This is a genomic window from Paracoccus sp. NFXS7, from assembly GCF_040148865.1.
Classification (GTDB): domain Bacteria; phylum Pseudomonadota; class Alphaproteobacteria; order Rhodobacterales; family Rhodobacteraceae; genus Paracoccus; species Paracoccus marcusii.
Map to the genome: position 1 here is coordinate 167242 of NZ_JAKEKV010000001.1, position 110973 is coordinate 278214.

At 67.3% G+C, this 110973-nt stretch carries 110 protein-coding genes and 1 tRNA gene (2 of these 111 cut by a window edge); 55 read left to right on the forward strand and 56 right to left on the reverse strand.

Translation table 11 applies throughout. The features are described from left to right. Both glnA and LZ686_RS00880 read right to left on the reverse strand, forming a co-directional pair. Nucleotides 1–869, reverse strand: the 5' portion of a protein-coding gene (glnA, locus tag LZ686_RS00875; protein ID WP_045983010.1) for a type I glutamate--ammonia ligase. 538 nt of this gene lie to the left of the window's left edge; the window shows 869 of its 1407 coding nt (coding positions 1–869); its start codon is at nucleotides 867–869; its stop codon lies beyond the left edge, outside the window. Nucleotides 870–944: 75 nt separating this feature from the next. After that, nucleotides 945–1283 carry a P-II family nitrogen regulator gene (locus LZ686_RS00880; RefSeq protein WP_042248864.1) on the reverse strand — a complete coding sequence of 113 codons (339 nt, stop codon included), beginning with the start codon at nucleotides 1281–1283 and terminating at the stop codon, nucleotides 945–947. 155 nt (nucleotides 1284–1438) lie between these two features. Between LZ686_RS00880 and LZ686_RS00885 the strand changes: the two genes are divergently transcribed. Both LZ686_RS00885 and LZ686_RS00890 read left to right on the forward strand, forming a co-directional pair. Next, nucleotides 1439–2977 carry an NAD(P)H-hydrate dehydratase gene (locus tag LZ686_RS00885; protein ID WP_349546716.1) on the forward strand — a complete coding sequence of 513 codons (1539 nt, stop codon included), beginning with the start codon at nucleotides 1439–1441 and terminating at the stop codon, nucleotides 2975–2977. A 47-nt stretch (nucleotides 2978–3024) separates the two neighbouring features. Then, nucleotides 3025–3109, forward strand: a tRNA-Leu gene (locus LZ686_RS00890). Nucleotides 3110–3124: 15 nt separating this feature from the next. On the opposite strand, the gene LZ686_RS00895 is transcribed toward LZ686_RS00890, so the two are convergent. The 6 genes from LZ686_RS00895 to LZ686_RS00920 all read right to left on the reverse strand — a co-directional run bounded on the left by LZ686_RS00895 (nucleotide 3125) and on the right by LZ686_RS00920 (nucleotide 8214). Next, nucleotides 3125–3859 (reverse strand): COG3904 family protein, encoded by a 735-nt coding sequence (locus tag LZ686_RS00895; RefSeq protein ID WP_349546717.1) that lies wholly within the window; start codon nucleotides 3857–3859, stop codon nucleotides 3125–3127. 3 nt (nucleotides 3860–3862) lie between these two features. Next, nucleotides 3863–5143, reverse strand: coding sequence for a hypothetical protein (locus tag LZ686_RS00900; RefSeq protein ID WP_349546718.1), 1281 nt, complete (start codon nucleotides 5141–5143; stop codon nucleotides 3863–3865). Between the two features lie 83 nt (nucleotides 5144–5226). Then, nucleotides 5227–6024 carry a Crp/Fnr family transcriptional regulator gene (locus tag LZ686_RS00905; RefSeq protein WP_349546719.1) on the reverse strand — a complete coding sequence of 266 codons (798 nt, stop codon included), beginning with the start codon at nucleotides 6022–6024 and terminating at the stop codon, nucleotides 5227–5229. Between the two features lie 276 nt (nucleotides 6025–6300). Continuing rightward, the gene (locus LZ686_RS00910; RefSeq protein ID WP_045999621.1) at nucleotides 6301–7272 is read right to left on the reverse strand and encodes a GGDEF domain-containing protein; all 972 of its coding nucleotides are present in this window, start codon (nucleotides 7270–7272) and stop codon (nucleotides 6301–6303) included. 11 nt (nucleotides 7273–7283) lie between these two features. After that, nucleotides 7284–7853 carry a heme NO-binding protein gene (locus LZ686_RS00915; RefSeq protein WP_148912240.1) on the reverse strand — a complete coding sequence of 190 codons (570 nt, stop codon included), beginning with the start codon at nucleotides 7851–7853 and terminating at the stop codon, nucleotides 7284–7286. 70 nt (nucleotides 7854–7923) lie between these two features. Continuing rightward, nucleotides 7924–8214: a DUF3572 family protein gene (locus LZ686_RS00920; RefSeq protein ID WP_349546720.1), complete on the reverse strand. Its 291-nt coding sequence runs from the start codon at nucleotides 8212–8214 to the stop codon at nucleotides 7924–7926. Between the two features lie 105 nt (nucleotides 8215–8319). Between LZ686_RS00920 and LZ686_RS00925 the strand changes: the two genes are divergently transcribed. The 3 genes from LZ686_RS00925 (at nucleotide 8320) to LZ686_RS00935 (ending at nucleotide 10835) form a co-directional block, all read left to right on the forward strand. Beyond that, nucleotides 8320–9705, forward strand: coding sequence for a diguanylate cyclase (locus LZ686_RS00925; protein WP_349546721.1), 1386 nt, complete (start codon nucleotides 8320–8322; stop codon nucleotides 9703–9705). A gap of 63 nt (nucleotides 9706–9768) precedes the next feature. After that, nucleotides 9769–10167 (forward strand): DUF983 domain-containing protein, encoded by a 399-nt coding sequence (locus LZ686_RS00930; RefSeq protein WP_045984140.1) that lies wholly within the window; start codon nucleotides 9769–9771, stop codon nucleotides 10165–10167. Further along, the gene (locus LZ686_RS00935; RefSeq protein WP_349546722.1) at nucleotides 10164–10835 is read left to right on the forward strand and encodes an NUDIX hydrolase; all 672 of its coding nucleotides are present in this window, start codon (nucleotides 10164–10166) and stop codon (nucleotides 10833–10835) included. Before LZ686_RS00930 ends, LZ686_RS00935 begins: the two co-directional genes overlap by 4 nt. Here the strand turns inward: LZ686_RS00935 and LZ686_RS00940 are convergent. The 8 genes from LZ686_RS00940 to LZ686_RS00975 all read right to left on the reverse strand — a co-directional run bounded on the left by LZ686_RS00940 (nucleotide 10832) and on the right by LZ686_RS00975 (nucleotide 20150). After that, nucleotides 10832–11602 carry an enoyl-CoA hydratase-related protein gene (locus LZ686_RS00940; RefSeq protein WP_349546723.1) on the reverse strand — a complete coding sequence of 257 codons (771 nt, stop codon included), beginning with the start codon at nucleotides 11600–11602 and terminating at the stop codon, nucleotides 10832–10834. The two genes, LZ686_RS00935 and LZ686_RS00940, sit on opposite strands and share 4 nt — an antisense overlap. Nucleotides 11603–11664: 62 nt before the next feature. Beyond that, complete coding sequence (locus tag LZ686_RS00945; protein WP_349546724.1) at nucleotides 11665–12123, reverse strand: cytochrome c-type biogenesis protein; 459 nt, start codon at nucleotides 12121–12123, stop codon at nucleotides 11665–11667. Next, nucleotides 12120–14084 (reverse strand): heme lyase CcmF/NrfE family subunit, encoded by a 1965-nt coding sequence (locus LZ686_RS00950; RefSeq protein WP_349546725.1) that lies wholly within the window; start codon nucleotides 14082–14084, stop codon nucleotides 12120–12122. Before LZ686_RS00950 ends, LZ686_RS00945 begins: the two co-directional genes overlap by 4 nt. A 102-nt stretch (nucleotides 14085–14186) precedes the next feature. Beyond that, nucleotides 14187–14714: a holin family protein gene (locus tag LZ686_RS00955; protein WP_295169353.1), complete on the reverse strand. Its 528-nt coding sequence runs from the start codon at nucleotides 14712–14714 to the stop codon at nucleotides 14187–14189. Beyond that, the gene (locus LZ686_RS00960) at nucleotides 14705–15316 is read right to left on the reverse strand and encodes a holin-associated N-acetylmuramidase (protein ID WP_127898579.1); all 612 of its coding nucleotides are present in this window, start codon (nucleotides 15314–15316) and stop codon (nucleotides 14705–14707) included. Before LZ686_RS00960 ends, LZ686_RS00955 begins: the two co-directional genes overlap by 10 nt. Before the next feature lie 96 nt (nucleotides 15317–15412). Then, nucleotides 15413–15862: a cytochrome c maturation protein CcmE gene (ccmE, locus tag LZ686_RS00965; RefSeq protein ID WP_045999619.1), complete on the reverse strand. Its 450-nt coding sequence runs from the start codon at nucleotides 15860–15862 to the stop codon at nucleotides 15413–15415. Nucleotides 15863–15880: 18 nt separating this feature from the next. Then, nucleotides 15881–16693: a glutamate racemase gene (locus tag LZ686_RS00970; protein WP_282028084.1), complete on the reverse strand. Its 813-nt coding sequence runs from the start codon at nucleotides 16691–16693 to the stop codon at nucleotides 15881–15883. A 67-nt stretch (nucleotides 16694–16760) separates the two neighbouring features. Continuing rightward, on the reverse strand, nucleotides 16761–20150 hold the full coding sequence (locus tag LZ686_RS00975) for an indolepyruvate ferredoxin oxidoreductase family protein (protein ID WP_349546726.1): 3390 nt from the start codon (nucleotides 20148–20150) through the stop codon (nucleotides 16761–16763). A 161-nt stretch (nucleotides 20151–20311) separates the two neighbouring features. Here LZ686_RS00975 and LZ686_RS00980 point away from each other — a divergent pair, with 161 nt between their 5' ends. The 5 genes from LZ686_RS00980 (at nucleotide 20312) to LZ686_RS01000 (ending at nucleotide 25801) form a co-directional block, all read left to right on the forward strand. After that, nucleotides 20312–21217 (forward strand): LysR family transcriptional regulator, encoded by a 906-nt coding sequence (locus LZ686_RS00980; protein WP_045999125.1) that lies wholly within the window; start codon nucleotides 20312–20314, stop codon nucleotides 21215–21217. A gap of 303 nt (nucleotides 21218–21520) precedes the next feature. Continuing rightward, a complete protein-coding gene (purL, locus tag LZ686_RS00985) occupies nucleotides 21521–23701 on the forward strand; it encodes a phosphoribosylformylglycinamidine synthase subunit PurL (protein ID WP_349546727.1) in 2181 nt (726 codons plus the stop codon). Then, the gene (locus LZ686_RS00990) at nucleotides 23698–24840 is read left to right on the forward strand and encodes a bifunctional 2-C-methyl-D-erythritol 4-phosphate cytidylyltransferase/2-C-methyl-D-erythritol 2,4-cyclodiphosphate synthase (protein WP_349546728.1); all 1143 of its coding nucleotides are present in this window, start codon (nucleotides 23698–23700) and stop codon (nucleotides 24838–24840) included. Before purL ends, LZ686_RS00990 begins: the two co-directional genes overlap by 4 nt. Next, on the forward strand, nucleotides 24837–25334 hold the full coding sequence (locus LZ686_RS00995) for a phosphatidylglycerophosphatase A family protein (RefSeq protein ID WP_349546729.1): 498 nt from the start codon (nucleotides 24837–24839) through the stop codon (nucleotides 25332–25334). The genes LZ686_RS00990 and LZ686_RS00995 overlap by 4 nt, the downstream gene beginning before the upstream one ends. Beyond that, a complete protein-coding gene (locus tag LZ686_RS01000) occupies nucleotides 25331–25801 on the forward strand; it encodes a CinA family protein (protein WP_139599035.1) in 471 nt (156 codons plus the stop codon). Before LZ686_RS00995 ends, LZ686_RS01000 begins: the two co-directional genes overlap by 4 nt. Here LZ686_RS01000 and LZ686_RS01005 read toward each other — a convergent pair. From LZ686_RS01005 to LZ686_RS01055, 11 genes are all read right to left on the reverse strand, one after another. Beyond that, a complete protein-coding gene (locus LZ686_RS01005; RefSeq protein WP_349546730.1) occupies nucleotides 25798–26838 on the reverse strand; it encodes a threonine aldolase family protein in 1041 nt (346 codons plus the stop codon). The genes LZ686_RS01000 and LZ686_RS01005 overlap by 4 nt on opposite strands. Beyond that, a complete protein-coding gene (locus LZ686_RS01010) occupies nucleotides 26835–27275 on the reverse strand; it encodes a YcgN family cysteine cluster protein (RefSeq protein WP_045984124.1) in 441 nt (146 codons plus the stop codon). The genes LZ686_RS01005 and LZ686_RS01010 overlap by 4 nt, the downstream gene beginning before the upstream one ends. After that, nucleotides 27275–28204, reverse strand: coding sequence for a bifunctional riboflavin kinase/FAD synthetase (locus LZ686_RS01015; RefSeq protein WP_349546731.1), 930 nt, complete (start codon nucleotides 28202–28204; stop codon nucleotides 27275–27277). The genes LZ686_RS01010 and LZ686_RS01015 overlap by 1 nt, the downstream gene beginning before the upstream one ends. 29 nt (nucleotides 28205–28233) lie before the next feature. Beyond that, nucleotides 28234–28677 carry a MaoC family dehydratase gene (locus LZ686_RS01020; protein ID WP_127898588.1) on the reverse strand — a complete coding sequence of 148 codons (444 nt, stop codon included), beginning with the start codon at nucleotides 28675–28677 and terminating at the stop codon, nucleotides 28234–28236. A gap of 141 nt (nucleotides 28678–28818) precedes the next feature. Continuing rightward, complete coding sequence (locus LZ686_RS01025) at nucleotides 28819–29688, reverse strand: TIGR01459 family HAD-type hydrolase (RefSeq protein WP_349546732.1); 870 nt, start codon at nucleotides 29686–29688, stop codon at nucleotides 28819–28821. Further along, the gene (locus LZ686_RS01030; protein WP_148912254.1) at nucleotides 29688–30605 is read right to left on the reverse strand and encodes a manganese-dependent inorganic pyrophosphatase; all 918 of its coding nucleotides are present in this window, start codon (nucleotides 30603–30605) and stop codon (nucleotides 29688–29690) included. The genes LZ686_RS01025 and LZ686_RS01030 overlap by 1 nt, the downstream gene beginning before the upstream one ends. A 138-nt stretch (nucleotides 30606–30743) precedes the next feature. Next, complete coding sequence (locus LZ686_RS01035; protein ID WP_042246772.1) at nucleotides 30744–31253, reverse strand: CarD family transcriptional regulator; 510 nt, start codon at nucleotides 31251–31253, stop codon at nucleotides 30744–30746. 291 nt (nucleotides 31254–31544) lie between these two features. After that, the gene (gene fdxA, locus LZ686_RS01040) at nucleotides 31545–31883 is read right to left on the reverse strand and encodes a ferredoxin FdxA (protein ID WP_045999118.1); all 339 of its coding nucleotides are present in this window, start codon (nucleotides 31881–31883) and stop codon (nucleotides 31545–31547) included. 31 nt (nucleotides 31884–31914) lie between these two features. Continuing rightward, nucleotides 31915–32208: an RNA-binding S4 domain-containing protein gene (locus tag LZ686_RS01045; RefSeq protein WP_045999117.1), complete on the reverse strand. Its 294-nt coding sequence runs from the start codon at nucleotides 32206–32208 to the stop codon at nucleotides 31915–31917. Between the two features lies 1 nt (nucleotide 32209). Beyond that, nucleotides 32210–35140, reverse strand: a complete 2931-nt coding sequence (locus tag LZ686_RS01050) for a helicase-related protein (RefSeq protein ID WP_349546733.1) — start codon at nucleotides 35138–35140, stop codon at nucleotides 32210–32212. Nucleotides 35141–35149: 9 nt separating this feature from the next. After that, nucleotides 35150–35662, reverse strand: a complete 513-nt coding sequence (locus tag LZ686_RS01055; protein WP_232303246.1) for a tetratricopeptide repeat protein — start codon at nucleotides 35660–35662, stop codon at nucleotides 35150–35152. Between the two features lie 130 nt (nucleotides 35663–35792). On the opposite strand from LZ686_RS01055, the gene LZ686_RS01060 reads away from it, so the two are divergent. Together LZ686_RS01060 and LZ686_RS01065 are read left to right on the forward strand one after the other, a co-directional pair. Continuing rightward, on the forward strand, nucleotides 35793–36077 hold the full coding sequence (locus LZ686_RS01060; RefSeq protein WP_042246766.1) for an SCP2 sterol-binding domain-containing protein: 285 nt from the start codon (nucleotides 35793–35795) through the stop codon (nucleotides 36075–36077). A gap of 8 nt (nucleotides 36078–36085) precedes the next feature. Then, nucleotides 36086–37024 carry an alpha/beta fold hydrolase gene (locus tag LZ686_RS01065; protein WP_295168470.1) on the forward strand — a complete coding sequence of 313 codons (939 nt, stop codon included), beginning with the start codon at nucleotides 36086–36088 and terminating at the stop codon, nucleotides 37022–37024. A gap of 37 nt (nucleotides 37025–37061) precedes the next feature. Here LZ686_RS01065 and LZ686_RS01070 read toward each other — a convergent pair whose 3' ends face one another. The 6 genes from LZ686_RS01070 to alr form a co-directional block, all read right to left on the reverse strand. Beyond that, nucleotides 37062–37991, reverse strand: coding sequence for a hemolysin family protein (locus LZ686_RS01070; RefSeq protein WP_084693645.1), 930 nt, complete (start codon nucleotides 37989–37991; stop codon nucleotides 37062–37064). Next, nucleotides 37988–38485: an rRNA maturation RNase YbeY gene (gene ybeY / locus LZ686_RS01075; protein WP_349546734.1), complete on the reverse strand. Its 498-nt coding sequence runs from the start codon at nucleotides 38483–38485 to the stop codon at nucleotides 37988–37990. Before ybeY ends, LZ686_RS01070 begins: the two co-directional genes overlap by 4 nt. Continuing rightward, a complete protein-coding gene (locus LZ686_RS01080; protein ID WP_349546735.1) occupies nucleotides 38478–39554 on the reverse strand; it encodes a PhoH family protein in 1077 nt (358 codons plus the stop codon). The genes ybeY and LZ686_RS01080 overlap by 8 nt, the downstream gene beginning before the upstream one ends. Nucleotides 39555–39689: 135 nt before the next feature. Beyond that, complete coding sequence (locus tag LZ686_RS01085) at nucleotides 39690–40412, reverse strand: ABC transporter ATP-binding protein (RefSeq protein WP_349546736.1); 723 nt, start codon at nucleotides 40410–40412, stop codon at nucleotides 39690–39692. Beyond that, a complete protein-coding gene (locus LZ686_RS01090) occupies nucleotides 40409–41167 on the reverse strand; it encodes an MlaE family ABC transporter permease (protein WP_349546737.1) in 759 nt (252 codons plus the stop codon). The genes LZ686_RS01085 and LZ686_RS01090 overlap by 4 nt, the downstream gene beginning before the upstream one ends. Further along, nucleotides 41164–42180, reverse strand: coding sequence for an alanine racemase (alr, locus tag LZ686_RS01095; protein ID WP_349546738.1), 1017 nt, complete (start codon nucleotides 42178–42180; stop codon nucleotides 41164–41166). Before alr ends, LZ686_RS01090 begins: the two co-directional genes overlap by 4 nt. Before the next feature lie 170 nt (nucleotides 42181–42350). Between alr and LZ686_RS01100 the strand changes: the two genes are divergently transcribed. The 7 genes from LZ686_RS01100 (at nucleotide 42351) to LZ686_RS01130 (ending at nucleotide 47913) form a co-directional block, all read left to right on the forward strand. Further along, entirely contained in the window at nucleotides 42351–43883 is a 1533-nt protein-coding gene (locus LZ686_RS01100; RefSeq protein WP_349546739.1) for an acyl-CoA carboxylase subunit beta, read from the forward strand. 205 nt (nucleotides 43884–44088) lie between these two features. Next, on the forward strand, nucleotides 44089–44244 hold the full coding sequence (locus LZ686_RS01105) for a hypothetical protein (protein WP_157001723.1): 156 nt from the start codon (nucleotides 44089–44091) through the stop codon (nucleotides 44242–44244). A gap of 87 nt (nucleotides 44245–44331) precedes the next feature. Then, a complete protein-coding gene (locus LZ686_RS01110; RefSeq protein WP_349546740.1) occupies nucleotides 44332–44745 on the forward strand; it encodes a hypothetical protein in 414 nt (137 codons plus the stop codon). 127 nt (nucleotides 44746–44872) lie between these two features. Then, nucleotides 44873–45115 carry a hypothetical protein gene (locus LZ686_RS01115; protein ID WP_349546741.1) on the forward strand — a complete coding sequence of 81 codons (243 nt, stop codon included), beginning with the start codon at nucleotides 44873–44875 and terminating at the stop codon, nucleotides 45113–45115. 75 nt (nucleotides 45116–45190) lie between these two features. Next, a complete protein-coding gene (locus tag LZ686_RS01120; RefSeq protein WP_042246739.1) occupies nucleotides 45191–45403 on the forward strand; it encodes a YMGG-like glycine zipper-containing protein in 213 nt (70 codons plus the stop codon). Between the two features lie 99 nt (nucleotides 45404–45502). Then, nucleotides 45503–47548 carry an acetyl-CoA carboxylase biotin carboxylase subunit gene (locus LZ686_RS01125; RefSeq protein WP_349546742.1) on the forward strand — a complete coding sequence of 682 codons (2046 nt, stop codon included), beginning with the start codon at nucleotides 45503–45505 and terminating at the stop codon, nucleotides 47546–47548. Continuing rightward, a complete protein-coding gene (locus LZ686_RS01130) occupies nucleotides 47545–47913 on the forward strand; it encodes a hypothetical protein (protein WP_349546743.1) in 369 nt (122 codons plus the stop codon). The genes LZ686_RS01125 and LZ686_RS01130 overlap by 4 nt, the downstream gene beginning before the upstream one ends. A gap of 10 nt (nucleotides 47914–47923) precedes the next feature. On the opposite strand, the gene LZ686_RS01135 is transcribed toward LZ686_RS01130, so the two are convergent. After that, entirely contained in the window at nucleotides 47924–48310 is a 387-nt protein-coding gene (locus LZ686_RS01135) for a DUF4174 domain-containing protein (protein WP_349546744.1), read from the reverse strand. A gap of 47 nt (nucleotides 48311–48357) precedes the next feature. On the opposite strand from LZ686_RS01135, the gene LZ686_RS01140 reads away from it, so the two are divergent. Next, complete coding sequence (locus tag LZ686_RS01140; RefSeq protein ID WP_148912261.1) at nucleotides 48358–49035, forward strand: hypothetical protein; 678 nt, start codon at nucleotides 48358–48360, stop codon at nucleotides 49033–49035. On the opposite strand, the gene LZ686_RS01145 is transcribed toward LZ686_RS01140, so the two are convergent. Together LZ686_RS01145 and LZ686_RS01150 are read right to left on the reverse strand one after the other, a co-directional pair. After that, nucleotides 49001–49192: a hypothetical protein gene (locus tag LZ686_RS01145; protein ID WP_045984253.1), complete on the reverse strand. Its 192-nt coding sequence runs from the start codon at nucleotides 49190–49192 to the stop codon at nucleotides 49001–49003. The two genes, LZ686_RS01140 and LZ686_RS01145, sit on opposite strands and share 35 nt — an antisense overlap. A gap of 93 nt (nucleotides 49193–49285) precedes the next feature. Then, nucleotides 49286–49873: a DUF4174 domain-containing protein gene (locus tag LZ686_RS01150; protein WP_349546745.1), complete on the reverse strand. Its 588-nt coding sequence runs from the start codon at nucleotides 49871–49873 to the stop codon at nucleotides 49286–49288. Nucleotides 49874–49930: 57 nt separating this feature from the next. Here LZ686_RS01150 and scpA point away from each other — a divergent pair, with 57 nt between their 5' ends. The 4 genes from scpA to LZ686_RS01170 all read left to right on the forward strand — a co-directional run bounded on the left by scpA (nucleotide 49931) and on the right by LZ686_RS01170 (nucleotide 54926). Beyond that, nucleotides 49931–52063, forward strand: coding sequence for a methylmalonyl-CoA mutase (scpA, locus tag LZ686_RS01155; RefSeq protein ID WP_349546746.1), 2133 nt, complete (start codon nucleotides 49931–49933; stop codon nucleotides 52061–52063). Between the two features lie 126 nt (nucleotides 52064–52189). Continuing rightward, nucleotides 52190–53014, forward strand: a complete 825-nt coding sequence (locus LZ686_RS01160; RefSeq protein ID WP_349546747.1) for a glycosyl transferase — start codon at nucleotides 52190–52192, stop codon at nucleotides 53012–53014. Beyond that, a complete protein-coding gene (locus LZ686_RS01165) occupies nucleotides 53011–53529 on the forward strand; it encodes a hypothetical protein (protein ID WP_349546748.1) in 519 nt (172 codons plus the stop codon). Before LZ686_RS01160 ends, LZ686_RS01165 begins: the two co-directional genes overlap by 4 nt. Before the next feature lie 107 nt (nucleotides 53530–53636). Then, on the forward strand, nucleotides 53637–54926 hold the full coding sequence (locus LZ686_RS01170; protein WP_349546749.1) for a homoserine dehydrogenase: 1290 nt from the start codon (nucleotides 53637–53639) through the stop codon (nucleotides 54924–54926). A gap of 82 nt (nucleotides 54927–55008) precedes the next feature. On the opposite strand, the gene LZ686_RS01175 is transcribed toward LZ686_RS01170, so the two are convergent. After that, entirely contained in the window at nucleotides 55009–55941 is a 933-nt protein-coding gene (locus LZ686_RS01175) for a class I fructose-bisphosphate aldolase (RefSeq protein ID WP_139085662.1), read from the reverse strand. A gap of 204 nt (nucleotides 55942–56145) precedes the next feature. Here LZ686_RS01175 and LZ686_RS01180 point away from each other — a divergent pair, with 204 nt between their 5' ends. Beyond that, a complete protein-coding gene (locus tag LZ686_RS01180; protein WP_127898607.1) occupies nucleotides 56146–56406 on the forward strand; it encodes a hypothetical protein in 261 nt (86 codons plus the stop codon). 28 nt (nucleotides 56407–56434) lie between these two features. On the opposite strand, the gene LZ686_RS01185 is transcribed toward LZ686_RS01180, so the two are convergent. Beyond that, nucleotides 56435–57637 carry a phosphoglycerate kinase gene (locus tag LZ686_RS01185; RefSeq protein ID WP_273743274.1) on the reverse strand — a complete coding sequence of 401 codons (1203 nt, stop codon included), beginning with the start codon at nucleotides 57635–57637 and terminating at the stop codon, nucleotides 56435–56437. Between the two features lie 176 nt (nucleotides 57638–57813). Here LZ686_RS01185 and LZ686_RS01190 point away from each other — a divergent pair, with 176 nt between their 5' ends. The 7 genes from LZ686_RS01190 to glmM all read left to right on the forward strand — a co-directional run bounded on the left by LZ686_RS01190 (nucleotide 57814) and on the right by glmM (nucleotide 65807). Then, on the forward strand, nucleotides 57814–58320 hold the full coding sequence (locus LZ686_RS01190; RefSeq protein WP_042251774.1) for a peptidylprolyl isomerase: 507 nt from the start codon (nucleotides 57814–57816) through the stop codon (nucleotides 58318–58320). After that, a complete protein-coding gene (locus LZ686_RS01195; RefSeq protein WP_045984131.1) occupies nucleotides 58313–58990 on the forward strand; it encodes a peptidylprolyl isomerase in 678 nt (225 codons plus the stop codon). Before LZ686_RS01190 ends, LZ686_RS01195 begins: the two co-directional genes overlap by 8 nt. Before the next feature lie 174 nt (nucleotides 58991–59164). Continuing rightward, entirely contained in the window at nucleotides 59165–61708 is a 2544-nt protein-coding gene (locus tag LZ686_RS01200) for a putative PEP-binding protein (protein WP_349546750.1), read from the forward strand. 324 nt (nucleotides 61709–62032) lie between these two features. Continuing rightward, nucleotides 62033–62629: a cell wall hydrolase gene (locus LZ686_RS01205; RefSeq protein ID WP_052714635.1), complete on the forward strand. Its 597-nt coding sequence runs from the start codon at nucleotides 62033–62035 to the stop codon at nucleotides 62627–62629. Between the two features lie 41 nt (nucleotides 62630–62670). Next, nucleotides 62671–63468: a dihydroneopterin aldolase gene (locus LZ686_RS01210; protein WP_349546751.1), complete on the forward strand. Its 798-nt coding sequence runs from the start codon at nucleotides 62671–62673 to the stop codon at nucleotides 63466–63468. A 6-nt stretch (nucleotides 63469–63474) separates the two neighbouring features. Next, nucleotides 63475–64467, forward strand: a complete 993-nt coding sequence (gene folP, locus LZ686_RS01215; RefSeq protein ID WP_502921978.1) for a dihydropteroate synthase — start codon at nucleotides 63475–63477, stop codon at nucleotides 64465–64467. Then, the gene (gene glmM / locus LZ686_RS01220) at nucleotides 64464–65807 is read left to right on the forward strand and encodes a phosphoglucosamine mutase (RefSeq protein ID WP_349546752.1); all 1344 of its coding nucleotides are present in this window, start codon (nucleotides 64464–64466) and stop codon (nucleotides 65805–65807) included. Before folP ends, glmM begins: the two co-directional genes overlap by 4 nt. A 72-nt stretch (nucleotides 65808–65879) precedes the next feature. Here glmM and LZ686_RS01225 read toward each other — a convergent pair whose 3' ends face one another. Together LZ686_RS01225 and dksA are read right to left on the reverse strand one after the other, a co-directional pair. Then, complete coding sequence (locus LZ686_RS01225) at nucleotides 65880–66998, reverse strand: FAD-dependent oxidoreductase (RefSeq protein ID WP_349546753.1); 1119 nt, start codon at nucleotides 66996–66998, stop codon at nucleotides 65880–65882. A gap of 67 nt (nucleotides 66999–67065) precedes the next feature. Beyond that, nucleotides 67066–67488: an RNA polymerase-binding protein DksA gene (dksA, locus tag LZ686_RS01230; RefSeq protein WP_045984066.1), complete on the reverse strand. Its 423-nt coding sequence runs from the start codon at nucleotides 67486–67488 to the stop codon at nucleotides 67066–67068. Nucleotides 67489–67662: 174 nt separating this feature from the next. On the opposite strand from dksA, the gene LZ686_RS01235 reads away from it, so the two are divergent. Together LZ686_RS01235 and LZ686_RS01240 are read left to right on the forward strand one after the other, a co-directional pair. Beyond that, nucleotides 67663–68505: an AAA family ATPase gene (locus tag LZ686_RS01235; protein ID WP_349546754.1), complete on the forward strand. Its 843-nt coding sequence runs from the start codon at nucleotides 67663–67665 to the stop codon at nucleotides 68503–68505. A gap of 105 nt (nucleotides 68506–68610) precedes the next feature. Continuing rightward, nucleotides 68611–69897: an O-acetylhomoserine aminocarboxypropyltransferase/cysteine synthase family protein gene (locus tag LZ686_RS01240; RefSeq protein WP_349546755.1), complete on the forward strand. Its 1287-nt coding sequence runs from the start codon at nucleotides 68611–68613 to the stop codon at nucleotides 69895–69897. Between the two features lie 50 nt (nucleotides 69898–69947). On the opposite strand, the gene LZ686_RS01245 is transcribed toward LZ686_RS01240, so the two are convergent. Continuing rightward, on the reverse strand, nucleotides 69948–70943 hold the full coding sequence (locus LZ686_RS01245) for an SIMPL domain-containing protein (protein WP_349546756.1): 996 nt from the start codon (nucleotides 70941–70943) through the stop codon (nucleotides 69948–69950). A 201-nt stretch (nucleotides 70944–71144) separates the two neighbouring features. Between LZ686_RS01245 and LZ686_RS01250 the strand changes: the two genes are divergently transcribed. Further along, entirely contained in the window at nucleotides 71145–74084 is a 2940-nt protein-coding gene (locus tag LZ686_RS01250) for a hypothetical protein (RefSeq protein ID WP_349546757.1), read from the forward strand. Between the two features lie 6 nt (nucleotides 74085–74090). Here LZ686_RS01250 and LZ686_RS01255 read toward each other — a convergent pair whose 3' ends face one another. Further along, nucleotides 74091–75098, reverse strand: a complete 1008-nt coding sequence (locus tag LZ686_RS01255) for a TraB/GumN family protein (protein WP_349546758.1) — start codon at nucleotides 75096–75098, stop codon at nucleotides 74091–74093. A gap of 184 nt (nucleotides 75099–75282) precedes the next feature. Between LZ686_RS01255 and LZ686_RS01260 the strand changes: the two genes are divergently transcribed. After that, a complete protein-coding gene (locus LZ686_RS01260; protein ID WP_045981205.1) occupies nucleotides 75283–75570 on the forward strand; it encodes a co-chaperone GroES in 288 nt (95 codons plus the stop codon). Between the two features lie 45 nt (nucleotides 75571–75615). Beyond that, nucleotides 75616–77262 (forward strand): chaperonin GroEL, encoded by a 1647-nt coding sequence (gene groL / locus LZ686_RS01265; protein ID WP_304614491.1) that lies wholly within the window; start codon nucleotides 75616–75618, stop codon nucleotides 77260–77262. 81 nt (nucleotides 77263–77343) lie between these two features. Here groL and LZ686_RS01270 read toward each other — a convergent pair whose 3' ends face one another. Genes LZ686_RS01270 through LZ686_RS01285 form a run of 4 tightly spaced genes read right to left on the reverse strand, consistent with a single transcriptional unit; the run spans nucleotide 77344 to nucleotide 83036 of the window. Beyond that, nucleotides 77344–78867, reverse strand: coding sequence for a Ppx/GppA family phosphatase (locus tag LZ686_RS01270; protein WP_127898616.1), 1524 nt, complete (start codon nucleotides 78865–78867; stop codon nucleotides 77344–77346). A 54-nt stretch (nucleotides 78868–78921) separates the two neighbouring features. Then, nucleotides 78922–81087: an RNA degradosome polyphosphate kinase gene (locus tag LZ686_RS01275; protein ID WP_349546759.1), complete on the reverse strand. Its 2166-nt coding sequence runs from the start codon at nucleotides 81085–81087 to the stop codon at nucleotides 78922–78924. A gap of 28 nt (nucleotides 81088–81115) precedes the next feature. Next, nucleotides 81116–81820: a P-loop NTPase family protein gene (locus LZ686_RS01280; protein ID WP_331497796.1), complete on the reverse strand. Its 705-nt coding sequence runs from the start codon at nucleotides 81818–81820 to the stop codon at nucleotides 81116–81118. Between the two features lie 4 nt (nucleotides 81821–81824). Next, entirely contained in the window at nucleotides 81825–83036 is a 1212-nt protein-coding gene (locus LZ686_RS01285; protein ID WP_064503533.1) for an AI-2E family transporter, read from the reverse strand. A 129-nt stretch (nucleotides 83037–83165) separates the two neighbouring features. Between LZ686_RS01285 and proS the strand changes: the two genes are divergently transcribed. From proS to LZ686_RS01315, 6 genes are all read left to right on the forward strand, one after another. Then, nucleotides 83166–84527 carry a proline--tRNA ligase gene (gene proS, locus LZ686_RS01290; RefSeq protein WP_045999088.1) on the forward strand — a complete coding sequence of 454 codons (1362 nt, stop codon included), beginning with the start codon at nucleotides 83166–83168 and terminating at the stop codon, nucleotides 84525–84527. Nucleotides 84528–84971: 444 nt separating this feature from the next. Beyond that, a complete protein-coding gene (locus LZ686_RS01295; RefSeq protein WP_273743286.1) occupies nucleotides 84972–86156 on the forward strand; it encodes an ABC transporter substrate-binding protein in 1185 nt (394 codons plus the stop codon). Between the two features lie 114 nt (nucleotides 86157–86270). Beyond that, nucleotides 86271–87053 (forward strand): ABC transporter ATP-binding protein, encoded by a 783-nt coding sequence (locus tag LZ686_RS01300; protein ID WP_045981209.1) that lies wholly within the window; start codon nucleotides 86271–86273, stop codon nucleotides 87051–87053. Beyond that, nucleotides 87050–87877, forward strand: a complete 828-nt coding sequence (locus LZ686_RS01305) for an ABC transporter ATP-binding protein (RefSeq protein ID WP_349546760.1) — start codon at nucleotides 87050–87052, stop codon at nucleotides 87875–87877. Before LZ686_RS01300 ends, LZ686_RS01305 begins: the two co-directional genes overlap by 4 nt. 3 nt (nucleotides 87878–87880) lie before the next feature. Next, nucleotides 87881–88888, forward strand: a complete 1008-nt coding sequence (locus LZ686_RS01310; protein WP_045981210.1) for a branched-chain amino acid ABC transporter permease — start codon at nucleotides 87881–87883, stop codon at nucleotides 88886–88888. Between the two features lie 12 nt (nucleotides 88889–88900). Next, nucleotides 88901–90235, forward strand: coding sequence for a branched-chain amino acid ABC transporter permease (locus LZ686_RS01315; protein ID WP_252926391.1), 1335 nt, complete (start codon nucleotides 88901–88903; stop codon nucleotides 90233–90235). A 46-nt stretch (nucleotides 90236–90281) separates the two neighbouring features. Here the strand turns inward: LZ686_RS01315 and LZ686_RS01320 are convergent, their stop codons facing one another. Then, entirely contained in the window at nucleotides 90282–90794 is a 513-nt protein-coding gene (locus tag LZ686_RS01320) for a CAP domain-containing protein (RefSeq protein WP_052714591.1), read from the reverse strand. A 123-nt stretch (nucleotides 90795–90917) separates the two neighbouring features. Here LZ686_RS01320 and guaA point away from each other — a divergent pair, with 123 nt between their 5' ends. The 8 genes from guaA (at nucleotide 90918) to LZ686_RS01360 (ending at nucleotide 99192) form a co-directional block, all read left to right on the forward strand. Then, the gene (gene guaA, locus LZ686_RS01325) at nucleotides 90918–92477 is read left to right on the forward strand and encodes a glutamine-hydrolyzing GMP synthase (protein WP_349546761.1); all 1560 of its coding nucleotides are present in this window, start codon (nucleotides 90918–90920) and stop codon (nucleotides 92475–92477) included. A gap of 75 nt (nucleotides 92478–92552) precedes the next feature. Continuing rightward, nucleotides 92553–94073 (forward strand): cryptochrome/photolyase family protein, encoded by a 1521-nt coding sequence (locus LZ686_RS01330; protein WP_349546762.1) that lies wholly within the window; start codon nucleotides 92553–92555, stop codon nucleotides 94071–94073. Between the two features lie 62 nt (nucleotides 94074–94135). Beyond that, entirely contained in the window at nucleotides 94136–94933 is a 798-nt protein-coding gene (locus tag LZ686_RS01335) for a GNAT family N-acetyltransferase (protein ID WP_349546763.1), read from the forward strand. A 70-nt stretch (nucleotides 94934–95003) separates the two neighbouring features. Beyond that, complete coding sequence (locus LZ686_RS01340) at nucleotides 95004–96824, forward strand: M3 family oligoendopeptidase (RefSeq protein ID WP_349546764.1); 1821 nt, start codon at nucleotides 95004–95006, stop codon at nucleotides 96822–96824. A gap of 58 nt (nucleotides 96825–96882) precedes the next feature. Further along, nucleotides 96883–98064: a dipeptidase gene (locus LZ686_RS01345; protein WP_349546765.1), complete on the forward strand. Its 1182-nt coding sequence runs from the start codon at nucleotides 96883–96885 to the stop codon at nucleotides 98062–98064. 9 nt (nucleotides 98065–98073) lie between these two features. Then, nucleotides 98074–98457 (forward strand): D-ribose pyranase, encoded by a 384-nt coding sequence (gene rbsD, locus LZ686_RS01350; protein ID WP_349546766.1) that lies wholly within the window; start codon nucleotides 98074–98076, stop codon nucleotides 98455–98457. A gap of 63 nt (nucleotides 98458–98520) precedes the next feature. Beyond that, nucleotides 98521–98667: an entericidin A/B family lipoprotein gene (locus LZ686_RS01355; protein WP_064503532.1), complete on the forward strand. Its 147-nt coding sequence runs from the start codon at nucleotides 98521–98523 to the stop codon at nucleotides 98665–98667. 141 nt (nucleotides 98668–98808) lie between these two features. Continuing rightward, nucleotides 98809–99192: a hypothetical protein gene (locus LZ686_RS01360; RefSeq protein ID WP_052715080.1), complete on the forward strand. Its 384-nt coding sequence runs from the start codon at nucleotides 98809–98811 to the stop codon at nucleotides 99190–99192. Between the two features lie 3 nt (nucleotides 99193–99195). Here LZ686_RS01360 and lepA read toward each other — a convergent pair whose 3' ends face one another. From lepA to LZ686_RS01380, 4 genes are all read right to left on the reverse strand, one after another. Then, nucleotides 99196–100995 (reverse strand): translation elongation factor 4, encoded by a 1800-nt coding sequence (gene lepA, locus LZ686_RS01365; RefSeq protein ID WP_127898630.1) that lies wholly within the window; start codon nucleotides 100993–100995, stop codon nucleotides 99196–99198. A 65-nt stretch (nucleotides 100996–101060) separates the two neighbouring features. Further along, nucleotides 101061–101756 carry a type 1 glutamine amidotransferase domain-containing protein gene (locus LZ686_RS01370; RefSeq protein ID WP_349546767.1) on the reverse strand — a complete coding sequence of 232 codons (696 nt, stop codon included), beginning with the start codon at nucleotides 101754–101756 and terminating at the stop codon, nucleotides 101061–101063. A 201-nt stretch (nucleotides 101757–101957) separates the two neighbouring features. Continuing rightward, entirely contained in the window at nucleotides 101958–102863 is a 906-nt protein-coding gene (locus LZ686_RS01375; protein ID WP_349546768.1) for a DMT family transporter, read from the reverse strand. After that, on the reverse strand, nucleotides 102860–103561 hold the full coding sequence (locus LZ686_RS01380) for an HAD family hydrolase (protein ID WP_045981219.1): 702 nt from the start codon (nucleotides 103559–103561) through the stop codon (nucleotides 102860–102862). Before LZ686_RS01380 ends, LZ686_RS01375 begins: the two co-directional genes overlap by 4 nt. A 64-nt stretch (nucleotides 103562–103625) precedes the next feature. Here LZ686_RS01380 and LZ686_RS01385 point away from each other — a divergent pair, with 64 nt between their 5' ends. Continuing rightward, entirely contained in the window at nucleotides 103626–103820 is a 195-nt protein-coding gene (locus tag LZ686_RS01385) for a cation transporter (RefSeq protein ID WP_045999077.1), read from the forward strand. Between the two features lie 130 nt (nucleotides 103821–103950). After that, nucleotides 103951–104253 (forward strand): hypothetical protein, encoded by a 303-nt coding sequence (locus tag LZ686_RS01390; RefSeq protein WP_052714596.1) that lies wholly within the window; start codon nucleotides 103951–103953, stop codon nucleotides 104251–104253. A gap of 28 nt (nucleotides 104254–104281) precedes the next feature. On the opposite strand, the gene parA is transcribed toward LZ686_RS01390, so the two are convergent. Both parA and LZ686_RS01400 read right to left on the reverse strand, forming a co-directional pair. Continuing rightward, entirely contained in the window at nucleotides 104282–104914 is a 633-nt protein-coding gene (gene parA, locus LZ686_RS01395) for a ParA family partition ATPase (RefSeq protein WP_349546769.1), read from the reverse strand. Between the two features lie 75 nt (nucleotides 104915–104989). Continuing rightward, nucleotides 104990–105310 (reverse strand): antibiotic biosynthesis monooxygenase family protein, encoded by a 321-nt coding sequence (locus tag LZ686_RS01400; RefSeq protein ID WP_045981336.1) that lies wholly within the window; start codon nucleotides 105308–105310, stop codon nucleotides 104990–104992. Nucleotides 105311–105432: 122 nt separating this feature from the next. Between LZ686_RS01400 and LZ686_RS01405 the strand changes: the two genes are divergently transcribed. Next, nucleotides 105433–106479, forward strand: coding sequence for a dipeptidase (locus LZ686_RS01405; RefSeq protein ID WP_349546771.1), 1047 nt, complete (start codon nucleotides 105433–105435; stop codon nucleotides 106477–106479). 28 nt (nucleotides 106480–106507) lie between these two features. On the opposite strand, the gene LZ686_RS01410 is transcribed toward LZ686_RS01405, so the two are convergent. Both LZ686_RS01410 and hemA read right to left on the reverse strand, forming a co-directional pair. After that, nucleotides 106508–107725, reverse strand: coding sequence for a helix-turn-helix domain-containing protein (locus tag LZ686_RS01410; RefSeq protein ID WP_502921986.1), 1218 nt, complete (start codon nucleotides 107723–107725; stop codon nucleotides 106508–106510). A gap of 205 nt (nucleotides 107726–107930) precedes the next feature. After that, complete coding sequence (gene hemA / locus LZ686_RS01415) at nucleotides 107931–109160, reverse strand: 5-aminolevulinate synthase (protein WP_045999074.1); 1230 nt, start codon at nucleotides 109158–109160, stop codon at nucleotides 107931–107933. 163 nt (nucleotides 109161–109323) lie between these two features. Here hemA and LZ686_RS01420 point away from each other — a divergent pair, with 163 nt between their 5' ends. Then, on the forward strand, nucleotides 109324–110709 hold the full coding sequence (locus tag LZ686_RS01420; RefSeq protein WP_349546773.1) for a M20/M25/M40 family metallo-hydrolase: 1386 nt from the start codon (nucleotides 109324–109326) through the stop codon (nucleotides 110707–110709). Between the two features lie 50 nt (nucleotides 110710–110759). Here LZ686_RS01420 and LZ686_RS01425 read toward each other — a convergent pair whose 3' ends face one another. Further along, nucleotides 110760–110973, reverse strand: the final stretch of a protein-coding gene (locus LZ686_RS01425) for a transglycosylase SLT domain-containing protein (RefSeq protein ID WP_045981225.1). The gene runs 398 nt beyond the window's last position; 214 of the gene's 612 nt are visible here — the last part of the coding sequence; its start codon lies off the right edge, out of view; its stop codon occupies nucleotides 110760–110762.

The window sequence follows — 110973 nt, forward strand, 5'->3', positions numbered from 1 at the left end:
AGGTCCGCATATTTGTCACCCGAGAACAGCGGCTTGCCGTCCTTCCAGATCGACATGTTGACGTGCATCCCCGACCCGTTGTCGCCCTTCATGGGCTTGGGCATGAAGGTGACCGACTTGCCATAGGCATGGGCCACGTTGTGGATGACATACTTGTATTTCTGGATGTTGTCGGCCTGCTCGACCAGACCACCGAAGATCAGACCCAGCTCGTGCTGGCAGGTCGCGACCTCGTGGTGATGCTTGTCGACGCGCATGCCCATGCGCTTCATGGTGGACAGCATCTCGCCGCGGATATCCTGGGCGGTGTCGACAGGGTTGACCGGGAAATAGCCGCCTTTGTGGGCCGCGCGGTGACCGGTATTGCCCATCTCGTATTCGGTGTCGGTATTCCAGGCGGCGTCGGCCGCGTCGATCTGGAACGACACCTTCTGCGGCGTCACCGAATAGCGCACGTCATCGAAGATGAAGAATTCGGCCTCGGGGCCGAAATAAGCCGCGTCACCGATGCCCGACGCCTTCAGATAGGCCTCGGCCTTTGCGGCGGTGCCGCGCGGGTCGCGCGAATAGGGCTCGTTCGTGTCGGGCTCGACCACGTTGCAATGCACGCACAGCGTCTTTTCGGCATAGAACGGATCGATATAGACCGAGGCGGGGTCCAGGATCAGCTTCATGTCCGACTGGTCGATCGACTTCCAGCCCGCGATCGAGCTGCCGTCGAACATGAAGCCTTCCTCGAAGAAGTCCTCGTCGACCAGGTCGCGGTCCAGCGTCACGTGCTGCAGCTTGCCCTTGGGGTCGGTGAAGCGAACGTCGACATAGGCGACATCCTCGTCCTCGATCAGCTTCAAGACATCCTTGATTTGCATCTCTTCCCTTTCTTCGTAGATGCGGCCCGGCGGCCTGGGCCTGCCGGGCTCGAAGGCCTGTGTAACTTCGGTCGATCAGACGGCGTCGTCGCCCGTCTCTCCGGTCCGGATGCGGATCGCCTGTTCGACGGGCAAGACGAAGATCTTGCCGTCGCCGATCTTCTCGGTGCGCGCGGCGGCGACGATCGCCTCGATGGCGGCATCGACCTGATCGTCGGGCAGCACCATCTCGATCTTCACCTTGGGCAGGAAGTCGACGACATATTCAGCGCCGCGATACAGTTCGGTATGGCCCTTCTGACGACCGAAACCCTTGACCTCGGTCACGGAAAGACCCTGCACGCCGACTTCCTGCAGCGCCTCTTTGACATCGTCCAGCTTGAACGGCTTGATGATCGCCTCGATCTTCTTCATCGCAATAGACCCTTCCTCGCGGCTTGCCTGAAGACTGATTGGCGCGTTTGATGAACCGCGTAAATGCAGCAGCATGATCTTGGAAGCCCCCAAGCCGTTTGTCCGGCTCGTATGCCTAATATTTCACCATTCAGCCCAAGGATTAATCATCGACCATGATGGAAGGCAGTGAAATCGTCACCGTCGCTCAAATGCGCGCCATCGAATCCGCGGCGATAGGCAGCGGCGTGACGTCCGGGCTGAACCTGATGACCCGCGCGGGACGCGCCGTCGCGGGCCAGATCCGCCTGCGCTGGCCCAAGCCCGGACGCGCCACGGTCCTGTGCGGACCCGGCGCGAACGGCGGCGACGGCTATGTCGTGGCACAGGCGCTGTCACAGGCAGGCTGGTCGGTGCGCGTCTTGGGCATGCCCCTGCGTGTGGGCAGCGACGCGGCCGCGGCGCGGGCCCGCTGGCCGGGGCCCGTCCTTCCGCTGGAGGCGGCGCAGCTGGATCGGCCCGACCTTTATGTCGACGCGATGCTGGGCACCGGCCTGACGCGCCCGCCGGACGGGCAGATCGCGGCGATCCTGCGCAGGCTTGCAGATGCGGGCCGCCCCATCGTCGCCGTCGATGCGCCAAGCGGGCTGTGCCTGGACAGCGGCGTCATGCTGGGCATGGGCCGGGGTGCCCTGCCCGCAGCGGCACCCCGGACCACATTGACCGTGGCGTTTGACAGCCCCAAGCCGGGCCATCTGCTGGAACATGGATCCACGGTTTGCGGCACGTTGGTCATCGCCGATATCGGGCTGGACGCGTTTCGTGCGGGCGGCTTGGCACGGTTGACCGCAGTGTGGCCGCGGTTCGATATTGCGGACCCCCGGCGCAGGGCCGACGATGGGCGGGGCGCATGGCTGCGCAAGCAGGGGTCGGGTGGCCACAAATACGACCACGGCGCTGCACTGGTGGTGGCCGGCGGTCCCGGCGCGGGCGGCGCGGCCCGTCTGGCGGCGCGGGCGGCGCTGCGCGTCGGCGCAGGCTTGGTGACCCTGGCGCCCCCTGCAGCGGCGATGGCGGAACACGCCCTTCCCCCCGACGCGCTGATGCGACGCGCGGTCGACGATGCGGATGCCCTGGCAAAGCTGGCGTCCGACCGCCGCGGGATGGCGCTGTGCATCGGGCCGGGCTGCGGCGTCACGCGGGCAGCGGCGCTGCTGGACGCCGTGCGGGCTGCGGCGCGGCCGACGGTCCTGGACGCCGATGCGCTGACCGCGTTGGCCAAGGCACCCGGCGCCTTGCCACCGGATTGCGTGCTGACCCCGCATGGCGGCGAATTCGCCCGGCTGTTCCCCGATCTTGCCGACCAGCTGTCCACCGACACACCCTCCCGCCCCAAACCCGCGATCCTGCGCGAAGCGGCACGGCGCATTGGCGCGGTGATCGTGCTGAAGGGGCCAGACACGGTCATCGCCAACCCGCAAGGACGGGTGGCGATCCATTCGGACCCGCATATTCCCTGGCTTGCCACCGCCGGATCGGGGGATGTTCTGGCGGGGATCATCACCGGCCTGTTGGCGCGCGGCCTGCCGGCATTCGATGCGGCCTGCCTTGGGGTACGCCTGCACGGGGCGGTCGCGCGCCGGCATGGGCCGGGGCTGATCGCGGACGATCTGATCGACGGGCTGGCCCCCGTCATCGCCGAATGGGACGGGTGATTTTTCCCCTCGCACTGCCCGCAGCCATTTGCTAGATCGCGGACAGCGCGGGTATGGCGAAATTGGCAGACGCACCAGATTTAGGTTCTGGCGCCGCAAGGCGTGGGGGTTCAAGTCCCTCTACCCGCACCACCACCGATCGATCGTTCACCCTTCGGCCGGCGTGGTCAGGCCCAGTTCCGCCATCAGCTCCGGTTCCAGCACGTTGATCTCGGCCGGCGGGGTGCGCAGGGCATAGGTCATCAGCCGCAGATCGACCCCCATCTGCACCAGGTAATCCATCACCCCCGCCTGCGCGCGCTGCAGGTCGCTGACCGCCATGAAGGCGGGCAGGATCGTGTTCTGGCCGAAATAATGCTGGTGGACCCCCACCACGCCGCCTGCTGCCACCTGCCGCGTGGCGCCGCCCGCCAGGATATAGGGGCAGGCCGACAGGCAGACCGCCCCGTCGCCCACGCGGGTCGCATAGCCCGCCGCGCGGATCGTGCGCCCGATGGCCACCGCGTCGGACACCGATCCGCCCGAACTGTCCAGCGTCACCTGTGTCGCCGTCGGGCGTGTCCGGTCCAGCCAGGCGGCAAAGCGGTCCGCATCGCCCGGCGCGATCTGGCCCGCGATGGTGATCGCGTCATCGGCCTGATCGAATTCCAGCGCCTCTGGCATGGCGCGCATGGCGGGACCGCCCGGCTGCGACGGATCCGACGGCCGCAGGTCGGGGCGATAGGGGCGCACGCTTGGCCCCTGTGCGGGCGGGGCGTACAACCCCGGCGCGGCCGATCCCGGTGCGCGCATCAGGTCCAGGCCGACGATGGCACCCGCCAGCAGCACCTGCGACACCAATACGGCCCGCACCACCTTGTGCGGGGAGGAGAACAGCCCCATCGGCTAGCCCTCGCGCCGCGAGGTGTCGGCGGCGGGCGGCGGTGCGGCATCGATCTGACGCAGCAGGTCAGATGCCGCAAGCGCCGCACGCAGCTCTCCGACCGTCATGCGTTCGTCGCTGTGCCCCTCTCCGCGGCCGGATCGGATCGCGGCCTGCACGACCATGATGATGAAGACCAGCACCGCGGGCAGCAGGTCGATGGCGATGGCGCCTGCCCATGCGGGAACGAAGTTGCCGGCATAGGCGATGACCGCATCCGCGGCCGACATGGGCGTATAGAGGGCCTCGTCCACCTGCGGCAGGGACATCACCTCGGTCGCGGCCTGCGCCAGGGTGGTGGCGCGCTGTTCGACCAGCGACAGGACAGAGGTGATGGTGCTGGACTGGCCCGCGCGCGTGGCCTCGGTGCTGCCATCCAGTTCGGGCAGAACGACCGCATCGGCCAGGTCCTGCGCGGCGCGTCCGACCAGCGGCGCCGGGTTCAGCTGGCGCAGCTGCGTGATCAGACCAGCCAGCTGGACGGCGTCTTCGGAAAAGCGGACCGTGCGATCCTCCAGCGGTCCCGGCTCGACCGAGGTGCCGCGCATCCGGGAAAGAATGGTGTTCCCCTGCGCGAAGGTCTCCTCGATGGGGGCTTCGGCGGCCAGCAGCTGGTCCTCCAGCGCCTGCAGTTCGGCGCCCTTCTGGGTCAGTACCCGAAAGACCGCGCCGCGACCGGAAAAGCCGGACAGGGTGCCGCCCGCCTCCTGCTCGGACAGGTCCGCAAAGCTTTGCCGCACCCGGGCCACGTCGCGCGACAGCGCCTGCCCCGCCACCGCGTTTGCATGCGCGCGTTCCAGCGAGGTCTGATAGGTCTGCACGGTGGCCGCCATGTGCGTCTCGACCGCGGCCGTCCCTGCCAGTGCGGCGGCGTTCAGCCAGGACGACATCGCGACGATCGCCACCGATCCAAGCGCCATCGTCAGCAGCAAGCCGACCCGCGATGCGGCCGAGCGGACCGCCGGCAACAGCCGCAGCATGTAGGACCAGAAGACGAAGATGCCCACCGACACCGCGATGGAATAGGCCAGCGCCGCAAAGGTCGTCCACAGGCCCGGATCGTCCAGCAGCGTCCGCACCCCAAGATAGGTATAGATGCCCGATGCAGCCGACAGCACCCCAAGCGCGGTCGAGGTGAAACTGTCCAGCCAGTCCAGATGCCGCTCCAACTCTCGGGCATAGCGGTCGCCGACGCGGTCATGGCTGCGGTCTGGGGCGGGGGCGGCGTTGGGGTCGTGGGCCATGCGGTCTCCGGGTGGCGCTGAGGGACTGGCCCCAGATAACCGCAGATAGCCCGCATTCTCAGCCCCTTGCGGCCGATTGCCGGTCACGCTTTCGGCATGACCACGACGGGCATGGCGGCATCGGGGATGCGGGCGAACCCCTCGTCGGGCAGGACCTGGTCGCAGCCGGGGCGTGCGGACTTCAGCCGGGCGCGGTCCAGGACCCGGATCTCTCCGCGCCCCATCTCGACGATGCCTTCGGCGCGCAGTTGCGACAGCGTCTTGTTGACCGTCTGGCGCGAGCATCCGGCGATCGCCGCCAGATCGGTCTGGCTCAGCTGGATCTGCGGAGATTCGGCGCTGGTCATGGTCAACAGGTTGATCCGGATGCGATCTTCGGCGGCATAGAACATCGCGACCGAGTGCTGGCGGTTGTCCCGCGTCAGGCGGTCGTGAAAGATCTTGGCAAAGTTGCGCATCAGCAGGTCGGCCGGAACGTGCCGCAGGATCATCGCCGCATCTAGCAGCATCACCGTCGTGTCCGGCAGCGTGGTGCAGCTTGCCGCGCAGGTCCGGCCGGAAAACTGCTCGACCTCTCCCAGCACCTCGCCGGGAACGGCAAGATGAGCCATCACACGATTTCCGTTGATGTCCAGATAGTTGACCTCGATCCGGCCCTTGATGATCAGATAGATCCAGTCGGCAGGCTCGCCTTGGCGCAGAATGTCCCTGGGGCGACGGATATGAACGAGGGCAGCCTCCGCCACCAAGGCCGCCAGTTGCGGCTTGTCCAGATCGGCGATCAGCGCAGGCTTCAGGCGCGTCAGGATCGACAGCAGGTCGGGGATCTGGACAGGTGCCCTGCCCTTCGCCGAGGTCGTCCGTGGGGTAACTGCCTGCATGTCCCCTGCCCGATTATCGATGCAGGACCAAGTATATCGACATGACCGCGCAGGAACAGAGGTTTTCGTCAGGTCAACCAAGGTCCCCGCACGCCGCGGTGGCGGATCAAGTGTGCCATCACTGGTTACAGTCCACGAGGTACCACACTCTCGACCCGCATCACCGGTCTATTGGACAGTTCATTCCGGAACTGTCGGCAGGGCGACACAAGTCATGTTAGCGCACGAAAAATTTCGGGAATGCACAGGAAACAGGCGACGGGATGCCGGTTGATCCTAGATGATCGTCGCCCGCCCGCGCCCCGCCCCCTTGGACAGATAGAGGGCCTTGTCCGCCATCGCCAGGACCTGCTCCGGCTGGTCCGGACCGCCGGGATGCCAGACCAGGATGCCCAGGCTGGCCGAAACCTGCAGATCGGTCAGTTCCGGCGGCGACAGCGCCCGGATCGCCACGATGATCCGGTCGGCAAGCTGCTGCAGGGCGGCCCGCGATGTCATGCCCCGCAGGATCAGCACGAATTCGTCACCCCCGATCCGCGCCGCCGTGTCGGCCTTGCGGATATGGCTGCGCAGGACCGCACCGACCGCCCGCAGCAGGTCGTCACCCGCCTGGTGCCCTAGCTGGTCGTTGACCTGCTTGAAATGGTCCAGATCCAGATGCGCGATGGCAAAGGGATGCGCGACCTCGTCCGCGAAGTCGGCCGTGCGCAGCGACAGGGACAGCGCGATCTCCAGCCCGCGGCGATTCTGCAGGCCGGTCAGCGGATCGGTCTGCGCCTGCAGCAGGGCCAGTTCGCGCGATTGCGCCAACTGGGTATTAAAGCGCGACAGTTCGGTCAGGACGCCGCGGTTGGCCTCGTGCAGGAACAGCAGTTCCATTGCCAGTTCTGAGGGCGCAAAGTCGTCATCCGTCAGCCCCGCGGCACGAATCGCACGATGAAGGCCGATCCCAAAACCCAGATTGACAAGCAGCGTCCCATCATCGACCTGCACGCCATGGCCGCGCAGGACCAGGTCGCGCGACTGAACCACGCGCAGGAACAGGCGGCGGCGGTGCTCGACTGCGGTGCGGATCGCCTGCAGCGGACAGGGCCCCTGCCCCGCGCGCCCGCTGACCAACCGATCCGCCAGCCCGTCTGCCAGGTCCGGGATCAGCTTGGACAGCGTCGGCCCGACGGACAGGACCTTGCCGCAGGCCGACAGCCACAGGTGCATGGGCAGCAGCTGCCCAAGCGCCTGGGCGGACATGGTCGGGCCCGTCACGACGACACCGCGCCGCTCAGCTGCGCCCCCTGCAGGCTGAAGATGCGGCCCTCGAAGAACTGTTCGTCCCAGATGTCGATGCGGATGGACAGCCCCTCGACTGAAATGAGGCACAGCGCTCCGTAATCGTCAGCCATGCCGCGGATCAGCCCGACCAGAAGATGCTGCCACACCGGGTCGGGTTCCAGCATGACCAGCCAGACGGACTGATCCTCCGCTTCGACCTGCAGGCGCGGGACATCCAGGTCGGGCAGGACCAGATGCGCGCGACCGGGCAGCTCCTCAAGACGCAGCAGGAAATCCTTGAAGTCGCGGCCCGAAAACCGCAGCAGGCGCCGCACAGGCTCGATGCGCGTCATCCATCCGCCCAGATCCTCGAACATCTCGGGCAGCGGTTTCGACAGGCGGAACGCGGCGCGTTCCAGCGCACCGGTCCCGAACCCGGCGCCAAGCGGCGCCAGTCGACCCACGGCCACGGCCTCCTCGTCGGCGACGGACTGGACCAGGTCTTCACCATACGTGGCGCGGAGGAATTCTTCAATCGCGCGATTGATCAGACTTTTCATGCCCACCTCGATTCGAACCGAAACTAGCGGCAGGGCGTAAACAAATCGGAAAGCGCCGATGGAAAAAGGTCTAGTCGGCCTCCCAGCCATAGCTGCCCGGTCCCGACAGGGCCGTGCGAGCCGTCATGATGTCGCCCGGACGCACGCCAAGGCTGTCGGCAAAGCTGCACAGGCGGTCATCGTCCTCGACCAGAAAATCAAGCAGGAACAGGGCGATGTCAGGACGGCGGGCGAAATTGCGGATATCGGCAGGCTGCAGGCCGGCAGCCTCCATGAACTGCGCCAGATCCTGTGGCCGATCGGCCAACAGGATCAGCGTCTGCGTCGCCAGATCGGCGGCCTGCTGGGCCGAATACGCCATTTTTCCATCCGTATCGCAATTTCGTGAGCTGGCCTGCACCAGAAACTCTTTGTTAAGCATTTTAGGTGAAATTGAAATGAAGATGTCGGATTTCTGGATAGATCGATGACGGCACGTATCATGGTTGCAGATGGCATAGCGACGGCGCGGATCACGTTGAAGGTCCGGCTGTCCGCCGTGCGCTATGACGTTGCCGCGGTCGCGTCGGCTGCGCAGCTGATGCAGGAACTGGACGCGGCCTTGCCCGACCTGATCATCCTGGGAAATTTCCCCGACGGATCGGCCATCGACATCTGCGGGCGGCTGTCGCGCGATCCGCGGCTGGCGGATATCCCGGTGCTGATGCTGGTCCGGCCCGAACAGCGGCTGGCCGCGCTGCAGGCGGGGGCAACCGCGACGCTTGAACCTAACGTCGACGACCAGATGCTGATGGCGCGGATCCGCAACATTCTGCGCCAGTCGGATGCCCCGCAGGCCAGCCGGATGGGCATGGCCGAGGCACCGGCCGGTTTCGTCCATGCCGATCGTCCGTTGATCGTACTGATCGCGGACAGCCAGACTCGCGCGCGGCGCTGGCGGCAGATGCTGTCCGAACGTATGCCTTGCAGGTTCGAGATCCGCGATCCTGACGAGGCGCTGGGCGCCGCATCCGCGGGGCGGACGGCGGACCTGTACCTGATCTCGGCGGATATCCGCGAGCGTGGCGACGGGCTGCGCCTGCTGTCCGAACTGCGATCGCGCCAAGGGTCGCGGGATGCGGGCTTCGTCATTGCCATCGGGCCTGATCGGGCCGAGCTGTCGGCCATCGCCCTGGATCTCGGGGCGGGTGACGTGATGCCGGACGCGCTGTGCACCGCTGCGACAGCCGAGGCCGCGGCGGTGTCGCTGCAGATGCTGCTGTCGCGCAAATCCAAAAGCGACCAGCGTCGGGCCGAGGTTCAGCGCCATATGCTGTGGGCGATGACCGACCCGCTGACCGGGCTGTACAACCGCCGCTATGCCCTGCCCAAGCTGGCCGATATCGCGCGCGACGCGATGCTGGCGCATCAGGGCTTCGCGGTCTTTGCGATCGACCTGGACCATTTCAAGGCGGTGAATGACTGCCATGGTCACACCGCCGGCGATGCTGTCCTGGCCGAGGTCGCGCAGCGTCTGCGCGATACCATTGGCGTGGACGGCATGACGGCCCGCATGGGCGGAGAGGAGTTCCTGGCTGTGCAGGGCAACTGTCCCCCGGTGCGCGCGGCCCGCATCGCCGAGGCGCTGCGGCTGGCCGTGCAGGCGCGGCCCGTACGCCTGCCGGGCCTGTCCGGCGGCGGCGCGATCCGGGTGACGGCGTCGGTCGGGGTCGCCATGGTCGCGCCCGCGGACGACATCTGGCCGGATCAGCTGGCGCGCGTGGCGCTTGAGCGTGCGGACCGGGCGCTGCTGGCCGCCAAGGCTGCGGGGCGCAACCAGGTCGTCTGTTCACGCGCGGAACGTGCGGCATAGGAGGGACTTTCAATGTGCCGCCCCGCCGCCTAGATTTGGTCCAAGCCCGCAGAGGACCCCGTCATGACAGATGCTGCCAAGATCACCCCATCGCTGACCCCCGAACGCCCGACGGGCCAGGCCATGCTGCGCGGCGCACGGGGCCGCTGCCCCGCCTGCGGAGAGGGGCGGATGTTCTCCAGCTACCTCAAGGTGGCGGATGCCTGTCCCCATTGCCACGAGGATCTGCACCACCAGCGGGCCGACGACGGCCCGGCCTACCTGACCATCCTGATTGTCTCGCATCTGGGTGCGCCATTGTTGCTGGCTTCCTTCATCGCGTGGCGCCCCAGTGCCATGACGATGATCCTGTCCTTTGGCCTTGGGGCGATCGTGCTGTCTTTGGCGATGCTGCCGGTGATCAAGGGCGCCATGGTCGGGTTGCAGTGGGCACGGCGCATGCACGGGTTCGGCCGGGCATGAGCGTCGCCATCCGCGATGCCGCAACCGTCCTGGTCGTGCGCCGCGACGTGGGCGGTGCGTCGGTCCTGATGGGCATGCGCGGTGCCGGCGCGGCCTTCATGCCGTCGAAATTCGTCTTTCCCGGCGGGGCCGTCGACCCCGAGGACGCGCAGGTTGCCTTGGCCCGTCCCCTTGGCCCGACCTGCCGCGCGCGCCTGCTGCAGGAGGATGGCCTGTCCCCCGACGCCATCGCTGCCGCGGCGCTGCGCGAACTGGCCGAAGAAACCGGCCTGCTGATCGGCCGTCCGGGGGGCGCACCCTGCGGCTGGCCCGGCCATGTCAAGGCAGGTCTGACTCCTGATGCGAGCCCGCTGATCTATCTGTTCCGGGCGATCACGCCACCGGGACGACCCCGCCGGTTCGATGCGCATTTCTTCGTCGCGGATGCGGCCGGCATCGCCGGCGACCCCGATGACTTCGGCGCCGCCTGCGACGAGCTGTCCCATCTGCACTGGGTGCCGCTGGATCAGGCAGGCGCGCTGGACCTGCCCTTCATCACCGAGGTCGTGCTGGCCGAACTGACGGCGCTGATCCGCGACCTGCCGCATGACCAGCCGCTGGCCGCGCCGGACACGGTGCCCTTCTTCGACAATCGCGGGCCCGCGCCGGTCTTTCGCCAGATCGCCTAGCGGCCGGTAAAGACCGCCGGCCGCTTTTCCAGGAAAGCCGTCACCCCTTCGGCGAAATCGGCACTGCGCCCGGCCTGCCCCTGCAGACGTGCCTCCAGCGCCAGTTGCGCCTGCATGTCGTTCCCGAACGAGGCCGTCAGCGCCTGCCTGACGGCCAGAAACGCACCGGTCGGCCCCTTGGCCAGCGCCTGCGCCCGGGCCGCGACCCCTGCGGCGAAATCGGCGTCGGGCAGCGCCTGCCAGATCATCCCCCAGTCCGCCGCCTGGCGCGCGGACACGGGTTCGGCGAACAGCATCATTCCCATCGCGCGCGCCATGCCGACCGCCCGCGGGATGATCCAGGTCCCGCCCGCATCCGGGATCAGCCCGATCCGGGTGAAGGCCTGGATGAAGCTGGCGCTTTCCGCGGCGATCACCACGTCGGCGGCCAGCGCCAAGTTCGCCCCGGCCCCGGCCGCCACCCCGTTCACCGCGGCGATGACCGGCACGGGACAGGTAGTCACCGCGGCCAGCATCGGTTCGTACTCCTCGCGCAGGGTGCGCTCCAGATCGGCGGCGGCACCCGCATCGGTCAGGTCCTGCCCGGAACAGAACCCCCGGCCTGCCCCGGTCATCACCACGGCACGCACATCGGGCGCCAACGTCGTCAGCACCTGCGTGATCTCAGCCCGCATGCTGGTGTTCAGCGCATTCATCACCGCGGGGCGGTTCAGCGTCAGCGTGGCGACGCCGTCCGCTGCCGCGAACTGAATGGTCTCGAAGCTCATGTCATCCTCCCGTTTCCGGGGATCATGCCGAAATTCGCGGGCGGTTAAAGCGCGACCCGGCGTCAGGGATCGCGCATGATCTCGGCCAGGCGCCGACGTTCGTCGGGGTCCAGGGCCTCGACCTCGGGCGCCGGGCGGTTGCGGGCGCGCAGGAAACCGGCCGCGGTCAGCAATGCGACCAGCGCCATCAGGGGCGCGGCCAGCCACAGGATCATGTTCGCCCCATCGGGCCGAGGATTGAACAGCACGAATTCGCCAAAGCGGTCGGCGACCGCGTCGATCACCTGGTCGTTGCTGTCGCCCTCCAGCAAACGCTCGCGCACGTAAAGCCGCAGGTCGCGGCTGATCGGCGCGTTGGATTCGTCGATGTTCTCTCCCTGGCAGACGGGGCAACGCAGCTGCTGCGAAATCTCGCGGGCGCGTGACTCCATCGCGGCGTCGGGCAGGACCTCGTCGGGCTGGACGGCCAGGACCGGACAGGCGGTCAGGATCATCGCCAGCGCGGCGGCCCGGACCCTCATTCCGCGGGGACCGCGCCGGGGCGCGCCTGCCGGGCCGCACCCGCCGCCACGCGATAGCGCCGGTCGGTCAGGCTGATCAGCCCGCCGATGGCCATCATCAGACAGCCCGCCCAGATCCAGTTGGCAAAGGGCTTGATATAGGTCCGCACCGCCCATCCGCCGCCGGGCTGTTCATCGCCCAGAACAACGTACAGATCGCGCCAGAAGCCGTAATCGATCGCGGCCTCGGTCGTGGGCATCCCCTGGACGGGATAGACACGCTTTTCCGGAGAGAGGGTCGCAACCGGACTGCCGTCGCGGCTGGCCTCGATCACGGCCTTCTGGGCCAGATAGTTGGGTCCGTCCGCCCGGCGCACGTCGCGCAGGACCAGGTCGTAGCTGGCGACAGCAAAGGGCTGGTCGATCTGGGCCACGCGCACATCCTCGACCTGCCAGGCCTGGATCAGGGACACGGCCACGAAGGTGACGCCCAGCCCGGAATGCGCGACCGCCTTGCCCCAATCGGCACGCGGCAGGCGCAACAGGCGCGACGCGCCGGAACTGCCGGTCCGCAGCCACAGATCGGCCAGCGCGCCGAAGATCAGCCAGGATCCCAGCCCCGCCCCGATCACGGCCAGCGCCGAATGGCCGGTCGACACCGCAAAGACCAGCATCATGATCGCCGCCGACAGGATCAGCGGACCGCGCAGCGGGCGCAGGCTGCGGGCCAGCGTAGCGCGTTTCCACGGCATCAGCGACCCGATAGGCAGGGCGATCGCCAGCACGATCATGAACGGGGTAAAGGCCTGGTTGAAGAAGGGCGGGCCCACGGAAAGCACCCGCCCCCAGACCATCTCGGCCACCAGCGGCCAGATCGTGCCGATGAACACGACAAAGGCCGACACGGCCAACAGCACGTTGTTCAGCACCAGCGCGCCCTCGCGCGACAGGGGGGCGAAGACGCCCTTGGCGGTCATCTCGGACGCGCGGGCCGCGAACAGCGTCAGGGCACCGCCGATGAACACCGCAAGGATCGCCAGGATGAACACCCCCCGTTCCGGGTCGTTTGCGAAGCTGTGGACAGAGGTGATGACACCCGATCGGACGATGAACGTGCCGATCAGCGAGAACCCGAACGCCATGATCGCCAAAAGGATCGTCCAGCTTTTCAACGCCTCTCGCTTTTCGACGACGATGGCGGAATGCAGCAGGGCGGCGGCCAGCAGCCAGGGCATGAAGCTGGCGTTCTCGACCGGATCCCAGAACCAGAAGCCGCCCCAGCCCAGCTCGTAATAGGCCCACCAGGAGCCAAGCGCGATGCCAATGGTCAGAAACACCCAGGCAGCCAGGGTCCAGGGACGGACCCAACGCGCCCAGGCCGCATCCACGCGACCCTCTATCAGGGCGGCGACGGCAAAGCTGAAGGCCATCGAAAGGCCGACATAACCCAGATACAGGAACGGCGGGTGGAAAGCCAAACCTGGGTCCTGCAGCAGCGGGTTCAGGTCGCGCCCGTCGAAAGGCGGATTGCCCATGCGCCAGAACGGGTTCGACGTAAAGATGATGAATGCATAAAACGCCACGCTGACCGATGCCTGAACCCCCAGCACCCGTGCCCGCAGGCTGGGCGGCAGGTTGCCCCCGAACAGCGCCGCCGCCGCGCCGAACAGCGCCAGGATCAGCACCCACAGCAGCATCGAGCCTTCGTGGTTGCCCCAGACACCGCTGATCTTGTAGAGCATCGGCTTGAGCGTGTGCGAGTTCTCGTAGACCAGCAGGACCGAGAAGTCGGACGTGACGAAGGCGATCGTCAGTGCGCCGAAGCTGATGACCATCAGCAGCAACTGGGCCATGGCCGCCGGGCGGGCACTGTCCATCCAGCCGTGCCATCCCTTTGCGGCGCCGATCATCGGCACGGTCATCTGATAGATCGCGACCATGAAGGCCAGGATCAGGGCGAAATGGCCAAGTTCAGCGATCATCTGCGGGCATCCTTTGTTGTCCGACAGCATAGGGATGCGGCCAAGGGGGGAAAAGCCCCCCCTTGGTCCCGGTCGCTCAGTTTTGCGTGCGGGCCTTGCGGCCTATTCGCGCAGGGTCGCCAGCCAGTCGCGCAGGGCCGCGTTGTCGGCGAAATCGTCCGCGGGGATGGCGACTGGCGTTGTGACGGTGCCGGGGACGATGGTCGTCTCCTCGGTCACGGGGGCGGGCCAGACACGGTGGCGGAAATGATGCGCCTCCCGCGCGCCGAAATAGAACCCCACAATGGCGCCCAGCAGCCACCACAGGGGTTCGGGAACGCGCTGCAGCCCCTCCATGCGGATGCCGAATCCGATCGGCTCGACCATCGCATAGATGAACAGCGCCATCGTCCCCAAGGCCAGCAGCGGGCGCGGCAGGCGGTTCAGGCCGTTGACGAACCCGTCGAACCAGCCCTGCCGCGGCACAGCGAATTCCTGGCCGTGCTGGGCGATGGCGCGGGCATAGGCCTCCTCGTCCAGTTCCATCCGGCGGGTGGCGTTCTGGGTAAAGACCTCGGCCATGCCGGTCGCGGCGCTGCCCAGGGCGGTGACGGTCGGGGCGATCCCGATGAAGCGGTCGATCAGGCCCATGCGGATGTCCTCTGGCGGTGCTCAGCCTCGCTGAGGCGATAGCGGGGGGCCATGAACTCCTCGGCGCGGGTGATCCAGCCGCCCTTGCCGCCCGCCTTGCTTCGCGCGTACTTGCGGCTGGCCGGGCGCTGATCGGCCAGCGCATAGTAATAGTTGCGCCGCGCAATCCCATAGGCGTCGACCAGATGATCCGGCGCGGCCTCGGCCGCGTCTGCCACGGCCGCGATGGTCATCGGTCCGACGACCCCGTCATCGGCGGTGCGAAAGCCCATCCGGCTGACCAGGCGCTGCAGGATCTTTACCGCATTACCGCCTGCGTTGACATACATGTCAAAGACGCTGGCCTGCAGCGGTTCGGGCAGTTCGGCAAGGCGTGGCTTGCGAAAATAATGCTCGACGAAGATCTGTTCGGCCTGCGCCCGCGTCAGGGCGCGCACATCGGCGGCGTCGATGCGGCCATCGCGGTTCAGGTCCATCCCCAGGGACTGCATCGTGCCGATGGTGACGCCAAAATTGGTGGCCCCGCCCGGATCGTCGGGGTCGTTCACGTACCCGCCTTCGCGGGCCACGATCTGACGGGCAATCTGTTCGACGCTTGGCATGACACCCCCATGTCTGACGCGCGCCCCGGATCGGGGCCGCATCGGGGGATGCTGGGGCGATGCGGTTAACCTGTCGTTAACCCTGCGCGCGTTGCCTCAGGTGCCGGGTTCCTGATAGACGCCGGTCGCCTTCAGCGTATCCACCACCTCGCGGGGCATATAGGTCTCGTCATGCTTGGCCAGCAGGTCGCGCGCCTCGAACCGGCCGTCGCGGTAGTGACCCTTGGCGATGGTGCCCTGCCCTTCGCTGAACAGGTCCGGGCGGGGGTCGTTGCCGACATAGGTCACCGGGATCTCGACCGCGCCGTCGGTGATCACGAAATCGAACGCCATGCCGGTGCCATTGACGATGGATCCGTCCTTGACCAGCCCGCCCAGCTGAAAGAACTCGTCGGGCTCGGGCGCCGTCTCGGCCACCTGGCTGGGAGAGCGATAGAGGTTGATGCCGTCGCTGAAGCCGTATCCGATCAGCCCCACCGCCACGACCAGGGCCAGGCTTGCCGCCGCCAGAACCTGGACGCGGCGCTGCTTCTTCAGGGATTTCATGCCGGCCATGGGTCCTCCTCAGGCGGGATCAAAGCTGATGGCGCGGCGCAGGAACTGCGTGGCCTTGCCGCCCACCCGCACCGGATCGCCGGTCGTCAGATACATCGACGTCGTGCCCGGCCCGACGAATTCGGGCCTGCGCGTCAGATAGTCGGCCAGGCTTTCGGCGACCAGCCCCGCCTGGCTGAAGACCTTGACCTGCGGCCCCAGGGCGCGCTGGAACGCGTCCTGCATCAGCGGGTAATGGGTGCAGCCCAGCACCGCGGCCTCAGGGTACGGCATGCGGCGCTTCAGCGCCTCGACATGGCTGGTGACCAGGGCCTCCGCCAGCTGCTCGTCGCCCATCTCGATCGCGTCGACCACGCCGGCGCAGGGCTGGGCCTCGACATCGACGCCCACCGCGCGGAACGCCAGTTCGCGCTGGAACGCGCGGCTGGCGACGGTCGCGGGTGTGGCAAACAGCGCGACGTTGTTGACCGCCACCCGGCGCGGCGGCGAATTATCGCCCCAGGCCCGTTCGGTCAGCGCCTCGATCATGGGAACGAACACGCCCAAGACGCGCTTGTCCGCCGGCAGCCAGGTTTCCTGCATCCGCTTCAGCGCCGCGGCACTGGCGGTGTTGCAGGCCAGGATCACCAGATCGCAGCCCTCGTCCCACAGGCGCTCGACGCCCTTGCAGGTCAGATCGAAAATGTCGTCGGCGGTGCGCACCCCATAGGGCGCATGAGCGTTGTCGCCCAGATAGACCAGCGGCAGGTCAGGCAGGCGCGCGGCAATGGCCTGATGGACCGTCAGCCCGCCCAGACCCGAATCGAACACCCCAATCGCCATCCCAGAACCTCCCGCGTCGCGTGCCGCCCTTCATAGGGCGACGCGCCGCTTTTGGAAATGACCTGGATCATTCCGCCGCTTCACGGATGGGTGGGTGCCCGGCCTGCAGCTGCGCCAGCAGCTCGGCCCGCCGGGTCGCGGCAAGATCCGCGGCCTTGTCCTTAACGGGTCCAAAGCCGCGCACGCCCAGGGGCAGTTCCGCCAGTTCGATCGCCACCGGCATCATCGCATCCGTGACCGAGGCGAAGACGCGGGTCATGTCGGCCTCGTATTCGCGGATCATCGCCCGTTCGCGCCGGCGTTCGGCGCTGTAGCCGAAGGGGTCCAGCGGCGTCCCCCGCAGCCCCTTCATCCTTGCCAGAACCCGGAACGCGCGCAGCATCCACGGACCGAACTCCCGCTTCTTGGGGCGGCCGTTCGCGTCCTTGCCGGTCAGCATCGGCGGCGCCAGATGAAGGGACAGGGTCACGTCCCCCTCCCACCGCGCCGCAACCTGTTCGGCGGTGGTCAGATGCAACCGTGCAACCTCGTATTCATCCTTGTACGCCAACAACTTGTAATAGCTTCTTGCGACGCTGTCGCGAAGTGGTGCGGGCGCGGCATCGACCAGCTTGCGGTACCGGGCGGCAAGCTGCTTGTTCTGATAGCCGACCAACCGTTCCGCGCGATAGGTCACGGGATCGACCGGCAACTGCGTGACCTCGGCGGGCTTGCGCGTCTGTTCGGGATAGACCACCGCCCAACGGCCGATCTGGAATGCCCGCTGGTTGGCGTCGACCTGCGCGCCGTTCAGGCGGATCGCCTCCATGATCGCCTCCAGCGACAACGGGATCAGTCCACGCTGCCAGCACGCACCCAGCACCAGCATGTTCGAATAGATCGAATCCCCCAGCAGCCGCAGCGCCAGATCGTTCGCATCGAAGAACGCCACCCGGTCGCCCAAACGGGCCTGCAGCGACAGGCGCAGCCGGTCCGACGGTACTTGGAAATCGCGGAACCGGGTAAAGTCGCCGGTGATGATCTCGTGGTCGTTCACGACTGCGCCGGTGCGGCCCTGGGTCATCAGGCCCACGGTCTTGGCCCCCGCCGTCACCACCAGATCGCCGCCGATGACACAGTCCGCCTCGCCCACGGCAACGCGGATCGCGCTGATGTCGGCGGGGCGTTCAGCCAGGCGCAGATGGATATGCACCGCGCCGCCCTTCTGCGCCAGGCCCGCCATCTCCATCATGCCGGCGCCTTTGCCGTCCATGTGGGCGGCCTGCGCCAGCACGGCGCCGATTGTCACGACACCGGTGCCGCCGACGCCCGTGATGACGACGTTATGCGTTCCGTTGATCGTAGGCAGCGTGGGCTGTGGCAGATCGGGCAGGTCGAACGCCTCGGCCTTGGGCTTGCGCAGCTTGCCGCCCTTGACCGACACGAAGCTGGGGCAGAACCCGTTGACACAGCTGTAATCCTTGTTGCAGCTCGACTGGTCGATCTGCCGCTTGCGGCCCAGTTCCATGTCCAACGGCACGATCGAGACGCAGTTCGACTGGACGGAACAATCCCCGCAGCCCTCGCAGACGTCGGGATTGATGAAGATCCGGCGGTCCGGGTCGGGGAACTGTCCCTTCTTGCGCCGCCTGCGCTTCTCGGCCGCGCAGGTCTGGACGTACAGGATGGCACTGACGCCCGCGACCTTTTCCAGATCGCGCTGGACGGCCATCATCTGCGCACGTTCCTCGAACCGCAGGCCCTTGGGGAACTGCGCCTGATCGACGTCCTCCTTTTCGTCGTGAACCACGACGACCGTGCCGACGCCCATCGCCACCAGCTCGCGGGCGATCTGCGGGGCGGTCAGGCCGCCCTCGTTCGGCTGCCCGCCGGTCATGGCGACGGCATCGTTGTACAGGATCTTGTAGGTGATGTTCGTACCAGCCGCCAGGGCCGCACGGATCGCCAAAGACCCGGAATGATTATAGGTTCCGTCGCCAAGGTTCTGAAAGACATGGCCTCTGTTACTGAATGGTGCCTCTCCGATCCAGTTCGCACCCTCGCCGCCCATATGGGTGAAACCCTCGGTCTCACGGCCCATCCACTGCACCATGTAATGGCAACCGATTCCGGCATAGGCGCGGCTTCCCTCGGGCAGCCTGGTCGAGCTGTTATGCGGACAACCCGAACAGAACCAAGGGGTTCTGGTCGCAATCTCGGGGGCGTTGTCGTTGCGGCGCACCTCGTTCAGCCGCTCCAGCCCGGCGCGCAGACGCTCGGTGCCGCGACCCTCCTCGATCAGGATGCCGCCGATCTTCTGGGCGATCATTACCGGGTCCAGCGCATAGCGGGTCGGGAACAGCTCCTCTCCGGTGCGGTCATGCTTCCAGCCATGGACGCGACGCCCATGGCGGTTGTCAAAGATCGCCTCCTTCAGCTGCACCTCGATCAGCTTGCGCTTCTCCTCGACGCAGATGATCAGTTCCAGGTTCTCGGACCATTCCTGGATCGACTTCATGTCCATGGGCCATGTCTGCCCGACCTTGTAGGTGGTCAGGCCCAACCGCTCGGCCTCGGCCTCGTCGATGCCCAGCAGGGACAGGGCGTGGACCAGATCCAGCCAGTTCTTGCCCGCGGCGACAAAGCCGATCCGCGCGCCGGACTTGCCCCAGACCTTGCGGTCGATGCGGTTTGCACGGCTGAACGCCTCGGCCGCCCACCGCTTGTGGTCGATCATCCGGGCCTCCTGCGCGACGGGCGTGTCGCCAAGGCGAATGTTCAGCCCCCCCTCGGGCAGCACGCGATCCGGAAGGGTGAAGACCATCCGATGCGGATCGCCGTCAACGACCGATGTCGCCTCGACCGTGTCCTTCATCGTCTTCAGACCCGTCCAGACCCCTGCATAGCGCGACAGCGCGAACCCATACAGGCCGTAATCCAGGATCTCCTGCACCCCGGCAGGCGACAGCACGGGGATATAGGCGTCGATCATCGCCCAATCAGACTGATGCAGCACGGTCGAGCTTTCGCCCGTGTGATCGTCGCCCATCGCCATCACGACGCCGCCATGGCGCGACGATCCGGCCATGTTGCCGTGGCGCATGACGTCGCCCGACCGGTCCACCCCCGGACCCTTGCCGTACCACAGCGCAAAGACGCCGTCGTGACGCCCCTCGCCACGCAGTTCGGCCTGCTGGCTGCCCCAGATGGCGGTCGCGGCCAGATCCTCGTTCAGACCGGGCTGGAACAGGACCTGCGCCGCCGCCAGGCGCTTGGCCTCGCGCGTCATCTGCAGATCGACACTGCCTAGGGGAGAGCCGCGATACCCGGTGACCAGTCCCGCCGTATCAAGCCCCGCGGCTTTGTCGCGTGCTGATTGCATCAGCATCAGCCGGACAAGTGCCTGCGTACCGTTCAACAACACGTGACGTTTCGACAGATCGAACCGATCGGCTAGCGAAAATTCCTGCTTGCTCATCACCCTCTCCTCCCATGGCCAAAGGCCTCCGCGGTCATTATAGGTCAGAAATGCTGACCAACGAAGCGGAAATTCTTTCCTTGACGTGACCTTGCCGGAATCGCAGGGGAAGGTTAGGTCTGCAAAATTCGCATGGCTGTCATGACAGGATTGTAACAGGGATGGACTGGGACAAGCTTAGAATATTTCACGCTGTGGCTGATGCCGGCAGCCTGACGCATGCGGGCGACGTGCTGCACCTGTCGCAATCGGCGGTCAGCCGCCAGATCCGCGCGCTGGAGGAGTCGCTTGGCACGACGCTGTTCCACCGGCACGCGCGGGGGTTGATTCTGACCGAACAGGGAGAGCTGCTGTTCGAGGCAACCTCTTCTATGTCGCGCAAGCTGGACAGCGCCTCGGCCCGCATCCGCGACAGCGAGGAAAACGTCTTCGGCGAACTCAAGGTGACGGCCACCGTGGGCTTCGGCACGCTGTGGCTGGCACCCCGCCTGGTCAAGCTGTACGAAAAGTATCCTGACCTGCGCATCGACCTGCTGCTGGAGGAGCGCGTCCTGGATCTGCCCATGCGCGAGGCCGACGTGGCCATCCGCATGAAGGAGCCGAGCCAGTCCGACCTGATCCGCCGCCGGCTGCTGAACATCCGGATGCGCCTGTACGCCAGCCCGGATTACATCGCGGCGCATGGCGCGCCGGAATCGCTGGCCGACCTGTCCAACCACCGTCTGATTTGCCAGAAGCCCGACCAGCCTCAGGTGGCGGCCGGCGCGCGCCTGGTGCAGGAGCTGATGTCCCAGAACGTCGGATCGACCCTGACGGTGAACAACTATTTCGGCGTACTGCAGGCGGTGCTGGCCAATCTGGGCATCGGCGTCCTGCCCGACTATCTGACTGCCGACCATCCGAACCTGATCCGCGTGTTCCCGGACACCGAGTCGGGAGAGGTGCCGGTCTTCCTTGCCTATCCCGAGGAAATGCGCCAGACGCGCCGCGTCGCGGTGTTTAGGGACTTCGTCTTGGAGGAGATCCAGGCCTATCGGCGCCATCAAAGCGAGGCGGGGCAGGTCTGACCTGCCCAAACCGCAGGCAAAACCGGGATAATGCACGCGCAGCGTGCAGTCATTACGCCAGCGCATGGCGGCTATGCTGCAGCCGCAGCGCCATTTGTCTTGAAGAGTTCACAGACTGCACATAGATCGGGCTTAGAAGGCGATGATCAGCGTAATCGCTCATCACCTTCTACCTCCCTGTTGGACTTAGGCCGGGCCTTGTGCCCGGCTTTTTTTTGTCCCGCGCCCGGGTTCTGCGGCCTTTCCATGGACGCCGCCAGCGCCTAGAAGACGCGTGATTTCATGCGCAGGAAGGGTCGTGTCATGCAGGAACCACAGCTTACCCCGGAACTGATCGCGGCCCACGGGCTGAAGCCGGACGAGTATGCCAGCATCCTGCAGATCATCGGGCGCGAACCGACCTTCACCGAACTGGGCATCTTCAGTGCCATGTGGAACGAGCACTGTTCCTACAAGTCGTCCAAGAAATGGCTGCGTACCCTGCCCGTCGACGGCCCCCAGGTGATCTGCGGTCCCGGAGAGAACGCGGGCGTTGTCGATATCGGCGACGGTCAGGCGGTGGTCTTCAAGATGGAGAGCCACAACCATCCCAGCTATATCGAACCCCATCAGGGCGCGGCGACCGGCGTGGGCGGCATCCTGCGTGACGTTTTTACCATGGGCGCGCGCCCGATCGCGGCGATGGACGCGCTGTCCTTCGGGCGCACCGATCACCCCAAGACCCCGCATCTGGTCAAGGGCGTGGTCGAGGGGATCGGCGCCTATGGCAACGCTTTCGGCGTGCCGAACGTCGGCGGAGAGGTTCGTTTCCACCCGAGCTATGACGGCAACTGCCTGGTCAACGCGTTTGCGGCGGGCTTGGCCGATGCCGACAAGATCTTCTATTCGGCGGCCTCGGGCGTCGGCATGCCCGTCGTCTATCTGGGCGCCAAGACCGGGCGCGACGGCGTCGGCGGCGCAACCATGGCCAGCGCCGAGTTCGATGACACGATCGAGGACAAACGTCCCACCGTGCAGGTCGGTGACCCCTTCACCGAGAAATGCCTGCTGGAGGCGTGCCTTGAGCTGATGGCGTCGGGATCGGTGATCTCGATCCAGGACATGGGGGCTGCGGGCCTGACCTGTTCAGCGGTCGAGATGGGCGACAAGGGCGGCCTGGGGATCAAGCTGATCCTGGATAACGTGCCCCAACGCGAAACCAACATGACCGCCTACGAGATGATGCTGTCAGAATCCCAGGAGCGGATGCTGATGGTGCTGAAGCCCGAGAAGGAAGCCGAGGCGCGGGCGATCTTCCAGAAATGGGACCTGGACTTCGCCATCGTCGGAGAGACCATCGCCGAGGACCGCTTCCTGATCGTCCATCGCGACGTGGTCATGGCCGACCTGCCGCTGTCCAAGCTGTCCTCCAGCGCGCCGGAATATGACCGCCCCTGGGTCGAGACGCCTGCGGCCACGCCCGCGCCGGCCCTGCCCCCGATCGCGCCCATCGCCGGCCTGCGCGCGCTTGTCGGCAGCCCGAGCCACGCGCACCGTGCCTGGGTCTGGGAACAGTACGACACGCAGGTCGGGGCCGACACGATCCGCCGTCCCGGCATGGGCGCGGGCGTCGTTCGCGTGCACGGGACACGCAAGGCGCTGGCCTTCACCAGCGACGTCACCCCGCGATATGTCAAGGCGAACCCGTTCGAGGGCGGCAAGCAGGCCGTGGCCGAGGCCTATCGCAACCTGACCGCAGTGGGCGCCCTGCCCCTGGCCACGACCGACAACCTGAACTTCGGCAACCCCGAGAAGCCCGAGATCATGGGCCAGCTGGTCGGTGCCATCAAGGGCATCGGAGAGGCCTGCCGCGCGCTGGACTTTCCCATCGTGTCGGGCAACGTGTCGCTGTACAACGAAACCGACGGCAAGGGCATCCTGCCCACACCGACCATCGGCGGCGTCGGCCTGATCGCCGATCTGGACGATCTGATCGCGGGCCTTCCCGCGGAGGGTGACCTGGCCCTGGTGATCGGTGCCACGCGCGGTCACCTTGAACAGTCGGCCCTGGCGTGGGAGGCGTTCCGCATCGAATCCGGCGATGCGCCGCATGTCGATCTGGACGACGAACGCCGCAACGGCGAATTCCTGCGCGCCAACCGGAGCCACCTGGCATCGGCGACCGACCTGTCGGACGGCGGCCTGGCGCTTGCCGCCTTCGAGATGGCCGAGGCCGCGGGCCTGGGCGTCACGCTGGACAGCGGTGACATCGCCCACCTGTTCGGCGAGGATCAGGCCCGCTATCTGGTCGCCTGCCGCCCCGACGCCGCAGGCGCCCTGACCGCCGCGGCCCAGGCCGCGGGCGTGACCATCGCCACCGTGGGCCGCTTTGGTGGCGACAGCGTGACCCTGGGCGACGACAGCGCGCCGCTGGCCGAACTGTCGAGCCTGTATCGGACGTCCTTTGCGGCTGCGATCCAGGGCGACATGCCCGATCACGCATGATCCGCGCGCCTGCGGGCTTTGCCGCGCTGATCACGGCGGCGGGACGGGGCACGCGGGCCGGGGACGGCCTGCCCAAGCAGTGGCGCGATCTTGCCGGGCGTCCTGTCCTGGACCGAACCCTGGCGGCCTTTGAAGGCTTTGAACGGATCGTTCTGGTCGTTCACCCCGATGACATGGGGCAGGCCATCGCCCGCTATGCCGGCGGCATCACCATCGTCGCGGGCGCCGAGACCCGCGCCGCCAGCGTCCGCGCCGGCCTGACCGCCCTGCAGGGCCAGGCAAGCCATGTCCTGATCCATGACGGGGCACGCCCGCTGGTCGCGCCATCGGTCATCGACGACGTGATCCGCGCGCTGCAAGAGGGCGCGGACGCCGCCGCACCCGCGTTGCCCGTGTCGGACGCGCTGTGGCGGGGGGATGGCGCGCGGGTCGCGGCCATCGCGCCGCGTGGCGGGCTGTTCCGGGCGCAGACGCCGCAGGGTTTCGTTCTGGACAGGATCCTGCAGGCGCATCGCGATCATCCGGGGGATGCGGCCGACGACGTCCAGCTGGCACTTGCCGCGGGGATGGAGGTTGCCATCACCCAAGGTTCGGAAGACAATCTGAAGATCACCTTTCCCGCCGATTTCGCGCGGGCCGAACGCATTCTGGGGACCGACATGGATATCCGCCTTGGCAATGGCTATGACGTGCACGCCTTTGGACCCGGGGACCACGTCACCCTGTGCGGCGTGCAGGTGCCGCATGACGCGGGCCTGCTGGGCCATTCCGATGCCGATGTGGGCATGCACGCGCTGACCGACGCCATCTATGGCGCCTTGGCGCAGGGCGACATCGGGCGGCATTTCCCGCCCTCGGACCCGCAATGGAAGGGTGCCGACAGCGCGATCTTTCTGGCCCATGCGGCCAGCATGGCCCGCGACAAGGGGTTCCGCATCGGCAATGCCGACGTGACCCTGATCTGCGAGGCGCCCAAGATCGGACCCCATGCGCTGGCGATGGCCCACCGCCTGTCCGAAATCATGGGCGTTGAGGAAGCGCGCATCAGCGTCAAGGCCACCACGTCCGAACGCCTTGGCTTTACCGGCCGACGCGAGGGGATCGCCGCCATCGCGACCGCCACCCTGATCAAGGAATGACCATGGATCGCATGCTGGCCACCTGGTTCGGCGCAGGCCTGCTGCGCCCCGCTCCCGGCACCTGGGGGTCGGCGGTCGCCGTTGGGATGGGGCTGATCCTGCACCGCATCGGGCATTTTCCGCTGCTGGCGCTGGCTACTGGGCTGGTGATCCTGCTGGGGTTCTGGGTCGTGCCGCGCTACACCGTCGGCATGGACGACCCCGATCGCAGCGAGATCGTCATCGACGAAGTCGCTGGCCAGTGGCTGGCGCTGATGGCGCCGTCCTTCGGGTTCTGGCACGCCGGGCTGCCCGCCGACAGCTTTCCCTATCCGGGCTGGGTCGCGGCCTTCCTGTTCTTCCGGCTGTTCGACATCTGGAAGCCGTGGCTGGTCGGCCGCGCCGATCGCCGCCATGACAGTGCCGGCGTGATGCTGGACGACCTGTGGGCGGGCATCTTTGCGGCGCTGGCCACGATGGCCGCCGCGGCCTTCGCGCATACGGTGCTGATGTGAGCCAGGCGGCGCAGGTCCTTGACGCCGCCCGCGCCCGGCGCGTGATGATCGCGACGGCCGAAAGCTGCACCGGCGGCCTGATCGCCGGCGCTCTGACAGAGGTTCCGGGATCGTCCGACGGGTTCGACCGGGGCTTTGTCACCTATTCGAACGCGGCCAAGATGCAGATGCTGGGCGTCCGGGCCGAAACCCTGGATACGCATGGCGCGGTCAGCGAACAGGTCGCGGCCGAGATGGCCCAGGGCGCGCTGCGCCAGTCCGATGCCGGGATCGCCGTCTCGGTCACCGGCATCGCGGGCCCCGGCGGATCCGAGCACAAGCCCGAAGGGCGGGTCTGCTTTGGCATTAGCCAGCCCTTTGGCACCTTCACCCAAACCGTCGAATTCGGTGCGATCGGCCGTCACCGCGTGCGTGCGGCAACCATCGAACATGCGCTGCAACTGTTGCTGGACGCGCTGCGCAACTAGCCGCGCAGGATCGCGGCCATCGCCGCGACGTCCGCATCGGGCGTATCCCACGCGGTGACCAGGCGCAGCGGCACGGGGTCGGCCCCCTGCACCGTCTTGTCGGGCCACAGATGATACAGCACGCCCGCCGCCTGCGCCCGGTCATGGGCCGCCTTGGGGATCGCGGCAAAGATGCCGTTCGACTGGACCGGCTGCAACAGCCGACCCCCGCCATCGACGACCGCCTGTCCCAGGACCTGCGCCTTGGTGTTCGCGCGATGCGCGAGGTCCAGCCACAACCCATCGGTCGCCAGCGCAAGCATCTGCGCCGCAAGATAGCGGTTCTTGGACATCACGTGGCCTGACTGCTTGCGACGGTAATCAAACCCCTCGGCACGGGCGGGGTCGAAGAATACCATCGCCTCGGCCCCCATCGCGCCGTTCTTGGTGCCGCCCAGGCACAGCGCGTCGACACCGGCGCGCCAGGTCAGATCGGCAGGCGAACAGCCAAGCGTCGCGACCGCATTGGCGAACCGCGCCCCGTCCATGTGCAGCGGCAATCCCGCCGCATGGGCGACGGAGGCCAGCGCCGCGACCTGGTCCGAGTCATAGACCGTGCCCCATTCGGTGGCATTCGTGATCGACACCAGCGCGCTGCGCCCGCCGTTCAGGCCCACCCCCGCACCGACCTGCAGCGTCTGCGCCAAGGTGGCCGCATCGATCCGACCACCCTCGCCCGGCAGGGTCACCAGCTTTGCCCCGTGAGAGAAGAACTCGGGCGCGGCACATTCGCTGGTCTCGATATGGGCATCGTCGTGGCAGTAGATGCGTCCGAAGGACGGCGACAGCTGCGCACAGACCAGCGCATTCGCCGCCGTCCCGGTGGCGACAAAGCGGACGACGGCCTCGGGTGCCTCCAACAGATCGCGGATCGCGGCCTCGGCCCGCGCGGTGACCGGGTCGGCGCCATAGCCCATGACGGCGCCGGAATTGGCGTCGGCCATCGCGGTCAGGACGGCGGGATGCGCAGCATACGAATTGTCCGAAGCAAAATTCATGACAGATCCTCGATGATGTGGTCCTCCCAATCGTCCTCGGTGACCGACAGCTCGCTGACGGTCCAGCCACGGACGCTGACGCCTGCTTCGTGCACCGTCTCGGTCGAGCCCGAGATCAGGTGGTGCCAGTCATACAGCGGCCGCCCCTCATGGCGCAGGCGATAGGCGCAGGTGACGGGCAGCCACCAAGCGACCTCCTTGATCTTGGCGGGGGTCAGCACGACGCAGTCCGGGACATAGTCATGGCGGTTCGGATAGCTGCTGCACCGGCAGGCGTCCCCGTCCAGCAGCTTGCAGGCGACGCGCGTGAAGGCCAGCTCGTTCGTGTCCTCGAACTCGATCTTGTTCAGACAGCACTTGCCGCACCCGTCGCACAGCGCCTCCCATTCGTCGGGGGCCAGGCGGGGCAGCGGCAGCTCCCAGAAACGCTCGCGCATCAGCGGCCCGACAGCAGGGCGCGGGCCTGGGCGCCGTCCTGCTCCATCTGATCGATCAGCGCCTGCAGGCTGTCGAACCTGGCCTCGTCGCGCAGGAAATCGACAAGGGCGACCGACAGGTGCTGTCCGTACAGATCGCCCGAAAAATCAAACAGGTTCACCTCAAGATTCGGGGTATTCACCCCGAACATCGGCCGCACCCCAAGCGAGGCCACGCCCTTGCACGGGCCGCGGTCCGGGCCGGTCAGGATGTCGACCAACACCGCATAAACGCCAAGGCGCGGCAGGTGCAGCCCGTCCATCGCCAAGTTCGCGGTGGGCCAACCCAGTTCCCGGCCCCGCTTTTCGCCGTGGATGACCTCACCCTCGATACGGTGCCAATGGCCCAGCATGCGCTCGGCCTCGTGGGTCAGCCCCTGCGCCAGCGCCGTGCGGATCGCGGTCGAGCTGTATTCGGCCTCTCCCGCGCCGATCAGCGGCACGATGGTCACGCCAAAGCCGAATGTCCGGCCCAGATCCTGCAGCGTCTGCGCCGTACCCGCGCGGTTCTTGCCGAAACAGAAATCCGCACCCACGGTGACATGCGCGATGCCCAGCCCGTCGGCCAGGACCTCCTGCGCGAAGGCCTGCGGGGTCAGGCCCGCCAGCACCGGGCCAAAGGGAAGTTCGTACAGGTGCTGAACACCAAGGCGGGACAGGCGGTTGGCCCGTGCCTCGGAGTTCATGAGGCGAAAGGGCGGCGCGTCGGGGGCGAAATACTCGCGCGGGTGCGGCTCGAAGGTCAGGATGCCCAAGGGCGCGTCGCTGGCGGCGCGGGCGGCGTCGATGACCGCGCGGTGACCCTTGTGGACGCCATCGAAATTGCCCATGGCAACCGATGCGCCGCGTGCCTCGGCCTTCAGCCCGGTCCAGTCGCGATGGATCTGCAATGCGCCCCCAACAGGGCGCCACGCACCCCTCAGTCGAACTTGCGGCTTGGGGCCAGCACGACCGCCTCGCCTTTCAAGACGACCGTATCGCCGACGAGGCAGCGGGTTGCAAGCGTGACCCGCCGTTTCGCATGGTCGATGGCCTGAACCTCGACCTCCGCACGGACCATGTCGCCGGGGCGCACGGGGGCCATGAACTTCAGCGTCTGGCCCAGATAGACGGTGCCGTGACCGGGCAGCTGTTCGCCGATCACCGCAGAAATCAGCCCCGCGGTCAGCATGCCGTGGGCGATCCGGCCTTCAAAGATCGTATCCTGCGCATAAGCGTCGTCCAGATGGACCGGGTTCCGGTCGGTCGACACCTCGGCGAACAACTCGATGTCGCGATCGGTCACCTGCTTTTGCAGGTGCCGGACCATGCCGATCTCCAGATCCTCGATGACGATGGTTCCGCGTGGAAGATTGTCCAACATCTTGCTGCTCATCCGGAATGCCATGATCCATGCCTCATGCTGCATAGCAGCACAAAGCATGGATGGCAACAATATTTCCGAATGCCTTCGGTATGCGTTCCATTGTTGCGCCGCGGCCCGCGCATCGCGGGCCGCGGCGCCTCAGCGCAGCCGCCCGATCGCGAAGGTCGGCGCCCGTCCCTGCGATCCCAGCCATTCAGGCAGCATCCCGGCATCGGGCTGTGCGACGTCCGGGCCAAAGGCATCCGCGGCCAGACCGCCGGTGACGAAGATCGAATCGATCCCCTGCGCCTCGGCACCCGCGATGTCGGTGGCGATGCCATCGCCCACCGCAAGATACCGCGCCTCGGGGCCCAACCCCATCAGTGCCCGCGCCCGGTCATAGATCGGCGCATGCGGCTTGCCGTAATACAGCGCCGTCCCGCCAAGCGACTGATAGAAATCGGCCAATGCGCCCGCGCAATAGATGCGGGTCTCGCCCATGTCGACGACGATGTCGGGGTTCGCGCACAGCATCGGCAGACCACGGTCGACCGCCCCCTGGAACCGGTCGCGGTAATCTTCGGGCGTCTCGTTCAGCTCGTCGAACGGACCCGAGGCGATGATCCCCTCGGCCTCCTCCAGCGGGACGCGCCGGATGGGCGCCGCATCGCGATGGGCGTCAGGAATGTCGGTAAAGAACCCGTGGTCCTTCTCGATCCCGATATGCCAGACGTTCCGCCCGACGGCGCCCGCGAACATCGCGTCCTGCGCCGCGTCGCCGGAACTGACGACCAGATCCCAGGCATCGCGCGGCACGCCCATGCGGTCCAGCTGAGCGATCACGTACTGGTTCGGGCGCGGGGCGTTGGTCATCAGGCAGACCTGGCCACCCTGCGCGCGGAACGCCTGCAGCGCCGCGACCGCAGCCGGAAAGGGCTGCTTGCCGTTGTGCAGGCAGCCCCACAGATCGCAGAACAGCGCGTCATAGCTGGCCGAGACCTCGGCCAGCGACGAAATGATGCGGGTCATCAGACGGCCAGGACCGGAATGATCTGCTTCTTGCGGCTCATGACGCCGGGCAGGACGACGGTGTCACCGGTGACGGTGACGCCAAAGCTGCGCTCGGCCACGAACTTGACATAGTCGTTGGGCACCAGCAGCGTCGCCTGTTCGCGCAGGATGTCGACCACGAACAGCATGACCTCGTCCGCACCATCTTCGGCGGCAACGGCAGGCATGGCGGCGATCAGGGCATCCTTGCGGTCCAGGATCACCTGCGGCGCGGTCGTCTCCAGGACCGAGATGCGCAGCTGCTTGCCGCCCAGTTCGTATTCCTTGCTGTCCATCTTCAGCAGCGCGGCCTCGCTGAAGGCGCTGACATCGGATTTCGCGGCGAACATCTCGGCGGCGAACTCGGCGATGTCGACGCCCAGGTCGGCGGCCAGCTTCTCGGCCACGGCGCGGTCATGCGGGGTCGTGGTCGGGCTGCGGAATTCCAGCGTGTCCGACAGGATACAGGTCAGCATCGCGCCCTTGATCCCTTCAGGGGCCTGCGCCAGATCGTCGCCGATCAGGTCGTGCATGATCGTCGCGGTGCAGGCCAGCGGGCGGATCGTAATGTTGATCGGCGCACGGGTCTTGATGCCGCCGGCCAGCAGGTGGTGGTCGATGATCTCGATCACCTCGGCATGCTCCAGGTTGGCGGGCAGTTCGGCGGGGTTGTTGGTGTCAACGATCACGCAGACGTCGTCGGCGGTCACGTCGTCGATGATGCGCGGCTTGGACAGGTTCCAGCGGTCCAGCATCCACAACGCCTCGGTGTTCGGCTCTCCCTGCAGCACGGCCTCGGCCGGGGTCTTGCGGCACTCGTTCAGATACCAGGCCCAGATGATGGGCGAGCCGGTGGAATCCGTGTCGGGGGAAGTGTGGCCGAAGACCTTGATCATGATGCGCCTCGAAGGGTGTTGGGTATGGATGGCCGCCTTATAGGCAGGCGGGGCAGCGTTGTCCACGTTCGGCACAACGGTCCACCAAAGCGAAAGGGCGCCCGGTCGGGGCGCCCTTGGGGTCGTCGTGGTCAGCGGTCAGGCGGCGCGGGTCAGCAGAACCTCGCCCACCCGCTTCTGCGCGCCGCCTTCGTCAAGACCGCCGACGGCCGCGACTTCGCGGGTCAGGCGGTCGAGGGCGGCCTCGTACAGCTGACGCTCGGAATAGGACTGTTCGCGCTGATCGTCGCAGCGGTGCAGGTCGCGCACGACCTCGGCGATGGACAGCAGATCGCCGGAATGGATCTTCTGCTCATACTCCTGCGCCCGGCGCGACCACATCGCGCGCTTGACGCGGGCCTTGCCCTTCAGCGTCTCCAGCGCGCGGTCGATCAGGTCGGGGGTCGAGAGGCTGCGCATACCGATCTCGCTGGCGCGGGCGGTGGGCACGCGCAGGGTCATCTTGTCCTTGTCGAACGAGATCACGAACATCTCCAGCCGCAGGCCCGCGACCTCCTGTTCCTCGATCGAGACGATACGACCGACCCCATGGGCCGGATAGACAACAAAGTCATCGGGGCGGAATTCGTTCTTCTTCGATTTCGACATCTGGCTTCCTCTGACATGCGCCCGCGAGACGGGCACAAAGGGCCGCAGGGGGGCAAGGCCACCCTCGGTCCGTTTTCGATCATGTTTGACGACCCCTGCCTGCAGTCGGCACGGATCCGGCAGTCTGGGATGCGACATAGTCCTGTTGACAAGCAGCAGCACAAGGCGCGACATAGGAACTATAACACAAAAATGACGCCAAAAAAAGCACCGCCTTTCGGGCGGCGCATCGGCATTGTCTAGCCCTTTAATGGCGGCGAAACAGGACCTTGCAGGCCCTGCCCGGTCGAATCAATCGCCTTCGCCGGGCGTTTCCGAGAAATACTTTTCCAGCTTGCCTTCCTGACCGTCCATCTCGGCGGCGGTCGGCAGGGGATCCTTCTTCCGGGTGATCACCGGCCAGAGTTCGGAGTATTTGCGGTTGAACTCGACCCAGCTTTCCATCGCCGGCTCGGTATCCGGGCGGATCGCGTCTGCGGGGCATTCCGGTTCGCAGACGCCACAGTCGATGCATTCGTCGGGATGGATGACCAACGTGTTCTCGCCCTCGTAGAAGCAGTCCACGGGGCACACTTCGACGCAATCAGTGTATTTGCACATGATGCAGTTGTCAGTCACGACATAGGTCATCGGGGCGCTTTCGTCTGGTCTGTTCGGGCTGTCACCTAGACATTCCCGGGGGATCAATCAAGTCTTCGCGATACAGCAGCTGCGCCTCGGGGGCCGGGCCGCGCCGGTCCGACAGGCCCAGCACGGTCAACACCCGCACACGCTGATAGGCGGATACCGTCAGCACGTCGCCGGGCCGCACAGCGCGCCCCGGCTTGCGGCAGGGCTGGCCGTTGACGCGGATGCCGCCCGCCTCGATGCGGGCGGCAGCCAGGCCGCGCGTCTTGAAGATCCGCGCGTGGCACAGCCATTTGTCCAGCCGAAGGCCGGCGGCGGCCTCGGTCAAGTCAGGTCTTGTCCTTCAGCTGGGCCAGGATCGCAAAGGGGCTGTCCGGATCGGCCTTCTTCTCGGGGCGCGAAGAGAAGGTCTGGGGACCCTGATGCGACGGCTTGCCGCCCTTCTTGGGGCCACCGAACTTGCCGCCGGGCTTGCCGTTGCGATCGCGACGTTCGCCCTGCGGGCGATCCCCTGCCGGGGCCGCATCCTTGGACTGACCGTCGCGCGGGGCGCCATCGCGGCGCGGGCCGCGGCGCTGACCCTGCGGGCGATCACCCTGGGGACGCTCGGCCTGGCCGCGGTCTCCCTGCGGGCGACGGTTGCCGCGCGGCTTGGGCGCCCATTTGAAGGTATAGAACACCTCCATCTCCGGGGGTGCGACCTCGGCGGCGGTCTCGGGCTCCGCGTCGACAGCATCGGCCTCGGGGGCGTCTGCCTTGCGCTTTTCGGCCTGCTCGGCCTCCCACTTGGCGCGGGTCTCGGCGGCCAGGACCGATTCCTCCTCGGTCATCGGCGCGTCAGAGCCGTCAGCCTCGGGGGTGGACACGACGGCCGGGGTCTCGGTCGCCTTGACCTTGGCACGCTCGCCCTTGTCGGCGGAATAGCCCAGGCCCTGCATCAGGCCCGAAAACTGCTCCAGCGTCATGCCGGTGATCGACAGCATGTCGGGATTGGCCTCGAACCCGCCGCGGGTGTCCTGCGCGCGCAGCAGATCGGCCAGACGCTCCAGCATGTCGATGCGGATCGCCCGGTCGCCCGCGGGGCGATAGCCCGACAGCGCATAGACCTGATCGGGCACGACCGGAAGATGCGGGATGGTGACCAGACCCGGCGGCGGGCTTTCCGGGAATTCGGACAGCCCCTCGTGCAGCGACCACAGGACCAGACGCAGGCGCGTCGGCGCGGGCTTCAGCAGCGCGGGCAGGAAGATGGTGAACTGGCCAAAGCGGACGCCATGCTTGCGCAGCATGCCGCGCGATTCCTGGTCCAGTTCCTTGACCTCGGCGGCGATGCCGTCGCGGGGCAGGATCCCAAGCGCCTCGACCAGCCGGAAGGCAAAGCCGCGGGCCAGACCGGTCAGCGCCTCGTCCTTCTGCAGGGTCAGCAGCGGCTCGTACAGCGCGGCGATCTTGCGGTCGATGAAATGCTGGGCCCGGCGGCGGACCTTGTCGGCGATCTCGGGACCGGCCTCCTCGTCGACGAAGACCTCGACGCCGGGATGCAACGGGTCGGAGCCCTTGACCAGCTTGCCGACCGCCTGGTTGCCCCACATCAGGCCGCCCTGTTCGGTATAGTCCATCTCGGTGTCGGGCGCGTTGTAGAAACGGTCCGCACGCAGATGGAATTCGGGCTTGAGCGCGTCATAGCTGGCGCGGCTCAGCATCCTGGCCTCGTCCGCCGATGCGGTCTGGTCGGGGCGGAAGCGGAAGCCCTCCAGGCGGCCGGCGAATTCGCCCTCGACCGTCACTTCGCCCTTGTCATTCACTTCGGCCACCAGGCTCTCCTTCTGCTTGAGCCGGCGCAGAAGCACGGATGTGCGCCGGTCCACAAATCGTTGGGTCAGGGCCGCGTGCAGCGCGTCCGACAGGCGGTCTTCTACAGCGCGCGTTTCCCCGCGCCAATGCTTTTCGTCCGCCACCCAGCCCGTTCTTTGCGCGACATAGGTCCAGGTGCGGATATATGCCAACCGCTTCGAAATGGCGTCGATGTCGCCAGCGGTCCGGTCGATGCGTTCGATGGCCCGGCCAAGCCAATCCGCCGGGATATGTCCATCCTGCAGGAAACCGAAGATCCGCGCCAGCAAAGTCGCATGTTCCATGGTCGAGATTCCCCGGAAATCGGGCACCCGGCACACGTCCCACAGCAGGCGCACGTCCTTGCCGCCGCGGATGCGGTCCTTGATCTCGGGAAAGTCGCGCAGGATCTTCAGCGTCGCCACGTCGTCGGCCTCGCGCCCGCGGGCCAGCAGTTCGTGGCCGGGGCCGGTCTCCAGGCTTTCGACCAGCCGGTCCATGCTGCCGAAATCCAGCTTGCCGTTGCGCCAGACCAGCCGGCTGATGGGGGCGAACCGATGGTTCTCCAGCGCGTCGATCAGTCCCTCGTCCAGGGGCTCGGCCTCTCCGGTGACGCCGAAGGTGCCGGATTCGGTGTGCCGCCCTGCCCGGCCGGCAATCTGGCCCATCTCGTGGGGAAACAGGGGGCGGACCCGCTTGCCGTCGAACTTGTGCGTGGCGCTGAAGGCCACGTGCTTGATGTCCAGGTTCAGGCCCATGCCGATGGCGTCGGTGGCCACCAGATAATCGACCTCGCCGTTCTGGTACATCTCGACCTGGGCATTGCGCGTGCGCGGCGACAGCGCCCCCATCACGACCGCACAGCCCCCCTTCTGCCGACGGATCAGCTCGGCCATCGCATAGACGTCGTCGACGCTGAAGCCCACGATCGCGCTGCGCGGCGGCATCCGGGACAGCTTCTTCGATCCTGCCCATGACAGGGTCGAGAACCGCTCCTTGCGCTCGAACTGGGTTTCGGGAACCAGGGCCGCGATGGTCGGGCGCATGGTGCTGCTGCCTAGGAACAGCGTCTCGACGGTACCGCGCATATGCAGCAGTCGGTCGGTGAACACATGCCCGCGTCCGGGATCGGCGCACAACTGGATCTCGTCGATGGCCACGAAATCGGTGGCGATGTCGGGCATCGCCTCGGTGGTGGCGACCCAGTACTGGACGCGGTCGGGAACGATCCGCTCCTCTCCGGTGACCAGGGCCACGACCGAGGGGCCGCGCGCGGCCACGATCCGGTCATAGACCTCGCGCGCCAGCAGGCGCAGCGGCAGGCCGATCACCCCCGACCGGTGGTTCAGCATCCGCTGGATGGCGTAGTGGGTCTTGCCCGTATTGGTCGGGCCCAGGATGGCGGTGATCCGCCCGCGCGTCGTCATGTTCATGCCTTAGATATCGGTGCCGATGCGCTTGTGTTCCAGACGTGCCTGGCCATCGATGGCTTCCTGCTGGTGGGGATGGATCGCCAGGCTGGCACGATAGGCCGCCAGGGCGCGGGCGTCGTCGCCCATCTCCTCCAGCATGGCGCCCAGCTGGGTCAGCGCCGCAAAATGGCGCGGCTCCAACTCCAGCGTGCGGCGCAGGTCGGCCAGCGCGGGCCCGAACTGGCCTGCCGTCGCATAGGCCGCGGCCCGCGTCTGGAAGCCTGCCGCAAAGTCGGGGGCATGGTCGGTCAACGCGGTCAGATGACCGATGGCCGACGGGATGTCCCCCATGTCCAGCGCCGCCTCTCCCCGCTGCAGCAGCAGGTCCATCGCCGGCGACCCGGACCGCGACCATTCGCGCAGGATGTCGCTTTCCGCGATGCGCCAGCCCTCGCCCTCGGGCTGGGCCAGGCGCGCGAAGGCGTCGTCCAGCCCCTGGCCCGCGGCCGCGATCGGTACCACGCTTGCAATAACCACGAAAATCGTCAGAACTTTGTGACGCAATGCCGTGACGGCAGAGTGGAAATTCAGGCGGACCGCGTTCATATGTCTGGTGTAGCCCAGGCCGCAGGTCGGGCGCCAGACAAAGCGCACCAGGAGACGTGAAATGAGCGAAGTCGTGACCAAGGCCGTCCAGAAGCTGGGCGAAAAGATCGACAGCTTCGATTCTGTCGCAAAGTTCGTCATCACCGGCGAAGGCGCGATCATGATCGACGAAGACGGCGTGCGCGCCGGCGACGAGGATGCCGAGGTGACCCTGACGGCAAGCCGCGAGACATTCGAAGGCATCCTGAACGGCGACGTGAACCCCGCGACCGCCTTCATGATGGGCAAGCTGAAGATCGACGGCTCGATGGGCGTCGCGATGCAGCTGGGCCAGAAGCTGTCCTAAGCGCCCGCGTGCAGCAGGCACCCTTCCATCAGCTTCCGGACGACCGGTCGCAGCCCGCCCGCGCCTTCTGGGCGCAGGCCGGTGATGGGGTCCGCCTGCGCATGGCGCATTGGCCCGCGGATGCGGCACGCGGCAGCGTGCTGCTGTTCCCCGGGCGGACCGAATACGTCGAGAAATACGCCCCCGTCGCCCATCGCCTGATGGCCGAGGGTTACGACGTCCTGTCGATCGACTGGCGTGGTCAGGGCATGTCGGACCGCCTGCAGCCCAATCCCCGCCCCGGCCATATCCGCGATTTCGCGGATTACCAGCACGACGTGGTCGAGATGATCGTGGCGGCGGAACAGCTTGACCTGCCCCGTCCGTGGCATCTGCTGGCGCATTCGATGGGCGGCTGCATCGGGTTGGCCGCGCTGGAGGGCGGCATGGCCGTGCAGAGCGCGGTGTTCTCCGCACCCATGTGGGGCATCAATCTTCGCCGGATGCAGCAGGGCGTGGCCTTGGGCATCGCCTATTTGGCTGGACGCGTGGGGCGTGGCGGCCTGACGGCACCGGGCAGCGGCGGGGCGGCGACGACCTATCCTCTGGACGAAAGCTTCAACGCCAACCTGCTGACCGGCAACGGTGACGAATGGGCGCGGCTGGTGCGCGAAGCCGTGGCCTGGCCCGACCTGACCATCGGCGGCGCCACCTTCGATTGGGTTGGCAGGGCACTGAACGAATGCGCCCGCCTGTCGCGCATTCCATCGCCCGACATGCCGATGCTGGTGTCTGTCGGCAGCGACGAAAAGGTCGTGTCGCCGCAGGCCATCCGGGACCGTGCCGCACGCTGGCCGCAATCGGAGCTGCTGACCATTCCGGGGGCCAAGCACGAAATCCTGATGGAAACGGACCCGTTGCGCGATTTGTTCTATGAGGCGATGCTGGCCCGGTTCGAGGCCAGCTGACGCGACACGGACCGGGGGCTGTACGCCCCCCGCCCCGTCAGGACTGGGCGCTTTTCCGATCGGACGGCGTGCTGATGCTGGGCATGCGCAGGCGGATCCGCTTCAGGCGACGCGGATCGGCATCCACGACCTCGAACTCGGCGCCCGAGGGATGGGCGATCACCTCTCCACGCAGCGGCACGCGCCCCGCCAGCATGAAGATCAGACCGCCAAGCGTGTCGATATCCTCGTCCTCGTCGCCGATCAGGCGCAGGCCAGTCTCAGCCTCGACATCGTCCAGCGCGGCACGGGCCTGTATCAGCCACTGGCCGGTCTTCTCATGCACCCACAGGCCGCCCTCGACCTCGTCATGCTCATCCTCGATCTCGCCGATCACCTGTTCGATCAGGTCTTCGATGGTGACCAACCCGTCGACGCCCCCGTATTCGTCGATGACCAGCGCCATGTGGATGCGCTTGGTCTGCATCTGCTGCAGCAGCACCCCGATGGGCATCGAGGGCGGAACGTACAGCAACGGCCGAAGCATCGGGCGCATGGTGAACTTGCCCCCCGCACCGAACCCATGCTTCAGCGCCAGGTCCTTTAGATGGATCAGGCCAAGCGGGCTGTCCAGCGTGCCGCGAAAGACCGGCATCCGTGAAAACCCGTGCTCACGGAACATCTCGACCAGATCCTCTAACGACAGGTTCGCGGGGGCGGCCACGATCTCGACCTTGGGAATGGCGACGTCATCGACCCGCATGCGGCGCAGATTGACCAAGCCGGGGGTGCCCACGACATGGCGGTCCTGATGATCGTCGTCCGCGCCGCTTTCGGACCCTGTCAGGGCCGACAGCACGCGGCCAAAAAATCCTTTGCCATTACCGGCCTCCTTCTCCTCGGTGGCGCCACCGTCGACGGCGATCGCCGTGACCTCCTCGATGGCCGGCTGAGGAGCGGGCTCGGATAATCGGCTTTCGGAATTCATCGGTCTTTCTCCTGGTAAGGGTCTGGAATGCCAAGCCGGGACAGGATGGCGCGCTCGGTCGCCTCCATCAGTTCGGCATCGGGATCGTTCAGATGGTCGTAACCCAGCAGATGCAGGGTCGCATGGACCAGCAGGTGCTGGACGTGATGGTCGAAGGGCTTGCCCTGATCCTCGGCCTCGGCCGCGCAGGTATCATAGGCGATCGCGATGTCGCCCAGTTCCTCCTCGTCCGGCATCTCGGGCGCCTGACCGGGATCATGCGGCAGATTCTCGACCGACGGCCATGACAACACGTTCGTGGCCCGGGGCTTGCCGCGGAAATCGGCGTTCAGCGCCGCGATGCGGGCGTCGTCGCAGCCCATGACGACCACCTCCCCGCCCAAGCGGTGGTGGTCCAGCGCGGCGGTGACAGCAAGGGCCGCCAGGTCCTCAAGACCGGCGGCCTGCCATCGGTCATCCTCGATGACGCAGTCGACGGAAATCTCGTCAGGCATCGTTTCTGAATGCGCGGCGGGGAACGTACTGGCCGCGCGGCTCCTCTGTTTCACCGCGGGCAAGGGCGGCGTTGTCCTCGACCTCATACGCCTTGATGATGCGCGCGACAAGCGGGTGGCGCACGACGTCATCGGCTGTGAAATAGCTGAAGCTGATGCCCTTGACGTCCTTCAGGATGCGCTCGGCGTCCATCAGTCCCGACATCATGCCGCGCGGCAGGTCGATCTGGGTGCGGTCGCCGGTGATGACCATCCGCGAGCCTTCGCCAAGACGGGTCAGGAACATCTTCATCTGCATGCTGCTGGCGTTCTGAGCCTCGTCCAGCACGACGAAGGCGCGCGCCAGGGTGCGCCCGCGCATGAAGGCCAGGGGCGCGATCTCGATGCGCTTCTCCTCCATCAGCTTCTGCATCTGCTTTCCGGGAAGAAAGTCGTTCAGCGCGTCGTAGAGCGGCTGCATGTACGGATCGACCTTCTCCTTCATGTCGCCCGGCAGGAAGCCCAACCGCTCCCCGGCCTCGACGGCGGGGCGCGAAAGGATGATCTTGTCGACATGGCCGCCGATCAGCATCGTCACACCCACGGCCACCGCCAGATAGGTCTTGCCGGTGCCCGCAGGCCCGATGCCAAAGGCCAGCTCGTTCTGGAACAGCGACCGGACATACGCTTTCTGCGCATCCGTGCGCGGCTCGACCGACTTCTTGCGGGTTCGCAGTTCGTAGTTGCCCTGCGCGAACATCTCCAGCTGTTCGGCCGGGGTCACGTCGGCGGCGGGTTCGACCCCCATGCGCAATGCGGCCTCGACCTCGTCGGGGCCGACGGGGCGGTGCTGTTCCAGCCGCGCATATAGGCCACGAAGCAGGTTCGCGGCCTCGGACTGGGCCTCGGGGCCGCCGACCACGGCAATCTGGTTGCCGCGACGCAAGATATGGACGCCAAGTGCCTCCTCGATCCGGGCCAGATGGCGGTCGTTGGGACCGCACAGGTCGATCAACAGCCGGTTGTCGGGGAATTCAAGCAGGGTTTCGGCGGAAGCCGCGGTGACGGGTGGCGTCGGGGTCAGGCCCAAATGTCTCTCCTGGTCAATCTGGTCGGTCCATGGTGGCAAGCCGGTCGGATTCGCACAAGTTCATGTTCGTGGTAAATGGGGCGCAACTGCCCCCGTTTTTGGCAGAACGGCCAAGCCTGTGCGAAAGTTGCATCCTTATCGCGCATGATCACTGACCCCGGCAGACGGGATGCCCAGAAAACCGGCCAAGGCGGGCGCGCGGTCCATGTCCGCCACCGGGCCGTCATGCGCGATGCGACCATCCGCCAACAGCGCGACACGGTCGCCGATGATCCGGCAGCTGGCCATGTCATGCGTGATGGTGATCGCGGTGGCCCCTGTTTCGGTCACGATGCCGCGGATCAGCGCATCGATGGCCCGCGCGCGGATCGGGTCCAACCCGGTAGTCGGTTCGTCGAAGAAGATCACCGCCGGGTCGTCGGCAATGGCGCGGGCCAGGCCGACGCGCTTAGCCATGCCGCCCGACAGCTGCGCGGGCATCAGGTCGGCGATGTCCGAAGCCAGCCCCACGCGCGCCAGCTTGTCCAGCGCGATAGCGCGGGCGCGGCGGTCGTCCATCCGCTGGCGCAGGCGGAAGGCGACGTTCTGCCAGACCGACAGGCTGTCGAACAGGGCCGCCCCCTGGAACAGCATCCCGAACCGCGCCATGAAGCGTGCCCGGTCCAGCGGCTGGCCGTTCCACAGCACCTGCCCCGCATCGGGGCGCTCCAGCCCCAGGATACATTTCAGCAGGACCGACTTGCCGGTGCCGGACTGGCCGATCACGCACAGGCTTTCGCCCGTGGCGACGGTCAGATCGACGCTGTCGAGGACCCGCTTGGCGCCAAAGGATTTGCTGAGGCCGCAGGTCCGGATCATTCGAAGAACAGCCCGGTCAACGCAAAGTTCGCAGCCAGGATGCCGACGGCGGCAGCGACGACCGCATTGGTCGTGGCCCGTCCGACGCCTGCCGCCCCGCGCCCCGACCGCATGCCGAACCAGCATCCCGACAACGCGACGACCAGCCCGAAGACCGCCCCCTTGATCAAGCCAGAGGTAACGTCCCAAGGCTCCAGATACGCCCAGCTGTTCGCGATGTAGCTGGCCGAATTGAACCCAAGCGAGGTCGTGCCCACCAGCCAGCCGCCCATGATGCCGATGATGTCGCCCGTGGCCACCAGCACCGGCATGCACAGGATCGCCGCCCACAGCCGGGGCGTGACCAGCCAGCGGACCGGGTCGGTCGACAGTGTCACCAACGCGTCGATCTGTTCCGTGACGCGCATGGTCCCGATCTCGGCGGCGATGCTGCTGGCGACGCGGGCGGCGACCATCAGGCCGCCCAGGACGGGCCCCAGTTCGCGAACCATCCCGATGGCCACGATGGCCGGGACGACGTCGCCGGCCTGAAACCGCTCTCCGCCCGAATGAATCTGCAGGGCCAGCGCCGCCCCGGTGAACAACGCCGTCAGCCCTACGACCGGCAGCGACAGCCAGCCGATCTGCATCACCTGGCGCAGGATTGCACGGGGTGTCCCGAACCCCGACAGCCCCCGCATCGCGAACAGCGCCACCGCCCCGATGGTCCGGGTGGCGCGCAGGGCGGGTCGTCCGATCGCCCGGATGGGCGTCACAGATAGGTCCGCTGATAGCGCAGCCCAAGCGAGGTCAGCACCTCGTATCCGATGGTGCCGGCGATGTCGGCCAGGCGGTCGATGGGTTGATGCGCGCAGATCAGGTCAAGCCGGCCGGGCACCGCATCCAGATCGGTGACGTCCACCGTGATCAGGTCCATCGACACGCGCCCGACGACCGGACAGGCCGCATCGCCGGCGAACAGCTGCGCGCCCTTGCCCGACAGCGAACGCAGGATGCCGTCGGCATAGCCCGCATCGACGGTGGCGATGCGACAGTCGCGCGGCGCGTACCAACTGGCGCCATAGCCGACCATCTCTCCCCTCCGCACGTCACGGGTCTGGATCACGCGCAGCGACAGCGTGACGACGCCGCGGGCCTGCGCAAAGGGCAGCCCGCCATACAGACCCACGCCGGGGCGCACCATGTCGAAGTGATAATCCGGTCCCAGCAGGATACCCCCGGTCGCGGCTAGCGACCGCGGCACTTCACAGCCATCGGTCATTGCGCGGAACGTGGACAGCTGCGCCGCGTTGGCGGGGTGGTCGGGCTCGTCGGCGCAGGCCAGGTGCGACATGATGAAGGCCGGTCCGGCGGCCAGCGCCTCGTCCCGGATGGCGCCCCATTCGGCGGCCTCCATGCCAAGGCGGTTCATCCCGGTGTCCAGCTGAATGGCGAAGGGCTGGCCGGGGCGCATGGCGCGATCACGAAAGAACTGCGCAGGGCTGTTCAGGACCGGGGTCAGCCCGGTCAGGTCCGCGCCCTCCATGTGCCCCGACAGCACGTTGATGCGCGCGTCCTGCGGCAGCAGCGGCCGGATCGCCCGTCCCTCATGCGCCAAGGCCACGAAGAAATCGCGCACGCCGGCGGCATAGAGGGCCGGGGCGACGCGGTCGGCGCCCAGGCCATAGGCATCGGCCTTGACCACGGCAGCGGCACGCGCGCCAGGGGCCAGTGCGGCCAGCGCCGCGTGATTGGCCACGATGGCCGCGATGTCGATCTGCAATCCCATATGCGTGGCTTGCCCCCCTGCCCGGCCCGCGTCAAGAGGCTGCCGCAGCATGTGTTTGCACATATGCACTTAGCATGAAAGCTCGCATCTGTATTTTGCAAATTCCCCCGAATTGTCTTTGCCCCACCTGCATCGGAGTCTAGCCTAGGACACCGGATCAGGAGGGCGCGATGAAGGACATTCTGCAGCAGTTGGAAGAACGCCGACAGCAGGCCCGGCTTGGCGGCGGCCAGCGGCGCGTCGACGCCCAGCACGCCCGCGGCAAACTGACGGCCCGCGAACGCATCGACCTGCTGCTGGACGAGGACAGCTTCGAGGAGTTCGACATGTTCGTCGCCCATCGCAGCACCGATTTCGGCATGCAGGACGACCGCCCGGCTGGCGACGGGGTGGTGACCGGATGGGGCACCATTAACGGCCGCATGGTGTATGTCTTCTCTCAGGACTTCACCGTCTTCGGCGGATCGCTGTCGGAAACCCATGCCCAGAAGATCTGCAAGATCATGGACATGGCGATGCAGAACGGCGCGCCGGTGATCGGGCTGAACGATTCGGGGGGCGCGCGCATCCAGGAGGGCGTGGCCAGCCTTGCGGGTTATGCCGATGTGTTCCAGCGCAACGTGCTGGCATCGGGCGTCGTGCCGCAGATCAGCGTGATCATGGGCCCTTGTGCAGGTGGCGCGGTCTATTCGCCCGCGATGACCGACTTCATCTTCATGGTGCGCGACACGTCCTACATGTTCGTGACCGGGCCCGACGTGGTCAAGACCGTCACGAACGAGGTCGTGACCGCCGAACAGCTGGGCGGTGCGTCCACACATACCCGGAAATCCTCCGTCGCGGACGGGGCGTTCCAGGACGACGTCGAGGCGCTGTCGGAGATCCGCCGGCTGTTCGACTTCCTGCCGCTGAACAACCGCGAAAAGGCCCCGACCCGGCCCTTCTTCGACGACCCGGCGCGGATCGAGCCCAGCCTGGACACGCTGATCCCCGACAACCCGAACCAGCCCTATGACATGAAGGAGCTGATCGCCAAGGTCGCGGACGAGGGCGACTTCTACGAGATCCAGAAGGATTTCGCGGGCAACATCATCATCGGCTTCATCCGCATCGAGGGGCAGACCGTGGGGGTCGTCGCGAACCAGCCGATGGTGCTGGCCGGTTGCCTGGACATCGACAGCTCGCGCAAGGCCGCGCGCTTCGTGCGGTTCTGCGACGCGTTCGAAATCCCGATCCTGACGCTGGTCGACGTTCCGGGCTTTCTGCCGGGGACCGGCCAGGAATATGGCGGCGTCATCAAGCATGGGGCGAAACTGCTGTTCGCCTATGGCGAGGCGACGGTGCCCAAGGTCACGGTCATCACCCGCAAGGCCTATGGCGGCGCCTATGACGTGATGGCGTCGAAGCATCTGCGCGGCGATTTCAACTATGCCTGGCCCACAGCCGAGATCGCGGTGATGGGCGCCAAGGGCGCGGTCGAGATCCTGTATCGCAGCGAACTGGGCGATGCCGACAAGATCGCCGCCCGCACCAAGGATTACGAGGACCGCTTTGCCAACCCCTTCGTGGCCGCCGAAAAGGGCTTCATCGACGAGGTGATCCAGCCCCGGTCGACGCGTCGCCGGGTGGCCCGCGCCTTTGCCAGCCTGCGCGGCAAGCGGCTGACGAACCCGTGGAAAAAGCACGACAACATTCCGCTGTGACTGACGGGGACGGGCGCGCGATGCACAAGGTCGTGAATGATGCAGCCGGGCCACAGGGGGGCGGCGCTTTGGCGCCCGCCTTCCTGCGTCCCTGTCTGATCGCGGCGGGCTTCTCTATCATGCCGCGCAGGCCGGCAGATCAACAAGCCGACCACAACCCGAGCAGCCGGGCGCAACACCGCCCGCCCTACAGGAGCATGTTTCCATGTCGAAAAAGATCATCCTCGGCCTCGTGCTGGTTTCCGCCTTCGCCGCGTGCCAGCGCCAGCAGCCTGCCGACGTCTATGTCCCGACCGCCCCGGCCGCGCCCATGGTCAACCCCGTCACGACCGAGCCTGTCTACAACAGCAAATTCGGCTAAGACGAGACGTCCGACAATTGCGCGCGGGCGGCCAGCCTGCCCGTGCGCAGCGATCCGGCCCGCGCGCCCCAGCACAGGGGCCCTGCCATGCTGAAGCATCGCGGCTTTCCCGGGCGTCTGCCCGGCACTGATTTCCAATTTGTCATCCGGCGCGAGAATCGCAAGAAGGGCGCCACGCCCATCACGCGCCGCGAACGGTTCAAGGACCGCAGGCCCGCCGACAAGCGCGCCGATGCGGGCTTTCTTTCGGCGCTGATCGCGCATTTCGGCGACGAACCCTTTCCCCGCGGCAATCTTGATGCCGGTCGGCTGTCCTGGCTGATCGGCCGCGAGGTCAAGCCGGTGGGCCAGTTCGACCCTGCCGATTACGACCAATTGCTGCAGGTCGACATGACCGAGGCGGAGGCCGCCTTCCCCGAGCTGTTCGTCAAGGATGCGCCCCAGGAGTTCGACTGGGACGACCAGGACGGCTGGGACGACGACGAGGCCGACGACGACTGATGCGCAGGTTGATGCTGAACCCCTTGAAGTCACACGCATGTCAGTTTGACGCAGGCATCAGCTATGCGATAACCCCTTACCACCTCCCATCGGCCCCCGACGGGCCCATTACGACAGGTTTCTTATCATGCACAAATTCTTCTCGCTTCGCGTTGCCGGCCTGGCCCTGGTTGCCGCCGGTCTTTCGGCTTGCGCCCCCGGCTATCAGGGCGGCGGCATCTCGCCCGACGCGCAGCGCGCCGCAGGCGGTGCCGTTGCCGGTGCCGTCATCGCGAAGGCCCTGGACGAAGACCTGGCAACCGGCGCCGCGATCGGTGCCGTCGGCGGCGCGCTGTGCGACGACGCCGGTGTCTGCCAGCGTCGCTACTGATCGCTGCGGCAACCTCTCACCCTATCGGCAGCCCGCGCCCGGCGCGGCTGCCGCCCAACCCACGGGATCTTCACCATGTCCAAATTCCTTGCCATCGCTGCCCTGGTCGGCACCACGGCCATCGCCGGCTGCACCCAAGGCATCAACCCGACCGACACTGACCGCGCGCTCATCGGCGCCGGCGTCGGCGCGACCGTCGCATCGGTCGGCGGCACCAATGTCGTCAAGGGCGCGGCCATCGGCGGCGCGGCTGGCGCGCTGTGCAACGACTTCCGTCTGTGCCAGTGACCTGCTGATCGGCGCGCCCGTCGCGCCGACCGTCTGCAAAGCCGTCCGAAGCCCTGCGCTTCGGGCGGCTTTTTCACGTTCCGTCCTGGGGGGAAGCCCATGTTCAAGAAGATCCTGATCGCCAACCGGGGCGAGATCGCCTGCCGTGTCATCAAGACCGCCCGCAAGATGGGCATCGCCACCGTCGCCGTCTATTCCGACGCCGACCGCAATGCGCTGCATGTGCGCATGGCGGACGAGGCCGTCCATATCGGCCCGGCCCCCGCCAACCAGTCCTATATCGTGATCGACAAGATCATGGACGCGATCCGCCAGACCGGCGCCGAGGCCGTCCATCCCGGATACGGCTTCCTGTCCGAGAACATGAAGTTCGCCGAGGCACTGGAGGCCGAGGGCGTCGTCTTCATCGGCCCCCCATCCGGCGCGATCGAGCAGATGGGCGACAAGATCACATCGAAGAAGCTGGCGCAGGCCGCGGGGGTCAGCACGGTTCCGGGTCACATGGGCCTGATCGCAGACGCGGACGAGGCCGCGGCCATCAGTGCCCAGATCGGCTATCCGGTGATGATCAAGGCCAGCGCGGGCGGCGGCGGCAAGGGCATGCGCATCGCCTGGTCCGACGAGGAGGCGCGCGAGGGTTTCCAGTCCTCCAGGAACGAGGCCGCCAACAGCTTTGGCGACGACCGGATCTTCATCGAGAAATTCGTGACGCAGCCGCGCCACATCGAGATCCAGGTCCTGGCCGATCAGCACGGCAACGCAGTCTATCTGCACGAACGCGAATGCTCGATCCAGCGCCGCAACCAGAAGGTCATCGAGGAGGCGCCGTCGCCCTTCCTGGACGAGGCCACCCGCGCCGCGATGGGTCAGCAGGCCGTGGCGCTGGCCAAGGCCGTCGGCTATACCAGCGCGGGCACGGTCGAATTCATCGTCGACGGAAGCCGCAACTTCTATTTCCTGGAGATGAACACCCGCCTGCAGGTGGAACACCCGGTGACCGAACTGATCACCGGCGTCGACCTGGTCGAGCAGATGATCCGCGTCGCGGCCGGAGAGCCGCTGCCCTTCGCGCAGTCCGACCTGACGATCACCGGGTGGGCGATGGAGAGCCGGCTGTACGCCGAGGACCCCTATCGCGGTTTCCTGCCCTCCATCGGACGTCTGACCCGTTACCGCCCGCCGGTCGAGGTGGCGGCGGGGCCGATGCTGACCGGGGGCAAGTGGCTGGCCCATGGCGCCCCCACGGGTGCGGCCGCGGTCAGGAACGACACCGGCGTCTATGAGGGCGGCGAGATCAGCATGTTCTATGACCCGATGATCGCAAAGCTGTGCACCTGGGCACCGACCCGCGGCGAGGCGATCGAGGCGATGCGCACGGCGCTGGACGCCTTCGAGGTCGAGGGGATCGGGCACAACCTGCCCTTCCTGTCGGCGGTGATGGATCACCCGAAATTCGTCGCGGGCGACATCACCACCGCCTTCATCGCCGAGGAATATCCAGACGGGTTCCACGGCGCGGCCCTGCCCGAGGACGAGATGCACCGCATCGCCGCCGCCGCCGCCGCCATGCACCGCGTGGCCGAGATCCGGCGCACCCGTATCAGCGGCCGCCTGAACAACCACGAACGCCATGTGGGCGACGATTGGGTGGTGTTCGCGGACAAGCAGGACTGGCCCGTCCGCATCACCGCCGATGCCCATGGCGCAAATGTCGCCATCGCGGGGCGCACGATCCGGGTCGAGGGCGATTGGCGCCCCGGCCAGTCGCTGGCGCGGCTGGAGGTGGACGGACGCCCGCTGGTGCTGAAGGTGGACAAGATCGCCGCCGGGCTGCGCCTGCGTGCGCGCGGGGCTGACCTGCGCGTGCATGTGCGTCGGCCCCGTGCGGCGGAGCTGGCACGGCTGATGCCCGAAAAGCTGCCGCCCGACACGTCCAAGTTCCTGCTGTGCCCGATGCCCGGGCTGGTCGTGACGATCAATGTCGCCCAAGGGGACGAGGTTCAGGAGGGTCAGGCGCTGGCCACCGTAGAGGCCATGAAGATGGAGAACATCCTGCGCGCCGAACGCCGGGGCATCGTGAAATCCGTCAATGCCGCGCCGGGCGAAAGCCTGAAGGTCGACGACGTGATCATGGAGTTCGAATGATCCCCGCTCTGCCCGCCTATCTGCTGTCGGCCGGACTTGGGCTGGCGGGCGCGGCGGGCGTCCTGTCGGCGGTGGCGGCGCAGACCGTGCCCTTGCTCGGCACGCAGGTGCCACTGGCCTATCTGCTGCCGCCGATTGTCGGGCTGGCGCTGTTCCAGCTGGTTTTCGGGGTTTTCACCGGACGCTGGCGCGGGTGGCGGTTCTGGGCGGCGGCCATCCCGCTGTCGGCGGTCATCTGGGGCGCGGCATTGATGGCACTGCTGGGCGGTCATGCGTCGTGGCAGGCTGCGCTTGGCGTGGCGGCTGTGGGTCATGTCGCCGCAGGTCTGGCGGCGCTGTCGCTGACACGGGGGCGCGTGGCATGATGCGCGGGCGCTATCGCATCTCCTGCTGGCGCATCGGCATGCTGTCGATCAGGGACAGGATGTCCTCTGCCGCGACGGGCGTGGCCGACCGCATCTTGACCCCGCCATCCTTGCCGATCAGCAGAACCTGGAACCCTTGCCCATCGCGCAGTGCGTCTGCACCGGATCCGTCGGTCAGGATGACAACATCGCGTTCTGCCAACTGCTCCGCGTGTGCCTGCAGGTCGGCGATCTGCCGTGCGACCTGCGCCTCGGGTCCAATGACGACGACAGGGCGCGCCTGCCAACGCAGCGCGGCAAGCGTGTCCGCCTGCAGCGGCGCGGGGCCGCGGGCGGTGTCGGCGGGTGCCATGGCAGGCCACAGGGCCAGGACGGTAGACAGGCAGAATCGGTGCATGATCGCTCCTTTCGAAACAGGACGCGTTTGGCGCGGGACGGGTTCCCATGGCGCCGCTTGACCAATGGCTCAGCCCGCAGCTGCAGCAAGCGGTCGTCACTGGCCTTTTCGTGGCCATCGGTTGGATCGTCGTCGCGTCCCAGACCCGCCGCCGCGACGCCACGCTGCGCCGCGCGCGCGAGACCGACCTGCAGCGCGCCCTGCTGGCAGAGATCCGGGCGCATGTCTTTGCCCTTGAGCAGCAGGTGCCGTCGCCGCAGGACGCGGCCTTGCTGGTGTCGCGCATCGAGTCGGGAGATTTCGTGCCGACCCTGCCGCAGCAGGCCAACGACCGCATCTTTGCGGCCGTGATTTCCGACATACACATCCTGCCCGCGCCGGTCATCGACCCGATCGTGCTGTACTATCGGCTGCTGTCGATCATGGGCGCGCTGGCCACCGATCTGCGCCGGATCGCGCGCAGCGACGGCAAGCGTGCGGCGCAGATGATGGCCGATTATCTGGAGCTGATGGAGGAAACCCGCGATACCGGCCTGCAGGCAATGCGGGTCCTGACCGAATGCCTGCGCGGCGGCGCCGAGGCAGTCGAGGCGATGCTGGACGAGGACGAGGCGCAGGCCGCGGCACAGATCGGTGCGCGCCTGCCGCAGGAACTGGCGCAGATGCGCGAGCGTCTGTCGGCGACCGAGGTCAGTAGCCGATCTTCGGACCCGAGAGGCCGGTGATGGGACGCAATCCGATGGCGCGCACGATTTCGTTCGCACGGCTGACGGCGGTCGGTTTCGGCTTGGCTTCGCTGCGCAGCACGGGTGCGTCGGGTCGGGCGGACGCCTTGGGCGCGCGCGGTTGCGACAGGCTGCGGTCGGAACGCGAATTGGCCATGATCAACCCTCCTGCTGATCCGGCAACCGTGCCGGATATCGGTCATGATATAGGGAACGCGCCGCAAATCCACAAGTTTCGCGGCCCTGCACCTTATCGCATCACGCTGCCGCGCCCGATCTCCTGCCGGCGCAGGGGCAGACGGTCGATAGCGCGGCCAATCTCTCGGGCATCCCATGGGACGGGGCGGCGAATCTTGACCTGTCCGTCTTTGTCGATCAGCACCAGCGAGAACCCCTGCGGACGTAGCTGCTGTCGCCACGCGCTGTTGGCCGACGGGTCGCTGTCGAGCACAAGCACCACGTCGCGCGACGCCAGCGCCCGACCGTCACGGCGCAGCGATGCCACCTGGTCGACAAAGGCCGGGTCGTCCGCAGTGTCGGCAAAGATCACCACGGGGCGCGCCGTCCACAGGAACTGGTCCGGGTCGACCGTGGCGGCGTCCAGCACCTGCGGAGAGCCGTCGTCCAGGGGGGACGCGTCCGGCAGCGGGTCGGGCTCGACGCGCTGCGCGACCGGAGGCAGACGGGCTGGGTTGCGTTGCGGCACCGTGTCGCGCGGCTGCGTCGCGGCCGTCGCCCCGTCCGGTGCCCGGACAGCGGCGCCATCCGGCGGGGGGGCGTCGCGCGCGGGGCCCATCGCCGCAAGCGCCATCACGAATATCATAAATTTCAACTTCATCGGCACCTCGTCATGTCTTGAATATAGGGCAGGACCGTCGGCAGGAAAGGATGGATCATGACAAAACCCACGCTGGAGGACTGGCGCAAGCTGGCACAGGGCGAACTGAAGGGGCGCGACCCCGACAGCCTGACCTGGGACACGCTGGAGGGGATCGCCGTCAAGCCGGTTTATACCCGCGACGACCTGGAGGGGATGGACCACCTGGACGGCCTGCCCGGAATCGCGCCGTTCACCCGCGGCCCGCGCGCAACGATGTATGCGGGCCGCCCCTGGACCATCCGGCAATATGCTGGATTTTCCACGGCCGAGGAATCGAACGCCTTCTATCGCCGCGCGCTGGCCGCGGGGCAGCAGGGGGTGTCGGTGGCCTTCGATCTGGCCACGCATCGGGGCTATGACAGCGACCATCCGCGGGTCGAGGGCGATGTGGGCAAGGCCGGCGTCGCCATCGATTCGGTCGAGGACATGAAGATCCTGTTCGACGGCATCCCGTTGGACCGCGTTTCGGTGTCGATGACCATGAACGGCGCGGTCATCCCGATCCTGGCGAACTTCATCGTCACCGGAGAGGAGCAGGGCCATTCCCGTGCCGTTCTGTCCGGGACCATCCAGAACGACATCCTCAAGGAGTTCATGGTCCGCAACACCTATATCTATCCGCCCGAACCCAGCATGCGGATCATCGCGGACATCATCGAGTACACCTCGGCCGAGATGCCCAAGTTCAACTCGATCTCGATCTCGGGCTATCACATGCAGGAGGCCGGGGCGAACCTGGTCCAGGAGCTGGCCTATACGCTGGCCGACGGACGCGAATATGTGCGCGCGGCCATCGCGGCGGGCATGGATGTCGATGCCTTTGCGGGGCGGCTGTCCTTCTTCTTCGCCATCGGCATGAACTTCTTCATGGAGATCGCGAAACTGCGGGCCGCGCGCCTGCTGTGGCACCGGATCATGTCGGAATTTGCGCCGAAAAAGCAGTCCAGCCTGATGCTGCGCACGCATTGCCAGACGTCCGGCGTGTCCCTGCAGGAGCAGGACCCTTACAACAACGTCATCCGCACCGCCTATGAGGCGATGTCGGCGGCGCTTGGCGGCACGCAGTCGCTGCACACCAATGCGCTGGACGAGGCGATCGCACTGCCCACGGAATTCAGTGCCCGCATCGCGCGGAACACCCAGCTGATCCTGCAGGAGGAGACCGGCATCACCCATGTCGTCGATCCGCTGGCCGGGTCCTATTACATCGAGAGCCTGACGGCGGAGCTGGCCGAGAAGGCCTGGGCGTTGATCGAGGAGGTCGAGGAGATGGGCGGCATGACCAAGGCCGTGGCCAGCGGCATGCCCAAGCTGCGCATCGAGGAGACGGCGGCCCGGCGTCAGGCCCTGATCGACCGGGGCGAGGACGTGATCGTCGGCGTCAACAAGTACCGCAAGGAGGCCGAGGATCCGATCGATATCCTGGACATCGACAACGTCGCCGTCCGGGACAGCCAGATCGCCCGCCTGACCCGCATCCGCGCCACGCGGGACGAGGGCCGCGTCACCGGGACGCTGGCCGAACTGACCCGCCGCGCCCGGGAGGGCGGCAACCTGCTGGAGGCCGCCGTCGAGGCTGCCCGCGCCCGCGCCACCGTCGGAGAGATCAGCATGGCCATGGAAGACGAATTCGGGCGCCACCGCGCCGAGGTGCGCACCCTGGCGGGCGTCTATGGCGCGGCCTATGAGGGCGACGAGGGCTTTGCCCAGATCCAGCGCGACGTCGAGGCATTCGCCGTGGAGGAAGGCCGCCGCCCGCGCATGCTGGTCGTCAAGATGGGCCAGGACGGTCACGACCGCGGCGCCAAGGTGATCGCCACGGCCTTTGCCGATATCGGGTTCGACGTGGACGTGGGACCGCTGTTCCAGACGCCCGAAGAGGCCGCCCAGGACGCCATCGACAACGACGTCCACGTGATCGGCATCAGCAGCCAGGCCGCCGGCCACAAGACGCTGGCACCAAAGCTGATCCAGGCCCTGAAGGATGCGGGCGCCGGCGATATCCTGGTCATCTGCGGCGGTGTGATCCCGCAGCAGGATTACGACTTCCTGCGCCGTGCGGGGGTCAAGGCGATCTTCGGCCCCGGCACGAACATCCCATCCGCAGCCGCGGACATCCTGCGGCTGATCCGCGAGACGCGACCCTGAGATTTGCGTCCCGCGACGGCGGGGGGCCAGCCCCCCGCACCCCCCGTGGCCTGCGCGGAACCGTGAGGCCTGCTTGCCTCGCGGTGCCGGCTGTGAAACCCTGCACCCAAAGCGAATGGGTGAGACATGGACGACGGGCGCAACGGATCGGTCAAGCAGATCATCTGCATCAAGTGGGGTGCCAAGTTCGGTCCCGAATATGTCAACCGCCTGCATGCGATGATCGCCCGCAACATCACGCCGCCTTTCCGGCTGTTCTGTTTCACCGATGACGGGACCGGCCTGCATCCAGATGTCGCTGTGCGCCCGCTGCCCGATTTCGCTTATCAGGCCCCGGTCAACACCCGCGGCAAGTGGCCCAAGTCGCGGCTGTGGGGGGATCTGGGCGACGTCACGGGGGTGGTGCTGTTCCTGGACTTGGACGTGATCGTCACCGGCAGCCTTGACGCGTTCTTCGAACATGGCGATCCGGACGACACGATCCTTGGCCTGAACCCCAACACGCCGTTCGAGAAGATGGGCCAGACCTCGGTCTATCGGATGCGGGTCGGCAACCTGGCCCCGCTGCAGAAGATCTTTGCCGCAGACCCACAGGCCGCCGCTGACAAGTACAAGTACGAACAGCGCTTTGTCACCCGCAACGCCCCGGGCGGGGTCAAGTTCTGGCCGCGCGGATGGCTGGCCCATTTCCGCTTTCACTGCGTGCCGACATTCCCTCTGAACTATCTGCGCGATCCCAAGATTCCGCGCGGGACGCGCATCGTGATGTTCCCCGGCAGCCTGAACCCGCCCGACGCGATCCTTGGCCGATGGGACGAGGCCGACGAGGCCTGCGCCCCGTTGGATCACCTGCGCGCGGCCTTCACCGGCCAGCGGCGCGAGGGCTTCCTGAAGCATCTGCGCCATTATGTCCGGCCAACCCCGTGGGTGGCGCAGCTTTGGCGTGAATGATGCCCCTGCCCCGCGCGCCCGATCGTCTGCCCGATGAGATGGCCGCGGCATTGGGCCATGCCGTCGCGGCCTTCGGCTTTCTTGAGGAGGCGCTGAAGCGCGCGATCTTTTCGCTGACCCGAAAGGGTCTGGGCCGGGATGCGCAGGACCACGCCCTGGAGGCCTGGCTGCGCCGCATGGAGGAGATCGCCGACGACACCCTGGGCACGCTGATCGACAGCTTTCTGGCCGCCGCCCGCCGCAGCGAGGGGGTCGAGCTGGGCGCGCTGCCACCGACGCTGACCGACCTGCGGCGGATGCGCAACCTGCTGTGCCATGCGTCCTGGCGGCCGGGGGCACGGCCCGGCATGTGGCACCCGACCTTCATCAACACCCGCGGGGAACGCCATCCTCATGACATGGGGGCAGAAGACGTCCTGCAGGTCCGCGACCGGACCCTGCAGGCGGCGCGCCAGGTCGTGTCGGTGATGCGGCGGACCGGGATTGATGGGGAATGGGCGGGCGCCGACCCGTGATCGGTTCGTCGGCACGCATGCCACAGGACCGCGCCGCGACCGCATCGCGCGTTGCAACACGCGGCCCGGCGCGCTAACACCCGCAAAATCAAGGATGAGAGGCACTCATGTCGTCCCCCCTCCGCCTCGGCATCGCCGGGCTTGGCACCGTCGGGATCGGTGTCGTCAAGATCGTTCAGAAACACGCCGATCTGCTGGCGATGCGGTCGGGTCGCCCGGTGGCGATCACCGCCGTCAGCGCACGCGACCGCATGAAGAACCGCGACGCGGACCTGTCGACCTATCGGTGGGAGGCGGACCCGATGGCGGTCGCCACCGCCGATGACGTCGATGTTTTCATCGAACTGGTCGGCGGGGATGCGGGCGTCGCGCGCGACAGCATCGAGGCTGCACTGCGGTCCGGCAAGGATGTCGTGACCGCCAACAAGGCGCTGCTGGCCATGCACGGTCAGCACCTGGCCAAGCTGGCCGAGGATCTGGGCCGCGTGATCCGGTTCGAGGCCGCCGTCGCGGGCGGCATCCCGGTGATCAAGTCGATGACCGAGAGCATGGCCGGCAACCGCATCACCCGCGTGATGGGCGTGATGAACGGCACCTGCAACTACATCCTGACCCGGATGGAGAGCGCGGGCCTGCCCTATGACGCCGTCTTCGAAGAGGCCCGCCAGCTGGGCTATCTGGAGGCCGACCCGACGCTGGACGTGGGCGGCATCGACGCGGGCCACAAGCTGGCGATCCTGTCGTCGATCGCCTTTGGCACCCAGGTCAACTTTGACGCGGTCGAGATCGAGGGGATCGAGCGCGTCAGCATCGACGACATCCACCGCGCCCGCGACATGGGCTACCGCATCAAGCTGCTGGGCGTCGCGCAGATGACTGCCCGCGGGCTGGAACAGCGAATGTCGCCCTGCCTGGTACCCGCCGACAGCCCGCTGGGGCAGCTGGTGGGCGGCACCAACATGGTCGTGATCGAGGGCGACAGCGTGGGTCAGATCGTCCTGCGCGGCGCGGGCGCGGGCGAAGGCCCGACCGCCAGCGCGGTCATGTCCGACATCGTCGAAATCGCGCGCGGTGTCCGCATGCCGGTCTTCGGACAGCCTGCCGGATCGCTGACAGCGGCCCAGCCCGCCCGCACGGCCGTGCCCGCCGCCTATTACATCCGGCTGGAGCTGCAGGACAAACCCGGCGCCTTGGCCAAGGTCGCGACGGTCCTGGGCGATGCCGGCATCTCGATCGACCGGATGCGCCAGTACGGCCAGCACAGCCCGGCCAGCGTTCCGGTTCTGGTCGTGACCCACAAGACCACGCCCGAAGCCATCGACTACGCCATCGAGGCCCTGCCCCGCACCGGTGTCCTGGTCAGCGACCCGGTCGAGCTGCGCATCGAGGAAGTGTGAAAAAGGGGGCCACCGGCCCCCGTCCCGCGCCGCAAGGCGCTGATCGCGTCGCGCCCCCGTTTTCGGGGGCTCGTCCGTTTGGTCAGGCGTCCTTGCCCAGATAGATGTCGACCAGCTTGCCCAGCATCGCCAGCGCATCCTCGCGCGACCGCTGAAAGCTGTTGCGCCCGATGATCGAACCGTTGCCGCCGCCATCGCGGATCGCGCGCGCGTCGTCATAGACCGCATCGGTCCCCTTGGCCGCCCCGCCCGAGAACACCACGATGCGGCGTCCGCCAAAGCTGGCCTGCATGCAATGCTCGACCCGCTTGGCCTGGCTGGACACGTCGATCGCCTTCTCCTCGTAGACCTTCTTGGCCTCGGGCAGCATCAGGTGGTCGGTCGACAGCTTGATCTTGATGATATGCGCGCCGATCAGCGCCGCGATCTGGGCGGCATAGGCGGCCACGTCGATCGCGGTCTCTCCGTCCTTGGTGATCGCCTCGCCGCGCGGATAGGACCAGATCACGGTCGCGACACCCTTGGCCGCGGCCTCGCGGCGCATCTCGACGATCTCCTCGAACATGTCCAGCGCCATGTCCGACCCCGGATAGATCGTGAAGCCGATCGCAGCGCAGCCCAGCCGCAGCGCGTCATCCACCGATGCGGTGATCGCCTGGTTCTTGCCCGCCGTGCCCGACATCAGGCTGTTGGCGCTGTTCACCTTCAGGATGGTGGGGATCTGGCCTGCAAAGGTGTCCGCACCCGCCTCGATCATGCCCAGCGGCGCGGCATAGGCGTTCAGCCCGGCATCGATCGCCAGCTGATAATGGTAATGCGGGTCATAGCCGGCCGGGTTCGGCGCAAAGGACCGTGCGGGACCATGCTCGAACCCCTGGTCCACGGGCAGGATGATCATCTTGCCGGTGCCGGCCAGCTTTCCGGTCATCATCATGCGGGCCAGCTGCGCCTTCACGCCCGGCGTCTCGCCCTCGTAATTGGCCAGGATGCGGCGCACCGTGTCGGTCATCTGCATGGGTCTCTCCTATCATTGTCGGCTGCTGGATAGCATGCGCCGGACCCGCGGCAATGCTGGTTACGCTAACAAATTCAGGCAGATGCGGTTTTCCGCCGCGTCGCGGCGCGGGCGATCGCTAAAAGCTTAATCACAGATGAATCGATTTTCTGACGAATTGTCCGCATCCTGCCTGGCAGGGACAGACCCCGACAGGAGGATGCCATGTTCATGACCACGACCCTGGCCCATTATCAGCTGCCGATCTTCGGCATCGGGTCCAGCGCGCTGGAAACCCGCATCGGCGCGGACCAGCGGACGGTCTGGATGCGCCCCATCACGGCGGGTGCCAGCCAGACCGAACTGCTGCCCGCGTCCACGGTGCAATCGGCGGAACGCGTCACCCCGCCGATGGCCTATGCCCAGTGGCTCAAGATGCTGTGGGCCTATGAGGACGGCGCCAAGGCCGCCCAGACCGGAGGCTAGGGCGCGCCGCCACCGGCGCGCCGTTCGCTCAGCGCTTGGCGGCTTCCAGTGCTGCGACGCCCGGCAGGGTCTTGCCCTCCATCCACTCTAGGAACGCGCCTCCGGCGGTCGAGATGAAGGTGAACTCCTCCGCAGCACCCGCCTTGTTCAGCGCCGCGACGGTGTCGCCCCCACCCGCGACCGACACAAGCTGTCCCTGCGCGGTCAGTTCGGCCGCGGCGCGCGCGGCGGCGTTGGTGGCCGCATCGAAGGGCTCGATCTCGAAGGCCCCCAGCGGGCCGTTCCAGATCAGCGTCTTGCAGGCGGTCATCGCCTGACGCAACGCCTCGACCGTCTCGGGGCCGGCATCCAGGATCATCGCATCGGCCGGGCACTGATCGACGGGCAGCGTCTCGGACGCTGCGCCCGCCTTGAACTCGCGTGCCACGACGATGTCCACCGGCAGGTGGATCTTGCAGCCGGTGGCATCGGCCTTCTCCAGGATGGCACGGGCGGTATCGGCCATGTCGCGCTCGGCCAGCGACTTGCCGACCTCGACGCCCTTGGCCACCAGGAAGGTGTTGGCCATGCCTCCGCCGATCACCAGATGGTCGACCTTCTCGACCAGGTTCGTCAGCAGGTCCAGCTTGGTCGAGACCTTGGCACCACCCACGACCGCCATCACCGGCCGTTGCGGATCGCCCAGCGCCGCGTCCAGCGCCTTCAGCTCTGCCTCCATCAGGCGACCTGCACCCGCATACATCAGCCGCGCCAGCCCCTCGGTCGAGGCATGGGCGCGATGGGCCGCCGAGAAGGCATCGTTCACATAGGCACCGCCCAGCGCCGCCAGCGATGCGGCGAAGGTGCCGTCGTTCTGTTCCTCGCCTGCGTGAAAGCGGGTGTTCTCCATCAGGGCCACCTGCCCCGGCTGCAGCGCCGCAACGACGCGCTTGGCTGGACCGCCGATGCAGTCGTCGGCGAAGACGACCGGCTGGCCCAGCGCCGCCTCCAGCGCGGGAACGATCTGGCGCAGGCTCATGCCTTCGACGCGCTGTCCCTTGGGGCGGTCGAAATGCGCAAGCAGCACGGGGATGCCGCCCTTGGCCTGGATGTCCTTGACCGTCGGTACGATCTTGTCGATGCGGGTGGTGTCGGTGACCTGACCGTCCTCGACGGGGACGTTCACGTCGACCCGGGTCAGCACGACCTTTCCGTCAAGATCCATGTCGTCGATGGTGTTGAACTTTGCCATGTCGCATCCTTCAGGGTCCAAGAGTTGGCGAACTTGTCCCGCATGGCAGGCGCGGCGTCAACCGCGCCCGGTGGATGCGCGCGCCCCTGCCGGTCGGACCCCATAACGGTTTCGCGCGTTGCGCAGGGCAGCGACAGACCCTAGATCAGGGGTCGCACCTGACAAAGGAGGGCCTCATGGCCGAGATCAAGGACCCGGAAAACACCATCGTCATCCAGCTCAAGGACGGCCCCGTCGTCATCGAGCTGCTGTCCGACGTGGCCCCCAAGCATGCCGAGCGCATGAAGGAACTGGCCCGCGCCGGCGCTTATGACAACGTGGCCTTCCACCGCGTCATCGAGGGTTTCATGGCCCAGACGGGTGACGTGGCCCATGCGAACATGGAAAAGGACTACAACCCCGGCCGCGCCGGCACGGGTGGATCGGACAAGCCGGACCTGCCGGCCGAGTTCTCCAAGCTGCCCCATGACCGTGGCACCATCGGCGCCGCGCGGTCGCAGAACCCGAACAGCGCGAACAGCCAGTTCTTCATCAACTTCAAGGACAACCATTTCCTGAACGGCCAGTACACCGTCTATGGCCGCGTCATCGAGGGGATGGAGCATGTCGACAAGATCGCCCGTGGCGAGCCGCCAGTGAACCCGGACCGCATGATCAGCGTCAAGGTGGCCGCCGATGCGTAAGGCCGCGCTGATTCCGGCCCTGCTGATGCTGGGCACCGCCGCGACCGCGCAGGGGACCAACCCGCAGGTCGAGGATACCGACGGCCCGAACATGGTCATCGAGGTTGCCGATGCCGAAGGCACGTCCAAGGGCACGATCGTGCTGGACCTCCGCGAGGATCTGGCGCCCAACCACGTCGCCCGCCTGGTCGAGCTGACGAATTCGGGTGCCTATGACGGCGTGGTGTTCCACCGCGTCATCGACGGCTTCATGGCGCAGACCGGCGACGTCGAGAACGGCCGTCAGGACGGCGACACGGCGATGGCCGGGATGGGCGGTTCCGACCTGCCAGACCTGGAGGCCGAGTTCACCGAACAGACCTTCGACCGCGGAACGGTTGGCATGGCCCGTGCCATGGACCCCAACAGTGCCAACAGCCAGTTCTTCATCGACCTGGCCCCGGCGCCGTTCCTGGACGGTGAATATACCGTCGTGGGTCAGCTGATCGAAGGCTGGGACGTGCTGGACTCCATCAAGAAGGGCGACGCCGCCACCAATGGATCGGTGTCTGAGCCCGACTACATGATGACCGTGACCATCGCGGACGGTGACACGGCCGCCCCCGCGGAGGAGGCACCCGCTGCCGACGCCCCGGCCGAGGAAGCCCCGGCGGAAGACGCCGAGGGCTGATCCCCATGCGATCCGATCAGGGGGCCACGGTCCCCTGATCCCCCTCCCTGCGGGGATATCCCTTCTTTCATCGACGATCCAGCGCCATGCGCGGACGCGCCGCATGGTCCTCTGCTGCACTGCCGCATAATGGCCTTGCGGGACTGCGGTCGCCGCCCCTAGGATGCCGGGGTCATGACCAGCGCACCCCCACCCGCCACCGCATTGCAGATCACGCCCTCGGCCCCGATCAGCCGCGAGCTGCATGGGTGGCGTGCGAAATGCCTGCAGCGGCTGGTCCGGATGCAGCTTCCCGTCCCGCGCAGCTTTGCGATCCCTGCCGACACCGTCCGCATGATCGCCCAGGGACGGCGCATTCAGCCCGACGCCCTGTTGGACATCTTTGCGGGCAGCGGCTTGGTCAGCGTGCGCCCCTCGGCCGCGATGCCGGAATGGGGCGGGCCCGGAACCGTCCTGAACGTCGGCATCAACGATGCGCTGCACGCGCGGCTGGCCGAGGTGATCGGGCGCGACAATGCGGACGCGGTCTATCTGTCCTTCGTCCAAAGCTATGCGATCCATATCGCGCGGCTGGACCCTGACATGTTCACGCAGGACGGCCCCGATGCCCTGGCGGCCAGCCTGCGGCACTACCAGGACGAGATGGACCAGCCCTTCCCCCAGGACCCCACCGAACAGCTGTCCGAGGTGCTGCGGAGCATGGCGCGTGCATGGGACGGGCCGACCGCCCGCCTGCTGCGTCAGGCCAAGGGTGCGCCCGCGGATGCGCCCTTGGGTCTGGTGGTGCAGGAAATGGCGCTGGCGCTTGGTCCGGGCATCTGCGGATCGGGCACGATCCAGTTCATCGACCCCGTCACCGGTACCCCGCGCGTCACCGGACGCTTTCGCGGCCAGCGCCATGGCGCGACCGTCGGGGCGGGCGCCGAGACGCTGTTCCTGACCCGCGACGACCGCGGCCCCGCGCTGGAGGACACCGCGCCCGAGATCTTTGCCGACCTGGTCCGCTTCGGCATCGCCGCCCGCGAGCGCCTGCGCGAGGAGATGCAGATCGAGTTCGTCGTGACCGAGGGCCGGATCAGCGTCATCGACGCCACCCGCGTGGCTCGCGGCAGCCGCGCCGGCGTCCGCATCGCGGTCAGCCTGGCGCGCGACGGGATCATCCCCCCCGAGGAGGCGCTGATGCGCGTCGAGCCCCGCGCCCTGGCCGACCTGCTGCACCATCAGGTCGACCCGCGCGCGCCCCGCGACGTGATCGCGCGCGGCATCGATGCCAGCCCCGGGGCCGCCACCGGGCGCATCGTCTTTTCCGCCGCCAGCGCGCAATCCGCCCATGCACGGGGAGAACCCTGCATCCTGGTGCGGCGCGAAACCGTGCCCGAGGACATCCGCGGCATGCACGCCTCGGTCGCGGTGCTGACCGAGCGGGGCGGCACGACCAGCCATGCGGCGGTGATCGCCCGCGGCCTGGGCCTGCCCTGCATCGTGGGCGCCAGCGGCCTGACCATCGACGCCCGCGCCCGCACCGTACGTGCCGGATCCCGCATCCTGCACGAGGGCGACGAGATCACCATCGACGGCAGCTCTGGCGAGGTTCTGGCGGGCGCGGCCGTCCTCCTGCCCCCCGCGTTGGACGATGCGTTCACGCAGCTGATGGACTGGGCCGCGGATGCGGGCGGCATGGGCGTGCGCGCCAATGCCGACACCCCCGAGGACGCCCGCGCCGCCCGGCGGTTCCAGGCCCAGGGCATCGGCCTGTGCCGCACGGAGCACATGTTCTTCGACGCCGAACGCCTGCCCGCCATGCGCGAGATGATCTTTGCCGACACGCCCGAGGACCGGCGCCTGTCCCTGGACCGCATCCTGCCCATGCAGCGCCAGGATTTCGCCAGCCTGTTCGAGATCATGGCAGGCCTTCCCGTCACCATCCGGCTGTTCGACCCGCCGCTGCACGAATTCCTGCCCCATGACCGCGAGGGGCTGCGCGAGCTGGCCGAATCGCTGGACCTGCCCCTGTCCGACGTGACCCGCCGCGTCGAGGCGCTGACCGAGTTCAACCCGATGCTGGGCATGCGGGGGGTGCGCCTTGGGATCACGGTTCCCGAGATCTATGACATGCAGGCCCGCGCGATCTTCGAGGCGACCGTTCTGGCCAGCCGCAAGGGCGACCCCGTCGTCCCCGAGATCATGATCCCGCTGGTCAGCGCCATGCGCGAGGTCGAGCTGGTCAAGACCCGCATCGACGCCGTCGCGGCCGCCGTCAGGAACGAGATGCGCACCGATTTCACCTATCGCCTCGGCGTGATGGTGGAAACGCCGCGTGCCGCCCTGCGTGCCGGGGACATCGCGGCCCACAGCGCCTTCCTGTCCTTCGGCACGAACGATCTGACGCAGATGACCTATGGCCTGTCGCGCGACGATGCCGGGCGCTTCATGGGGACCTATGTGGGCCAGGGAGTCTATGCCGAGGATCCCTTCCATGTCCTGGATCAGGACGGGGTCGGAGAGCTGTTGCTGATCGGCGTGCAGCGGGCCCGCGCGCAGGCTCCGGGCATCACCCTGAGCGTCTGCGGAGAGCATGGCGGCAACCCCGAATCCATCGCGTTCTGCCATCAGGCGGGCGTGGACTACGTGTCCTGTTCACCCTTCCGCGTGCCGGTCGCGCGGCTTGCGGCGGCGCAATCGGCCATCAGAAACCGCCCGCCTGTGCCCCGGTCGTGATTCTGCAACTGCAAGTTGCTGATTTGGCTGGACATAACATCTGACCGCTACACCCATGTGCCGGAAGTTGCCGGTTTCCGCGCAACAGCGTGGCGGATTGCTGCCCAAAACTGCCCCGAACGGGCCGGTTCCGGGCCTCACGCCGAAGTGGGATGGCACAGCAGATGCCGAAAATCCTAATCACATCGTCAGCCCGCCCGGCGTGACAGACCATCCCTGTCGACCGGGCATTAATGCCCCGTCAACACGGGACCTTGTATAGGACTGTACATGCCCAAGCTGTCGAAACGGCTGGCGCACGCTCTTTTATGTGCGGCAACAGCCATGCCCCTTCTGACGACCACTGCCCTTGCCGGGGGAAACGGATCGCTTTTTTCCGCCGATACCGGCATGTTCGGTGCTTTGCAAGCCGCCGCGAACGCGCCGCGGCCCACGCCGCTGCTTTATACCGACGCGATGCCCGTCACGGTCGAGATCACTCCCGATGAGCCCGTCGAAACCCTGCATCTGGCCAACACGCGCAAGGTGATTTCCCGCGCCGATCTGGACTGCATGGCAGAGGCCCTCTACCACGAGGCCCGCGGCGAGGGCCGCCAGGGTCAGATGGCCGTGGCCGAGGTCATCCTGAACCGCGTCGACAGCGGCGCCTTTCCCCGCACCGTCTGCGGCGTGATCAACCAGCCCAGCCAGTTCAGCTATACCATTGGCGGTGCCAAGCCGATCCGCAACAAGGCTGCCTATCTGCGTGCCCAGGACATCGCGGCCGAAGCCCTGGCCGGCGCACCGCGCCAGTTGACCGGTGGCGCCACCTATTTCCACACTCCGGCAGTCAGCCCGTCCTGGTCGCGCCGTTTCCAGCGCACCGTCCAGATCGGCCGCCACATCTTCTATCGCACCAATCAGCGCGTCGCCTCGAACTGAGGTCTGCGGCGGGGGTTGCCCGCGCCGCGGATTTGCTGTGAATGGCGGATATGGAACATCCCGACCGCATCTTTCTGCGCGACCACGTCCTTTCGGCCGAGATCGGCGCCTTTCAATCGGAACGCGGCCTGGATCAGCGCCTGCGCTTCAACCTGACCGTGGATCTGCGAGAGACCGTCGCGGGCAGCGGCGATCATGTCGACGCCGTGCTGTCCTATGACGTACTGACGCAGGCGGTCGACACGGCGTTGGCCGATCAGCGCTACAACCTTGTCGAGACGCTGGCCGAACGCATCGCCGCCGAGGTGCTGGCCCATCCCCGCGCCGCCCGCATCACCGTCAGCGTCGAAAAGCTGGACCGCGGTCCGGGCGCCCTTGGCGTGTCGATCATCCGTCATCGGGGCCGCGTGCCCGCCACGGGCGTGGCCGCACAGGTGGCGATCCTTGTGCACGCCCCCGGCGCACCGCTGGCCACGGGGGCGGTCGTGATCGTTCCGGGCGCCCAGCCCATGACCGATGACGGGCCGCATGCCCGCCGCTTGGCGCTGTTGTCGCTGGATCAGGCCGCATGGCGGCTTGGCGGTGACCTGGGCATCGAGGTGGCAGAGACCCGCACCGAACTGGACGCTGCGATCCAGCTGCGCCAGCCGGTGATCTGGGCGCCCACGCGTCTTGCCGCCGATGCCCCGGATGCAGGCGACGGTCCCGACAGCCTTGCGCTGTGGCTGGCGGGGCGTCTTGGGGCCCATCACATCGATTTCGCTGGCCCCGCCGACAGGCCGCTGCCGGTCGTACCGGACGGGTTGGCGGTCAGCGTCGCGCATCTGCGCACCGCCTGACATCTGATGATGCAGGACAGCCTCTACTATCGCCCGATACCGCAGGATCAGGGCGGCCGCTGGCCCCTCGCCGGGGGGTGGACGGGGTTCACGCACCTGGAATGCCTGCAACGCGGCGCGGCCCCGCGCATCGTCGACAGCGCACCCGATCGCGTGATGGTGGCCCTGACGGCCCCGCGGCCGTCCGTCCTGGGCCTGACGCTGGACCGACCGCGATTGATGGGCATCGTCAATGCGACCCCCGACAGCTTCTCGGACGGCGGCCGGTACGATCCTGCATCGCAGGCGCGGACCCTGGCGGCGGATGGGGCGGACCTTTTGGACATCGGCGGCGAATCCACACGTCCCGGAGCCGAGGAGATCGCCGTCCCGGACGAGATCGCCCGCATCCTGCCCGTGATCGACGCCGCCCGCGGCCTGTTGCCGATATCGGTCGATACGCGCAAGGCCGCGGTCGCGCAGGCGGCGCTTGCCGCCGGGGCCGGTATGGTCAACGACGTGTCGGGCTTCGATTTTGACGCGGGACTGGCACCCCTGGTGGCCGGTGCCGGGGTGCCTGTCTGCCTGATGCATGCGCAGGGACTGCCAGCCACGATGCAGGACGACCCGCGTTACGACGACGTGCTGCTGGACGTCTATGATGCCTTGGCCGCACGCATCGACCGGGCGGTCCGGGCGGGCATTCCCGCTGATCGCATCGTGATCGATCCGGGCATCGGCTTCGGCAAGACGGAGGCGCATAATCTGGCGATCCTGCGGCGGATTTCGCTGTATCATGGGCTGGGCTGCCCGATCCTGCTGGGCGTGTCGCGCAAGCGTTTCATCGGCCGGATCGGCGGGGCCGACCTGGCGGCAGCGCGCATGCCCGGCACGCTGGCCCTGACGGTCGCGGCCGTGGCCCAGGGGGTCCAGATCCACCGCGTCCACGATGTCGCGGAACACGCACAGGGGCTGCGCCTGATCGCGGCCCTCAACAAGAACGGGAAGGCAGGGACATGAGCAGAAAGCTTTTCGGCACCGACGGGGTCCGCGGGCGCGCCAACACCTATCCGATGACCGCCGAGATGGCGCTGCGCCTTGGCGCCGCCGCCGGTCGATACTTTCGCCGCGACGGGCGCAACCGGCACCGCGTGGTGATCGGCAAGGACACGCGCCTGTCGGGCTACATGTTGGAAAACGCGCTGACGGCGGGGTTGACCAGCACGGGCATGAACGTGCTGCTGCTGGGCCCGGTGCCGACGCCCGCGGTCGGGTTCCTGACGCGGTCGATGCGGGCCGATCTGGGGATCATGATCTCGGCCAGCCACAACCCGGCCGAGGATAACGGCATCAAGTTCTTCGGTCCCGACGGCTTCAAGCTGTCCGACGAGGCCGAGGCCGAGATCGAGGCGCTGGTCGCGGGCGCGCTTGACCCCGTCGCCCCGGCCAGCATCGGCCGGGCCAAGCGGATCGACGACGGTCGGGGCCGCTACATGGAATATGCCAAGACGACCTTCCCGGCCAAGCTGCGGCTGGACGGGCTGAAGGTGGTCTTGGATTGCGCGAACGGCGCGGCCTATCGCGCCGCGCCCGACGTCCTGTGGGAACTGGGCGCGGATGTGATCCCCCTGGGCGTCGAACCGGACGGGTTCAACATCAACGACGGCGTCGGAAGCACGCATCCCCAGGCCTGCGCCGATGCGGTCCGTGCCCATGGCGCGCATCTGGGAATCAGCCTGGACGGCGATGCCGACCGGGTGGTGATCGTGGACCAGACGGGCCGCGTGGCGGATGGTGACCAGATCATGGCGCTGTTGGCCGGGCGGTGGGCCGAACAGGGCCGGCTTGCATGCGGCGCGCTGGTCGCCACGGTCATGTCAAACCTGGGGCTGGAGCATTACCTGACCGCACGCGGCCTGCGGCTGGAGCGGACGCAGGTCGGTGACCGCTATGTGGTCGAGCGCATGCGCGAGGGCGGCTTTAACCTGGGCGGCGAACAGTCTGGTCATATCGTGATGACCGACTATGCCACCACCGGCGACGGGCTGGTGGCCGCGATGCAGGTGCTGGGCGCGATGGCCGAGACGGGTCGGGCGGCAAGCGAACTGGTCGCGCAGTTCGAACCCGTGCCGCAGATGCTGAAGAACGTCCGCTATGCCGCGGGTGCCGATCCGCTGGCAGCCGAGCCGGTCAAGCGCATGATCGCGGATGCCGAGGCGCGTCTGGCCGGGTCTGGCCGGGTGCTGATCCGGAAATCGGGGACCGAGCCGCTGATCCGGGTGATGGCCGAGGCCGAGGACGAGGCCGTCCTGCGCGAGGTCGTCGACGGCATCGTCGCGGCGGTCGAACGCGCAGCCTGATTTGCGTCCCGCGGCGGCCGGGGGGCTATGCGCCCCCCGGACCCCCCGTCGCGGAGGGGTGCCGATGGCGGGTCAGGGTATCTGTCCCACGGGATCGAAGTCATAGAGCCAGTCGAAACGGCCGGGCATCAGCGACGGCGCCAGACGGTCCGCCACGCGCAGCACCGAATGCGCGCCGATCCGCATGACACCCCCGAAATGATAGTTGCGGGCATTGGCGTTCGCCGCATCGACGATGCGGGTCACGCGCGGCTGGCGCAGCGCCTGATAGCGGGCCAGGGCCTGCGGCTGATCCGGGATCGCATCCAGGCAGGCGGCAAGCGTCCAGGCGTCCTCGATGGCCATGCCTGCGCCCTGGGCCAGAAAGGGCAGCGTCGGGTGGGCCGCATCGCCCAGCAGGGCAAGCCGGTCGTCATGCCAGCGCGCCGCGACCGGATGGCGGAAGAGACCCCACACATGCGTATGGTCCACCTGGGCCAGCCAGCCCGGCACCGGCCCGCCCATGCCCGCAAAGGCCGCGCGCAGGCGGTCGGGGTCGCCCGGATGGGACCAGCCCTCGTCCTGCCAGTCCGGGCGTTCCTCGACGGCCACGATGTTGCGCAGGCCGCCGGGCAGCGGATAGCTGACCAGATGCCTGCGCGCGGCCATGAAGACCTGCGCGACGGGCGCGCCTCCGGGATCGGGGATCAGGGCGCGCCATGCGGTCTGGCCGGTGAAGAATGGCACCTGCTGGCCGTTCAGCGCTGCCCGATGCGTGCTGCGCAGCCCGTCGGCGGCGATGGTCAGGCCATCGGCATCAGCCGCCGTCACGCCAAGCTGGATCGTCACGCCCGCCTGCCGTGCCGCATCGGCCAGCAGACCGATCAGCCGGGCGCGGTGGATCAGCAGGAAGCGCGCCTCCGGGCGATGCGCCCGAAGGTCCATGCGCAGCACGCGCCTCCCGCGTTCGTCGTTCAGCTGTACCGCGTCCGTGCGCAGCGCGGTGCCATCCAGCGCGGTTCCCAGGCCAAGCGCATCCAGCACCCGCACCGCATTGGCCGAGATCTGGATCCCCGCGCCGACCTCGCCCAGTTCGGGCGCGCGTTCCAGGACCGTGACCTGCGCCCCGCGTTGCGCCAGGGCCAGTGCCGCCGTCAGACCGCCAATGCCGGCACCGATGACGGTTACGGGGCGATTTCGAAGCGCGGACATGGTTCGGTCCCCCGGATGTGACAAGGCCCCGCACCGGGCGGGGCCTGGCGCGGTGCCGACGGATGGATCAGTCGTCGCGATGGACGCGTTCCTTGCGCTCGTGACGCTCCTGCGCTTCCAGCGTCATGGTGGCGATGGGACGGGCATCCAGACGACGCAGGCTGATCGGCTCGCCGGTCATCTCGCAATAGCCGAAATCGCCGGTCTCGATGCGGCGCAGCGCGGCGTCGATCTTGCTGACCAGCTTGCGCTGACGGTCGCGGGTACGCAGTTCCAGTGCGCGGTCGGTCTCCTCGCTGGCGCGGTCGGCCAGGTCGGGAACGCTGCGGGCGCTGTCCTGCAGTCCTTCCAGGGTCTCGGCCGACTGGCTGAGCAGTTCCTGCTTCCAGGCCTCAAGCTTCCGCCGGAAATATTCGAGCTGACGCTCGTTCATGAAGGGTTCGTCCTCGGCGGGACGATAATCCTGGGGAAGGAAGGTCTGGGCTTTCATTACGTCCTCCGGCGGCGCCGGGCGGAGCAAAATTACCGGCACCTTGCGCGGTCCCTTAAAGTATGACGTGCTGCTTGTCACTAGGGTTCAGGGCGCTAATGATGCGCGGCGTGCAATTCGCCGCAACTTTGCGGGCAGTTGCGGCCAAGCACCTTGCGCTAAAGGAGAGTTTTCATGCAGTTCACGGGAACCGACCGCTATGTGGCCCCGCCCGATCTGGCCCTGGCGGTGAACGCCGCCGTCACGCTGGAACGCCCGCTGCTGGTCAAGGGAGAGCCCGGAACCGGCAAGACGGAGCTGGCCCGGCAGGTCGCCGCCAGCCTGGGCATGCCCATCATCGAATGGCACGTGAAGTCCACGACCAAGGCGCAGCAGGGGCTGTACGAATACGATGCGGTCAGTCGGCTGCGCGACAGCCAGCTGGGCGACGCGCGGGTGAACGACGTGTCGAACTATATCCGGCGGGGCAAGCTGTGGCAGGCATTTGCCGCCCCCGCGCGGGTCGTGCTGCTGATCGACGAGGTCGACAAGGCCGATATCGAGTTTCCGAACGACCTGCTGCAGGAACTGGACCGGATGGAGTTCCATGTCTACGAAACTGGAGAGACGGTGCGCGCCGCGCACCGGCCCGTGGTCATCATCACCTCGAACAACGAAAAGGAGCTGCCGGACGCGTTCCTGCGGCGGTGCTTCTTCCATTACATCCGGTTTCCCGATGCCGCGACCCTGCGCGCCATCGTCGAGGTGCATCACCCGGGGCTGCAACCGCGCCTGCTGGACAGCGCGCTGTCCCAGTTCATGGAGCTGCGTGACGTGCCGGGGCTGAAAAAGAAGCCCTCGACCAGCGAGTTCCTGGACTGGCTGAAGCTGATCCTGGCCGAGGACCTGTCGCCCGAGGATCTGGCCCGCGATCCTGCGACGATGCTGCCCAAGCTGCACGGCGCGCTGCTAAAGAACGAACAGGACGTAGCCCTGTTCGAGAAGCTGGCCTTCATGGCGCGCCGCCAAGGCCGCTGAGGAGAGGATTTCCCCTGCCCCGGTCCCCCGCCGGAGGAGCCTTTTCCCGATTGCCGCCCGCCCGACCCGGCGACTAGGCTTGCGCTACATCGGAGGGAGGACACCATGAGCGATCAACAGGGTTTCGACACGCGGGCGATCCATGCGGGGGCGGCCGCCGATCCGGCGACCGGGGCGCGGCAGGTGCCGATCTATCAGACGACGGCCTATGCCTTCCGCGACGCCGACCACGCCGCGCGCCTGTTCAACCTGCAGGAGGTCGGATACATCTATTCGCGCCTGACCAACCCGACCGTCGCGGCCCTGCAAGCGCGCGTCGCGGCGCTGGAGGGGGGTGCGGGCGCGGTCTGCTGTTCGTCGGGCCATGCGGCGCAGATCATGGCGCTGTTTCCGCTGATGGCGCCGGGGCGCAACATCGTGGCCTCGACGCGGCTCTATGGCGGCACGGTGACCCAGTTCAGCCACACGATCCGGCGGTTCGGATGGTCGGCCAAGTTCGTCGACTTCGACGACCCTGAGGCGCTGCGCGCGGCGATCGACGACGACACGCGCGCGGTCTTCTGCGAATCGATCAGCAATCCCGGCGGGTCGGTCACCGACATCCCGGCGGTCGCGGCCATCGCGGATGCGGCGGGGATCCCGCTGATCGTCGACAACACGCTGGCCACCCCCTATCTGTGCCGCCCGATCGAGATGGGCGCGACGCTGGTCGTGCACAGCCTGACGAAATACATGACCGGCAACGGCACGGTCACCGGCGGCGTGGTCGTGGACAGCGGCACCTTCGACTGGTCCGCCAGCGACAAGTTTCCCAGCCTGTCGGCCCCGGAACCCGCCTATCACGGGCTGAAATTCCACGAGACCTTCGGCAACATGGCCTTCACCTTTCACGGCATCGCCATCGGGTTGCGCGATCTGGGCTTGACCATGAACCCGCAGGGCGCGCATTACACGCTGATGGGGATCGAGACGCTTGGCCTGCGGATGGAACGCCATGTCGCCAATGCGCAGAAGGTCGCGGCGTGGCTGGAGGCCGACGACCGGGTGGAGCGGGTGACCTATGCCGGCCTGGACAGCTCTCCGTGGAACGCGACGGCGCGCCGGCTGTATCCCAAGGGCGCCGGGGCGCTGTTCACCTTCGCGATCAGGGGCGGCTATGCGGCGGCGGTCAAGCTGGTCGATGCGCTGTCGCTGTTCAGCCATGTGGCGAACCTGGGCGATGCGCGGTCACTGGTGATCCATTCGGCCTCCACCACCCACCGCCAACTAACAGAGGATCAGCAGCGCGCCGCCGGTGCCGCCCCCGAGGTCGTCCGCCTGTCGGTAGGCATCGAGGATGCGGACGATCTGATCGCCGACCTGGATCAGGCCCTGGCCAAGGCCACGGCCTAACGAAACGGGCCGGGGGTCGCCCCCCGGCCCGTCCCTGCAATGTCATCCGATCAGTTCGCCGGCGTCTCGGGCAGCGGCTCGACGATGCCGGGCACGATCGGTTCGTCCGGCGCAGGCGCGCCGTCGCCGGGCATCGGCGGGTGCACGGGGCTGCCGTCAGGCCCTCCCGCCGGACCACCGGCGGGGCCGCCATGCTCCGGACCTCCATGTTCGGGGCCACCATGCTCAGGCCCACCATGCTCGGGGCCGCCATGACCGCGGTCGCCGTGATGCATGCCCATACCGTGCGGCGGCATCGGCGCACAGGCACCCTCTCCGGCCAGCGCGTATTCGATCTCGACCTGGGCGGCCATCTCGACCTCTCCGGCCTGGACGGGCACCGCATCGGCCATCGCGGCCTCCATGCGCATCATCGGGCGCGGGCCGCCCGTACCGGTCTGAATGTCGCGCAACGTCAGCACCGGGCCCAGGTCGACGCCCGCCGCCTCTGCCAGCAGCTCGGCCTTGCGGCGTGCGTCGGTCACGGCATCGCGGCGGGCCTGATCCTGCGCCTCGGCGCCATCCTCGCGGCTAAAGGTGATGCCGTTGATTTCATTGGCACCCGCGGTGACGATGGCATCCAGAACCTCGCCCAGACGGGCCAGGTCGGACACGCGCACCGCAACGGTGTTCGTCGCCTGATAGCCGGTGACGGTCGGGGCTTGGTTTTCGCCATACTGCATCAGTGGGTTCAGGTTCAGCCCCGAGGTCTGGATCTGCGCCTCGTCGATCCCGGCACCGGTCAGCGCCTCGATCACCGCGCTCTGCTGGGTGTTGTTCTGCTCCATCGCGGCGGCGGCGCTGTCGGCCTGCGTGGTCACGCCCAGCTGGACGGTCGCCATGTCGGGGGCGATGCGGGACTGCCCCTCTCCGGTGACGGTCAGGCGCGACGGACCGGCCGGACCGCAGGCCATGGGCGCGGCAAGGGCGGGTGCGGCCATCAGGGCGGTCATGGCCACGGACAGGGCCAGCCGTCTTGCAGGGGGGGCACGGAAGATCGGTCGCATCAGGGGATCCTTTCTGATCGCGTGTTCGCTCCGGCGTTGATGCCCTGCCCGATGCCCGCTTCCTAGCCCTTTCACGCGCAAATCCGATCACAGATATGGCAGTTCTTCTTTCAACGTTCCACAATTTGCGGTAGTGGTGATTGGTGAACAATGACGTCGCGGGCACGACCACGCGACGCACCCCGAGCAGTGAAGACAGCCATGAACCAGCACGCCGCGCCACCCGAATTCGCCATGAGCTTTACCCAGGAGGCGGTCCGGCTGGAATGCCGCAACGGCCCGGATTGGCGGCCCCTGGGCCATGCCCGCTTCGCCGGCGGCGACATGGCCGCCGTGCTGAACGGGCTGCGCGAGCAGGCGGGCGGCCAGGCCGGGGAACTGGACACGGTCCTGGTGATCCCCGACGATCAGATCCTGTACACGGTGCTGACGGTCCCCTTCGGCTCGGACACCGCTGCAACCATTGCGCGCGCGCTGGAGGCGTCGACCCCCTATCGCGCCGAGGATCTGGCCTTCGACTGGTGCCCCGCCACGAACGGCGACATCGAGACGTTGCGCGTGGCCGCCGTCGCCCGCCGCACCCTGCACGAGGCCGAGGATTTCGCCCGCGCCCAGGGCTTTCGCCCATCCGGATTTCAGGCGCGGCCGGGCGACGACCGGTTCCAGGGCAATCCCGATTTCGGCCCCTCGCGGCTGGTGCAGGAACAGTACAACCGCCGGCCCTTCAGCGAGCCGGTCCTCAGCCAGGCGCGCGTGACCGCCCCGCAGATCGAGATCGAACAGCCGGTCGTCGCGGCGGTGCCGTTCGTATCGCGCATCATCCCGCATGTGGTCGCGGTCCCGGCAGCGGTCTCGGTCCAGCCCGCCACCGACACCGTCGCGCCCCCGACGGGTGAGACGCCTGCCGCGGTGATCCGCCACGGCAGCGGGCCTCTGACCGCAAAGCGCCTGTCGCCTCGCGCCGAGGCCGTGCACAGCCGCGCCGCCGCCGCACGGGCGGAACGCGACGCGGCCGCACCCGCCGAAGACGTCGCACCGACGCTGTCCGACCGCCTGCGCGCCCTGGACCCGGCGCGTCTGCCCGTCCTGGTGGGCGGGCTGGCCCTGCTGCTGGTCGTGGCGCTGCTGTTCCTTGGCCGCCCCGCGCCGCAGGAGGAGCTGGCCCAAGCCCCCGCTCCGCAGGCCCCCGTTCCGCAGGCCCCCGTTCCGCAGGCACCTGTCCAGCAGCCCCCCGTCGCGGCACAGCCGCAGCAGACGGCACCCGCCCCGCAAGCGGCCATCCCTGTCGCGCCCACGACGCCGGTCGACCCCGCCCCTGTGGCACAGGAACCGCAGACCGCGCAGACGACGCCTGAACAGCCCGACGCCCTGGATCAGGCCCTGGCCGAGGCGCTGGCCCAGGCCCGTGCGCCTGCCCCTGCATCGACACCGGTCGCCGTGCCGCCTGCAGCATCGATGATCGCCGATCTGACGGCCGCCCCGGCTGCCACCGCGACCGCCGAAGTTGCGCCCGCCGCGGAGCCGACGCCCGCCGAACCCGCACCCGCAGCGACCACGGCGACTGCAGCGGCACCCGCGACGCCGGCACCCGCTGCAACCGCGCCGACCCCGTCCGCCGCGCAAACCGCCGCCGCGCAGGCCGAGCAGTTGGCGCGCTCGGCCCGTCCGCCCCGGGCGACCCCGGCCGCGGCCTCCGTACCCGCCACGCCCGACCGCCAGCCGACGGTTCCGGCCAATCCGCTGCCATATGGCATGCAGAACCAGCCGGCGGCACCCGTAGCAGCCGCGCGGCCGCCATCGCGCCCCGCCGCGGCACCCGTCGCGCAGTCCGCTCCGGCTTCGGCGCCGGCCAATCGCCCCGCAGCAGCGGCGGCTCCCGCGCAGGCCGCCCCGGCGCAGACCACCGCCACCCCGGCGTCCCGTCCCCCCAGCCCGGCCCAAGCGCGTTCCGCCCCGGCCCGGCCTGCGACCGAGGCTGCGGCTGTCCCGGCACAACCGTCAGCCCGCCCACCCTCGCGCCCGGACCGGCTGTCCCTGCTGGACGAAGGCAGCGCGCCCGAGCAGACCGCGGCCCTGACGCAGGCGGAACGCGACCTGATCATCGGTCAGCTGCGCAATCTGCGGACCGCACAGGCAGGCAACACGCCGCTGAGCCAGGCCGAGCGCGGGTTGGTCTTCCAACTGGCCGACGCCAGGCCCGCGCGCCGGCCGGTCTCTGTGCGCGCACCGTCGCAACAGGCGGTGCAGGACGCCGTGGCACAGGCCGTCGATGCCGCCCGCCCCGCCCCGCGGGCCAGTGCGGCGGCCAGTCTTGCTGCACCCCGTCCCGCGGCCATCGATCCCGGCCCCACCGCCGCACCGTCGGGCGCCATCCTGCGGTCGGCACGCCCGAACAGCCGGCCCGGCACGCGCACCGTGGCCAGCCCCGCGGTGTCGGAACAGGCCGTGGAGGATGCCATCGCATCGGCCATCGGCAACAGCCCTGCCGCGCCCGGCGCGGTGGCGCTGACCGCGCTGACATCGTCGGCCATTCCGCCGCGCCGTGCCGGTGGCGCCGCCGTCAACGCGATGGTGGCTACGGCCGCCCCGGTCGCCGCGGCCCTGTCGCCGTCGTCGCCCGACCTGCGCGCCGCAGCCGAGGCGCAGTCGGCCGAGGCCGCGATCGCCGAACAGCGCCGGCAGGATGCCGAATTGCAGGCCCAGGCCGAGGCGCGCGCCCGGTCACAAGCCGCAGCCGACGCCCGGGCCGAGGCTCAGGCCCGCGCCCAGGCCGAAGCCCGCGCCCGCGCCCAGGCCCAGGCCGAGGCGCAGGCCGCAGCGTCGCGCAACCAGCAGTACCGCCCGCCCGAGGTCGACAGCGAGCCCGAGGTCATGGCCGCCGTCCCGCAGAACGCCATCGGCAATGCCGCCGCCAGCGCGACGGTCAAGGACGGCATCCAGCTGAGCAGCACCCAGATCATCGGCACGATCGGCGCGGGCCGGGCAAGCCGGGCATTGGTCCGCCTGTCCAACGGTCGCGTGCTGACGCTGCGCATCGGCGACCGCATCAACGGCGGCACCATCAGCGAGATCGGCGACAGCCGCATCACCTATCAGAAACAGGGCCGTGCCCACGCACTTGGCGTCCTGAACGGCCAATAGATCCGATCACCCGTCCAGACGGGTGATCGTGAAGCCCTCGTCCTGCAGCAGCGACAGGACCCCCGCCTCTCCGGGCAGGTGCAGCGCACCGAAGGCTGCGACAATTCCCTCATCCCCGGCCTCGGCGGCACCCTCCAGCAGCGGTGCGATCCACGCGCGGTTGCGATCGTCCATCAGCCGGGTCTGGGCCAGGTCCATCTGGCGATCGACCTCTTCCCTGGACAATCCGGAATTGGCATAGGCGTCGAAACGCCCGAATTCCCAGATCTTCCAGACATCCCCGTCGAAATAGGCATCCGTCAGCGTCACCGCGTAATCGTCGGCATAGCTGGCCGCCGGCAGGCTTGCGCGGATCATGTCCAGCTCCTGTTCGGGCGTCAGGCCCTCGAACAGGCCGAAGATGGTGTCCCACGGCTCCAGCGAACGGACGGGCGTGCCCGCGCCCTGCGCCTCGGCCACCAGCAGGTGGTCCAGGCCGCCGGACTCTCCTCCCTGCTCGGCCATGGTGCGGACCATGCAGGGAGAGACGCCCAGCATCAGCGCGACATACCAGGGCCGCATCTGGGCGGTGATGACACCCGGCGTGCCGCGATCCGACATGGCCTGCGACAGTGCATCCCATTCGTCGGGCGACAGGCGTTCCGGCAGGGTGGGCCCGTCCGGATCGACCATTAGGGTCGGATCCTCGGTCAGCGCCTTGGTCAGGCGGGCCTCCTCGGCGGGGGCGGCCTCGACGTAGAGCGCATGGGCCTGATCTATCAGCGGGCGGACACGCTCGATCATCGGCTGGTGGCGCGCATCGCCGAAATGATAGGTGCCCACCAGCGTGATGCGCTGATCGTCGCGTACGGCCTGGTACAGCAGGCCCTGGCGAAAGGGGACGTCGCGGCTGGCGGCCTCGATCGCCGCGGCGCGTTCGGCGGGCATGGTGTCGAACAGGTTCTGGCCGGTGCAGGCGGCCATCGCGCCATGTCCCGACAGGGCGAACAGGGCGGCGGCAATCGTCAGTCGCATGGGTATCCTTGCTGGTCCGTCAATGGCCGCCAGACTGTCATGTTTGCCCCCCTGCCGCCAGACACCAGACCGCGATGACCCGTTGACAGCCTTGGGCGATTTACCTATCTAGCCGTCATTGGCACTCGCAGCCGGTGAGTGCCAACAAAGAAACACTGCAACCTGAATCAAGGAGTGTTCGACAATGGCATTCAAACCGCTGCATGACCGCGTGCTGGTCCGTCGCGTCCAATCGGAAGAGAAGACCAAGGGCGGCCTGATCATCCCCGACAACGCCAAGGAAAAGCCCGCCGAGGGCGAGATCATTTCCGTGGGCGAAGGCGCGCGCAAGGATTCGGGCGAGCTGATCGCACCGTCGGTTTCGGCTGGCGACCGCGTCCTGTTCGGCAAATGGTCGGGCACCGAAGTCACGGTCGACGGCGAAGAGCTGCTGATCATGAAGGAAAGCGACATCCTGGGCGTGCTGAGCTGATCGGCCCCAAGACGCTTCCTTCCCCCAACATTCAGGAGATTTTCCATGGCTGCTAAAGAAGTCAAGTTCGGTACCGACGCGCGCGACCGCATGCTGCGCGGCGTGAACATCCTGGCCGATGCCGTCAAGGTCACGCTTGGTCCCAAGGGCCGCAACGTGGTCATCGACAAGTCCTTCGGTGCGCCCCGCATCACCAAGGACGGCGTGTCGGTCGCCAAGGAGATCGAACTGTCCGACAAGTTCGAGAACATGGGCGCCCAGATGGTCCGCGAAGTCGCTTCGCGCACCAACGACGAGGCTGGTGACGGCACCACCACTGCGACGGTCCTGGCCCAGGCCATCGTCAAGGAAGGCATGAAGGCGGTCGCCGCCGGCATGAACCCGATGGACCTGAAGCGCGGCATCGACCTGGCCACCTCGAAGGTCGTCGAGGCCATCAAGGCCGCCTCGCGCCCGGTGAACGACAGCGACGAAGTCGCGCAGGTCGGCACCATCTCGGCCAACGGCGAAGCCTCGATCGGTCGTCAGATCGCCGACGCGATGCAGAAGGTCGGCAACGAGGGTGTCATCACCGTCGAAGAGAACAAGGGGATGGAGACCGAGGTCGAAGTCGTCGAAGGCATGCAGTTCGACCGTGGCTACCTGTCGCCCTACTTCGTGACCAACCCTGACAAGATGGTCGCCGATCTGGAAGACGCCTATATCCTGCTGCACGAGAAGAAGCTGTCGTCGCTGCAGCCGATGGTTCCGCTGCTGGAAGCCGTCATCCAGTCGGGCAAGCCGCTGGTCATCATCTCGGAAGACGTCGAGGGCGAGGCTCTGGCCACGCTGGTCGTCAACAAGCTGCGCGGCGGCCTGAAGATCGCTGCCGTCAAGGCACCGGGCTTTGGTGATCGTCGCAAGGCGATGCTGCAGGATCTGGCGATCCTGACCGGCGGTCAGGTCATCAGCGAAGACCTGGGCATGAAGCTGGAGAATGTCGGCATCGACATGCTGGGCCGCGCCAAGAAGATCACGATCAACAAGGACACCACCACCATCGTCGATGGCGCCGGTGACAAGGCCGAGATCGAGGCACGCGTCAGCCAGATCCGTCAGCAGATCGAGGAAACCACCTCGGACTACGACAAGGAGAAGCTGCAGGAGCGCGTGGCCAAGCTGGCCGGCGGTGTTGCCGTGATCCGCGTCGGCGGCATGTCCGAAATCGAGGTCAAAGAGCGCAAGGACCGCGTCGATGACGCGCTGAACGCGACCCGTGCAGCTGTCCAGGAAGGCGTTGTCGTCGGCGGCGGCGTGGCTCTGGTGCAGGGCGGCAAGGTTCTGGAAGGCCTGGCCGGCGCAAACAGCGACCAGGACGCAGGCATCGCCATCGTCCGCCGCGCGCTGGAGGCCCCGATGCGCCAGATCGCCGAAAACGCAGGCGTCGACGGCGCCGTCGTGGCCGGCAAGGTCCGCGAGTCGACCGACAAGTCGTTCGGTTTCAACGCCCAGACCGAGGAATATGGCGACATGTTCAAGTTCGGCGTGATCGACCCCGCAAAGGTCGTCCGCACCGCGCTGGAAGACGCCTCGTCGGTGGCCGGCCTGCTGATCACGACCGAAGCCATGATCGCCGAGAAGCCCGAGCCCAAGGGCCAGGGCGGTGCTGGCGGCGGCATGCCCGACATGGGCGGCATGGGCGGGATGATGTAATCATCCCCCTGCCCCTTGGCAGAACAGGAAAGGGCGCCCCGCGGGGCGCCCTTTTCGCATCCGACAGTGCCGATGGCCCGTCTACTTGACGATGCCGACGACGCCGATCGACTTGCACAGCGACAGAAAGCGCGACTGCGCGACCTCGCCCATCAGGTGACGGCCGGTGGACGTCAGGCGCAGCTCCAGCGTGCCGGCCGGGGTCAGGCGCAGGCTGGCCGCATCGGACGGATCGTCGATCGCGAACATCGCGCCAAAGCGCATTGCCTTGCCCAGGATCTCGGCCGCGCGGATCTCGTCGTCATCCAGCAGCGCGAACAGCGGCGCCATCTGCGATTCCGCGCGGTTGTTCTTGTAGCGGTGCAGCAGCGCCAGCCCCAGGAAGATCCGCTCGGGGTGGCTCAGCGCCGCCATGTTGGCGCGCGTGACGTTGTCGAAGCAGGCCTCGGCCCGGTAATCGGGGTGGGCGCGCCATGCGGTGTCGTGCAGCAGGCAGGCCGCCCGCATCAGGCGGTCGCGTTCGGGCGTCAGGTTCGGGAACAGCGGCAGCAGGAACTGGTAAAGCTTCTTGCCGAAACCCGGCAGGCGGGCCATCTGCTTTTCGGTGAAGCGCGCCGCCTCGATCAGGGGATCGCGCTTGCGAAGCGTCGTCGACATGTGCTCATAGAGCAGCCCTTCGCGGATGCCATAGCTGGAGACCGCCAGCTCCTTGGGACCGAACACCTCGATCATCTGCGACAGGACCTGCGAGGCCAGCGGCACCAGTTCGATCCGCGAGGCGGAGATGCCGACCTTGGCACGCAACGTGCCCAAGTCGTGCTTGCCGATCCAGGCGACGGTGTCGGCGACCGCGTCGGGGGTCATGCGGTATTCATGCAGGACGGTCATGGGATAGCCCACGCGCTCCATGTCCAGCCGCGCGATGGCGCGCCACGACCCGCCGACCAGATAGATCCGGTCGTGATCGGTGCCCAGCTTTTCGGCCAGCCCCTGCAGGATCGTGGTGATATGCGCGCGCAGCTGATCGGGGGCGACCTGCTGCAGGCGGAACGGGCCCAGCTGCGACGTCACGCGCCGCCCGACCTTGCCGTCCGCGACCTCCGCCAGTTCCATGGAGTTGCCGCCGATGTCGCAGACCAGCCCCTTGGCGTCGGGCCAGCCCAGCAGGACGCCCTGCGCGGACAGCCGGGCCTCCTCCTCTCCGTCGATCACGTGCAGCTTCAGGCCGGTCTCCTTCTCGACGCGGCGCTGGAAGGCGGGGCCGTCCTCGGCCTCGCGCACGGCGGCGGTCGCGACGCAGGTCAGCGGCGCGATGTCCATGCTGCGGGCCAGCGCCGCAAAGCGGGCCAATGCGGAAAAGCCGCGCTTGATCCCCTCGGGGTTCAGGCGGCCGGTGCGGGCCATGTCCTGGCCCAGACCCGCCATGACCTTTTCGTTGTAGAAATAGGCGGGCGAACGAGCCGCCCCGTCGAACACCACCAGCCGGATCGAGTTCGATCCGACATCCACCACGCCGATCCGCTTGAGGGCCCGCTTGGGCAGCTTGCGGAACTTGCCGCCGAATGGCTCGATCGTCTGGCCGCTTGTCGTGCGTACGCCGTTCATCTTGCAGCCCCTTGTCCTTGGTCGCCCGTTAAGTGGCCCGGCGGGGCCAAACCGTCAATCCGCCGAATGGGTCAGGGCCGGCACGTCACGCGCGCCCGCCGTTCCCCGTCCCGACAGGGACGGGTTTTCCATGAAGAAGCGATGACAGTTGAACAGATCGTCACGCCCCTCGGGCAGGTAACGCAGGAAACGGCCATCCGGCTGCAACAACCAGCTTTGCGCCTCGTCGGCCATGTTGGCGGCCATGACCTGGTTGACGATCTGAGCCTTTACCGTGTCGTTGACGCATTCGACCAGCGTCTCGACCCGGCGGTTCAGGTTGCGGTCCATCCAGTCGGCCGAACTGATGAAGACCCGCGCCTTGGGCGACGGCATGCCGTGGCCGGACCCAAAGCACACGATCCGGCTGTGTTCCAGATAGCGCCCGACGATCGACTTCACACGAATATTCTCTGACAAACCCTTGATCCCGGGCCTGATTCCGCAGATGCCGCGAACGATCAGGCTGATGCGGACGCCTGCGGCGCTGGCGGCATACAGCGCCTCGATAACGTCCTTCTCGATCAGCGAGTTCATTTTGGCCCAGATCGCGCCGGGGCGGCCCTGGCGTGCATATTCGGCCTCGCGGCCGATCAGGTCGATCAGCCGCGACTTCAGGTCGATCGGAGAGATCGACAGGTTCTCCAGCCCCGCAGGCTGCACATAGCCGGACAGATAGTTGAAGACCTTGGTCGCGTCCCGGCCAAGCGCCGGGTTGCAGGTGAACAGCGACAGGTCGGTATAAATGCGCGCGGTGATCGGGTGATAGTTGCCGGTCCCGTAGTGGGTATAGGTCACCAGGCCCTCGCCCTCGCGTCGCACGATGGTGCTGATCTTGGCGTGGGTCTTGTAGTTCACGAAGCCATAGACGACATGCGCGCCCGACCGCTCCAGCCGACGCGACTGTCGGATGTTGGCGGCCTCGTCGAAGCGGGCCTTGAGTTCGACCAGTGCGGTGACCGACTTGCCCGCCTCGGCCGCCTCGCAGAGCGCGTCGACGATGGGACTGTCGCGCGAGGTGCGATAGAGCGTCTGCTTGATCGCCAGCACATCGGGGTCGCGGGCGGCCTGGGCCAGAAAGCGCACCACCATGTCGAAGGTCTCGTAGGGGTGATGCAGCAGCATGTCCTTCTGGCGGATGGCCGCGAACATGTCGCCGTCATGGTCCTGGACCCGTTCGGGCACGCGGGGCGCGAAGGCGGGCCACATCAGGTCGCGGCGGCTCTCCAGCACCAGCTCGCGCAGGTCGGCCATGCCCAGCAGGCCCTCGACCTCGATCACCTCGTCGGGGCTGACCTCCAGCTCCTCCATGATCAGGCGGCGCAGGCGGTCGGGGGCGCCCGCGGTGATCTTCAGCCGGATGACGCTGCCGCGGCGGCGGCGCTTCAGCGCGGTCTCGAACTCGCGGACCAGGTCCTCGGCCTCCTCCTCGACCTCCAGGTCGCTGTCGCGCAGCACGCGGAAGCTGCAATGGCCCACGTCGCGATAGCCCGGAAACAGGCTGGAGAGATGCATCAGCAGCAGATCCTCCAGCCTCAGGAACCGCTGCCCGCCCGGCAGGGGCACGAACCGCGGCAGCTGCGCGGGGATCGGCAGCAGGGCCTGCATCTTGCGGCCATCGGTCTCTCGCGCCAGCTCCAGCGCCAGCGAAAAGCCCGCGTTCGGGATGAACGGGAACGGGTGGGCGGGGTCGATGGCCAAGGGCGACAGGACCGGAAAGACCAGGTTCTGGAAATGGCCGTTCAGGAACTCTTCCTCGGCGCGGGTCAGGCGCTGGCGGGACAGGATGACGATGCCCGCCTGCTCCATCTCCTTGCGCAGCGTGTTCCAGACGCCCTGCTGCGCGCCCATCAGGCGGCGCGCGTCGGCATTGATCAGGGCCAGCTGTTCCGCCGGTGTCAGGCCGTCATCCGAGGGCGTGGTGCTGCCCTCGCGCACCAGTTCGCGCAGGCCGGCCACGCGGACGGTGTAGAACTCGTCAAGGTTCGTGGCGCTGATCGACACGAAGCGCAGGCGCTCCAGCAGCGGCACGCGCGGATTGCGCGCCTCGTCCAGGACGCGCCAGTTGAACGACAGCCAGGACAGCTCGCGGTTGAAGAACCGTGCGGCGCCTTCGGGAACGCCCTCGGGCAGGGTCTTGGGTTCGGGGAACGGCGTGCGAAGAAAATCGGCTTGGGTCATGATCGTCCGGCGGCTGGCGTGGACGCGATCATGCGTCACCCTCGGACAGCTTGTCCAGCAGGTCGGCCGCGATCCGGCGGGTCACCGGGCCCTTCTGCGCCATGGCCGCATGGTCCATCGCCGCGACCAGCCGACGCGCCAGGCCCAAGTCGCGATCCATGTGCAGCACCAGCCAGTCGATCAGCCCCGCAGGCACGGCCAGCTGGCGATCCGCGAACAGCTTGACCAGTACCGCGGCCATCAGCGCCTCGTCCGGCGACCCAAGCCGCACCTGCGGCATCGCATCCATGCGCGACCGCAGATCGGGCAGCACCAATCCCCAGTCCCGCGGCGGCGTCCGTGCGGTCAGCAGCAGCAGGCAGTCGCGGGGTCCGCACAGGTTCCACAGATGGAACAGCGCCTGTTCGGCCCCCGCGGCAAAGCCCGCGTGGTCGGCATCCTCGACCACCACGGCGCCGCCGTCGGCGGCCAGCAGATCGGCGGCATCGGGGCGCAGGGCCGAGGCGCTGATGCGGCGCGCGCCGTTCTCGGCCGCCCAGAAGGCCGCCAGATGGGTCTTGCCCGACCCCTCGGGCCCGATCAGCAGCATCCGGCCCGCCGGCCAGTCCTGAGGTCGGTCTAGCGCCTTGAGCGCGGCATGGTTGGCAGGCGCGGGCAGGAAATCCGCCCGCGCATGGGCGGGTGGCGTGGTCAGGTCCAGCGTCAGCTGGCGCGAGGGCGGAAACAGGCTCAACCCGTCAGCCTTGCAGGTCGCGGCGCGCCAGGTTTTCCTGCATGGCCTCAATCTGCTGCTGGCTGCGGGCGCGGTCGGCATCCATCCGCGCGGTGCGCATCCGTGCGGCCACGGTGCCTGCGGGCACCATCTCGACCAGGATCGGCTGCGATGGTTCCGCCGGCAATGCCTGCCCGGTGAACAGCGAGCTTTCGCGATAGCGCGCGATCAGGAACCGCGCCAGCACCCCCAGCGCCGCCGCCATCGGCACCGCCATGACCAGACCGACAAAGCCGAACAGCGCGCCGAAGACCGACAGCGCCAGAAGCAGCCAGACCGGATGCAGGCCGACATGGCCGCCGACGATCTTGGGTTGCAGATAGTTGCCCTCGACGATCTGGCCCAGGGCAAAGATCGCGACGACCGCGCCGATCCACAGCGGATCGCCCCAGAAGCTGAACAACGCCACGCCGATGGCCGTCGCGCCCCCGATCAGCACCCCGACATACGGGATGAAGGACAGGACCGCCGCCATGATCCCGATGAAGAAGCCGAAGGGCAGGCCCACCAGCATCAGCGCCAGCGCGTACCACGTCCCCAGGATCGCGATCACGACCCCCTGCCCGCGCAGGAACCCGGACAGCGCGTCGTCGATCTCGGCGGCAAGCTGGCGGATGGTCGCCGCATGTTCGCGCGGCAGCAGGTCGTCGATGGCCGCGACCAGGTGATCCCAGTCCAGCAGCAGATAGAACGCGACCACCGGCACGATGACCAGCAGCGCCACGGTCCCCAGGACGCCGGTGACCGATCCCAGGACGGTCGATGCCAGCCGTGCGGCCTGATCGCCCATCGTCGCCTGCAGGTCGGTCAGCGTCTGCTGCAGCCCGTCGCCCTGCGGGATCAGGTTGGGAAAGCGCGTGTCCAGGAAACCCCGCGCCTGGCTGATCATCTCCGGCGCGGTCTCGATCAGGGCGGTGGCCTGGCGCACCAGGATCGGCATGACCAGCAGAACGATGGCGACGAAGGCCAGCACGACCGCAAAGGTGATCACCACCACGGACATGGTGCGCGACAGGCCCGCGCGTTCCAGACGGTCGGCAAGCGGGTCCAGCAGATAGGCGATGCCAGCCCCCAGGATGAACGGCAGGACGGCCTGCCCCAGCAGCCACAGCGTCACCAGCAACGTCAGCGCCGCGATGCCCCACCACATGACCTGCTTGCGTACGGGGATGCGCATGGTTCGACCCTTGTCCAGAAACCTGCGGCGAATGTGCCGCCCCGTGCGTCTGGTTGCAAGCGCGATGCTTGGCAAGGCCGGACCGATCCGGTAACGCTGCGGACCGAACCGCTTTGAAGGACCCGTGCCATGCGTCTGTCGCGCTATTTCCTGCCCGTGCTGAAGGAAGACCCCAAAGAGGCGCAGATCGTCAGCCACCGGCTGATGCTGCGCGCGGGCATGATCAAGCAGCAGACGGCGGGCATCTATTCCTGGCTGCCGTTGGGCTTCAAGGTGCTGCGGCGCATCGAGCAGATCGTGCACGAGGAGCAGGCCCGCGCCGGTCACATTCCGATGCTGATGCCCACGCTGCAGCCCGCCGACCTGTGGCGCGAAAGCGGCCGCTATGACGACTATGGCGAGGAGATGCTGCGCATCAAGGACCGCAACAAGCGTGACCTGCTGTACGGCCCCACGAACGAGGAGATGATCACCGACATCTTCCGCAGCCATGTCGGCAGCTACAAGGATCTGCCGCTGACGCTGTACCATATCCAGTGGAAGTTCCGCGACGAGATCCGCCCGCGCTTCGGCGTGATGCGCGGGCGCGAGTTCCTGATGAAGGACGGCTACAATTTCGACCTGACCAAGGAAGACGCACTGCACGCCTACAACCGCCACCTGGTCAGCTATCTGCGCAGCTATGAGCGGATGGGCCTGCAGGCGATCCCGATGCGCGCCGATGGCGGCCCGATCGGCGGCGACTACACCCACGAATTCCTGGTCTTGGCCGAGACCGGGGAATCCGAGGTGTTCTATGACAGCCAGATCACCGACCTGACCTTTGGCGACCGGGACATCGACTATGACAGCGTCGAGGAATGCCAGGCCGTGCTGGAGGAGTTCACCAGCCGCTATGCCCGCACCGACGAGACGCATGACGAGGCCGTCTATGCCCAAGTCCCCGAGGAACGCCGCCGCACCGCGCGCGGCATCGAGGTCGGGCAGATCTTCTATTTCGGGACGAAGTATTCCGAACCGATGGGCGCGATGGTCCGTAACTCGGAAGGTGCGCAGGTTCCCGTGCACATGGGCAGCCACGGCATCGGCGTGTCGCGCCTTCTGGGCGCGATCATCGAGGCGAACCACGACGACAAGGGCATCATCTGGCCCGAGGGCGTGACCCCCTTCCACGTCGGCATCGTGAACCTCAAGCAGGGCGACAATTCCACCGACGCCGCCTGCGACGCGATCTATGCCGAACTGCAGGCCCGCGGCCTGGACCCGCTGTACGACGACCGGGACGAACGCGCCGGGGCAAAGTTCGCCTCCATGGATTTGATCGGCCTGCCATGGCGCATCACGGTCGGTCCGCGCGGCCTGACCAGCAACAAGGTCGAGCTGACCAGCCGCCGCACCGGCCAGACCGAGGAGGTCTCTCCGCAGGAGGCCATCGCCCGAATCGCGCAGATCTATCAGCCCGTGTTGGGCGTGACGGTCGCGGACAAGTAGGCCGCAACGAACGGTCGCCGCCGCGCTTCACCGCAAGCGCCGTGGCGACCGACCACCCGTGCATTGCCTCTCTGTGTTGGTCCGCCATCGGGGGCATGGTTGACAGGATGACCAGTGCGGATGTCAGGTTCGAACATGGCATTTTCAGGGACGTAACCGCTGCACAAGTTAGGCGGATGCTCTGCGACAGCGGCGATGACGTCCGACGTCCCTACACTCTGTGAAACGCCGTTGGCACCATTCGGAACGGGATGACCACGACGACGGCCGACCGCCCCAAAGCCGTGTTGAAGCGAGGGGCGATCAGGCGGTCCAAAGTTGCCCCTGCGTCACACGTCAACCTGTCCAAAAACCATGCAAATACGCGCGACAACGCACTTTCTTTTTGAATGTTGCGCTTCTAACCTGACGCGCAGGACAATGTTCCAACTGGGAGACTTCCACATGAAAAAGCTTCTTCTCGCGACCGCCGCCGGGGCGCTGATGGCCGGTGCCGCGGGCGCCGAAGAAATCAAGCTGGGCATCTCGCTCGGCTTCACCGGTCCGCTGGAATCGATGGCACCCGCAATGCAGCAGGGCGCCGAGATGGCCATGAAGGAGGTCAGCGATTCCGGCCTTCTGCTGGACGGGTCGACCGTTGTGGCGGTCACGGGCGACAGCACCTGCATCGACGCCGCCGCGGCGACCGCGACGGTGGAGCGCCTGATCGCATCCGAAGGCATCAAGGGCCTGATCGGCGGCATGTGCTCGGGCGAGACCATCGCCTCGCTGGAGAACGTCGCCAAGGCGAACGGCATCGTGATGATCTCTCCGTCGGCCACCTCGCCCGCGCTGACCGACATCGAGGATGACGGCCTGTTCTTCCGCACCGCCCCGTCGGATGCCCGCCAAGGCGAGGTGATGGCCCAGATCATCGCCGACCGCGGCATCGAAACCGTCGCCGTGACCTACACGAACAATGACTATGGCAAGGGCCTGGCGGACAGCTTTGCCGCGGCCTTCACCGCCAATGGCGGCACCGTGACCGTCAACAGCGCGCATGACGACGGCAAGGCCGACTATTCGGCCGAGATCGCGGCCCTGTCGGCCGCGGGCGGCGATGCGCTGGTCGTGGTGGGCTATGTCGACCAGGGCGGTTCGGGCATCGTGCGCGGCGCGCTGGACAGCGGCGCCTTCGAGACCTTCGTGTTCCCGGACGGCATGGTCGGCCAGGCGCTGGAGGACAACTTCGGGTCGGAGATCGAGGGCAGCTTCGGTCAGAACCCCGCAGCCGAGGGCGAAGGCCGCGAGGCCTATCTGGCGATGGCCGAGACCGCGGGCTTTGACGGCTCGGGAGCCTTTTCGGCCGAGGCCTATGACGCGGCGGCGCTGATGCTGCTGGCAATGGCCAAGGCCAAGTCATCGGACCCGGCGGTCTACAAGGAGCACATCATGGACGTGGCCAACGGCCCCGGCGATGAGATCCTGCCGGGCGAATTGGCCAAGGCGCTGGAGATCATCAACGGCGGCGGCGACGTCGATTATGTCGGCGGCACCTCGGTCGAGTTGGTGGGTCCGGGCGAATCCGCGGGCACCTTCCGCGAGATCCAGTTCACCGACGGCAAGCTGGAAGTGGTCGGCTATCGCTGATCGCAGACCTGAACAGGCGGCCCGGCACCATCTTGGTGCCGGGCCGTTTTGCAAAGATAACAGCCGCTTGACGGCACATCTTCACCAGGAATGTGAAGACAGGGAAGGTGACGCATGATCCGTGTCGAGGATCTTCACAGACATTTCGGCGGCTTTCGCGCCGTGGACGGCGCCAGCCTGACGATCGAGACCGGCTCGATCACCGGGCTGATCGGGCCGAACGGCGCGGGCAAGTCGACGCTGTTCAACGTGATCGCGGGCGTGCTGCCCCCGACCTCGGGCCGCGTCTTCATGGACGGCGAGGACATCAGCGGCCTGCCGCCGCACGAGCTGTTTCACAAGGGCCTGCTGCGCACCTTCCAGCTGGCGCATGAGTTCAGCTCGATGACCGTGCGCGAGAACCTGATGATGGTCCCCGGCGCGCAATCCGGAGAGACGATCTGGAAGACCTGGTTCCAGCGCGGCCGGATCGAGCGCGAGGAGGCCGAACTGAAGCGCAAGGCGGATGAGGTTCTGGACTTCCTGACCATCCGCCACCTGACCCATGAGAAGGCCGGCAACCTGTCCGGCGGCCAGAAGAAGCTGCTGGAGCTGGGCCGCACGATGATGGTCGACGCCAAGATCGTCTTCCTGGACGAGGTCGGCGCGGGCGTGAACCGCACCCTGCTGATGACCATCGCCGACGCGATCATCCGTCTGAACAAGGAACGCGGCTATACCTTCTGCGTGATCGAGCATGACATGGATTTCATCGGCAAGCTGTGCGACCCGGTGATCGTGATGGCCGAGGGCAAGGTTCTTGCCAAGGGCAGCGCCCAGGACATCATGAAGAACGAGGCGGTGATCGAGGCCTATCTGGGCACCGGCCTGAAGAACAAGGACATGGTGGGCGCATGAGCGACGCAGGCTTTGGCAATCGCGGCAACCGCGACGCCTCGGTGGTGAACATCAAGGGGATGGGCCAGATCGACGGCACGCGGCGGTCCGGACCGGTGGGCGCCGGTCGCGCGGGCGATCCCTTCCTGATCGGCGAGGCGATGACCGGCGGGTACGGCAAGGGCGCCGACATCCTGCACGACTGCACCATCGCGGTCGAACAGGGCCAGATCGCGGTGATCGTGGGCCCCAACGGCGCGGGCAAGTCCACCGCGATGAAGGCCATCTTCGGCATGCTGAACCTGCGACAAGGATCGGTGCGGCTGAACGGTCAGGACATCACCGCGCTGAACCCCCAGGACCGGGTCAAGGCGGGCATGGGCTTCGTGCCGCAGGTCAACAACATCTTCCCGTCCATGACGGTCGAGGAGAACCTGGAGATGGGCGCCTATATCCGCCGCGACGACATCCGCGCGACGATGGAGCAGGTCTATGAGCTGTTCCCCGCCGTCGCCGCCAAACGCCGCCAGGCCGCCGGAGAGCTGTCGGGCGGCCAGCGCCAGCAGGTGGCCGTCGGCCGCGCGCTGATGACGCAGCCGCAGGTGCTGATGCTGGACGAACCCACCGCGGGCGTCAGCCCCATCGTCATGGACGAGCTGTTCGACCGCATCATCGCCATCGCGCGCGGCGGGCTGCCCGTCCTGATGGTCGAACAGAACGCACGCCAGGCGATGATGATCGCCGACAAGGCCTATGTGCTGGTGCAGGGCGCGAACGCCCATACCGGCACCGGGGCCGACCTGATGCAGAACGACGAGGTGCGTCGCACCTTCCTGGGGGGCTGAGCCGTGGATATCCTGAACGCCCTCGTGGTCTTTCTGAACTTCGTCTTCATCCCGGCCGCCGCCTATGGCGCGCAGCTGGCGCTCGGCGCCCTGGGCGTCACGCTGATCTATGGCATCCTGCGGTTTTCGAACTTCGCGCATGGCGACACCATGGCCTTTGGCACGGGCATCGTGATCCTGCTGACCTGGGGGCTGCAATCCCTGGGCATCAGCGCGGGCCCGCTGCCCACGGCGCTGATCGCCCTGCCCCTTGGCATTGCGCTGACGGCGCTGCTGGTGCTGGGCACCGACCGCGCGGTCTATAAATTCTATCGCCGGCAGAAGGCCGCGCCGATCATCCTGGTGATGGCATCGGTCGGCGTGATGTTCGTGATGAACGGCCTGACCCGCATCCTGATCGGCGTGGACGAGATCCGCTTTGACGACGGCGCGCGCTTCCTGATCGCGGTCCGCGATTTCCGCGAGATGACCGGGCTGGAGGAAGGCCTGGCGCTGCGCTCGACCCAGGCACTGACCGTGGGGGTGGCGCTGATCGTGATGATCGCGCTGTTCTGGTTCCTGAACCGCACGAAGTCGGGCAAGGCCATGCGCGCCTATTCCGACAACGAGGATCTGGCCCTGCTGTCGGGCATCGACCCGGAACGCGTAGTGCGCCTGACCTGGATCATCGCGGCCGCGCTGGCGACCATCGCGGGCACGCTTTACGGGTTGGACAAGTCATTCAAGGCCTTCAACTATTTCCAGATCCTGCTGCCGATCTTTGCTGCCGCGATCGTCGGGGGCCTGGGCAATCCGCTTGGCGCCATCGCGGGCGGGTTCCTGGTCGCGTTCTCCGAGGTGGCGGTGACCTATCCGTGGGTCAAGGTCGTGGGCTATCTGGCGCCTTGGTACGAACCCGGCGGGCTGATGCAGCTTCTGGGCACGGAATACAAATTCGCGGTCAGCTTCGTGATCCTGATCGTCGTCCTGCTGTTCAGGCCCACCGGCCTGTTCCGCGGCAAATCGGTCTGAGGGAAAAAGATCATGGCAACCAACCGTCAAGCCGCGACATCCGCCAGCCCCTGGCGCGCGCCGATCCTGTTCGGGGTGCTGGCCATCCTGTTCGTGCTGGAGGGCACGGTCCGGAACAGCATGTTCTCGGGCAGCTGGAACACGTCGCTGGCGATCCTGAACATGGGGCTGCTGTCCGCGATCACCGCCCTGGGCGTCAACATGCAATGGGGCTATGCGGGCCTGTTCAACGTGGGCGTGGTGGGCTTTCTGGCGATGGGCGCGCTGGCCCCCGTCCTAGTGTCGCTGCCCCCGGTCGAAGGAGCATGGGCCGCGGGTGGTACGCGGCTGATGCTGGCGCTGGCCGTGGGCGTAGGGACGCTGGCCATGGCCAAGCTGGCCTGGACGCGCACCCGCAGCGGCATCCTGACCGCGGTCGTGCTGATCGGCGGCTTTGTCGCCTATCGCTGGCTGTTCGATCCCGCGGTCATCGCGATCGAGGCGAACAACCCGGCCCGCAACGGCAATATCGGCGGCCTTGGCCTGCCGGTGCTGCTGTCCTGGGTGGTGGGCGGCCTGTTCGCGGCCGCCGCGGCCTGGGCCATCGGCAAGGTCGCCCTGGGCCTGCGGTCCGATTACCTGGCCATCGCCACGCTTGGCATCGGCGAGATCATCGTGGCCGTGATGAAGAACGAGGACTGGCTGGCCCGCGGGGTCAAGAACATCACCTCGATCCCGCGCCCCGTCGCGCAGGAGGTGGCCCTGCAGCGCAACCCTGATTTCGTCGACTTTGCCGCCAGCTGGGGCTTCCCCGTGGCCGAGGCGTCGGGCATCTGGGTCAAGCTGTCCTACATGTCGCTATTCCTGGTCGTGCTGCTGGTCATCATCCTGCTGGCCGAACTGGCACTGAAATCGCCCTGGGGCCGCATGATGCGGGCCATCCGCGACAACGAGACCGCGGCCGAGGCGATGGGCAAGGACGTCACCCGCCGCCACCTGCAGGTGTTCATCCTGGGGTCGGCGGTCATCGGGGTCGCGGGCGCGATGATGGTCACTCTGGACGGGCTCTTGGCGCCGACCAGCTATAACCCGCTGCGCTATACCTTCCTGATCTGGGTGATGGTGATCGTTGGCGGGTCCGGCAACAACTGGGGTGCAGTGCTGGGGGCCGTCACCATCTGGTTCCTGTGGATCAAGGCCGAGGTATGGGGCCCTGCCCTGATCGCAATGCTGACCGGGCCGATGGCCGACGGGCCGGTCAAGGCGCACCTGCTGGACAGCGCGCCGCACATGCGCTTCATCGCGATGGGGGCGGTGCTGCTGCTGGTGCTGCGCTTTGCGCCACGGGGCCTGCTGCCCGAAAAATAGGGCAACATGGGAAAGGGGCGCGGATCACACCGCGCCCCTTGTCCGTTCAGCGGCAGTTGTTGCCCAGGACCGTGCTGTGCCACAGCCGCCCGTCCGCGCCGCGCACGACTCCGCTGCCGATTTGATAGCTGAGCTGTCCCAGGACCTGTTCCCGCTGCGGGCCGGGGACAAGCCACGCGTTGACCGTTCCTTCGGGCGTGCCGCCGGCGCCGACCAGCTGGACCACGCCGCAGGTCGGATAGCCCACGGACCGCGCGCGGTCGACGACGTTCGACCCGTTCGACCCGGCCACGTCAGCGCGGCCCATTCGCGCCATGTCGCAGGCATGGGCCAGCGCGATGCGGTCCAGTTCCGCACTGCTGGCCAGCGCGTTCTTGCCCTCGGCCGCACGGGCGGCGTTGACGGCGGCGGACAGGCGCAGCCCCGCGTCGACCTCTCCGCGGCATTCTGTGGCCAGCGCCTGATCGGCGGGGGCCTGCGGGGCCGTCAGGCCGGGAATCGGCATCTGGCAGGCAGACAGGGCCAGAACGCAGGTGGCGGCAAGGGACAAGCGCTTCATCGGGACATACCTTTTGCACGGATCGGGGTGATTGACCCCGAACGCGCGCGGGTTTCGTCGGTTCCCGCCCACCCCGGCGCCGAAATGCTTGCAAGGTGCTGAAACCGCGCTTAAAGCGCACCCATGACCCAGCACCAGCGCCTTCTGATCATCGACTTCGGCAGCCAGGTGACGCAGCTGATCGCGCGTCGCCTGCGTGAACTGAACGTCTATTGCGAAATCCACCCGTTCAACACGGTGACCAACGACACGCTGCGCCAGATGGCGCCGCAGGCGATCATCCTGTCGGGCGGCCCAGCCAGCGTCACGACCGACGGCAGCCCGCGCGCGCCCCAGGCCGTGTTCGACATGGGCGTGCCCGTCTTTGGCATCTGCTATGGCCAGCAGGTCATGATGGAGCAGCTGGGCGGCCGGGTCGAGGCCGGGCACCACGCCGAATACGGCCGCGCCTTCATCGCGCCCGCGCCGGGCCACAAGTCCGACGGTATCTTTGCCGGCCTGTTCGACACGGGCCGCGAAGAGGTCTGGATGAGCCATGGCGACCGCGTCACCAGCCTTGCGCCGGGCTTCGAGGTCATCGGCACCTCGCCCAACGCGCCCATGGCGATGATCGCGGACGAGGCGCGCCATTTCTATGCCGTCCAGTTCCACCCCGAGGTGCATCACACGCCGAACGGCCGCACCATGCTGGAGAACTTCGTTCGGCTGGCGGGCTTCACCGGCGACTGGACCATGGCCAGCTACAAGGACGAGGCGATCCGCAAGATCCGCGAGACCGTGGGCGACCGCAAGGTCATCTGCGGCCTGTCGGGGGGCGTGGATTCGTCGGTGGCGGCAGTCCTGATCCACGAGGCGATCGGCGACCAGCTGACCTGCGTCTTCGTCGATCACGGGTTGCTGCGGCTGAACGAAGGCGAGGACGTCGTCAAGATGTTCCGCGACAACTACAACATCCCGCTGATCCATGCGAACGAGGCCGACCTGTTCCTGGGATCGCTGGAAGGCGTCAGCGACCCCGAGGTCAAGCGCAAGACCATCGGTCGGCTGTTCATCGACGTGTTCCAGAAATACGCCAGCCAGATCGAGGGCGCCGATTTCCTGGCGCAGGGGACGCTGTACCCGGACGTGATCGAGAGCGTCAGCTTCAGCGGCGGCCCGTCGGTCACGATCAAGTCGCACCACAACGTCGGCGGCCTGCCCGAGAAGATGGGCCTGAAGCTGGTCGAACCGCTGCGCGAACTGTTCAAGGACGAAGTCCGCGAACTGGGCCGCGAACTGGGCCTGCCCGAGAGCTTCATCGGCCGCCACCCCTTCCCCGGCCCTGGCCTTGCAATTCGCTGCCCCGGAGAGATCACCCGCGAAAAGCTGGAGATCCTGCGCAAGGCTGACGCGGTCTTCATCGACCAGATCCGCAAGCACGGTCTGTACGACGAGATCTGGCAGGCCTTCGTGGCGATCCTGCCCGTGCGCACGGTGGGCGTCATGGGCGACGGGCGGACCTATGATTTCGCCTGCGCGCTGCGGGCCGTGACGTCGGTCGACGGGATGACGGCGGACTATTATCCCTTCACCCACGATTTCCTGGGCGAGACCGCGACGCGGATCATCAACGAGGTCAGGGGCATCAACCGTTGCACCTATGACATCACGTCCAAGCCGCCGGGCACGATCGAATGGGAATGACGCGGCACCGCGTCGCATGACATGTCGGGAACGCGCAGGGCAACCTGCGCGTCCTTGCCATTCTGGGGGTGTGGAATGCGTCTGATCCTGGTGCTGGGCGACCAGCTGTCGCCTGACCTGTCAGCGCTGCGCGAGGCACGCCCCGACGATCTGATCGTCATGGCCGAGGTGATGTCCGAGGCCAGCTATGTCCCCCACCACCCGCAGAAGATCGCCTTCCTGTTCGCCGCGATGCGCAAGTTCGCGGACCGTCTGCGCGAGGCCGGCCACCGCGTCGCCTATGCGACGCTGGACGATCCCGACAACACCCAGTCCATTCCCGGAGAGCTGCTGCGCCATGCCGCGGCGCATGCCGCCGAGCGCGTGATCGCCACGCGGTCCGGGGAATGGCGCCTGATCGCCGCGCTGGACGACCTGCCCGTGCCCGTCACGCAGCTGCCCGACGACCGCTTCATCTGCAGCCAGCCTGAATTCGAAGCCTGGGCCGACGGCCGCAAGGAATTGCGGATGGAGTGGTTCTATCGCGAGATGCGCCGCAAGACCGGGCTGCTGCTGGAGGGCGACCTACCGATGGGCGGCAAGTGGAACTTCGACCACGACAACCGCAAGCCCGCCCAGGCCGACCTGCTGCGCATCCCCCCGCCCCGGTTCGAACCGGACGCGGTGACCGCCCAGGTTCTGGACCTGGTCGAGGCACGGTTTCCTGACAATTTCGGCCGTCTGCGGCCCTTTGGCTATGCCACCGACCGGGCCGGCGCGCTGCAGGTCCTGGCGCATTTCATCGACCATTCGCTGGACGAGTTCGGCCCCTATCAGGACGCGATGCTGCAGGACGATCCGTTCCTGCAGCATTCGATCCTGTCGCCCTATATCAACGCGGGCCTGCTGTCCCCGATGGAGGTGTGCCAGGCCGCCGCCGACGCCCATGCCGCGGGCAAGGTCCGCCTGAATTCGGCGGAAGGATTCATCCGCCAGATCATCGGCTGGCGCGAATACATGCGCGGCATCTATTTCCTGGAAGGCCCTGATTACACCGCGCGCAACGTGCTGGGGCATGACCGCGCCCTGCCGCCGGTCTATTGGGGTGCGCCCACGCGGATGAACTGCATGGCGCAGGCGGTGGGACAGACCCGCGATCACGCCTATGCGCATCATATCCAGCGGCTGATGGTGACGGGGAACTTCGCCCTGCTGGCGGGGATCGATCCGGCGCAGGTCCATGAATGGTATCTGGCCGTCTATGTCGATGCCTATGAATGGGTCGAGGCACCCAACGTCATCGGGATGAGCCAGTTCGCGGATGGCGGCGTGGTCGGGTCCAAGCCCTATGTCAGTTCTGGCAACTACATCGCCAAGATGTCGGATTATTGCGGCGGGTGCGCCTACAAGGTGACGCAGAAGACCGGGCCCGGCGCTTGCCCGTTCAACGTGCTCTATTGGGATTTCATGGTGCGTCATCGCGACAGGTTCCAGGCGAACCCCCGCATCGGGCGCGCTTATGTGACGTGGGACCGGATGGACGCCGACAAGCGCCGCCAGATCCGCAGCGACGCGGCCGCGTTCCTGGACCGCCTGGATGTGGGCGATCCGGTCTGAGCCGCTTGACGCGGGGCTGCCGTGCCGCCACGCTGCCCGCCGATCAGCGAAAGGACCTGCCGATGGATTGCGCCTGCGGCCATGCCCATACCCCCGCCCTGGACCCTTCTGGCACGCCGATGCCCCTGTCGCCTGCCCCCGTCGCCCTGCACGGACGCCTGATCTGTCACGATACGGCGCAGATGCTGACCGCGCTGGACCTGCTGCAGGATCATGCCGATGCCAGCCGCGCCGAGCCGGGATGCCTGCGCTTTGACATCGCGCAATCCGACGACCCGATGGTCTGGACCCTGTCCGAGGTCTTTGCCGATGAGGACGCGTTCGCGGCGCATCAGGCCCGCACGGCATCCAGCCCCTGGGGCCTGCGCAGCCGCGACATGGGTCGCGATTTCCATCGCCACGCCGCTCAGGTCATGATCCGGCCCGAGGTCCCGTCGGATCACGCAGCCCTGGACACCCTGCTGGTACGCGCATTCGATGGCCGGGCCGAGGCCCGCCTGCTGCGCGCGCTGCGGGCCGATGGCGATCTGTCCCACGTGCTGGTGGCCCATGTCGAAGGCGTGCCGGTCGGCCTTGTCGCCCTGTCACCCCTGCAGGCGGCGGAACCCGCATTCGCCTTGGCGCCGCTGGCCGTCCATCCGGCCATGCAGCGGCGCGGCATCGGTCGGGCGCTGATCGATGCCGCACTGCGCGCCGCGACGGGGCCGGTCGTGGTCATTGGCGATCCCACGGTCTATGCCGGATCGGGCTTCGTCCCCGCGGATCTGGCATCCCCTTATGCGGGGCCTGGCCTGCAGATCCACGGCAGCCTGCCCCGGGGTAGCGCTGTCGTCCATGCCGGGGCCTTTACGGCCCTGTGACGGCGCGCCCCTTGCGGCGCTGCCCGGCAGGGTCCACATCTGACGCCGAAGCATTTTGAAAGGACCCACCATGGCAGGCAACACCGTCTTCGATGCAACCGATCCGGCGCGCGCCAAGGGCGATTTCGGCACCCTGCCCGAATGGGATCTCAGCGACCTCTATACCGCCCCCGACAGCCCCGAACTGACCGCGGACATCGCGCGCATCGAGACGCAGGCGCAGGCCTTTGCCGCCGAATACCAGGGCAGGCTGGCCGACCTGACGCCCGCGCAGATGCTGCAGGCGGTCGAGGCGTTCGAGCAAATCAATATCCTGGCCGGGCGCGTCATGTCCTATATCGGGCTGCGCTATTACCAGAACACCACCGACCCGGTCCGTGCCAAGCAGATGGGCGACCTGCAGGCGCGCATCACCGATCTGACGACGCCGATCATCTTCTTCTCGCTGGAGTTCAACCGCATCCCCGATGCGACCTACGAATCCATGTTCACCGCCGCCGACGGCCCTGCCCGCTACAAGCCGGTCTTCGACCGGATGCGCGCGATGCGGCCCCACCAACTGTCGGACGAGCTGGAGCAGTTCCTGCACGACACTTCGGTCGTCGGCGCCGCCGCCTGGAACCGCCTGTTCGACGAGACGACCGCCGCCCTGACCTTCGACGTCGACGGAGAGACCTTGGGCCTGGAGGCCACGCTGAACCTGCTGACCGACCACGACCGGGCACGCCGCGAGGCCGCCGCCCATGCGCTGGCCAAGGTCTTCACCGCGAATGTCGGGCTGTTCACGCGCATCCACAACACGCTGGCCAAGGAAATGGCGATCGAGGACAAGTGGCGCAAGATGCCCACGCCGCAATACGGCCGTCACCTGTCGAACCATGTCGAACCCGAGGTGGTCGAGGCGCTGCGCAATGCCGTCACCGCCGCCTATCCCCGCCTGTCGCACCGCTATTACGCGCTGAAGGCGAAATGGCTGGGGCTGGACAAGCTGCAGGTCTGGGACCGGAACGCGCCGCTGCCGACCGACGCGCCCCGCGTGATCGACTGGCCCGAGGCGCGGTCGACGGTCCTGGACGCCTATGCCGGCTTCTCGCCGGAACTGGCCGAACTGGCCGAGCCGTTCTTCGACAGGGGCTGGATCGACGCGGGCGTCAAGCCGGGCAAGGCGCCGGGCGCGTTCGCGCACCCGACCGTCTCGACCGCGCATCCCTATATCCTGCTGAACTATCTGGGCAAACCGCGCGACGTGATGACCTTGGCGCACGAACTGGGCCACGGCGTCCATCAGCGTCTGGCCGCCCGTCAGGGGGAGCTGCTGTCCTCGACGCCGCTGACCCTGGCGGAAACCGCGTCTGTCTTCGGAGAGATGCTGACCTTCCGCGCGCTGCTGGCCAGGACCACCGACCCCGCGCAGAAGAAGGCCCTGCTGGCCGGCAAGGTCGAGGACATGATCAACACGGTCGTCCGTCAGATCGCGTTCTATGATTTCGAATGCCGCCTGCACGCTGCCCGCGCCGAGGGAGAGCTGACTCCCGACGACATCAACGCGCTTTGGATGGCCGTCCAGCATGAAAGCCTGGGCCCGGTCTTCGAATACATGCCGGGATACGAGACGTTCTGGACCTATGTCCCGCATTTCGTGCATTCGCCCTTCTATGTCTATGCCTATGCCTTCGGCGACGGGCTGGTGAACGCGCTCTATGCCGCCTACGAGGACGGCCTGCCGGACTTTCAGGACAAGTATTTCGACCTGCTGAAGGCCGGCGGCTCCAAGCATCACCGCGAACTGCTGGCGCCGTTCGGCCTGGATGCGTCCGACCCGGCCTTCTGGGACAAGGGCCTGTCCATGATCGAGAGCCTGATCGACCAACTGGAGGCGTTGGAGGCGTGATCCCGTCTGGCGTCCCCGGTCCGTCGCGCTAGACTGTGCGCGACGGATCGGAGGAGCCATGTGGAAACGGGTGCTGCTGGGGACGGGTGCGGTCCTGGCGATGGGCGTGGCGGGGTTTCTGACCTTCGCCCCGGCCTATGTCGAACGCGGGATGAACCCCGTCACCATGCCGGCAGAAGGCTGGCCGGTCACGGCAGAGGCGCAGGCCCTGCATGACCGGCTGGTGATCGGCGACTGGCATTCCGATGCGCTGTTGTGGGACCGCGACCTGCTGGTCCGTGCGGATCGGGGTCATACCGACGTTCCGCGCCTGCTGAACGGGAACATGGCGGTGCAGGTCTTCACCACCGTCACGAAAAGCCCCCGCGGTCAGAACTATGACCACAACGCCACCGATACCGGCGACAACATCACGCCCCTGTTCATCGGACAGCTGCGCCCGCCGCGCAGCTGGTTCTCCCTGCGTGAACGGGCGCTGGTGCAGGCGCAGGCGTTGCAGGACGCCGCGGATCGCGCACCTGACCGGCTGCGGGTGATCCGCAGCCGCGCCGATCTGGCCGACCATCTTGCGCGGCGGCAGGCAGGCGCGCAGGTGCTGGGCGCGGTGCTGGGATCGGAAGGCGGTCACCCGCTGGAGGGCGATCCGGCCAATCTGGACGTGCTCTATGACGCGGGCTTTCGGTTGATGGGGCTGACGCATTTCTTCGATAACGAACTGGGCGGCAGCCTGCACGGAGAGGGCGGCACCGGCGCGGGCCTGTCCGATTTCGGGCGTCAGGTGGCGGACGCGATGATCGCGCGCGGCATGATCATCGACGTGACCCATGCTAGCCCGCAGATGGTGCGCGACGTGCTGGCCATTCCGGGCGCCCGGCCGGTCCTGTCCCATACCGGCATCACCCGCCACTGCCCCAGCCCCCGCAACCTGTCCGACGATCTGGTCGCGGACATCGCGCAGGCGGGCGGGATCATCGGCGTCGGGTTCTGGTCGGACGTAGTCTGCGGATCGACGCCCACCGACGTGGCCCAAGCCATCGCAGCCGCGATCGAGGTCGCCGGAGAGAACCACGTCTCGCTCGGCTCGGACTGGGACGGGTCGGTCGACACGCCATTCGACGCCGCCCATCTTTCGGCACTGACCCAGGCCCTGCTTGACCAGGGCCTGTCGGAGGTGCAGATCGCGAAGGTCATGGGGGGCAACATGATGGCCTATCTGGCCGAAACCCTGCCCGAGAACTGAGAGGAACCGATGAAACGCACGACCTTGCTGCATGCCGAACTGTCAGGGCTGATCGCCGCCTTCGGCCATGGCGACATGCTGGTGATCGGCGATGCGGGGCTGCCCGTGCCCGCCGGCGTCCGGGTCATCGACCTGGCCCTGACCCGCGGCATTCCGGGCGTCTTCGACGTGCTGGACGTGGTGCTGGCCGAACTGGTCGTCGAACATTCTGCGATGGCGACCGAAGCCGCCCCCGACCTTCAGGCCGAATTCGCGCGACGCGACATCGGACCGGTCACCATGCTGTCGCATGACGACTTCAAGGCGGCGTCGCGCCACGCCCGCGCGATCGTGCGGACCGGGGAATGCACCCCCTATGCCAATGTGGCCCTTTACGCCGGCGTGGCGTTTTAGACGGAACCGATGCGCCGATATTGCGTTGCAAGCCCAGATGCTTATCCACAAGGAGACTGAGCGATGCAGAAGAAGATCCTGGGCCTGACCGCCGTTCTGGCCATGATGACGCTGGCCGCCTGCGAAACCGTGCAAGGTGCGGGCCGCGACATCTCGACCGCCGGCGCGGTCGTCCAGCAGGAAAGCGCCGAGGCTCAAGCCGGGATGTGATCCTGATCGATCGGCACGACATGACGGCCCCCCGCAGCCTGCTGCCGGGGGGCTTTCTCATGCGCATGGGACGTTGGATAAGGAACCCGATGCCGGTCTGGTCCGTTTGAACGTATCCCTTAAAGAAACGACGAGGCCATCATGCGGATCATCCTGATGGCGCTGCTCGCGCTGCCCCTGCCCGCGCACGCTTTCACCGCCCGCAATGGCATGGAGGCCCGTCAGGTTGATGCGACCGATATCGCGGTCCCGTTCGAGGCAGGTCGAACCGACACGGATTACTGGTGCGCTGCCGGCGATCTTGCGCAGCAGGTGATGAACCAGCCCGTCGCAACGCGCATCTGGCGCGCCAGTCCCAAGCCGCGCGAGGCAGGTCAGGGCATCCTGTTCACGCTGGACCCGGCCCGCCAGGCGCAGGGCGCAGGCCTGTCCCAGTTCGGATCAGGGCCGCGTGATGGCGCACTGTCGGTCGGTCAGGCCGTGGCCAGCCATTGCCGCATCATCATTCCCTTCATTCGGGAATGATGATCAGTTGTCCATCTTCAGCGCCTGGATGAAGGCGGTCTGCGGAATCTCGACCTTGCCGAACTGCCGCATCTTCTTCTTGCCGGCCTTCTGCTTTTCCAGCAGCTTCTTTTTCCGCGTGGCGTCGCCGCCATAGCACTTGGCGGTCACGTCCTTGCGCATGGCCGACAGCGTCTCGCGAGCGATCACGCGGGCGCCGATGGCGGCCTGGATCGGGATCTTGAACATGTGCCGCGGGATCAGGTCCTTGAGCTTTTCGACCATCGCGCGGCCACGGCTTTCGGCACGGTCGCGATGAACCATGATCGACAGCGCGTCCACCGGCTCGTCGTTCACCAGGATCGACATCTTGACCAGGAAATCCTCGCGGTACTCGCTGATCTGATAGTCGAAGCTGGCATAGCCCTTGGTCACCGACTTTAGCCGGTCATAGAAGTCGAACACGACCTCGGCCAGCGGCAGGTCATAGACCACCATCGCCCGCGCGCCGGCATAGGTCAGGTCCAGCTGGATGCCGCGACGGTCCTGGCACAGTTTCAGCACGTCGCCCAGATATTCATCCGGCACCATGATCGTGGCCTTGATGCGCGGCTCCTCGATATGGTCGACATGGGTCAGGTCCGGCATGTCGGCGGGGTTGTGCAGGTCGCGCACCTCGCCGTCGCGCATGTGGAGCTTGAAGACCACCGACGGCGCCGTGGTGATCAGGTCCAGGTCGTATTCGCGCTCAAGCCGGTCACGGATGACCTCAAGGTGCAGAAGCCCAAGAAACCCGCAGCGGAAACCGAACCCCAGGGCCGCCGACGTCTCCATCTCATAGCTGAAGCTGGCATCGTTCAGGGCCAGCTTCTCGATGGCGTCGCGCAGGGGTTCGAAATCGTTGGCGTCCACCGGGAACAGACCGCAGAACACCACCGGCTGCGCCGGCTTGAAGCCCGGCAACGCCGTGGCACAGGGCTTGCGTTCCTGGGTGATCGTGTCGCCCACGCGCGTATCGCGGACCTGCTTGATCGAGCCGGTGAAGACACCGATCTCTCCCGGGCCAAGTTCGGCGATGTCGACCATCTGCGGTGTCAGGACGGCCAGCTTGTCGATGCGGTGGCTGGCGCCGGTCTGCATCATCTTGATCTGGTCTCCCTTGCGGATCACCCCGTCCATGACGCGGATCATCACGACAACGCCCAGATAGGCGTCGTACCAGCTGTCCACCAGCATCGCCTTCAGCGGCGCGTCGCGGTCGCCCTTGGGCGCGGGCAGGCGCGTGACGATGGCCTCCAGGACGTCCGGGATGCCCAGACCGGTCTTGGCACTGATCGGGATCGCGTCCTGCGCGTCGATGCCGATGACTTCCTCGATGTTCTCCTTGACGCGGTCGGGCTCGGCCGCGGGCAGGTCGATCTTGTTTAGGACCGGCACGATCTCGTGGCCTGCGTCGATCGCCTGATAGACGTTGGCCAGCGTCTGCGCCTCGACGCCCTGGCTGGCGTCGACGACCAGCAGCGATCCCTCGACCGCGCGCATCGACCGGCTGACCTCATAGGCAAAGTCGACGTGGCCCGGCGTGTCGATCAGGTTCAGGACATAGGTCCGGCCGTCCTTGGCCGGATAGCTTATCCGCACCGTGTTGGCCTTGATAGTGATCCCGCGCTCGCGCTCGATATCCATGCTGTCCAGCATCTGGGCCTTCATGTCGCGATCCGCGACAGTGCCCGTGGACTGGATCAGCCGGTCGGCCAAGGTGGATTTCCCGTGGTCGATATGCGCCACGATCGAAAAATTGCGGATGAGGTCAAGGTCGGTCATGGGCGGGCTATACAGCCCCGCAAAGGCCGCGAAAAGAGGGTTTCGCGGCCCTGCGTTATTTGGTGTCAGGGCGCGGTCGGAAGGTCCGCGGCCTTCAGCATCAGGCGCGCGACCTCGGCCGACGAGGCAGGGTTCTGGCCGGTGACCAGGTTGCCATCGGCGACGGCAAAGGGCTGCCAGTCCGGGCCCTTCTGATGATGGCCGCCCTGGGCCTTCAGCTGGTCCTCCAGCATGAACGGGACGATATCGGACAGGCCGACCGCGTCCTCCTCGCTGTTGGTGAACCCCGCCACGCGACGGCCGTGGACCAGCGGATCACCCGAGGCGAGACGCGCCGACAGCAGGCCGGCCGGCCCGTGGCAGACCGCGCCGACGACCGCACCCTTATCGAACGCCCGGCCCAGCAGATCGCCCAAGGCCTTCGAATTGGGCAGGTCCCACATCGTGCCGTGACCGCCCGGCAGGAACACGATGTCGCAACCGGACACCTCGACGTCCTCGACCTTGGTGGTGTTTTCCAGCTTGTTCATGACCGCCTCGTCGGCCAGCAGGCGGCGGACCTCGTCAGTCATCGCGTCGCCTTCGGCCGAGGAAGGGTCCGCCGGGGGCTTGCCGCCCTTGATGCTGGCCAGCTCGATCTGCCAGCCCGCGTCCGATAAGATCCAATAGGGGGCGGCCAGCTCCTCCCAATAGAAGCCCGTCGGTTTGCCGGTGTCGCCAAGCATGTCGTGCGAGGTCAGGATGAACAGGGCCTTGGGCATGGTAAACCTCCTTGAGGGATGCAAAAATCGCCACGATGCCGGGATGGCGCCATGGCGTTCGGCATGTCAATGTTCCCCGACGCGTCCGAGTTCCCGGTCGCGATGTCGCACCGGTGCGACCATCTGGGTCGCGCGGCCGCCAAGGCCCCTCGATGGGGCCGCAGGCGGCCTCGTGCGCCCAATTCACGCGCGGGCACTACCTCAACCGGGACCGGGGCGCACCAGGCTGTCGACGGGGCGCCTGCGCCGCAGGCTCGCCTCGCGCCACATCGCATAGCCCCCCGCCAGCGCGATCAACGCCGCCCCTGCCAAGGTGGCCGCATCGGGCCGCTCGCCAAAGATCACCGCCGCCACGACCAGCGCAAAGGCCAGCCGCGTGTATCGGAACGGCGCGACGACCGACGCCTCGCCCAGACGCGAGGCCGCCACCAGCGTCGCATAGCCCACGACGCCGAACACCACCGTCCCCGCCAGCAAGACGACCTCGATCGGGCCAGGCATCACCGGCGCGGGCCCGGCCAGCAAGCCCAGCACCACCCCCGCCGGAATCATCGCGCCATAGGCCGAGGCCGACAGTTGATCCGACGCCACCCCCGGCGGAATGCGCCGCGTAGCCAGATCGCGCAGCGTCAGCCCCGCGACGCCCGCCACCGCCCACAGCATCGCGGGCTGGAACGCCGCCGTCCCGGGCCGCAGGATCAGCAGCACCCCCGCGAACCCGACCGCCACCGACAGCCAGCGGCGCCACCCGACCTTTTCGCCCAGAAACAGCGCAGCGCCCAGCACCAGCGTCAGCGGCAGCACCTGCAGGATCGCAGAGGTCACCGCCAGATCACCCACCGCCAGCGCCGTCACCAGGCAGACGGCCCCCACGATCTCTCCGGCATTGCGCAACAGCGCCATGGGATGGATCAGGTCACCTGTCCAAAGACGCCCTCCCCGCCGCGCCAGACGCGTCCAGAATATCGCACCCGCGACCACCCCCACCATCGCCAGCAATTGCCATACCGGCATCGTCCGGGTCAGTACCTTGAGAAACGCATCCTCGACCGCGAACATCGCCATCGATGCCGACATGAACAGCGCGGCACGCCCGTTGTCGGTCACGCCGCACCTTCCAGGTCGGCGATCAGCGCGGGCAGTCCGCCCATGTCGGACAGCTGGTGCAGGCGCGGATGATCGGGCGCCTCGGCATGTTCATGGCTCCAGGTCAGGTCATGAGGGATGAAGACCCCCGTCCCGCCCAGATCCAGCACCGGGATCACGTCGCTGCGCATCGAGTTGCCCGCCATCAGGAACCGCGACGGCTCCACCCCCTGCCCCATCAGGACCCGGGCATAGGCCTCGGGCGTCTTGTCGGCCAGGATCTGCACCGCCGCGAATCGCTCGGCCAGGCCGGAGGCTGCGATCTTGCGCTCCTGATCCATCAGGTCGCCCTTGGTGATCAGGATCAGCCGCCGCCCCTCCAGCGCGTCCAGGGCTTGTTCCACGCCCGGCAGTAGGGTCACGGGATGGGCCAGCATCTCGGCGCCCAGGTCCAGGATGCGGGCGATCTGGCGGCCCTCGATGCGTCCGTCGGTCAACTCGATCGCGGTCTGGACCATCGACAGCATGAAGCCCTTGATGCCGTAACCGTAGCGCGCAAGGTTCGCGCTTTCCGTGTCGTACAGCCGCGCCGCGATGGTCTCGGCGTCGCCGTGGTCCGACAGCAGCGCGCAGAACTCGGCCTCGGTGACGCGAAAGAACGTCTCGTTCTCCCACAGCGTGTCGTCGGCATCCAGCCCGATGGCGTCAAACAGGGTCATGTCGTCCTCTTGCGGGCGGCGCCGCGCTGTTTCAGGATCGAACGACCCAGCACAGGAGCGCCCGATGATCTATTCCGTCCCCGACATGAGCTGCGACCACTGCAAGGCCGCGATCGAGGCCGCCGTCGCCGGGGCTGGCGGCCGCGCAACCGTCGATCTGCCCGAAAAGCGCGTCACCGTCGAGGGGCTGGATCCCGCCACCGCGCAATCCGCCCTGACCGCCGCGGGCTTCACCCCCCACCCGCTGCCTGCCACATGACCCCGATCACCGGGTTCGCCGCGATTGAGCGGCGGGCCGCTTGATGCTAGGATCGCCTGATCGGCCTATGCGGGCAAGAACCGGACCAACCGGCGCGCGGCCGTCCGAGGCATTTCGAGGAGACAGTCCCATGCTGAACCGTTTCGTGATCGCGGCCGCCGCGATCGTCATGACGACCCCCCTGGCCATGGCCGGACCCATCGACAGCGCCTGCGTCCGGTCGGACCGCGCGCGCGGCAACGCACCGCTGTGCGGCTGCATCCAGCAGGTCGCGAACCAGACCCTGTCCCGGTCGGACCAGCGCCAGGCGGCGCAGTTCTTCCGCGAGCCGCATCGCGCCCAAGAGGTCCGCACGTCAAAGCGTGATGCGGACAACGCCTTCTGGGCCCGCTACCGCAATTTCGCGGCGCAATCCGAACGGCTGTGCCGCTGATCTGATCGAACCGGCTGGCCCGGTCGGGTCAGCCGATGCGGGCCAGAATCTCATCCGTCAGCGCGGCCATCTCGGCCGTTGCGGGACCCTTGGGGCGTTCGATCGCCCCCAGACCCAGTCCCAGGGTCTCGGCATAGACGACGCGGTTCGCGACCTGCGTGTCGGCCACCTGCGCGCCCAGCTCGACCGCCTTCTGCGCCACCTCGACCGACAGGCGCGTGTTGGGGCGGGTGCGGTTCAGGACCACCAGCACATCCGCCTTGTCGCGCCGCGCCAGATCCAAGACCCCCTCGGTCGCCCACAGGTCGACATGGCTGGTGGCCACCGGCACCACCACCAGATCCGCCACACGCAGCGCCGGGCGCAGGTCGCTGTCGATCTTGGGCGGCGTGTCGATGATGACGTAATCGAACCGACGCTTCAGCTTCTCCGATTCGTAGCTGGCCCCCCAAGCCGACGAGGTCGAGAAATCCATTGCCTCGTCCTCTCCCACGGCGGACATGCGTTCCATGAACCAGCGGCCCAGGCTGCCCTGCGGATCGGTGTCGATAAGGGCGACGGAATGACCCCGCGCATGCAGGCTGACCGCCAGATTGACGGCCAGCGTCGTCTTGCCCGATCCGCCCTTTTGTTGAGCCACCGTGATGATCCGACCTGACATTGCGACAATCCCCCGCGTTTGGCCCAGCCTAGGGTCCAACGCGGCCGATTGCACCAAGTTTCTGCATGTGCAGCATCAGGGATGCACGGATTGAACCTCGTACATCACGGGCTCGAACGACTTGCACATTCCGTGGATCTCGCGGTTCCGGCGACGCATCTCGGGGTCGCGCAGCATCGCTTGGTAATCGCGGCGGTCGCGCCACTGCGAATAGGTGGCGATGCGGGTCTGCGCGTCGTTCAGATGGATCGCCCCGCCCAGGCAGCCGGGCTGTCTGCTGATGACCTGCGCCCAAGCCTCGGTCAGCAGGTCCAACACGTCATGCGCGGTACCAGGGGTCACCTCGAAGGTGGTGATGACGGTCTGGCCGTCGAAATCGGGCGTGATGCGGGGCATGGGCTGGCCTTTCATGGGCATGGTCCTGCCATCAGCGTAACCCCCAAGCCCGTTCGCGCAAAGCGCCATTGCAGGGCGCTGCACGATGTGCATCCTGCGGGACGAAACAGCAAGGACCAGCCATGACCCCGGTATTCGACGGCCACAACGATTTCCTGCAGCGCGTCGTGGCGGCGGGCGCGGATGCCGACCAGCTTTGGCTGCATGGCGACGGCACCGGCCATCTGGACCTGCCCCGGATGCAGGCCGGCGGCATGGTCGGCGGTTTCTTCGCGATCTGGATACCGACACCGGCAGGGTTGGGCGACGACCATGCGATGGACGCGATGGAGAACCCGCCCTTCGAGCTGCCCCTGCCCGCCCAGATCGCGTCCGACGTGGCCCTGCCCCAGGCTTTCGCACAGGCGGCAGCATTGCTGGCGCTGGAGCGGACCGGCACCCTGGACATCGTGCGCGACGCCGCAGGGTTGCGCGCAACCATCGCGGCCGGGCGGATCGCCGCGATCATGCACATGGAGGGGGCCGAGGCGATCCGCGACCGCGATGCGTTGCATTTGTGGCACGCGGCGGGGCTGCGCTCGCTTGGGCCGGTCTGGTCGCGACCCACCCAGTTCGGCGAGGGCGTGCCCTTCGCCTTTCCCGCCAGCCCCGACATGGGCGGCCCGCTGACCCCCGAAGGTCATGCCCTGGTCGCGGATTGCAACGCGCTTGGCATCATGCTGGACCTGTCGCACCTGAACCAGGCCGGTTTCGACGATGTCGCACGGCTGTCGGAGGCGCCCCTCGTCGCCAGCCACAGCGCCGTGCATGCCTTCAGCGAAAGCAGCCGCAACCTGACCGACCGGCAGCTGCGCCAGATCGCGGACAGCAAGGGCTTGGTCGGACTGAACTTCGCCTCCAGCTTCCTGCGGCCTGACGGGCGGCGCCAGCCGTTGGAGGATTTAGGCATGATGATCCGGCATCTGGATCACCTGCTGGAGATCCTGGGAGAGGATGGCGTGGCTTTGGGGTCAGACTTCGACGGCGCACTGATGCCGCGGGATCTGCCCGATGCATCGGCGCTGCCCGTTCTGATCAAGGCGATGGACGATGCCGGTTACGGCCCCGACCTGATCCGCAAGATCGCCTGCGACAACTGGATCGGCCTGCTGGAACGCACCTGGCGCTAGGCGGGCCGGGGTTCCGGCCCTGTGAGTCTCACTCGGTTTCGGTCTGGCCGGGCGTCGCGACCTGCGCCACCGCGATCATCTGCGCCAGTTCCGGGTCGGCTGCGGGATCGGCCAGTGCGTAACGCTCGGTCAGGCTGGCGGGGGACAGTTCCACCCCGCTGATGACCTGCGCCCCGGGCGCCGCCGGGCCATAGGTCTGGCCGCTGACCGCGAAATAGACCGCGCCCGAATTTCCGGTCCGCAGAACGGGCGGCTGTTCCAGCGGCGGCAGCGCAAAGCGTTCGCCCGCGTCCATGATCTTTTCCAGCAGCACCGTGCCGTCCGCCGATGTCACGCGCACCCAAGCCGGACGCGCCGCCATCAGCTCCAACGGGGGCGCATCCGGGGCCAGCGTGCGCACGACGCTTTCCACGGCGGCGGGCTGGGCGGGCTGGGCGGTCTGCAAGGCGCCGATGGCGCCGGGCGTTCCGGTCGGCACCTGCGCCACGCCGGCCTGCTGGGCCAGTGCGTTCTGGGGAAGCGGCACCTGCGCGACCTGTCCCGCCGAGGCGATCACATCCTCGACCGTGGCAGAACTGTCCAGCAGACCGGGATCGATCGCCGCGATGGGCCCGTCGCGCGCGGTCAGGACCGGTGCCTCGAGGATCTGCGGACGGTAAAGGCGATCCAGCGCCTCGGGCTGGGGCAGGCTCAGCGCGATGTCGCTGCCCTGTCCGCCGTCGATGGCAGGGTCCGACAGCCCCGCGCCCTGCGTCGGGTCCAGTTCGGCGACCACCGTGGGCAGATCGTCACCCGGGGTCAGCGTGACGCGCTGGACCTCCTGCAGGACGGCCCATCCGCCATAGCCCAGCCCACCGATCAGTGCCATCAGCACGAAGATCGCGCCGACGGCCCGCGGCTCGACCTCGGACAGGAATCCGCGTTCCTGAGGGATGAACAAGGCGCGGGGATTGGCCAGCGCTTCGGCAGGGTCGGACGGACGGCGGCCCGGCTTGGGCCCGGCAGCGGCAGGAGCCATGCCATGCGTCGGCTGAAAGCCAGATTCCTGACAGAACCGCCGGAAGACCCAGTCGGGGTCCATGCCCAGATAACGCGCATAGGAGCGCACATAGCCCGAGATGAAGCTGGGCGCGTCAAAGGCCGAGACGTCGCAGTTCTCGATCGCGGCGACATAGGAGGCACGGATGCGCAATTCGCGCTGGACGTCCAGAAGGGACTTGCCCAACGTCGCCCGCTCTCCGCGCATCAGATCGCCCAACCGCGTGTCGTCGTCCAGGAACACTGCCGTATCCCCGACTTGCACGAAATCTTCTGCCGGGTCAGGTGCCCGCAGCCTGCTCATCGCCTATGCCTCATCCGCTTGTTATAGGCTGCCTCCGAATCGAAGGCTACCAAAGCTTCTTTAGCCAAAGGTTATCACGCAGGCGAGAGCAGTTCACCCGTGGATTGCATTACGCGCTCAATTCCGCGCGATTCAGGGCACAGTGCGACCACAGTGCATCCATCGCCCGGACCAGGTGATCGATCTGCTTCGGATCGTGCACCGGCGACGGGGTAAAGCGCAGTCGCTCGGTCCCGCGCGGGACCGTGGGGAAGTTGATCGGCTGCACGTAGATGCCGTAATCGCGCAGCAGCATGTCGGACAGCGCCTTGCAATGCACGGGATGACCGACATGGACGGGCACGATATGGCTGCCGTGGTCGATGATCGGCATGCCGAGCGATTTCAGGCGCATCTTCAGGATGCGGGCATGCAGCTGCTGCGCATCGCGCAGCTTCTGTCCCTCGGCCGTCTTCAGCAGCGCGATGGACGCCGCGGCGCCCGCTGCAACCGCCGGTGGCAGAGAGGTGGTGAAGATGAACCCCGGCGCATAGGACCGGATCGCGTCGCACATCTTGTCGCTGGCCGCGATATAGCCGCCGAACACGCCGAACGCCTTGCCCAGGGTGCCGTTGATGATGTCGATGCGGTCCGACAGCCCGTCGCGTTCCGCGACGCCGCCGCCCCGTTTGCCGTACATGCCGACGGCATGGACTTCGTCCAGATAGGTCAGCGCGCCGAATTCGTCGGCCAGATCGCAGAACCCCTCGATCGGGCCGAAATCGCCGTCCATCGAATAGATGGATTCGAAGGCGATCAGCTTGGGCGCGTCCGGGTCGTCCGCGGCCAGAAGCTCGCGCAGATGCGCCAGATCGTTGTGCCGGAAGATGCGCTTGGCGCCGCCATTGCGCTTGATCCCCTCGATCATGGACGCGTGGTTCAGCTCGTCCGAATAGATGATCAGGCCGGGAAACAGCTTGGGCAGCGTTGACAGCGTCGCGTCATTCGCGATGTAGGCGCTGGAGAAGACCAGGGCCGCCTGCTTGTCGTGCAGGTCCGCCAGTTCGGATTCCAGGCGCTTGTGATAGACCGTGGTGCCGCTGATGTTGCGCGTGCCGCCGGACCCCGCGCCGGTGGCGTCCAGCGCCTCGTGCATCGCGGCCAGGACGGTCGGGTGCTGACCCATGCCCAGATAGTCGTTTCCGCACCACACGGTGATTTCCTGGCGTTCGCCGTCGGGGCGATTCCAGACCGCCTGCGGGAACCGGCCCTGCGCACGTTCGATGTCGATGAAGGTGCGATAGCGCCCTTCCTCGTGCAGACGTGCAAGGGCCTTGTCCAAGGCGACATCATATTTCATGGCGGGCGATCCCTTGCATAGCTGGCTGGGTGCGATCATTCTCCGACCGCGCGCTTTCTGCCTTGATAGAGGTCAAGGCGCGAAAAAAACAGGCCGAAAACGTCGCAATTCGACGAAAGGCGCAGGCAGAAACCTGAAATCGACACCGCAAGAGGTAGGAATCATGGGCGAACACGCAAGGCTGCAGGACATCCTGACGCATCTGGACCAGGGGTTGGAGGATGCGCTGGCACGGCTGATGCGTTTTCTGGAGATCCCGTCCATCTCGACCGATCCGGCGCATGCGGGCGATGTGCGGACCGCCGCCGAATGGCTGGCACAGGAACTGCGCGACCTGGGCTTCGACACCCAGGTCCACGACACGCCCGGCCATCCGATGATCAGCGCCCGCAGCCCCCGTGGCGATGCGCGCCCGCTGCTGTTCTATGGCCATTACGACGTGCAGCCGGTGGATCCGCTGTCCCTGTGGGACCGCCTGCCATTCGAACCGGCGATCGAGGATACGCCCCAGGGACGGGTGATCCGCGCCCGCGGCGCGTCCGACGACAAGGGCCAGCTGATGACCTTCGTCGAGGCATTCCGGGCCTGGAAGGCCGTGCATGGCGCCCTGCCCACCGACCTGATCCTGCTGTTCGAGGGCGAGGAGGAGTCCGGCTCTCCGTCGCTACGGCCGTTCCTGATCGAACATGCCGACAGCCTGCGCGCCGATCTGGCGATGATCTGCGACACGGCGCGCTATGCCGACGGGCGGCCCGCCATCACCACGCAACTGCGCGGGCTGGTGGGACAGGAGGTCGTGATCCACGCCGCCGATCGCGACCTGCATTCCGGCAGCTTCGGTGGGCTGGCGGCGAACCCGATCATGATCCTGGCGCAGGCGTTGGCGGCGCTGAAGGACGACACGGGTCGCGTCACCCTGCCCGGCTTCTATGACGGCGTGGCGGATCTGTCGCCGGAGCTGGCGCGCGACTGGCAGGCGCTGAATTTCGACGCCGCCGACTATCTGTCGCGCGTGGGACTGTCGCAACCCATCGGCGAACGGGGCCGCACCGCGTTGGAGATGGTCTGGAACCAGCCCACGGCCGAGATCAACGGCATCGCCGGCGGCTATGCCGGCGCGGGGTTCAAGACCGTTCTGCCGGCGACGGCGCGGGCCAAGGTCAGCTTCCGCCTGACGGGCACCCAGGACCCGCAGGCGGTGCGCCAGGCGTTCCAGGATCATGTCCGCCGCTTCGTTCCCGCCGATTGCCGGGTGGAGTTCCACGACCACGGCGCCGGGCCCGCCAGCGTCATGGACATCAGCGATCCGGCGTTCGGCCAGGCCAAGGATGCGCTGACGCAGGAATGGGGCCAGGAGGCCGCCTATATCGGCGGCGGCGGGTCGATCCCCATCGCGGGCGATTTCAAGGAGCTGCTGGGCATGGATTCGATGCTGGTGGGATTTGCCCGCGACGACGACCGCATCCATTCACCGAACGAAAAGTACGACGTGGAAAGCTTTGCCAAGGGCGCGCGGTCCTGGGCGCGCATCCTGTCGGCCCTGCGCTGACATGAAAAAGGGGGCCCGATCCGGCCCCCTTTCCTCAACTTGATCCGGTCTCAGCCCTGCGCGCTGCAATAGCTTTGGCTGGAGGTCCAGGCGGCGATGTCCGCGCGCTTCTTGCTGCTGCGCATCGGTGCCCAGTCCCGCGCGACGCCGCGCCAGCCGTTGTCGTCACGGGCGACGGCGTTGTCGCGTCCAACCTGCTGCGCAGCGATCTTGACCGCGCAGGCCATGTTGTCGGCGCCGTTGCGGATATTGCCGGTGCAGTCA

What these genes read in the sequence shown, in the direction of transcription:
- LZ686_RS00880 (WP_042248864.1), bottom strand. Translation starts at nt 1,283, where the DNA reads ATGAAGAAGATCGAGGCGATCATCAAGCCGTTCAAGCTGGACGATGTC.
- LZ686_RS00885 (WP_349546716.1), top strand. Translation starts at nt 1,439, where the DNA reads ATGATGGAAGGCAGTGAAATCGTCACCGTCGCTCAAATGCGCGCCATC.
- LZ686_RS00895 (WP_349546717.1), bottom strand. Translation starts at nt 3,859, where the DNA reads ATGGGGCTGTTCTCCTCCCCGCACAAGGTGGTGCGGGCCGTATTGGTG.
- LZ686_RS00900 (WP_349546718.1), bottom strand. Translation starts at nt 5,143, where the DNA reads ATGGCCCACGACCCCAACGCCGCCCCCGCCCCAGACCGCAGCCATGAC.
- LZ686_RS00905 (WP_349546719.1), bottom strand. Translation starts at nt 6,024, where the DNA reads ATGCAGGCAGTTACCCCACGGACGACCTCGGCGAAGGGCAGGGCACCT.
- LZ686_RS00910 (WP_045999621.1), bottom strand. Translation starts at nt 7,272, where the DNA reads ATGTCCGCCCAGGCGCTTGGGCAGCTGCTGCCCATGCACCTGTGGCTG.
- LZ686_RS00915 (WP_148912240.1), bottom strand. Translation starts at nt 7,853, where the DNA reads ATGAAAAGTCTGATCAATCGCGCGATTGAAGAATTCCTCCGCGCCACG.
- LZ686_RS00920 (WP_349546720.1), bottom strand. Translation starts at nt 8,214, where the DNA reads ATGGCGTATTCGGCCCAGCAGGCCGCCGATCTGGCGACGCAGACGCTG.
- LZ686_RS00925 (WP_349546721.1), top strand. Translation starts at nt 8,320, where the DNA reads ATGACGGCACGTATCATGGTTGCAGATGGCATAGCGACGGCGCGGATC.
- LZ686_RS00930 (WP_045984140.1), top strand. Translation starts at nt 9,769, where the DNA reads ATGACAGATGCTGCCAAGATCACCCCATCGCTGACCCCCGAACGCCCG.
- LZ686_RS00935 (WP_349546722.1), top strand. Translation starts at nt 10,164, where the DNA reads ATGAGCGTCGCCATCCGCGATGCCGCAACCGTCCTGGTCGTGCGCCGC.
- LZ686_RS00940 (WP_349546723.1), bottom strand. Translation starts at nt 11,602, where the DNA reads ATGAGCTTCGAGACCATTCAGTTCGCGGCAGCGGACGGCGTCGCCACG.
- LZ686_RS00945 (WP_349546724.1), bottom strand. Translation starts at nt 12,123, where the DNA reads ATGAGGGTCCGGGCCGCCGCGCTGGCGATGATCCTGACCGCCTGTCCG.
- LZ686_RS00950 (WP_349546725.1), bottom strand. Translation starts at nt 14,084, where the DNA reads ATGATCGCTGAACTTGGCCATTTCGCCCTGATCCTGGCCTTCATGGTC.
- LZ686_RS00955 (WP_295169353.1), bottom strand. Translation starts at nt 14,714, where the DNA reads ATGGGCCTGATCGACCGCTTCATCGGGATCGCCCCGACCGTCACCGCC.
- LZ686_RS00960 (WP_127898579.1), bottom strand. Translation starts at nt 15,316, where the DNA reads ATGCCAAGCGTCGAACAGATTGCCCGTCAGATCGTGGCCCGCGAAGGC.
- ccmE (WP_045999619.1), bottom strand. Translation starts at nt 15,862, where the DNA reads ATGAAATCCCTGAAGAAGCAGCGCCGCGTCCAGGTTCTGGCGGCGGCA.
- LZ686_RS00970 (WP_282028084.1), bottom strand. Translation starts at nt 16,693, where the DNA reads ATGGCGATTGGGGTGTTCGATTCGGGTCTGGGCGGGCTGACGGTCCAT.
- LZ686_RS00975 (WP_349546726.1), bottom strand. Translation starts at nt 20,150, where the DNA reads ATGAGCAAGCAGGAATTTTCGCTAGCCGATCGGTTCGATCTGTCGAAA.
- LZ686_RS00980 (WP_045999125.1), top strand. Translation starts at nt 20,312, where the DNA reads ATGGACTGGGACAAGCTTAGAATATTTCACGCTGTGGCTGATGCCGGC.
- purL (WP_349546727.1), top strand. Translation starts at nt 21,521, where the DNA reads ATGCAGGAACCACAGCTTACCCCGGAACTGATCGCGGCCCACGGGCTG.
- LZ686_RS00990 (WP_349546728.1), top strand. Translation starts at nt 23,698, where the DNA reads ATGATCCGCGCGCCTGCGGGCTTTGCCGCGCTGATCACGGCGGCGGGA.
- LZ686_RS00995 (WP_349546729.1), top strand. Translation starts at nt 24,837, where the DNA reads ATGACCATGGATCGCATGCTGGCCACCTGGTTCGGCGCAGGCCTGCTG.
- LZ686_RS01005 (WP_349546730.1), bottom strand. Translation starts at nt 26,838, where the DNA reads ATGAATTTTGCTTCGGACAATTCGTATGCTGCGCATCCCGCCGTCCTG.
- LZ686_RS01010 (WP_045984124.1), bottom strand. Translation starts at nt 27,275, where the DNA reads ATGCGCGAGCGTTTCTGGGAGCTGCCGCTGCCCCGCCTGGCCCCCGAC.
- LZ686_RS01020 (WP_127898588.1), bottom strand. Translation starts at nt 28,677, where the DNA reads ATGTTGGACAATCTTCCACGCGGAACCATCGTCATCGAGGATCTGGAG.
- LZ686_RS01025 (WP_349546732.1), bottom strand. Translation starts at nt 29,688, where the DNA reads ATGACCCGCATCATTTCGTCGCTGGCCGAGGTCTCGGCCAGCTATGAC.
- LZ686_RS01030 (WP_148912254.1), bottom strand. Translation starts at nt 30,605, where the DNA reads ATGATCAAGGTCTTCGGCCACACTTCCCCCGACACGGATTCCACCGGC.
- LZ686_RS01035 (WP_042246772.1), bottom strand. Translation starts at nt 31,253, where the DNA reads ATGTCGAAATCGAAGAAGAACGAATTCCGCCCCGATGACTTTGTTGTC.
- fdxA (WP_045999118.1), bottom strand. Translation starts at nt 31,883, where the DNA reads ATGACCTATGTCGTGACTGACAACTGCATCATGTGCAAATACACTGAT.
- LZ686_RS01050 (WP_349546733.1), bottom strand. Translation starts at nt 35,140, where the DNA reads ATGACGACGCGCGGGCGGATCACCGCCATCCTGGGCCCGACCAATACG.
- LZ686_RS01060 (WP_042246766.1), top strand. Translation starts at nt 35,793, where the DNA reads ATGAGCGAAGTCGTGACCAAGGCCGTCCAGAAGCTGGGCGAAAAGATC.
- LZ686_RS01070 (WP_084693645.1), bottom strand. Translation starts at nt 37,991, where the DNA reads ATGAATTCCGAAAGCCGATTATCCGAGCCCGCTCCTCAGCCGGCCATC.
- ybeY (WP_349546734.1), bottom strand. Translation starts at nt 38,485, where the DNA reads ATGCCTGACGAGATTTCCGTCGACTGCGTCATCGAGGATGACCGATGG.
- LZ686_RS01085 (WP_349546736.1), bottom strand. Translation starts at nt 40,412, where the DNA reads ATGATCCGGACCTGCGGCCTCAGCAAATCCTTTGGCGCCAAGCGGGTC.
- alr (WP_349546738.1), bottom strand. Translation starts at nt 42,180, where the DNA reads ATGGGATTGCAGATCGACATCGCGGCCATCGTGGCCAATCACGCGGCG.
- LZ686_RS01100 (WP_349546739.1), top strand. Translation starts at nt 42,351, where the DNA reads ATGAAGGACATTCTGCAGCAGTTGGAAGAACGCCGACAGCAGGCCCGG.
- LZ686_RS01105 (WP_157001723.1), top strand. Translation starts at nt 44,089, where the DNA reads ATGTCGAAAAAGATCATCCTCGGCCTCGTGCTGGTTTCCGCCTTCGCC.
- LZ686_RS01110 (WP_349546740.1), top strand. Translation starts at nt 44,332, where the DNA reads ATGCTGAAGCATCGCGGCTTTCCCGGGCGTCTGCCCGGCACTGATTTC.
- LZ686_RS01115 (WP_349546741.1), top strand. Translation starts at nt 44,873, where the DNA reads ATGCACAAATTCTTCTCGCTTCGCGTTGCCGGCCTGGCCCTGGTTGCC.
- LZ686_RS01120 (WP_042246739.1), top strand. Translation starts at nt 45,191, where the DNA reads ATGTCCAAATTCCTTGCCATCGCTGCCCTGGTCGGCACCACGGCCATC.
- LZ686_RS01125 (WP_349546742.1), top strand. Translation starts at nt 45,503, where the DNA reads ATGTTCAAGAAGATCCTGATCGCCAACCGGGGCGAGATCGCCTGCCGT.
- LZ686_RS01130 (WP_349546743.1), top strand. Translation starts at nt 47,545, where the DNA reads ATGATCCCCGCTCTGCCCGCCTATCTGCTGTCGGCCGGACTTGGGCTG.
- LZ686_RS01135 (WP_349546744.1), bottom strand. Translation starts at nt 48,310, where the DNA reads ATGCACCGATTCTGCCTGTCTACCGTCCTGGCCCTGTGGCCTGCCATG.
- LZ686_RS01140 (WP_148912261.1), top strand. Translation starts at nt 48,358, where the DNA reads ATGGCGCCGCTTGACCAATGGCTCAGCCCGCAGCTGCAGCAAGCGGTC.
- LZ686_RS01145 (WP_045984253.1), bottom strand. Translation starts at nt 49,192, where the DNA reads ATGGCCAATTCGCGTTCCGACCGCAGCCTGTCGCAACCGCGCGCGCCC.
- LZ686_RS01150 (WP_349546745.1), bottom strand. Translation starts at nt 49,873, where the DNA reads ATGAAGTTGAAATTTATGATATTCGTGATGGCGCTTGCGGCGATGGGC.
- scpA (WP_349546746.1), top strand. Translation starts at nt 49,931, where the DNA reads ATGACAAAACCCACGCTGGAGGACTGGCGCAAGCTGGCACAGGGCGAA.
- LZ686_RS01160 (WP_349546747.1), top strand. Translation starts at nt 52,190, where the DNA reads ATGGACGACGGGCGCAACGGATCGGTCAAGCAGATCATCTGCATCAAG.
- LZ686_RS01165 (WP_349546748.1), top strand. Translation starts at nt 53,011, where the DNA reads ATGATGCCCCTGCCCCGCGCGCCCGATCGTCTGCCCGATGAGATGGCC.
- LZ686_RS01170 (WP_349546749.1), top strand. Translation starts at nt 53,637, where the DNA reads ATGTCGTCCCCCCTCCGCCTCGGCATCGCCGGGCTTGGCACCGTCGGG.
- LZ686_RS01175 (WP_139085662.1), bottom strand. Translation starts at nt 55,941, where the DNA reads ATGCAGATGACCGACACGGTGCGCCGCATCCTGGCCAATTACGAGGGC.
- LZ686_RS01180 (WP_127898607.1), top strand. Translation starts at nt 56,146, where the DNA reads ATGTTCATGACCACGACCCTGGCCCATTATCAGCTGCCGATCTTCGGC.
- LZ686_RS01185 (WP_273743274.1), bottom strand. Translation starts at nt 57,637, where the DNA reads ATGGCAAAGTTCAACACCATCGACGACATGGATCTTGACGGAAAGGTC.
- LZ686_RS01190 (WP_042251774.1), top strand. Translation starts at nt 57,814, where the DNA reads ATGGCCGAGATCAAGGACCCGGAAAACACCATCGTCATCCAGCTCAAG.
- LZ686_RS01195 (WP_045984131.1), top strand. Translation starts at nt 58,313, where the DNA reads ATGCGTAAGGCCGCGCTGATTCCGGCCCTGCTGATGCTGGGCACCGCC.
- LZ686_RS01200 (WP_349546750.1), top strand. Translation starts at nt 59,165, where the DNA reads ATGACCAGCGCACCCCCACCCGCCACCGCATTGCAGATCACGCCCTCG.
- LZ686_RS01205 (WP_052714635.1), top strand. Translation starts at nt 62,033, where the DNA reads ATGCCCCTTCTGACGACCACTGCCCTTGCCGGGGGAAACGGATCGCTT.
- LZ686_RS01210 (WP_349546751.1), top strand. Translation starts at nt 62,671, where the DNA reads ATGGCGGATATGGAACATCCCGACCGCATCTTTCTGCGCGACCACGTC.
- folP (WP_502921978.1), top strand. Translation starts at nt 63,475, where the DNA reads ATGATGCAGGACAGCCTCTACTATCGCCCGATACCGCAGGATCAGGGC.
- glmM (WP_349546752.1), top strand. Translation starts at nt 64,464, where the DNA reads ATGAGCAGAAAGCTTTTCGGCACCGACGGGGTCCGCGGGCGCGCCAAC.
- LZ686_RS01225 (WP_349546753.1), bottom strand. Translation starts at nt 66,998, where the DNA reads ATGTCCGCGCTTCGAAATCGCCCCGTAACCGTCATCGGTGCCGGCATT.
- dksA (WP_045984066.1), bottom strand. Translation starts at nt 67,488, where the DNA reads ATGAAAGCCCAGACCTTCCTTCCCCAGGATTATCGTCCCGCCGAGGAC.
- LZ686_RS01235 (WP_349546754.1), top strand. Translation starts at nt 67,663, where the DNA reads ATGCAGTTCACGGGAACCGACCGCTATGTGGCCCCGCCCGATCTGGCC.
- LZ686_RS01240 (WP_349546755.1), top strand. Translation starts at nt 68,611, where the DNA reads ATGAGCGATCAACAGGGTTTCGACACGCGGGCGATCCATGCGGGGGCG.
- LZ686_RS01245 (WP_349546756.1), bottom strand. Translation starts at nt 70,943, where the DNA reads ATGCGACCGATCTTCCGTGCCCCCCCTGCAAGACGGCTGGCCCTGTCC.
- LZ686_RS01250 (WP_349546757.1), top strand. Translation starts at nt 71,145, where the DNA reads ATGAACCAGCACGCCGCGCCACCCGAATTCGCCATGAGCTTTACCCAG.
- LZ686_RS01255 (WP_349546758.1), bottom strand. Translation starts at nt 75,098, where the DNA reads ATGCGACTGACGATTGCCGCCGCCCTGTTCGCCCTGTCGGGACATGGC.
- LZ686_RS01260 (WP_045981205.1), top strand. Translation starts at nt 75,283, where the DNA reads ATGGCATTCAAACCGCTGCATGACCGCGTGCTGGTCCGTCGCGTCCAA.
- groL (WP_304614491.1), top strand. Translation starts at nt 75,616, where the DNA reads ATGGCTGCTAAAGAAGTCAAGTTCGGTACCGACGCGCGCGACCGCATG.
- LZ686_RS01270 (WP_127898616.1), bottom strand. Translation starts at nt 78,867, where the DNA reads ATGAACGGCGTACGCACGACAAGCGGCCAGACGATCGAGCCATTCGGC.
- LZ686_RS01275 (WP_349546759.1), bottom strand. Translation starts at nt 81,087, where the DNA reads ATGACCCAAGCCGATTTTCTTCGCACGCCGTTCCCCGAACCCAAGACC.
- LZ686_RS01285 (WP_064503533.1), bottom strand. Translation starts at nt 83,036, where the DNA reads ATGCGCATCCCCGTACGCAAGCAGGTCATGTGGTGGGGCATCGCGGCG.
- proS (WP_045999088.1), top strand. Translation starts at nt 83,166, where the DNA reads ATGCGTCTGTCGCGCTATTTCCTGCCCGTGCTGAAGGAAGACCCCAAA.
- LZ686_RS01295 (WP_273743286.1), top strand. Translation starts at nt 84,972, where the DNA reads ATGAAAAAGCTTCTTCTCGCGACCGCCGCCGGGGCGCTGATGGCCGGT.
- LZ686_RS01300 (WP_045981209.1), top strand. Translation starts at nt 86,271, where the DNA reads ATGATCCGTGTCGAGGATCTTCACAGACATTTCGGCGGCTTTCGCGCC.
- LZ686_RS01305 (WP_349546760.1), top strand. Translation starts at nt 87,050, where the DNA reads ATGAGCGACGCAGGCTTTGGCAATCGCGGCAACCGCGACGCCTCGGTG.
- LZ686_RS01315 (WP_252926391.1), top strand. Translation starts at nt 88,901, where the DNA reads ATGGCAACCAACCGTCAAGCCGCGACATCCGCCAGCCCCTGGCGCGCG.
- LZ686_RS01320 (WP_052714591.1), bottom strand. Translation starts at nt 90,794, where the DNA reads ATGAAGCGCTTGTCCCTTGCCGCCACCTGCGTTCTGGCCCTGTCTGCC.
- guaA (WP_349546761.1), top strand. Translation starts at nt 90,918, where the DNA reads ATGACCCAGCACCAGCGCCTTCTGATCATCGACTTCGGCAGCCAGGTG.
- LZ686_RS01330 (WP_349546762.1), top strand. Translation starts at nt 92,553, where the DNA reads ATGCGTCTGATCCTGGTGCTGGGCGACCAGCTGTCGCCTGACCTGTCA.
- LZ686_RS01335 (WP_349546763.1), top strand. Translation starts at nt 94,136, where the DNA reads ATGGATTGCGCCTGCGGCCATGCCCATACCCCCGCCCTGGACCCTTCT.
- LZ686_RS01340 (WP_349546764.1), top strand. Translation starts at nt 95,004, where the DNA reads ATGGCAGGCAACACCGTCTTCGATGCAACCGATCCGGCGCGCGCCAAG.
- LZ686_RS01345 (WP_349546765.1), top strand. Translation starts at nt 96,883, where the DNA reads ATGTGGAAACGGGTGCTGCTGGGGACGGGTGCGGTCCTGGCGATGGGC.
- rbsD (WP_349546766.1), top strand. Translation starts at nt 98,074, where the DNA reads ATGAAACGCACGACCTTGCTGCATGCCGAACTGTCAGGGCTGATCGCC.
- LZ686_RS01355 (WP_064503532.1), top strand. Translation starts at nt 98,521, where the DNA reads ATGCAGAAGAAGATCCTGGGCCTGACCGCCGTTCTGGCCATGATGACG.
- LZ686_RS01360 (WP_052715080.1), top strand. Translation starts at nt 98,809, where the DNA reads ATGCGGATCATCCTGATGGCGCTGCTCGCGCTGCCCCTGCCCGCGCAC.
- lepA (WP_127898630.1), bottom strand. Translation starts at nt 100,995, where the DNA reads ATGACCGACCTTGACCTCATCCGCAATTTTTCGATCGTGGCGCATATC.
- LZ686_RS01370 (WP_349546767.1), bottom strand. Translation starts at nt 101,756, where the DNA reads ATGCCCAAGGCCCTGTTCATCCTGACCTCGCACGACATGCTTGGCGAC.
- LZ686_RS01380 (WP_045981219.1), bottom strand. Translation starts at nt 103,561, where the DNA reads ATGACCCTGTTTGACGCCATCGGGCTGGATGCCGACGACACGCTGTGG.
- LZ686_RS01385 (WP_045999077.1), top strand. Translation starts at nt 103,626, where the DNA reads ATGATCTATTCCGTCCCCGACATGAGCTGCGACCACTGCAAGGCCGCG.
- LZ686_RS01390 (WP_052714596.1), top strand. Translation starts at nt 103,951, where the DNA reads ATGCTGAACCGTTTCGTGATCGCGGCCGCCGCGATCGTCATGACGACC.
- parA (WP_349546769.1), bottom strand. Translation starts at nt 104,914, where the DNA reads ATGTCAGGTCGGATCATCACGGTGGCTCAACAAAAGGGCGGATCGGGC.
- LZ686_RS01400 (WP_045981336.1), bottom strand. Translation starts at nt 105,310, where the DNA reads ATGCCCCGCATCACGCCCGATTTCGACGGCCAGACCGTCATCACCACC.
- LZ686_RS01405 (WP_349546771.1), top strand. Translation starts at nt 105,433, where the DNA reads ATGACCCCGGTATTCGACGGCCACAACGATTTCCTGCAGCGCGTCGTG.
- LZ686_RS01410 (WP_502921986.1), bottom strand. Translation starts at nt 107,725, where the DNA reads ATGCGCGGAGAGCGGGCGACGTTGGGCAAGTCCCTTCTGGACGTCCAG.
- hemA (WP_045999074.1), bottom strand. Translation starts at nt 109,160, where the DNA reads ATGAAATATGATGTCGCCTTGGACAAGGCCCTTGCACGTCTGCACGAG.
- LZ686_RS01420 (WP_349546773.1), top strand. Translation starts at nt 109,324, where the DNA reads ATGGGCGAACACGCAAGGCTGCAGGACATCCTGACGCATCTGGACCAG.